Here is a 115343-nt window from a genome sequence, read left to right on the forward strand (position 1 = left end):
TCCAGTCCAGAATGCCGCATCAAAAGGCATCGGGCCATTCTGCCTGCGGTTTACCGTGTCCCATCGTGGCCAGATGGAGGCAGGTTCAGAACTCGCAGGGCCAGTCACGGTTCTATTGCGCGGAATGAAATCAAAAGCCGCTTCATAAAGGTCGCGATTCTTATTTGCTACGGTCTGAATAGCCTTCCAACTCGCGGGATTACCTGGCTGGTCGATCGCAATCTGAAGTGACGAAGCGGGTCGCACGCCGCCCGTGATTCCGAATATCTTCGACCAGACATCCCGTCGCAATTTGCGAGCAAAATCACGAGTGACTTTAACGCTGCCCGTGCCCTCGATATCGTGTCGATGCGTCGCCGTGTCAGACACAAGCATAGCGATCTCAGAGTCCCGCGAGCCCAGCATGCTTCGATCGTTGATATTCGCACTTCCAACAAGCGCAAACAGGTCATCAACGATCATCATTTTCGTGTGAATGTAAATTTGCTCGGTGATGTAGCGATCGCCTACTTTCGCCCAGTTGCGCAGGTTGAGCAGCGTCACGTACTCGTCGCAAGCTGAGATATCGATATCCTTGTATCGCACATCTTTCGCGTCGCTCAGGACTTTCTGCCAAGTGGGATCCTTCTTATCTTTTAACGCTCTCGCCTTGAGAAATCTACGAATCCTGTTTAGCAGGCTGAAAGAACCAAACACCAGTGACTGCATCGTCCAATGGACCTGCGCCACAATGTTTTCGTTGTTCAACAAACCCTCAGGATGTACCGGAAGCGTAATAATGACATGGAAGTGCTGCTTCGGACCTGCCATGATTGCCTTGCCTATCCGCTCGCCCAGCAGCTCGCAGATAAAATTCTTGGGGGCCTCGTCCGGGTGCGTCGAGATGGCGTGCGTGCTCATTTCACCGGTGCCGAAGCCCTTGATTTTTTCCGCTGGACCTGACAACGGACCTTCTGCAGGGATATTCGGAGCCAGTGAATCCGGATCCGTTTGCGCTGAGCCAAATCCCGACACGAAAAACTGATTCTCGATATAGATGAACGACATCGCCTTTGCAATCAGATTCCGCATAGCAATTGCGATATCGCACTGTTTTAGACCAGGCGCGGCTACCCCCTTCTTGGCAGCCGGATCCAGTTTTTCGTACTCAGCCTTGCGCATACCTAGCGGCGCACTTCTCAAGACCTGAACACCGCATTTATCCAAGTTTGCGTCCGGAGCAGGTGTCTGCGGCAAAGGCAGAACTTCCGTCCCACCTTCGCTATTCCAGCGCATGACGAAATTGCGGGCGACGTCAGAGGCAGAAGGACCGTCAACGCGCAAATGCACATCCTGCCAAGGCATTCTCGGTTGCGTCTTCTCGTTCAACGTACTGTAATCCAACTGCAAACCCGCAGGACGTCTGACTCTGGACCAGTACGGCGTTTCGTCGCCGTACGCAACCTGAAAAGCACCAGCCTGAATTTTTGCTATGACGTCACTGTGATTGGACGAAATCAGTCCGCCAAATGTTGGATGGTCATCGTACGCACCGGTTAGCAGATCGGGATCGACTACCTTGTCTTTGGAAACCTGACCCGCGTGCTTGACACAACCGTTATAGCGATTCAGTGCTTCTCGGCCTTTGTCGTTCGCGATGAGACTGTAACGTGCATCGTCGAACCGGCCGTAGCAGAGATCCATGCCCCCCACATAGCCGATCTTTTCATCGACAATTACGGTCTTCTGATGGTGGCTGAAGAACCCACTGTCTTCGTCGGCAAGCGATGACGCCAGTGTCACCCATACACACTTGCGACCGGCGAGATCGTTGATTGCTTCCAGGACCGATTTCGTTTGACCGTCATACGTCTGGATCGGCGGTGAATGTTTCCACGGCATCACATACACCTTGAGCTGTGGGTTCTTCTGCACCGCCAGCAACAGAAGATTGAACAGGCGCAAGCCCGGCTTAAGCTCCGCGTCCCAGTTAACCTGCCACCCAGTGATATAGACCGAGTGGCTCGCACCCATTACCGAGGCCCATAGGTCTTCGAAATACGCCTCTCCCGTTGTGAACGGCGTAACCTGGTTTCCGTACCGAGGTGACGAAAAAACGTTGTATCCCCCTACCCAGATGTTTTCGGTCGAAACAGCCTGATACGGCACGCCGGTCTTATCGACAATCTGGTTGATGGTGATGGGGCTTCCGTCAAAGAGCTTGCCTGTCGGCGCCTCTCGCGCAATGGGTTCCTGCATCACGCGTCTCCCTTTAGTTTGCCCAGGATTGCACTGCCGCTATCGGCCTGAAGTTCCTGTTTTGCCCATTTCGTAAAACTCTGATCGATATCGTCCTGCTGAGCGACAAATGGCTGATCGCTATAGCCCATTGCATCGAGCGCTTCGTATAAACGGTCACGATCCGACCAATCATCCGATTCGCGGCTCAACGCCAACTGGCGCACTTGTCCTGGATACACAAGCCAGATCTGCCCCGGTGTGCTGTTGTACGCGTCATGCAACGTCTTTTGGTCAGCATCGGAGAGTGTCAGTTTTCCGTTCGTATCGCTCTTGCCTTGCAGAACAAAATCTGAGGACATTAGTGCTTCATCCGCGGTAGGCGCACTCACGATCCACCAATTGGTGTTGATATACGGATGCCCGCCCGGGCCGGCAGTATCGCTCAAAAGCATGTTAAAACGCACCGGCCCTTGCGTTTCCGGCTGCGGCCACTTCGGCATCGGAACGTTCATGCTCGCCGGGCCCGAGAACGCATGCTGGGTACCCTTCACGTCCACCTTTCCTGGTGCGTGGATTTCGATGTTGCCGCCAGACATTCGAATGTATGCCCCGCCAGAGGTCAGCAGGATTTCCTGTTTCGCTATCACCTGAAGCGAGTCTGTCGCCGAAAGCAATTTCAGCGTTTTCTGAGCGGTCAGTTCGATGTTGTCGGCGTGCGCCTGAATCTCGACCTTGCCCTTCGCGGCAAACAATTTCATGCCGGCATTCTGCACAAACAGACTGATTTTCTCAGTCACACCTGCGATGAACGATTTGCCCGTTGCGATGTGCGTGCTTTGCCCGCTTACGAGGTTGATGTGTTGGCTTGCGGATATCTGCATGGATTTCTGCGTCGACATCGCGATCCCCGCCGGGCTGCCAAACAGCATGACCGGTTCCTTGAACGCGTTTGCATTGCCGGCACCGCCACCTGCTGTGTTGCCACCGCTGCCTGTCGCGCCTGCCACGCTGTTTTGCGTTGCGTCGGTGAAAGTCTTCAAGGAATCTTGACCGTCCTTGAGACTTTCAGCCTGATGCGTTTCGCTTGCCTGCGATAGCGCTTCGATCACACCTTCCGAATTCACGAGCTGACCGCTTGCAGCGCGTACGTCGAGCGGCTGGCTCGACGCACCCGTGTTCGGATGCGTCGACACATACAACCCCTGCCCCGCTCTGAGCGCGCCATACGCATCCGACTTCAGATCGAAACCGCTGCCCAGATACGACTCACGCGAATTGCCCGTTTGTGAAATCAGATACCCCAGATGCAACTGCGCATTCGTGCTGCTGCTATAAAGCTGCAGTCGATTCTGCCCCGTCGCATCATCCATCACCATCTGATTAAACCCGCTGCCCTGATACTCCTTCGACTTGTACCCCGACAGAATCCCGTTCGAATGCCAGTCCGGCTTCGTCGCGCCGTTGTAGACGCGCCCTGTTACCAGAGGTTTGTCGCAATCGCCGCCCGCCCAGTCGATCAGCACCTCTTCACCGATACGCGGTGTGTGCACCGCGCCATAACTTCCGCCCGTATCGGACTGCGCGACACGCACCCAGCACGATGCATTCTCGTCGCCGGCATTGAGCCGGTCCCAATGCATCCGGACCTTGATACGATTGAATTCGTCGGTGTACACCTCTTCGTTTTGCGGGCCGACGACCGTCACCGTTTGCAAGCGCATGGTCGGCTTGTGATGCTCGAACGGGCTGCGGAACGGCACCGTCTTGCGCTGCGCCTCCACGCTCGCCATGAAGAAGCCTTCGCTGCCGTCGCTACCTTTGATCGTCAGTACTGCATTATCGGCACTGTGCTCTGAGCGGGCCCCGGCGATGACGGCTTTCAGGCTGTGCGGAAAATCCGTAGTGCCCGACGACACGGGCAGGTTGTTCTCGATCACCCACTCGACGCCGATCACCGCAAACTGCCGCTCCTGTTCGCCACCGGTGCTGTGGTGCGGATGATCGTCCATCTCGAACCAGCGACCCGCATCCAGGCGGCGCACTGCACCGACACCGTGAAAACGCTTCGCGCGCGACTCCCACTCTTCCATCCGGATCTTCGAGAGCTGGTCGCCGCGATCCTGTTTTCCGTACGTGTACGCGCCGGAGTATTCGTAGACTTCCGCCTGCTGAGGCAGATCGCCCTGCGTCGTGAGCGTCGGCACCGATGTGCCCTTCGGATTGTTCGACGCCGACGGCGACTTGTAATCGAACGTACGGGTGCTCAGCGTGGTGCTTTGCAACGTACGCGTGCCGCTCCACTGCACGAGCGCATCCGTTTCGCTGCTCGTTCCCGAGCGGTAGAAATTCACCGTTTGCGGGGAAAACGGCTGCAGGGAAGCAATATCATCGACGATAACCAGCGTGTGCGATTTGCCGTCGGCGGCCTGTTCAAAATAGCCGAACAGCCCTTCGGTTTCCATCAGCCGGTGACAGAAATTCCAGTCATCCTCGTATTGAACGCAGAAAGAGCGCTGCGGCAACGGATTACGCAATTCAAAGCGGAATGCGCCCTGCGCCTGGGGGTGCTGATTAAATACGTCGGTGAGAATTTCATCGGTGGCTTTATCCTGCCAGATGCGTGCATCTTTTCGGAATCGCAGAAAATGCATCCACGATACAAAACCGATCTGGTAACTGGTCAAGGCGCTATCGGAACCTAAACGCCGCGCGGTATGCACATAACCGTGATGCGGCGCATACGACTGGTCGGTTTGCTGGATCCACAGGGTGACGGGCTGGGCGATCAGCGTTTTTAATTCGATGTTCGCGTTGGTGGAAACCGCGTCGAGCGTGAATTCGAAGTGACGGCCCAAGCGCGTATGACCCGTCAGCCGTTGAGGCAGCAGGACGTTGGCGCCGAGCGGCGTATCGAGTTTCAGCAGCCGGTCGCTTTGCAAAGGCCCGCCGGTGATCGCTGCTATTAAGTCTTGCGCTCCCATACCGCCTCTTCTTTTGACACGCCCCGCGCGTAATGCGCAATTGTACAAAAGTCGGAAGAAACATCGGGATTTTAAGTTAGGACAAAAGTTAAATCGTGAAGCATTTTTGCGGCGATTATTTGGTTGATGGAAATTATTTCCACCCCTTTGCAATGCGCCCGCGCAGGAAAAGTAAAAAATACCCATTTCAGCGAGGCCCAGTGCATTGAATTTTATGCGCCATGGATTCATTGACGTCATTTTTAAGGCGGCTTGGGCGGCTCGACCGGTAGTTTGCACATCGTTCGACGGAGGCGAGGCCATGCACAATCGGTCCGACTGTCGGTGCTCAAGAGTCCGCGAACCGCCGAATCGCGCGCAATACGACGGACTCATCCGTCTGGTGGGCATTCTTATGAGCGTGAGAAACTGCCTTGACGCTCATGTGGTCAGTCCGCAGTTCAACACCTCCATAACCGACCATTAGTCGATACGATCTCATGGCGCGGAAGGCGATAACGCCGAAACCGCAATGACGCCCTACCTTTATAAGGCGCCGCTTGCCGATGGAAACCGCCAGATCGAATTTATAATCCGTTTGCCATCAGTCCGGAGAGTTATCGCATGCGTTTGTCTTTCACGAAAGGCTCCATCCTCGGAGCGATCCCACTGGCAACACTAGCTTTTTGCTTTCCTGCATGCGGCCAAACCGGCCAATCGCCGGAAGTCAAAGCGCTTGTTAAAAAATCGATTGCAGATATGGTCTTCGTGAAAGGTGGGACGTTCACGATGGGGGATTTCGGTCCACAAGTGACGCCAGAGAAACTCCCGTTCACGTCGCAGCAGGAAAACAAACCTGCTCATCCGGTGGCGCTCGATAGCTTTTCGATCGGCAAATACAAGGTCACTTACGCAGACCTCGATGTCTATGCGACCGCTACCGGCAAGTCCTCGTGGCCGCAAGACAAAGCGGATCGGCCATACAAGGCTGCCGATAACCCAGCCGGTGTTCCCTGGCAGATGGCCAAAGACTATTGCGGGTGGCTTGGCAAGCAAAGCGGCGCGCCTATCGATCTGCCCACGGAAGCCCAATGGGAATATGCTGCCCGCTCGGGGGGCAGGCCAGTGATTTTCGGAACGAATAACGGCAAGTACGAAGCAGATCACAACCTGCCATCAGTCGATACGGTCGAACAAAAGTACACGCCCGACACGGCCGTTTCCCAATACATTTATCCGATCGGTAAATATCCACCGAACGCCTTGGGCCTTTACGACATTGGTGTCGATGGACGTGACTGGGTCAACGATTGGTTCGCACCCGACTACTATGAGCATTCACCCGCTAAAAATCCCACTGGGCCTGCGAGCGGGACCATGAAAGTGATTCGGGGTGCGGAAGGTGACAACGCGGAGACCGCGATGACGGTTTACCGTTATAGGGCGCCGCCTGCCGGTTATGTCGTCAAGACCAAGGACGGCCGTACGCTGGGACCCACGGCCGTCACCTTGACCTTCCGTTGCGCGGTGCAGATGGCCGCCCCGCTCCGAGCGGCAAAGCTTTAGACCGTCCACTGCCCAGCCGCTTTATTGCCGTGGCTCCTTGTGGATCAATATACGATGCAGCGTTCGCGCCGGGTATGCCTGGCTTCACCCCGTCTCTGATAAGGCTCATTGCAATTGCAAACGGCTGAAACCGCCAGACCGAACTTATAATCCGTTTGCCCTCTGCCCGGAGATTTATCGCGTGCATTTGTCTTTCACGAAAGGCTCCATCCTCGGAGCGATCCCGCTGGCCATACTAGCTTTTTGCTTTCCTGCATGCAGCCAAACCGGCCAATCGCCCGAAGCCAAAGCGCTTGTTAAAAAATCGCTTGCCGATATGGTCTTCGTGAAGGGCGGCACCTTCAAGATGGGCGATTTCGGCCCAGAGGTATCACCGGAAAAGTTACCCTACACGTCGCAGGATGAAAACAAGCCGGTCCATCAGGTAACGCTTGATGGCTTTTCCATCGGCAAGTACAAGGTCACATACGCTGACTTCGACATTTACACAGCTGCCACAGGGAAGCCGTCATGGCCGCAGGACAAAATATCGCGCCCGTACAGAGTTCCGACGCATCCCGTCGGTGTGCCTTGGCAGATGGCGAAGGATTACTGTCAATGGTTGGGTAAAGAGAGCAACTTACCCGTCGATCTGCCCACCGAAGCGCAGTGGGAATATGCCGCCCGCTCAGGTGGTAAGCCGGTTGTCTTTGCAACTGACAACGGCAAATACGAGCCCGATCGCAATTTCCCGAGCGCCGGTACGATCGCAGACAAACTCGCACCGGGCGTCGGAATTGTCCAGAGGTATCTGTATCCCGTTGGAAAGTACCCGGCAAATCCGCTCGGACTGTTCGATATGGGATTTGACGGACGCGACTGGATGAACGACTGGTTCAGTGCCGATTACTACGCGAAGGCGCCGGCCAAAAATCCCCAGGGACCCGCGTCGGGTACGAAGAAGGTGATCCGCGGAGCCGAAGGCGGTAACGATGAAACCGCAATGACGATGTATCGCTACGGTACGGAGCCAGCGGGACATCCGATCCCCGTGAACGGCGGAATGACCATACCGTCAGCCTTTATCACCCTCACGTTCCGCTGCGAGCTTCAAAGCCCTCAGCCGCAATAGCGGCCTCGCGACGTCATTCCACCCGCACATCCGGCACGTTCTGATAGAGAGGGTGGGGTGCCCGCGGCAACCTGTGGCGCCATACAGGCCAAGGTCCTTGCGCTTTTCATCGCGATAATGTCCTGCGCACCCATACCGCTTCCTATTTATGCAATTTTTGCCCCAATGCGCCGTTCTCCTAATCGGCCACCAATACAGGCTTGCGATGTTCCTTCTCCAGCTTTCTAGGTAAGCTGACCATCACGAGATAGATGCGGACGAGCAGGCCAACAAACCAAAGCGACACTGGCATACCCAACACCGCCAAAGCGAACAACACGCCGTTTGTCCCAAAGTTTGACGACAGTAGTCGGCCGAGTATCAGATAGAACGGCGCGATACCGAAGGCGATATAAGAATAGATTTTTGGAAACGGCGAGCGCTCTTTATTGAGCCGCTCGAACAGTGCCATTCCGGCTTGGGTTCGATAACGAAAGTCAGATGCGTTCTCTTCGAAGGCCCGGTTGACGAAAGAGGTTTTCGTGATCGTATGCGTCACCGTTTTCCTCGACATGACTACCCAGTACAGCGTCAATGCAACCCCACCCAGTAGTCCCGGCCAACGCAAAACGGGTGACATTGGTGCAAACACGAAGTAGTAGAAGTAGGCAAATATGCCAAAGAAGAAATACGTGGCAAACGTCGTAATCGATAGTATCAGCCCGCATACCCACAGCAGATCCGAACGGCGGTACATTATCGAGATGGCGAATGGTACGAAGAAGCAAACCAGCGTAACAAGTAGTCCGATTTTCCATGGCCATCCCGATACTGCAAGATCGTCAGCATATGCCGCGTACGACACGCCGGCGCCCAGTAAAGGCAACAACAAATTCGCCGGTGCGGCTTTCTTCGTCATCTCCCAGATCGGGTCTTTCCGTTCTACTGGCAACATCGTGGGCGGCTTTGATTTCGGCATCGAGGGTCTCATTCCGGTGGAGGCGCTGGCACGACATGTACTTCACCCGATAGGCATCGTGGTCTTCGAGTATTCACTGTTCCAGGTATTTGGCCGCCGCATGTTCGGTAGACTTGCTGCGATTGAAGCCTAACCAATCAGAACGACGGATTTGCCCTACGAACACTCAAGCGTCAATGGCAGATGAATCATCAGCAGGCGTTGCTTTACCAGCGGTCCGGCGACCCAAAGTGAGACAGGAAACATGATGATGGCACCGAGGTCTAGCTTCGCCTTCTCCGTTGCGCCGTACAGAAATCCGATCACTCTCTAAGTGACAAAGCTTTAAGTCAGCTACATGTCCGGTACTGCGGATACAGGAGATCAGTATCCACGGTGGTTTTTCGATAGAGTCGTACGCCTGACTTTGCCCCCTCCAAAACAAAAGTTGTTGCAATTGCAAACACTGGAAATCGCCCAATTGAACTTATAATCTATTTGCCATCAGTCCGGAGATTTATCGCATGCGTTTGTCTTTCACGAAAGGCTCCATCCTCGGAGCGATCCCGCTGGCCATACTAGCTTTTTGCCTTCCTGCATGCAGCCAAACTGGCCAATCGCCCGAAGTCAAAGCGCTTGTTAAAAAATCGCTTGCCGATATGGTCTTCGTGAAGGGCGGAACCTTCAAGATGGGCGATTTCGGCCCAGAGACGTCACCGGAGAAGCTACCCTACACGTCGCAGGATGAAAACAAGCCGGCCCATCAGGTGATGCTCGACAGCTTTTCGATCAGCAAGTACAAGGTTACATACGCTGACTTCGACATTTACACAGCTGCCACAGGGAAGCCGTCATGGCCGCAGGACAAAATACCGCGCTCGTACAGAGTTCCGACGCATCCCGTCGGTGTGCCGTGGCAGATGGCGAAGGATTACTGTCAATGGTTGGGTAAAGAGAGCAACTTACCCGTCGATCTGCCCACCGAAGCGCAGTGGGAATATGCCGCCCGCTCAGGTGGCAAGCCCGTTGTTTTTGCAACTGACAACGGCAAATACGAGCCCGATCGCAACCTCCCCAGCGCTGACACGATCGCAGACAAACTTGCTCCGCACGTTGGACTTGTCCAGATGTATCTGTATCCGGTCGGCAAATATCCGGCAAATCCGCTCGGGCTGTTCGATATGGGATTTGACGGACGCGACTGGGTGAGTGACTGGTTCAGTGCCGACTACTACGCGAACTCACCGGCGAAAAATCCCCTGGGGCCCGCGTCGGGTACGAAGAAGGTGATCCGCGGAGCCGAAGGCGACAACGCTGAAACCGCAATGACGATGTATCGCTACCGTACGGAGCCAGCGGGACATCTGATTCCCGAAAACGGCGGAAAGACCATACCGTCGTTCTTTATGATCTATACATTCCGTTGCGCGCTGGAAAGCTCACGGCCGCAATAGTGGCCTCCCAAGGTCATCCCACCCGCACATCCCGCATGTTTTGATAAAACGGGTGGGTGCCTGCCGCCATCTGGAACCCGTACGCGTGGGAATCAACGGGCGAGACCGCATAACCGGGAGTCGGTTCGGTCTTGAGCATCGCGGTCAGGCTGTCGTAATAATTGTCCATCTCCTGGGCGTCTGGAGTTGGAGCGCCCGTCAGCGACATCTGGAGAAATTCCCTGAGGTGCTGTCGGCGTGTGACTAGGTCACCTTTCTCTCCATTGGCGTCTATGTGCTGCACAACGTTGGCAAGATCGTGCTTGGTGTGGGACCATTGCAGGATCTGTTTGACGGCGTCTTTGCGGCGACCGTAATAGCGACCAAACGTGTGATTTGCCGGGTCGAGCCCGTCGGTGACAGCCCAGTGACGGGTCAGCTGATAGATCATAATGCCCTTGGCCTCCGGCGTTGCATATTGAAGCATCCAGGGATTGCTTAGCACGCGGTTCATCAGCTGAACGCGCGCGGCTTCCTCCTCGTATGCGGCGACTAGCCGGAGGTACCAAGACTCAATTTCGAACAAGTCTTGGTCGACTGTCGAGCTTAGATCTTTCAGCCCCTGGATGACCATCACCTGGATATGCGTGAACGCACTGAACGCAGCATTGTCGACAAACTTCAGCCGCTGGAAATTCGCGTGATATAGCTGATAAAAGAACCACTTGAAGAACTCGGCGATGCGTAACGCATCCACCGACACTTCGATATCGCCCTTGACGCCTAGCCCCAAGCACAGTCCTGCCTTCGCCTTGATCCGGAAACGTCCCGCCGCGTAGCTGATATCGAGCATACAGGTCAAGCCCGCGCCCGCCATCGCAGTGACCGTATCGCCCACCTTGGCGAATGGTTTGTATTTGCCGCTAGGGCCCTTCTCTGCGGGCTCCATCCACTCAAGTGCTCCTTCAAGCGACAAGTCCGCACGTGCGCCGGCAAACACGTCGAGATCGGCATTCGCATTTGGATCGACCGGCTTGCCGCCCACCTTGATTTCGCGTTGCTTGGTGGTCGGGTTATCGACTGCGGCGCCGTACAGGCCCAGGTCCTTCCGCTTTTCGTCGCGATAGTCGACCACGACACCCAGTTGCGCGACCACGCTCGCACCGACCATCCCCGACAGCCCAAGTTCGCCTTTAAAACGGACTGCACCGAGCGGATAGGGCTTGCCGTTATCGCCATCCAGACTCCACATCCAGCCGGCGATGTCCGGATAATAGAAAGCACCGGACACCTTGCCCTCGGCAATGGCGAATTCGGCCTGCGCCGACGCCTTGATAGCCACGTGGCCCTTTTGCGGTGCCCACTCGGTGTCCAATCCCGCGCCGGCCAGATAGCGCATCAACTGCGCCTTGGCTTCGATACTGACGTTGTTGCCGAAGGCGGTCTGCTTGGGCTTCTCCGCCTTTTTCTTTTCGCCTTCACCACCCTCGCCGCGTTCAGCGGGTTCTTCCGCGCCAGCACTGTAAGTGAGATCCTTGTTCCACTCTTCGGCCCACGCGAAAAGCGTCCCCGTCACGTGTTTCTCGACGATCTCGGAGGAGACTTTCGTTTTTTCGTATAACTGCGACTTGATCTTGCTCTCGCGGTTAATCAATACGCCTTCTTTCAGCTTGTCGACGTCGATCTTGTACTTGCCGTTCGCATTCTTCTTGATGAAGCTTTTCGCACCGGTTTCTTTTTCTTCCTTGCGACCCTTCATGTCTTCGAAGGCGGCTGGGCCGAATTTATGCCAACCCGCCTTGATCTTGTTCGAGCGTACGTAATGCAGCTTGTACTTGGCAAATTTGACAGATTTCTTTCCGTCACCATCGATATGAATAGGGATCAACTCAACCATGGTGAGGTCTTTGCTATCCAGCTTGCTGAGCGGTTCCAGTTCCTTTTTTAGCGCCTTATGCGCGGTTTCGCGCTCTTTGAGCGCATTGTCGACGGCGGCCTTGTGCGACTCCCCGGCACGCGGATCGGACATGTGGTTCTGCACGTCCTCAGCGTATGCCTTCAGCACCACATCGAGCTTTTCATTGGCCTTGTGAAATTTGTCGACGCGGTCGTGCAGCAAATTGCATTCGCTTTGCAGACCGCTGACGTCCTCCGCCGGCACGAGAATGAATTCACCGGTCTCGGGCCGGAAGTAGAGCATGGGCGCCGGATCGTGCGGCACGTGCACGAGACTGTCGGGCGTCGTGTTAGTGGTGCCGTTGCCATCGGGTGCGTGGCTTGTGCTCGGAGCGTTCATGGATGTCGGTCTGCTTGAATGGGCAAAATGAATAGGCGCATCCACAGGACGCGCGTGTGCTCGTCGGCTAGAGTCAGGTGTCGAGAAACACTTTCAACGCGCTCGGTGTGCTCGTCATGATGCGCGAGGTCAGGCCTTGTTCATCGGTCATGCCCTCGAACACTTTGCCTTCCGCAGTCTCGACGCGGTAGCGCACGTAGGGAGCAGGGTCGCCGGTGTGCTTGTCGTGGATCTTGAACTGCTCGTTGTAGGGACCTTCGCCGGAGGGGAGTGCCGGTGGTTTGCTCGAAAGACTGGTCGGACCGGCGAAGGAATGGTCGCTGCCCTTGATATCGATTTTTCCAGGCGCATGGATTTCGATGTTTCCGTCTTTAATCCGGATGTACGCGCCGCCACTCGTCAAGAGGATGTCCTGTTTCGCTACCACCTCGACTTTCTCCGTCGCCGACAGCAACTTCAGGCTTTTTTGGGCGGTGACTTCAATGTTGTCAGACTGGGCCTGGATTTCGACTTTGCCCTTCGCCGCGAACAGTTTCATGCCGCCGTTCTGCACGAACAGACTGATTTTCTCCCCGACACTTGCCAGTAACGATTTGCCTGTCGCGATGTGCGTGCTCTGTCCGCTCACAAGGTTGATGTGCTGACCCGCTGCGATCTGAGCAGACTTCTGCGTCGACATCGCGATACCCGCCGGCGTCGCGAACAGCATGATCGGCTCTTTAAATGCGTTCGCGCTACCCGTACCGCCGCCAGCTGTGTTGCCCCCGCTGCTTGCGGCTCCTGTCACGCTGTTTTGCGTTGCGTCGGTGAAGGACTTCAGCGAGTCATGGCCGTCCTTGAGGCTTTCGGCCTGATGTGTTTCGCTCGCCTGGCTTAGCGACTCGATCACGCTTTCGGAATTGACCAGCTGGCTGCTCGCGTTTCGAACGTCGAGCGGCTGGCTCGATGCGCCCGTGGTCGGATGCGTCGATACGTATATGCCTTGTGCTGCGCGGACTGCGCCGTATGCATCCGATTTCAGATCGAAACCGCTGCCCAGGTATGCACCACGCGAGTTGCCGGTTTGCGCAATCAGATAACCCAGATGAAGCTGCGAGTTCGCGCTGCTGCTGTACATCTGCACGCGGTTCTGGCCGGTCGCATCGTCCATCACCATCTGGTTGTAGCCGCTGCCCTGATATTCCTTCGACTTGTAGCCAGACAGGATCCCGTTCGAATGCCAGTCGGGTGTCTTCGCGCCGTTGTAGACGCGCCCGGTGACGATCGGCTTGTCGCAGTCGCCATCGAGGAACGAGACGACGACCTCTTCGCCGATGCGCGGTACGTGCACGCCGCCGTGTCCGCCACCGGCATTCGATTGGGATACACGCATCCAGCATGATGCGTTTTCGTCGCCAGGATTCAGGCGGTCCCAGTGCATCTGGACTTTGACCCGGTTCAATGAATCCGTGAAGACCTCTTCGTTCTGCGGCCCGACCACGGTCGCGGTCTGCATGTTCATTTCTGGCTTGTGATGCTCGAACGGACTGCGGAACGAAATGGCCTTGCGTTGCGCTTCGACGGTCGCCATGAAGAAGCCTTCGCTGCCGTCTGCGGCCTTGCTGACCAGTGTCTGATTTGCGCCCTGTGCGGCGCGAGCCGCGGCCACGGCTGCGTTCAGGCTGTGCGGGAAGTCCGTCGTGCCGCCAGAGACGGGCAGGTTGTTTTCTACAACCCAGTTCACGGCGATCACCGCGAACTGCCGGTCCTGCTGGCTACCTGTGCTGTGGTCTGAGTGGTCGACGAGTTCGAACCAGCGGCCCGTATCGATGCGGCGTACCGCACCTACACCGTGGAAACGCTTTGCACGCGACTCCCACTCTTCCATCCGCACTTTCGCGAGCTGGTCGCCGCGATCCTGCTTGCCGTACGTGTACGCGCCCGTGTACTCGTACACCTCGGCCTGTTGCGGCAGGTCGCCCTGCGTGCCCAGCGTCGGAATCGTCGTGCCCTTCGGGTTCGCGGATGATGACGGCGCCTTGTAGTCGAACGTGCGGGTGGTGAGCGTCGTGCTCTGCAGCGTGCGTGTGCCGCTCCACTGCACGAAGGCATCGGTCTCGCTGTTGGTGCCCGAGCGGTAGAAATCCACCGTTTGCGGCGATAGCGGCTGCAGGCTGGCGATATCGTCGGTGATCACCAGTGTGTGCGATTTGCCGTCGGTGGCCTGCTCGAAGTAACCGAACAGTCCTTCCGTTTCCATCAGCCGGTGGCAGAAATTCCAGTCGTCTTCGTACTGGACGCAGAACGAGCGCTGCGGCAGCGTATTACGCAAGGCAAAGCGGAATGCCCCCTGCGCCTGGGGATGCATATTGAATACATCGGTGAGAATTTCATCAGCCGGTTTATCCTGCCAGATGCGTGCATCTTTTCTGAAACGCAGAAAATGCATCCACGACACAAAGCCGATCTGATAGCTGGTTATGGCACTGTCGGAGCCCAGACGGCGGGCGGTGTGGACATAGCCATGGTGCGGGGCGTAGGACTGGTCGGTTTGCTGCATCCACAGCGTGACGGGCTGGGCAATCAGCGTCTTGAGCTCGATACCGTCGTTGGTTGAGACGGCGTCGAGCGTGAATTCGTAATCTCGCCCGAGCCGCGACTGACCCACCAGCCTTTGTGGCAGAAGGACATTGGCGCCCAATGGCGTGTCCAGTTTAAGCAGGCGGTCGCTTTGCGTCAGCCCCCCTTTGATTGCCGCGATAATGTCCTGCGCGCCCATACCGCCTCTTATTTATGCAATTTGCGCCCCCGCGCTATCGCGCGATAATACAAAACATTACGGACTTATTGCAATCGCATATTCAAAAACAAATGTTAAATCGGAATTTGTTTCGGTTTGATTCGAGGTGCATATGGATTCGGTAAAAATAACATGCGCGCCCATAAATGCTGCAGCAAAAATACTTCTTGGCTATTTAGGGCGTCTCGCTGCGGGTTAAACCGGCGACAGAGGCACGGGTTAATCGTTAGGCGTCGACGGACATCGTCTGCTGCGAGGACACCAGTTTCGGTGGCGGATGGCAGCCGCAGATACATAGGTCGTCGCTCAACGCGGCATGGCGTCCGTCCGGCGCGGTCATGACCTGGCGTGGCCCGTCGCACTGGATTTTTCCCGTTGTGTTGCAAGCGGGGCACGCGACCGGATCCCCTTCATGGGCGACGTCTTTATCGCTCAATTGAATAGTGGTCGGCACGGCCTGAACGACGCCGTTAGCTGTCGTCTTGTCGCCGTTTAGAATCAAATATCGTTTCATGGTACTCCCGCGCTTAAGGTTTTTCGCACATTTAATCCGGCTTCGCGACCCGCTATATTGACCGCCTAGCCATCTAGTTAATTCCCAAACTTCAAGATGTTGCCACCGACGAGGCTAACCTTGTCCGCGCTCGATACGAAATACTGCTTTCCGCAACCTTGAACTGAGGTGTACCGCAACACCTTCGAACACAACTTCGATGCGGTCGCCTTTGAAGACAAGTCGACAGGTCACGACACCCCCTGTTTTCAGCGCCCCTCTTTGTCTTGGCGAAGAAGAGCCCACTCCACGTAGTGCACCTTGCCCGCGCCTGACCAGTCCTTTATCACCAGATCTGGCATGACCGTACCCTTGACAACATGTACCTGATGTTCCGGATGGCCCGTCGCTTGCCAATGCCCAGTGGCCGGGCATACCTCACCTGCTCTCACCGCCGGGATGGCGGGGTCCGGTTCAATGTAGGGCGCGGCCCCCGGCGCAGTCACGAAGTATTCGAACTCGTCGGGAATCAAACCGTCCGTGTAGCGATCATCCTTCCATAGGAGGCACCAGCTCACATCGATGTCTTCGGCGTAACCTCGACTCTCGTTAAAAGGTCCCGTCATGCGGGGCGCGCGCGTACCTTGAACAAGGTAGTTAAAGCAGCCCGCATTCTCGCTGAGGGTGGCGCCTACCGGGATAAGGCCAAGCACTTTCCCGCGGGTGATCGTGAGCGGTTCCCATATGCCATCGACGGGTACGGTATCACCCGTGCGGATCACGACGCCGGTCGGCTGCGGCACGGGCGGCAATGGCTCGGGAAAAACGGGAAAGCCGAGCTGATAGAAGCGAAAAACGTACGCCTCAGGATTGAGCAGCGCGCCGGCCGCCGTGAATTGAGCGGTCGAATCGTCACCCGCAGGCACCTCACAGGCAGCGCGCTCACCCAGATATTCGCTTGCGCGCATAAGCACATTCACCGCTTCAACCTTGGGCGGATAGGGCACCTCTTGGACGCCGCGCTCCCAATAGTCCCCGTCCGGATACAGGTAGGTTGCGACCACCTGATAGTCCGTTAGCGCCTGGTCGAACGCTTCCCCTTGGCGCCAGACGAAACGGTAACCCCGCCGCAGTTCGTCCAAACCCTTGTTGTAGGCGGCGAGGATGCCATAAATGCGCGGAAGGTTATCCGCGGGCATTTGTTCATGCTGGCTGGAAGGCCAAGTCTTGACCGCATTTTCATACTCGCGCGTGAAGATTTCCCAGTCGTCGCGCTTCTTTGCCCAGAGGCTGTAGCTCGTCAATCTCTTCAGGAGCCAGAAAACCTGACGGCGCGTCGCTTCGTCGCGCATGCTGAACAACTTCATTGTGGTCCCGTCGTCCGTTACCGGTCGTATTTTGGGGACTAGCGTGAACGGCGTCCAGCGAGCCGTAATGACACCGCCGCGCGCTACGCTTCCGTGGACATCATTTGTTGCGAAGCGACCAACCGAGGCGGCGGTTGACACCCGCAAATACATAGGTCGTCACTTAATGCTGCATGCCGTCCGTCCGGGGCGGTCATGATCTGGCGTGGTCCGTCGCACTGAATTTTCCCAGTTGTCTTGCAAGCCGGGCACGCAACTGGATCCCCTTCATGGGCGACGTCTTTATCACTCAATTGGATGGAGGTGGGGACGGCCTGAACGACGCCGTTAGCTGTCGTCTTGTCGTCGTTCAGAATCAGAAATCGTTTCATTGTGTCCCCAAGGCTTATAGCAAGAGCTCGAAATTCCAAAGGTGCTCATGCGCTTTTCACTAACGACGATACGCGACGATTCCAGCCCAGTCTATTGCCCTTCCAAGTACCCAATAGATTTGCATCGCTGCTCGCATTTGAGCAAGTGAACCGCAACCAGAATATTCCAGCCTTAGACTAAGATTTTTTGGCCAGACGCCACGTGACCCAATGCGCCGTTCGTTCACCTAGGTTGTCCATGACCAAAAAATCCGGCATGGACGTGCCCTGTTCAATGTACACCGTCTCGCCTCCGTATTCCTCCGTGCGCCATTCGCCCGAGACTGGGCAAATCTCGCCGGTGCGGATGGGTTCCACGGGCACGTGATTCATCTGCTCCGTTGGTTTGACCGCATTGAGGAAGTATTGCGATTCGTTTGGAAGGACGCCATTCTCGTAGCGAGTGTCCTCCCACAGCAAGCGCCAATGCGTCGGTTTGGCCGTTACATTGAACGTGGCGCGGTCAAAGTTTAAGAGATTGGGCGCTTTCGTATCTGTCACGAAATAGTTGAAACAGCCGTTATTCCCGAACAGTTTTGCGCCGAGCGGTATGACTCCGAGTACGCGGCTTTGTTCGATAGTGACGGGTTCCCAGATGCCATCGCACGGAACCGTCTGGCCAGACTGGATTGCCGGTCCGGGCGCATTCGGAACTTCGGGTAGTACCTCGGGGAAAGTTGGGTACGCGAGCTCATAGAACGTATGGCTGTACTTCTCGCGGCTCAACAACGCCCAAGGTGACGTCAGTTGCGCGAAGTTGTCGTCCGTGCCCCATACTTCCAGTGGTGCGTGCTCCATCTGATATTCGGACGCGCGCATCAACCTGGCGAGCGCATCGACCTTGGGCGGGTAAGGCTCAATCTGACCACCGCGCTCCCAGTATTTCGGGTTCCTGTAGAAATAGCTGGCCAGATAATTGAATCGATTGACCACGCGTTCGAGTGCCTGACCTTTGCGCCAGACATAACGGTGGCCGCGCGCGAGTTCGTCGAGCCCCTTGTCGTAAAAACTCAGGATTTCATAGATGGTCTTAAGGTGGTCCGCCTCCATCGCTTCCGGATCGGTCGACGGCCATGTTTTGACTGCCGTTTCGTATGCGGAGGCAAAGACCTTGAACGCATTTTGTTTTGCTTTCCAAAGCGACAAGCTGGTCAGGCGCTGAAGCAACCAGAAAATCTCGCGCCGCGTGACGTCATCTTGCATGTTGTATTGATTCACGCCGCTTCGCTATGCTTCCGTGGACATCATTTGCTGCGAAGCCACCAATCGAGGTGGCGGATGGCACCCGCAAATACATAGGTCCTCACTTAGTGCTGCATGCCTTCCGTCCAGAGCGGTCATGATCTGACGCGGCCCGTCGCGCTGGATTTTCCCTAACGTATTACAGGCCGGACACGCGACCTCGTCGCCTTCATGAGCAAAGTCTTTGTCGCTCAATTGGATCGGAGTCGGCGTCGCTCGAACGACTCCGTTAGCTGTCGTCTTGTCGTCGTTCAAAATTAGAAATCGTTTCACGGAGTCTCTTTGGCTTTTGATTCTGCGGTTAATCTGGTTTGACCAGATGCCACGTCACCCAATGTACCGTTTGCTCGCCCAAGTTGCTCCGAACCATCAAGTCAGGCATCACATTACCTGCCGCAACCTGGATTGGAGCCGCCTCGTAATCCTTCGCTACCCAGAGCCCCGATACTGGACACTCCTCGCCGGTCCTAACTTCTAAAGCGACGTCGTTTACCTTCGGCGGCTTTTGAGCACCAACATCTGTGGCAAGGAAATACCCTGACTCATCGGCAACGATGCCATCCTTGTAACGCTCATCCTTCCAAAGCAGTCTCCAGTGCGTACCTACCTGTTCCACTCTTGAGGTCGCCTCGTTGTATTCAGCGATTCTAGGTGCTTGGGTTTCACTGACGAGATAGTTAAAACAACCGCTATTCATCACTTCTCTCCCACCCAGCGGAATGATACCTAGCAGCCGATCTTGATGGATTTTCACCGGCTCCCATATTCCGTCCACGGGCACTGATTGGCCGGACTGAATAAGTATGTCTGTACCTACAGGAACATCCGGCAACAATGGCGGAAAAACCGGATACGGGAGTTCATAGAAGCCGTAGTTGTAAGCACTCGGATTCAGAAGGTTGCCCGGATTTGACCAGTAGGCGCCTAAGTGAGACGAGGCATAGTCAATTTCGAGTGGGCTCTGATCACCTTGATACCGTGACGCCAGCATAAGTTGGTTCAACGCCTCTATCCTGGGTGGATAGGGCTCCAGTTGCATACCTCGCTCCCAGTATGCCGGATGACGATAGAAGTTAGTCAGTATCACACCGCTTTCACGCTTGGCCTCAAAGAGCGGCTGCCCGATACGCCAGACGAAGCGATACCCTTTCTGCAACTCGTCCAGCCCCTTATTGTAAGCGCTCAGAATGCCATAGATGCGCGGAAGGTTGTCGGCTTCGACTTGCTCGGGCTGGCTCTTTGGCCAAGTTTTTACGGCATCCTCATAGGCCCGCGTAAATATCTCCCATGCGTCGCGCTTTCTTTCCCATAACGTGTAGCTAGTTAAACGTTTGAGTAGCCAGAACACTTCCCTTCTGGTCCCCGCGTCATTCATGTCGTATTGCTTGATTATGTCGTTCATTGGCCATGTCCCTGATCGGCATTGCTCGGTGGAGTCGCCGCTGCCGCCTTGGATTTCGTTACCTTTGACTGGATTTCGTCGGCCGCGAGTTTTCGCGTATGAGCACCTTCGGCTGCAGCGTCGTCCAGTTTGCTGTAACCGTAAACATCCTCAACGTTCGTCCAGTTGGTCGGACGAAATTCGACACGGATGCCGTTGTACTCGATGGGCTCGAATGCCTCACCAGCTTTGACTTTTTCGCCCATCTTGGAAATGTCGGAGCTCAATCCGCCGAGATCGATAAAGAGTTGCCTGCCACCACCTTCGAGATACTGATTTGGAGTATCCGTCAGCACAACCCGTTAGGGCAGTTTTCGCGGCTAAATGTCGACGATCTTTCGCAATAGAGAGTACGAAACGCGCCAGTGGCCATCGGTGTCATTGACGGCGACCGATGCGGTCTTGGCATTCAGCCTCACGACGATTCCGACGCGCTCGCTTAGGTGCTTGTCGGTGAAGCCGACTGTGTCGCCGATGAAGAACTCTTCACGCTGCGTTCTCGGCGGCGGTGTCGGTTCAACCTGAGGCTGAACAGTCGAAGTTTCCGGGATGATCGCCGCATAGAGCACGCCCCAACGGCGTCGAGTTGTGCTGTCCTGAACCACTGCCTGTGTCTGGCGGAGTTCGACTATGGTGCCTTGCGCCGGCGGTCCAAGCGGGTTATCGCCGATGTAGTTAACGGCCATCCCCAGGTGCAGGCGTTGACGTATTTCGAGAATACGTCGGGGATCATCGAGCATTTTGCCGATAGCAAGATAGAGGCGATAAAGCTCGGCACTAGGCGCCTGCCGAAGCGAGTCGAGAATGTCCATGGTGTAGAGGTGTTTTAACGGGCGAGCGGCAAGAGCTCGTGCACGCGATTGACGGGATACGACGGCAGTTTCTCAAGTGTTCGTTCGAGCCACGCATAGGGTTCGATACCGTTAAGGCGAGCGGTCCCAAGGAGTGAATACATTGTTGCCGCCGCACGCGCACCTCGTGGAGACCCCGCGAACAGCCAGTTCGACCTTCCGAGGGCAATCGGTCTGATTTGGCGCTCAAGCGCATTGTTGTCTGGCAACAGGACGCCGTTCTCTGTATATCGGACAAGCGCCTCCCAATGTCGCAACGCATAACCGAAGGCCTTGCCGAGCGGGGCTTGCGCGGGCAAACCGATGCTGTTTGCCTCTAGCCATTGACGAAACTGTGCCAACACCGGCAACGTCTGCGCTTGCCGTGCTGCAAGTTTGATGTCCGGGGTTTGGTCTTTGACACGTGATTCAATCGCATATAGCTTGGCGATCCACTGCAGTGCCTGCGCCGCGAGGCCGGGGTCTTTCTGAGCCTTGGCAATTTCGAAGAACCGTCGACGGCAATGAGCCCAGCATCCGACCTCAATAATGTCACCTCGCGCGTAAAGCGCGCCATGACCGCTGTACGCGTCGGCTTGCAGATAGCCTTTGTATTTATTCAGGTACAGCAGCGGATGCGCGCCCGCGCGTGACTCAGCGAACTCGAACACGACCGCTGGCGGGTGGTCGACCCAGACGCCGTTCTCGTTGCGCTGGCCCGCGCCCAGATAACCCCATAATCGTGCTGTGCGCGTTGATGGGTGCCCTCGCTCAAGCAGAGGTAGCGTCGTGTCATCCACGTGCATGCGCGGCGCCTTCAACTGGTGAGCGCGCAAACCAGGCAGCAGTACCGAGAGCAGCTCAGCAGATGCCAGCTTCCATTCGCACAACGTAGCGCGTGGCAAGTACACACCACGGCGCGCGTAGCGCATTTCCTGTCGATTCAACGGCAGATGATCGACATAGGTATTGACCAGGACATTGGCGAGCAGGCTCGCGCTCGCATTGCTCTTTGGCAGCGGCGACGGCTGAGCGCTTGCGGTCACGATGGTCGATTCGCCATCCTTCTTCGCCACGTATTTGAAGCGGATGTGCTCAATGACGGTGAGCCTGGACGGCTCGTAATGCAGCGTCTCGCTGCGCTCTTCGCCGATCCGTGCAAGCGTATCGAACGCCATCTTCTGTTCGTCGCTCAGATCGTATTCGATGCGTGTGCGCGGCAGGTCCTTCGGTAGCGCCGGACGCCCTTTACGGGTGTGACTCCCTACGGGAATGGCGTCGACCGCCGGCGGTGCCGGGATATCGGTTGCGGCGTCGAACAGCTCGGCTTGGCCCGCCAGGCGCTCGGAGCTCACGCCAAAGCGCGCACGGTTCAACTGCGCGATCTGATACTGAAGGATTTCCAACTGCTCCCACAACACCCGTGCGAGCCGGTTCTGTTCAAGCGCGAATGCTTGCAGCGCATCGGGCTCGACGGGAAGATCCGCGACAGTGACGGCGTTGGGTGGCATGTGCTCCATGATGCCTAACTCAAGCCACGTTTACAAGCTCGGGGCCGCGCTGGAGCACCTCATGCCACGCGCGTCACTGCCACGGTGCGGTGTGGCTCTCGCGCCGGGATCTCGATGCCTTCGAGCCATGCGTTGAGTTCCGCGAGCGTGAAGCCGCGCTGAGCGAGTAATGAGGGTGACGGGAAACGGCCTCTTTCGAGACGCTTATACCAAAGCGCGAAACCGGTCCGGTCCCAATAAAGAATCTTCACTTTGGAGCGGTCTCGCGCCACGAAAACGAACAGGTTGCCCGATGCAGGCTTCTGAGCAAGTAGCGGCTCGACGAGATAAGACAGCCCATCGATCGCCTTGCGCATGTCGACCGGGTCGCGACAAATGTAAGCGCGAACGTCCGAGGTAATCAGCACCGACCACCTCCGAGCTGCCCGAGCACATATCGCACGATGCGCTCGGCGTGAACGCCGCTCAGTTCGATACGAACGCCAGCGAGCGAGAGCGTCACCCCGTCACGCGACGGCGATACATCCGCCGCCGGCGTTGCAACAAGCGGCCTTGAGGAAGCCAGTTCACCATCCAGATTGGAACCGATGAATGCGGCATCCGCAGTAACCGCGAGTGGCTGTTTAATCTCTCTGACCGGGCTTGAGAGCTTCTTGCGCCACAGGCTGAAGGTGCTTACCGCCAGACCCTGTTCTCGGCAAAACCGCCGAGCGCCGACACCGCTCGCTTTCCAGGTGGTGACCATTTCGCCCCAGAACGCTTCCCCTTGCCGTGGGCGACGCGTACCCATCGCCGTTGCAGCCTTAATGTTCTCGTCTTCCATCGCATTGCCCTCGTTCTCACGAAAGCATCACCTTCACATTCGGGAAGTCGCGATTCAAGACGGGATCCGCTGACGCTTACGATTTGGAAGCTTACTTCCGAACTGTTCAGCAATCTGCCCGGCCCATCCTTTCGCTGTGGACATGGCATTTTCAAGGTCGGGGGGGAAATGAAGAATCGCAATGAAGCCGTTCCCGTTCCACTCGTCCAGTACCGCCGAGTGAATGCGCCACTCCTCGGCGGTCTTGGGAATCGAGCCCATGCCCCAGAACATCCCCCCGGCGAAACTTTCGCTCGCATGGGTGGAAGCCTTGCCGAATGCCCTGTATAAAGTTTTTCCTGCCAATGCGCTCGCATCGAGCGCCTCGATTTCGCCGTGAAAGGAAGCTACGGTCTGATATACCTTTACCCCGGGGAAAGCAGGATTATCCTCTGTCTGTTTCATAAGAAGATTCGGCCAGCCGCCTTTGACCTTAGCCTGATACTTTGCCTTTATCTTCGCTTCAACGGGCCCGCCGTCCGCCAGACATTCAGCAGCCGGATACCTCCCTTGCCGGATTTCCCGCGCAAGCCGTCGTTCTTCAAGATACGCTTCCGCTTCGCGGCGCACCTTCGGCATGCCGCCCGTAGCAATTTCGTGAATTTCGCCGCGGTAGACCATGTTCTGCAGCGTTTTGAGCTTCGCCTCGAATTCCCGCAACGCCTTGGGGACCATCTACCGACTTTCCACGATATGTAGCACAGTGCCATCTATTTCTCTCACTTCAATACGGACATCCCTAGTAGAAAGCGCCGCCAGAAACACCACTAGATCTTTGGTTTCGATGACGTCGTAATACGCGACGCGCTCGGCTCCGATTTGTGCCGGAATTTGCGCTCTCAATGAGCCATCCGCATTCGCGATATACGCGCGATTTCCCGAAGGTTCGTACGGCGCCTCGACGACCGTGATGCCGCTTGCATCGCGAAGAAGTCTTCCGATCACACCAGCCGGGTTGCGGATGCTGTGATGAATGCCGGCCGACTGCCAAGTGAGTTCAACGGGTGTCAATTCTGCAACGGTTAACCGCAGAGGATTGTTCTCCCTGTCGTAACCCGGGTTGCGTTCGACGATCCGAAGATCCATGACCTTCGCTGCGGTACTCATTTAATTGCTCGCTGTATGCAAAGACGATAAGCCCAGATTGCTACAACTTCCGTTTCTTCAACGTGTAGGCAAACAGTGCGTATTCGGTGTTTGTATCGGGATCGAAATAGCCGCCTTGGGCCGCTCCGTCGTTCAGGTCGTCCCATGATTTTCCGAAATCTTTGCTGATGAATGTGAAGTCAACTGGCGCGCCGTCGCCCGTGGCATCTGTGGCGTAGACCAGCAGCACGCCTTGCTTACCTGCGCTGAGGCCATCAAGCATCAAGCGTTCATCAAACGTATGCAACTGCTGTACATTGGGTCGTTGAGCGCTCCCCCAAACCGAGAGCGCGCCTGTGCGGCGCCCCTTGTCGCTTGGATCGTCCCAATTGCGCGGCGCACCCAACCGGGACAACGCATAGAGCGAATAGCGTCCGGTCGCTTCCGGCGACGATTGCATGTCGACTACCGTTTGGTTCGGCAGCACGACATCCTGCTCAAAGTCCTGTTGGTCCCAAGCTATCCGGTAGATAAGACTCGATGTTTTGACGCCGCCCAATTGTTCAACATAGTAAGCGACCCGCAGGACGCCATCAGGGCCAAGATTCACCGCGTCAAACGTTTTGCGGGGCTTGCCGACATCGGCGAGCGGCGGCACTTTAACTTCGTGCCACGACTGGCCGCCATCGGCAGTGCGCCATACGTGAGGTCCCCATCCGATTGCATAACCACGCTGCGAATCAAGAAACAGCAACTGTCCAATGTTGTGGTCTTCCGGCCAGCTCAATTGTGTCCAGTTCTGGCCGCCGTCGCTGGAACGCCAGAGTTTGGTGATTTGCGGTACCAGTTCGTTCGGTGCGTCGGGCGTCTTGTAATCCATCCATCCTGTGCTGACATACAGCGTGCCCCAGTCTTTCGAATACCACCAGGCGGCATCCTGACCGCGTTGCTGGAAAGTGCGTGTTAGCCCAGCGTCGATAGGTCCCCGCAAGAAGTTTACGGTTGACCGGTTGAGGCGCTCACCGGAGTCATTCATCCATGCTTCGGTCGGCTCTGCCACCTCCGGGTTCTTCAATTGATCGGCCGGCTTAAACGTGATTTCTGGACCGGCAAGCTTGAGACTGATCACTTGGGTTCCACGAATACGAAAATCCCCACCGCCGTAGGGTTTGTCAGCTTTGGCGAAAGACGTCGTGACCGTTTCCCAACCGGTCGCCAGGTTCTGGTAGCCGTAGGTTAAAACAGCCAGCAAGGAAAGGCCGCCAAGTAGTTTCTTCCAACGTTTTGATTTTTGCATGTCATTTTGCCAACGGGCGTCTAAGCGCCTCGCCAGCCGGAACATCGGTGTCGATGCGATGCGCGATCAGCACTTGCTCAGGACTCGACCGAACGGAATTCCAGTGCAGGCGAAAGGCGCGGTTGGCTTGCGTCAGCGACGGGAAGCAAAAGCGCTCTACATCCAGACGGGAGAAAGATTTATCGTCGAGTCCGCTGTATGCAAAAACGATAAGCCCAGATTGCTACAATTTTCGCTTCTTCAACGTGTAGGCAAACAATGCGTACTGGGTGTTCGTATCGGGATCGAAATAGCCGCCCTGCGCCGCTCCGTCATCGAGCTCTTTCCAAGATTTGCCGGCATCAGTGCTAATAAAAGTGAGGTCTGCCGGTGCACCGTCACCCGTCGCATCAGTCGCATAGACCAGCAACAAGCCTTGCTTACCCGCGCTCAGGCCATCAAGCGTCAAGCGTTCGTCAAAGGTATGCAACTGCTGGACCGTTGGCCGCTGGCGATTCTCCCATGTTGAGAGAGCGCCTGTGCGGTGCCCCTTGTCGCTCGGGTCATCCCAATTGCGCGGTGCACCCAGCCGGGATAACGCATAGGCTGAATAGCCCCCGGTCGTTTCCGGGGACGATTGCAGGTCGACTACCGTTTGGTTCGGCAGCACGACATCTTGCTCAAAGTCCTGTTGGGCCCAAGACATCCGGTAGATAAGACTCGACGTCTTGACGTCGCCCAACTGGTCGACGTAATAGGCAACACGCAGGATGCCATCGGGGCCAAGATTTACCGCATCAAATGTTTTGCGGGGCTTGCCGGCATCGGCGAGCGGCGGCACTTTAATTTCCTGCCATGACTGACCGCCGTCGGCGGTACGCCATACGTGAGGCCCCCATCCGATCGCATAGCCACGTTGCGGATCAAGAAACAGCAACTGTCCGATGTTGTGGTCTTCTTGCCAACTCAATTGCGTCCAGTTCTGGCCGCCGTCGCTGGAACGCCAGAGTTTCGTAGTTTGCGGTGCCAGTTCGTTCGATGCGTCGGGCGCCTTGTAATCCATCCATCCGGTGCTGACATATACGGTGCGCCAGTCCTTCGAGTACCACCAAGCTGCATCCTGACCGCGCTGTTGGAAGGTCCGCGTCAATCCGCCATTGAACGTCCCTTTCAAGAAGGCTACTGTGCGTCGATTTAGCCGTTCGGAAGAGTCGTCCATCCACGCTTCAGTGAACTCCGCGACATTGGGATCTTTAAGTTCACTTGCCGGCTTAAACTTCAGTTCCGGTCCTGCAGTCTTGAGACTGATGATGTCGTCGCCGCGAACACGAAATGCCCCACCGCCGTAGGGTTTGTCACCTTTTGCAAAAGATGTCGTGACCGTTTCCCAACCTGTCGTCATGCTCTGGTATCCGTAGGTTAAAGCAGCCAGCAAAACAAGGCCACCCAATAGCATCTTCCAGCGTTTCGATTTTTGCATGTCATTTTGCCAACAGGCGACCGAGTGCCTTGCCGACTGGATCATCCATGTCAGAACTGTTAATCATATTCGGCAGAACCACTTTCCCGCTGTCAACTGCCTGCTCCCACGTCCGCGTGTCACCCCACTCTTGGATGTTGGGTTGCGCGGAGATTTTTGCCAGATCCAAAATTGGAAGATCTGCGAGACCTCCATCCAGATAGGCGAGAGGATGTGTCTTGAATGCGAAGGATTTGAACCTATCGTCATCAAGTTCAAGCATGTAACGCTGCACTGGCAGGTCGACGCTGCCGTTTCCCGGCTTCACGCTACTCATTTGAATACGGTCACCCTTCATATTTTGACGTAGGCCATCTTCCATGTTCGTTTGCAGAAGCTTTCTAGCGTTTCGCAACCAAGCTTGCCCATCCGGGCTCAATTTCGGATACAACTTCGCTCCGTAGTTAGAGCAATAGTAGTACCCGTAACTGACGTAATACGAAGGCGGCTTATGCTCGCAGCCGATATGCCGCATCATGAAATTTCCATGACGTGACCAATCGGAATCAGTGCTTTCTGGCGCAATCAACTGCTCGCGCCGATGCAGCAAACGACGTGCGACTTCCTTATCTTTCCACGGGTCCCACGAAGTTGCGAAAGCCTTCACCGTCTCCCATGCGCTTGAGACGCTGACTTTCTCTACCGTTTCAAGATACTCACCATGCAGTGGCTGGTAGTAGTACGGACATTTTCCGATAATCGAAGCAGCCGCAGGCGGCACTATCTTGTTGCAAGTGCTTAGCGCAACCTTCGGGCGGACCTGATACCCGCTGGGTGTCAGCATTGACGTCCCCGTTCCCAAGACGGAGTCCTGCGTGTCAGCCATCAATGGTTCTCCAGAAATTTAATCACCACATCTTTCGGCACGTGACTTTGTGTGAGTCCTGTTTCACCCAGCTCGTTCGTGACACCTTGTGAAATCAGCGTGCCATCAGAGAACATCTGAAACTTCGTATTGGCCGCGGGGATATCCGTGCCGGCCCAATGTGCGATAAACGCTTGGTCGTAGTTACCTTCCGAGCCGGGCATGGCAGGCAGCGCGGTGGACATTTGTGTTGGCCCCGCAAACGAATGCTGGCTACCCTTGATATCAACCTTGCCCGGCGCATGAATCTCGATGTTGCCGTCCTTGACGCGTATATAGGCGCCCCCTGCCGTCAGCAGGATTTCCTGCTTTGCCGCCGCCTCGATCTTTTCCGTTGCCGAAAGCAGCTTCAACGTCTTCTGCGACGTGAATTCGATGTTATCCGAGTGCGCCTGGATTTCTACCTTGCCCTTGGCCGCGAAGAGTTTCATCCCGGCATTCTGCACGAACAGGCTCAGCCTCTCCGCGACGCTCGCGATTAGCGATTTACCGGTCGCGATGTGCGCGCTCTGACCGCTCACGAAGGTAATGTGCTGGTCCGCGGATACGTGGGCCGATTTCTGCGTGGACAGAGCGACGCCGGAAGGACTGGCGAAGAGCATGACGGGCTCCTTGAACGCATTGGCATTGCCCGTTCCACCGCCCGCTGTCTTGCCACCCGACGACGAGCCCGAAACACTGTTCTGGGTAGCATCGGTGAAGGACTTTAATGCATCGTGTCCGTCCTTGAGACTTTCAGCCTGATGCGTGGTGCTCGCGTCGGACATCGCTTCCAACACGCTTTCCGAATTCACTAGTTGCGAGTTCGCCTCGCGCACGTCAAGTTGCTGGCTCGTTGCTGATTTCGCATGCGTGGAAACATACATGCCTTGACCAGCACGCACCGCGCCGAATGCATCGGACTTCAGATCAAAGCCGTTGCCCAGATATGACCCGCGTGTGTTGTCAGTCTGAGCGATGAGATAACCCAGGTGCAAATGCGCATTCGTACTCGTGGAATACAGTTGAATGCGGTTCTGGCCCGTCGAGTCATCCATCACCATCTGGTTGTAGCCGCTGCCCTGATATTCCTTGGACTTGTACCCGGACAGCAGGCCGTTGGAATGCCAGTGCGGTTGTGTCGCGCCGTTATAGACGCGGCCCGTTACGAGCGGCCTGTCGCAATCGCCGTCTACCCAGCTGATCAGGACCTCTTCGCCGACTCTCGGCACATGCACGCCACCGTATCCGCCGCCCGTATCGGACATGGCGACGCGGACCCAGCATGAAGCTTTTTCGTCGCCGCTATTAAGCCGGTCCCAGTGGAAGCGCACCTTGATGCGGTTCAACGAATCTGTGTAGACCTCTTCGTTAGCCGGGCCGACGACGATTGCTGACTGCACGTGCATCGCCGGCTTCCGATGCGCCAACGGACTGCGATACGGCACCGCTTTGCGTTGCGCCTCAATTTCAACGAGGAACAAGCCCTCGCTGCCATCGGCATGTGTGACGGTCAGCGCGTTGGCCTGCGTCGTGTGATCTGCCCGGATCGTTTTCAGTTCGCTTTGCAGGCTGTGCGGAAAATCGGTGGCCTGACTGGACACTGGGAGGTTGTTTTCAATGAACCATGCGGCCTCGATAACGGCGAACTGCCGATTCTGCTCGCTATCCGAGGCGTGAGCAGGGTGGTCATTCAGCTCAAACCAGCGACCGGCATCCGCACCGCGCACGCCACCTGAGCCAAAGAAACGCTTTGCCCGCGATTCCCATTCTTCCATGCGGATTTTCGAAAGGGCATCGCCCCGGTTCTGGCTGCCATAGGTGTAGGCGCCGGAGTATTCATAGACTTCGGCCTGCTGAGGCAGATCCCCCTGTGTGGGAAGTGTGGGGATGTTCGTGCCCTTCGGATTGGCGGCCGAGCCTGGTGCCTTGTAATCGAAGGTGCGGGTCGTGAGCGTCGTGCTTTGCAATGTCCGGGTTCCTGACCACTGAACCAAGGCATCCGTTTCGCTGTTCGTGCCCGCGCGATAGAAATCGACGGTCTGGGGCGAAACAGGCTGGAACGTGTCGAGATTGTCCGTGACGATGAACGTATGCGATTTGCCGTCGCTGGCCTGCTCGAAGTATCCGAACAGCCCTTCGCTTTCCATCAGTCGATGAGCAAAATTCCAGTCGTCCTCATATTGCACGCAGAACGATCGCTGGGGCAGCGGCTTGCTCAGGGCAAAGCGAAATGCGCCTTGAGCCTGTGGATGCATGTTGAAGACATCGGTCAGGATCTCGTCAGCCGGTTTGTCCTGCCAGATTCGCGCATCCTTGCGGAAACGCAGGAAATGCATCCACGATGCAAACGCGATCTGGTAGCTGGTGAGCCCGCTATCCGACCCAAGGCGACGGGCGGTGTGCACATAACCGTGGTGGGGCTGATACGACTTGTCAGTCTGCTGAATCCACAGCGTCACGGGCTGGGCAATCAGCGTCTTGAGTTCAACTGTGTCGGTTGTGGAAACGACGTCGACGGTGAATTCGTAATGACGACCGATTCGGGAATGACCGATGACACGTTGGGGCACTAGAGCGTTATTTCCCTGCGGAGCATCGAGTTTCAGCAGGCGGTCGCTTTGGACGAGTCCTCCGGTTATTGCCGCGATGATGTCCTGCGCTCCCATACTGCCTCTTTCTGTTTACTTTTCACGCGCCCCGCGTAATCGCGTGATTTTACAAAACATTTATGGGGTGAGGCAAATTGGATTATTGAAGAATGTTAAATGTTTCTTATATAAGTGCTCTTATATGCATTAAGCATTTTTTGGTGGGTTTTATTGAGGCTTGGTTGGGTCTGCTTTGGGTGGAACGTTGGACGATGCGGGGCGTCGGTCGGGCTTCGACATGCTCGATCTCGTGCGAGGTCTGCAGGCAAATAAATGAGGCGCGCATCCGCGATGACAACAGGTTGCCAACTCTTAATTGGCTGCTACGGTGACGATAAACCGACTGCGCCATTAGGCAAAATTGCTAGTTTCTTCCAAGGCGGGTTGTTTCTCTCGCCCGTTTGGGAGCGTTAGACGCATTGGGGTATCCGGCGCCCCTGTGCAACGACAACGCGCCCAAGTCCTTGGGCCAACGCAACTTGCGTCATCTGCGACGCGAAGCCTCATACCAGCGTAGCCAGCCAAATAACGCACGCATCAAACCGCCCGGTCTTATATCATCACCTTTTATTGAGATAGTGACGACGCGGCCCATTCGAGTAGGCACGCCTCCAGCGCCCTATTTCACCCCGCAAGACCGATCCGTTTAGTTATCTCCCAGCCGTCTGGGGAAGAGCCATCACCCGAAGAGATTTTGAGATGCAAAGTGACCTTGCTAGCTTGCGCGACCTCGTTCGTCAGTTTGCGGATGAGCGTGACTGGGACAAATTTCACACGCCGAAGAATCTGGCGACGGCATTAAGCGTCGAGGCGAGTGAGCTACTCGAGCCGTTTCAGTGGCTGACCTCCGGAGACAAGAGCGAACTGGACAAAGACAAACAAACCGCCATTCGTCACGAAATGGCGGACGTTTTGCTATATCTCGTTCGCCTCGCAGACAAGCTTGATGTCGATCTCTATCAAGCCTGTCTGGAAAAGATGGATATCAATCAAGCGAAATACCCCGCCGAAAAAGTCCGGGGAGATTCGCGTAAGTACTCCGATTACCAAGACTAGAGGGTGTTAGGAACTTGTGGCCAGACCTGGTACCCTGGCGGAATGACAGTACGCAAGCCATACCCGACGGATGTATCGGACGAAGAATGGAGCTTTGCTGCTCCGTATCTGACCTTGATGAATGAAGACGCACCGCAACGCCGGTACGAACTGCGCGAGATGTTCAACGCGCTGCGCTGGATGGCGCGCGCGGGTGCATCGTGGCGCATGCTGCCGACAAATTTCCCGCCGTGGGAGATGGTCTACCAGCAAACGCAACGCTGGTTGAATGCGGGCTGCTTCGAAGCAATGGTCAGCGATTTGCGTTCGGTCATTCGGGTCGCGCAGGCGCGTCAAGGCCAGCCGAGTGCCGTGATTCTGGACGGGCGCACGTTGCAGTCCACCTGCGAGAGCGGACCGCGTGCGGGTTACGACGGCCATAAACGCAAACGAGGCAGCAAAGTCCACATGGCTGTCGACACATTGGGCCTTCTGCTCGCGGTACATATCACGCCGGCCAACGAGCAGGAGCGGGCGCAGGTGGCCGAGCTTGCGCGCCAGGTTCAGCAGGCAACCGGCCAGACGGTGAAACTTGCATTCGCTGACCAGGGCTATACCGGTGAAACGGCTCGACAGGCGGCGCATGACGAAGGCATCGAACTGCAGATCATCAAACTGCCCGAAGCGAAGAAGGGTTTCGTGCTGCTGCCGCGTCGCTGGGTGGTCGAGCGCAGCTTCGGTTGGCTCAACCGGTTCCGGAGGCTGGCGCGCGACTATGAGCGCCTGCCTGAAACCCTGGCAGGCCTACACTTCGTTGTCTTTGCCATGCTCATGCTCGTACATGTCGCACCGATTATTCAAAGTTCCTAACACGCTCTAAGAATCAAACTTGCGCGCACCGGGTTGACCAACCAGGGCGTCATGCTCGAATTTCAGTTGCCCGACGAACTCGAAGCGTATCGACTGCCTGCTATGTGGCTCCGCGAAAGATCGAGCGCCGACGGCCGTAGCGATCGAGCTGAAGCAATGGCAGACATGCGAGGAGTCGACAGGAAATAACGAAGTCTCGACGTTCATCAATTGCTCCGGGTGCCTAAATTCTCGACGTTGCAGGAGATGGCGCCGACATTCAGCGCCACCGACGTAGACGAGTTCGTCAAGTTTCTGATGACTGGGCTGAGCCCCAGCGCAAGCGGAAGGCGCGATTGGCTTGCGTCAGGGACCGGGCCGCTGAACAGGCTATTTTTCGTGAGTTGATTTACCGACCGGTGCCACCGTAGTCGTGGCGCCCGAGGCTGACCGATCGTTAGCCTTAACATCGACAAACTCCACGCTACGTAAAATTTTCAGTGCAGTCGGAAGAAAGTTTGCCTTTTGATCGGATAAGTTCATAACTTGCCCCTCTCCGCAAATCGCCTTCGCGTCGTGATCGTGAAACAGACAGTACGACAATGCACGCGCGCGATGACGGGGATCCCCAATCACGTCATCGGTCGTGCGTGCGAACCCACTGGCGTTGGAAGTGTGGATCGCGTAGATGTGCGTTGCAGGGGCGAGACTGTCCTTGTCCTGCTCATCAAGATAGTACGCAACCCACCTCTTTCTTTCTGGATCAAAGTATCCACCGTGTTCTTTAGCCACGTCGTTTCTATCCGCAATTCGGTCGGCACATCCAATCGAGAACCCGAAACGTTGCCTGATTCCGTTAGATTCGAGGGTTTCGCTATACCCCGCAAACTTATAATCATTCTCCTCCCTCGGCTTCATAATTTCCCCGCGTGCACTCGGCGTGATGGAAATTTTGCAAGTTTGAATTTCTATTTCACCTCTTTCGTTCGCGGCCTTGAGCTTCACGTTAGCATAAGAGCTCAAAGCCACAACAAATAGGATCAAAGCAACCGCAACGGTGTTTTTCGATTTCATATTCACGTTCTCCGCGGCGTGCGGCCCTCTGGAAATAGCAGCAGCCCGCCTGACGCGTCGGGGAAAAGAATATCCGCCAATGCCGCTAGCGCCTGAGCATAAGCCACACAACGAGCGATGTAGCCATTAAAATTCATGTTGGGGTTGCTGACGCGCTCATAGTCCGACCACGAATCGCCCGCGTGCGGCACGTCGATGACCGCATCGCGCAGTAGCTGCGCGATGTCGTTGCCGGCTTCGCCCTTATCGACAATGCTCGTCTCCGACGCCTGCGCCACCGTCGCGCTCTTGTAGTCCCAGCTCGCGCGCTGCACGTTGCCCGGCACGAGCTGACGCGAGGCCGACCACAGCGTGATCGAGTCGCGCGCTTCGGTGGTCGCGTCGCGGTGATAGCGCACCGTGCCGGCCGACGACTTCGGCAGTTTCATCGGGTCGTCCAGCAGCACCGGCGACTCACCGGCGCCGTTGGCCGATGGGGCCGCTCCCCGCTTGCCCGCCGCCGTGAACCACGCAGCCCCACGCGACGGCACAGCCGCCGGATGAAATCCGCGTCCGACTCGTGAAACTGCAACAGCGTCTCGCGCACCGGATACTTCGCGCGATCCAGCGACGACAGGTCGCAATCGAACACGCGCACGCGCCGGACTCTTTTTCTGCCATTCACCCAGCAGCTTCTCAATCAAATCGGGCACACTCAGCGTGCGGAAGATGCGCGTATTGGTTCGCCCCTCCAGCACCGATAACGCATCGCGCATGGTCAACTGTAGGTCGCCAGCGACCCGTCCGACTGGCCCGCGCGGGCGTCGGTGACGATCGCGCAGATCGGGTGCAAGGCGCCACGGTCGGTGACCATCTGCACCGACAGCGGCAAGCCGATGAACGCATTGAGCGGCAAGTCCGCGCGCGTCGACAGACACGTCACGTGACCCACAATGCCTGAGCACAGGCCCTCGCTGATGTCGATGCGATGCGCGATCAGCACTTGCTCAAGGCTCGACTGGGCTGAGCCCCAGTGCAGGCGGAAGGCGCGATTGCTTTGCGTCAGGGACGGGGAGGCGAAGGCGCGGAGCAGGTCGGCGGAATTCACGGTGGCCTCTTTGGGTGTCGCGTGGTCGTTATGGGTTGTTTGGCTCTCGGGTGCTTTCTGGCGGGTTTCTGTTTTGAGTTTGTTTTTTTCGTTATTGACGGATTTGCTGATCGGATTTAAACGGCTGATTTATTTGGTTGATGCTTTTGTCGTGAGGCGACGGGCTTGGCCCGCCATTGACGCTACCGCTTATGTGATGTGCTCCCATGTGCTGCCTCTTTTAGTTTGCTTTGCTTTTCACGTGCCCCGCTAATCGCGCGATTTCACAAAACATTTACAGCGCGATGCAAATTTAATCATTGAAGAATGTTAAATATCTCTTATATAAGCGCTCTAATATACATTAGGCATTGTTGGTGGGTTTTATTGAGGCTTGGTCGGGGCTGCTTAGGGTGGAACGTCGAGCGATGCGGGGGCGTCGGTCGGGCTTCGACATGCTCGATCTCATTCGATGTCTGTCAGGGCGAGTGTGCCTCCAAGCTGGCGATGAAATGTGTGCTCTGTTTCGTCGTTCCTCGAGCGTTCGACGTTGCACAACTCCCGACAATGCGCGAAAATATATCGGATGCCTAACAATATAACCGACAATAACGACGCATTACGTTTATAAAGCACCACTGAACGATTGGCTCGTTGGAGGGTAGAAGAGGACGCGAAAGCGCCGAGCCGAGCATCAAGGAGAACGAGGAAGGAGATGAAGCGCGGGACGCACGGGCTGCCACCCATCCGTCCCGCTGACCACAACCAACTCATCAAGGGAGTTGATTATGGCTGACGCCAATCATAAAGCAGTTGCGCCTGTTACCCAACGCATCTTGACCATTTCGGCACAAAGACGCCCGCGGCCGATGAAAACGTTCGCGCCGGATCACGTTAAATTTTTCCCAGATTTGCCACCAGCGCCTTGGATTCGGCTTTCGGGAAGGTGGTTGGAGGAGGCGGGGTTTGAGATTAGTGGGCGAATCGTAGTGGACGTGCAAAGGGGCCGGTTAGTGATCACACCGTTCAAGTGAACCGGCAGGGACACTGATCGCAGCAACACGCATCAAGTGTCCCACCGCCCCTAAAACTCGGATCTCCGCCGAATCGACAAATAACCCATCCATCTGCAAGGGACTACCGCCGATCGGCAATCTTGGTTCTTCGATGCCATCTTTCGAAGGAGACTCCAGTTTAATCCCGTGTTTTATAACCAGTCGTAACGTCCGGCAAAGAACTCGTACCTTGCCTCTAGCATGGAGCGTCGCGGCGACTGCTCTGGCGATGCAGGCTCGGCCAATACTGGGAACGTTGTATCCAAGAAAGCACACAAGGCTGCATTGTCCTCGTGGCCCCTTGCAACCTCCTCATTAAAGACGATGTTGCGCGTTTCTGGATCAACCCAAATATGGTGTGCATCGAAGGCGGCATGGTGATTATGGCAGAGTGCCAAACCGTTCCATACGGCGTCCGGCGCACCTTCGGCGGCAACAGGGTTGATATGGGCTCCAACGACGAGGCCCGCACCTAACCCGCACATTGCGCAGCGGTGCCCATACGCACTTAGAACGTTCCTGGAAAACGCGTAGTGCCGGACCAAAACAGCGGCCGCGCGGCGAACGCGCGTCGCGGAAGCATCGTTTTCCTCATCAATTAGACCGGAAGCAATGGCTGCACTAGATATTGCGTCGTCAATAGTGGTCCCTAGGTCAGGCGCTTCCAAGCCATTGACAAGCACGGCAACGAAAATCGGGAACATGCTCGGGAGAAAAGCATATATTTTTTCACCGTTTGCCGACTGATAAACAGCCCATCCAGTTGTCCGAGCTTGAGCGGCTACCCGAGTGTCAAACAAAACGGAGAAACGGGCTTCTCGCCCTATGCGGCTTGTTCCATCCGTCGCGATCAACAGCGTCGGATGGCCATCTTCCTTCCAGAGACCGAGTAGAATCGGAATTGCAGCGCCATGAGCGGCTACGGGTGAGCGATCGCCGGGATTTTGAAAACGGAATTCCCAGTCTTTACGGTTGTGCGGACTGACCGTTGAAACATGCAATGCGATTTGTCGGATCTGCCCATCCGGCAGCGTTGTTGTGACGACCCCAGGCCATCCGTCACTTGGGGCCGTGGCCACGGTCGTATTACCTATAAGTCCGCAAACTTCTATCAGCAGGTCTGCTCGCGCCATCGTCTTATCCTTTTTGTCGACTGACGCGAGTATATCGCGGCCTATGCGACTATGCTGTCTGTAACTCGTCGTTCCAGTTGAGCTTTATCCGAAAGCAAAGGAAACGGATACGTACAAAGAACGCCTAGCTGTCGTATCGTGTTATGCGTGTCTGCCGTTCTGACATCCCACCGATGCGCACGCATGTCAAGAATAACGTCAGTGATTTCCTCTTTCTTTACATTGAGAGCCGCAGCCGCAAATTCTACTGTGACAAGTTCACCACAATTCTCGGAGCAGCCGAAAAATTCAATTGCGCGTTCTAATCTCGATTTGCGGATCGCATTTATTTCGGTAGTTATTTTTACAGTATCACCCCGATTCGCATAATGCCCGTAAATATCAATTAGGCTGAAAAACTGACTATTCGCTTTAAGTGCTTCCTCGATTACAGACCAAATCCTGAAAACGTCATCAAGATCAGAAAATTTGGCATCCACCGTCACCGAATCGATGTGCAACAAGTACTTAGACAATCCCTTCAAGGAGATTCGAATATCTCGAGATTTGCGTGCTGCAGTACTTACCGGGTCGATTTTCAGCAAAATTGCGTCTCTTTTCTGCGAGAACGCCACGGTGTAGTAATGGCGATCCAACTCAAATTGAGCCAAATTTTCTGAGCGTAGACGCGAAAAGAGTCCTTTAAAACTTATGAAATAAGCACTCGCCCGTTCTAGCAAATTTTCGTCCAAAATTTGCACATTCGGAAAACGAGCCGCGACTTCCTCAGCAGCGCGCTCTTTGAAATGCACAGTTCTTTCACGCTGACGTTGGCGAAAGCTCGATTTAAACTCGGCACCTCGTTTTTCATACGTAAGCGTCCGCGAAGGACGAAGCAGTTGTTCACGAACAGACGTCGCAATTGTCTCAGCCAATCGCGGAGGGACAGAGTTTCCGACTTGCTCCATTATTTTTGCATACGTCCCGACAATTTCGTAATCGTCAGGAAAAGTTTGAAGGCGCTTCAATTCATCGACCTTAAAATGACGGTTCTTCCAATGAAATGGACCGGTAAATTTTCCAGGTTGAGCTTTGATGGTCCGACTCGGCGTACGTCTGTCTACTTTGTAAAGAAAGTCGTGAAATTTAGAACGCCATGCGAAATATGGCCTCGGGTAGCCCATTTCCCGCGTAAAAAAGGCGTAATTCAATCCCTCGGGAACCAAAGACAAAAGGTGCCCGTAAAGACCATCTAACTCATGGTAGGGCTCTTCGTCATTTTGAAGGTCTTGGATAGCGTCAAGCACGCTCACCAGAGGTCGACCGCCGGTAGAATCAGGCCCATGCGTCGGCATAGGAAATTCAAAGTTTCCCTCCCCTTCCTTGTATCCGACGATAATTAGACGCTCGCGGTGCTGAGGAACACCGTAGTCTGCAGCATCCAACACTTCGGCTCTCAACTCATAACCCAGTTCGTGAAACGCTTCACGTATTTCTTTCCACGGGCCGCCTTCATTTGCCCCAGGAAGTCCATAGACATTCTCAAAAACAAATACCTTGGGCTGGATGACTTTGAGTATTTTGCAATATGATTCGAATAGCCTCCCTCTTGCGTCCGACGTTCCCAAAACTCCTCCGGAGCGACGGCCAGCAGCAGAGAACGTTTGGCAAGGAGGCCCGCCAATGACACACTCAATTCCCTGATCTACATAGATGGAAGGATCAAATTCGCGAATGTCTAAATTGTGGATTTCTGTCGCAGTGGAAATATATTTCCCGATCTTTTTATTTTCATCTAGAGATTTTGAGTAAGCCGCCTCAATCTCAACGCAAGCGATGACATTAAAACCTGCTTGATGAAAACCAATGTCTAAACCACCCGCACCGGTGAAAAGACTTAGGGTCTTAATTCCTTCTTTGTTTTTGCGCAATTTATTCATTTTCATTCCTTTGTCGCGGCCGTACGAGCATCCGATTCGTCGAAAAAGCTTGTTTGTAAGCTATCGCCGTAACTAGCAACAAATTCGCGCATAAAGTTGCGCAGTACCTGTGCTGCTGTTCTGTCCTGCGCTTTGCACGCAGCCAAGAATTCTTGCCGCAATCGCGGATCAAGGCGGATGCGCAGTCCGCATGAGTTGCTCTCCATGATCACCTCGGATACACCATGTGTATCCAATTATACGCGCCTCTAATGAGAACGGTGAGTCCGGCGTCGGAAGTATTTCTTGAGCGCTAGCAAGCGCCAAGTGGACGCGTCGTGCTTCCGCGGCACCGCCGCACTAAGATGGCACTCAAAAAGTTGTCCAGCTTTGCCGATCAACCTTTCCAAATCGAACCCTCTTTTTCGCCAAGGCGGCCGTAGGGTGCTGTAGAAAGCGCACCTGCGCTTCCCCAAAAATGCAAAATGGCCGCGCCACAAAACCGGTCGATCTTTGTCTAAATTGCTGAGGCTGGGCTAGAGACGCGCCGAAGTTGATGCAATCAAAATTAGCTATGCGGTCAAGGCGGTAAGCCAGCAGTTTTGAGCCACCTAGGCGCCACCTGCAACGCCCCATTCATCCCACTGAGTGTTGACGTATCCGATATTCCTACCGCCTTGGCGTTGCTTTTTTCCAAAGCGGCCGACTGAGACAGACCAGAGAATTTCTCGGCAGCGTGAGAAACGGAAAGACATAGGTGATGAAAAATAGCCCAAAGTCCATTCGCCGTCCCTTGACCCGAAGCGAGACGATGCGCCGGATAAAAAGCGTCGATACTGCGCCTGAATTGCGCGTGCGGAAGATGCTTTGGCAGCTTGGATATCGCTATCGCCTGCATGACAAACGATTGCCCGGTAAGCCCGACGTCGTGTTCTGGGGCCGAAAAAAGGTTATCTTCGTCCACGGCTGCTTTTGGCATCAACACAACGGATGCGCAGATTCGAAGCTTCCGAAGTCGAATACCGAATACTGGTACCCGAAGCTCCGCCGCAATGTCGAACGCGACGCTGGGGCAATCCAATTGCTCGAAGCAATGGGCTGGAGCGCTCTGATTGTGTGGGAGTGCCAGACACGAGCGTCAGATCTGCAGGCCGCTTTGACGGGTTTTCTGGAATCTTTGTAGCAACGGGCGATGGAAAAAGCGAAGAAATGACACAAGAGACCTCGTTCAAGAGGTCGTTAATTTTTTTGAACGCGATGTGCGTCCGTTTGGGGGGCGGGGGGAAATCGCCACTTCCCGCTGTCGCCGCACTTGTACACGCACCGTTGCAATTCGATGACTGTCTGCTTCACGGCAACCGCCTTTGCAAGATTGCGTAGATTTCGCACGCCAAATCGCACGGCCATGCCGCAGATACCAACTGCTCACCACCCGGTAGACTGCAAGCCGACTTGTCGAGTTAAAAAAATGCCCCCGCTGGCAAAGAAGAGGGCATTCAAGATGATGTGATGGCGAATCAGGTACTCGATCACCACACATCCAGTTCGCCGAGCGTTCGCTGCCTAGGCTTCCTTGTGTCAATCGGCAATTCACTAACGTCTGTCAATCGCAATTACCCTGGTGTCCTACGACGCCCCCAGTCCTACGCGGAGATTTGGACCCTCAAACATCAATATTCCCCGCCCTCAACGCATTCGACTCGATGAAAGCCCGACGCGGCTCCACATCATCCCCCATGAGCGTAGTAAAAATGCCATCAGCCGCAATAGCATCCTCAATCTGCACCCTCAACAAACGACGCACCGCCGGATCCATCGTCGTCTCCCAAAGCTGCCCAGGATTCATCTCACCCAGGCCTTTGTATCGCTGCTTGGAAACATTCCGCTCAGCATCGGCAATCAACCACCGCATCGCGCTCTTGAAGTCGGTAACCGCCATACTCCGCTCGCCGCGTTTGATCATCGCACCCGCGCCGATCAACCCCTTAAACGTATCCGCCGTCGTCAAAAGCTGCTGATAATCCGCAGTCAGCTGAAACTCTTGATCCAGCACAGAAACCTTCTGATTACCATGATGCGTCCGCGAAACACGCAGTGACCGCAGCTCACGCACCGGGTCATACATCGTCGTCACCTTCACCTCAGGCTTCAACGGATCGTCCCGCAGCTTCGCCTCAAGCGTCTTCGCCGAGCTTTCAGCCGCTTGCTCAGAAGACAGATCGATCGCTACCCCATCCATCACCGCCTCAAGCGCGCCAGCGTCGTACAACCGGCTCAGCCGATCCACCACGCCTTGCGCCAGCAGATACGAACGCGCCAGCTCACCCAACGCATCGCCAGCGATCGGCGTCGCATTCTCAGAAGGCAGCAGCTCCGACCCATTCAGCGCCAGCTTGAGCATGTGCGCGTTCAGCTCGGTTGCATCCTTCAGATACCGCTCGTCCTTACCCGCCTTGATCTTGTACAGCGGCGGCTGGGCGATATAAATAAACCCGCGCTCGATCATGTCCGGCATCTGACGATAGAAGAACGTCAGCAGCAGCGTGCGGATGTGCGCGCCGTCCACGTCAGCATCGGTCATGATGATGATGCGGTGATAACGCAGCTTGTCGAGGTTGTAGTCGTCCTTGCCGATCCCGCAACCCAACGCCGTAATCAGCGTCACAAGCTGTTCCGAAGAAAGCAGCTTGTCATAGCGCGCCTTCTCCACATTCAGCACCTTGCCGCGCAGCGGCAAGATCGCCTGAAACTTCCGGTCGCGCCCCTGCTTCGCCGAGCCGCCTGCGGAGTCGCCCTCGACGATATAAATTTCGGACTTCGCCGGGTCTTTCTCCTGGCAGTCCGCCAGCTTCCCAGGCAAGCCAACGCCGTCGAGCAAGCCCTTGCGACGCGTCATTTCACGCGCCTTGCGAGCCGCATCCCGTGCCCGCGCCGCATCAACGATCTTGCCGCAAATAATCTTCGCGTCGTTCGGCGTTTCCTGCAGGAATTCTTCGAGCGCCTTCGCGACCACATCTTCCACCGGCGCGCGCACTTCCGACGACACCAGCTTGTCCTTGGTCTGCGCGCTGAACTTCGGCTCCGGCACCTTCACCGAGAGGACGCACGAGAGCCCTTCGCGCATGTCGTCGCCGGCCGTCTCGACCTTCGCTTTCTTCGCGACGTCGTGATCCACGATGTACTTGTTCAACACGCGCGTCATCGCCGCACGCAAACCGGTCAAGTGCGAGCCGCCGTCGCGCTGCGGAATGTTGTTCGTGAAGCACAGCACGTTTTCGTTGTAGCTGTCGTTCCACTGCATCGCGACTTCAACGCCAATGCCGTCTTTCTCGCCGCTGATGTGAAAAATGTTCGGGTGCAGGACGACCTTGTTCTTGTTGATGTACTCAACAAAACCCTTCACGCCGCCCACAAACGCGAAATCTTCTTCCTTGCCCGAGCGCAGATCGCTCAAGCGAATCCGCACGCCGTTATTCAGGAACGACAGTTCGCGAATCCGCTTGGCCAGAATGTCGTAGTGATATTCGACATTGCCGAAGATCGTCTCGTCGGCCATGAAGTGCACTTCGGTACCGCGGTTTTCGGTATCGCCGGTCACCTGAATCGGCGACACAGCCACGCCGTCGATCTCTTCGATGATGCGGTTCTGCGGCACGCCACGGTGGAACTCCATGAAGTGCTTCTTGCCGTCACGGCGCACCACCAGGCGCAGCCACGCCGACAGCGCGTTCACGCACGAGACGCCCACGCCGTGCAGGCCGCCGGACACCTTGTAGCTGTTCTGGTCGAACTTGCCGCCGGCGTGCAGCTCGGTCATCACGATTTCAGCGGCGCTACGCTTCGGATCGTGCTTGTCGTCCATCTTGAGACCGGTCGGCACACCGCGGCCGTTGTCGGTGATCGAAATCGAGTTGTCCGCGTGGATGGTGACCTGGATGTCGTTACAGTACCCGGCCAACGCTTCGTCGATCGAGTTGTCCAGCACTTCGAATACGAGGTGATGCAGGCCGGTGCCGTCCGATGTATCGCCGATATACATCCCGGGACGCTTGCGCACCGCCTCCAGACCTTCAAGGATCTGAATGGACGAGGCGCCGTAGCCGCTGTTATCGGGTTGCGAATTGTTCGTTTCAGTCATGGATTTTTTCCGGTTCTGCGTTGCTGCTGGGTTGCTGCTCGGGACTTTTCAAAACACCATAAAAACGCCAAAGGGGCACTGCGCCCCTTGGTGTGTTCCTGGTTTCTGGACGCGTTAGATGCGCATCGGCATCACGACGTATTTGAATTCGTCGTTCTCGGGAATCGTGATCAACGCGCTGGAGCTGGCGTCGCCAAGGCTCACTTGCAACATGTCGACCTTCAGGTTCGCGAGCACGTCGAGCAGATACGTGACATTGAACCCGATATCGACGCTGTCGCCGTCGTACGCGATTTCCAGTTCTTCCTGCGCCTCTTCCTGATCGGCGTTGGTCGACATGATCTTCAACTGGCCCGGCTCGATAATGCAGCGCACGCCCTTGAATTTGTCCGACGTCAGAATCGCGGCGCGTTGCAGCGAACGCTGCAGTTCTTCACGGCCGATCAAGAACTGATTCTTGTGCGACTTCGGAATCACGCGCTGGAAGTCGGGGAATTTGCCTTCCACCAGCTTCGACACCAGTTCGACCTGGCCGAACGTGAACTTCACCTGCGTTGCGGCGATGTCGATCTTCAGCGTGTCGTCAATGTCTTCCAGCAGACGCTGCAATTCGAGAATCGTCTTACGCGGAATGATGACTTCCTGGCGCGCGAACGAGCCTTCGATCTTCATCGACGAGAACGCGAGGCGGTGGCCGTCGGTTGCGACTGCCATCAGCTGGTCGCCGTCTACCACCAGCAGCATGCCGTTCAGGTAGTAGCGGATGTCCTGCTGGGCCATCGAAAAATGGACCATGCCGAGCAACTGGCGGAACGTTTTCTGGGGAACCACCAGGTTCGCGCCGTAGTCTTTAGCTTGAGCAACGGTCGGGAACTCGTCGGCCGCCAGCGTTTGCAGCGCAAAGCGGCTCTTGCCGGATTGCACGGTCAAACGCTTGTCGTTCAAGGTCAGCGTGACCTGCCCGTCGGGCATGGCGCGCAGAATGTCGAGGAGCTTTCTTGCTGCCACCGTAGTCGCAACCGAATCGCCGCCCACGCCAAAATCGGCGCGCGTGGTGATCTGCAACTCAAGGTCGGTCGACAGGAACGACACTTCTGGGCCGTTCTTGGTAATCAGCAAATTGGCGAGGATCGGCAACGTATGGCGGCGTTCGACGATGCCGCTCACAGTTTGCAGCGGCCTGAGGAGGTTATCGCGTTCGGTCTTGACCAGTTGCATAGAGTTCCTTCGTTGATATGACGGCCTGCGCGCCTGACTTGCCAGCCTTACAGCGCACAGCCGCGGCTCCCCGCCGGCGCCACGCAGCGCCTGTCACGGCGTGAATTCCGCCCGCAGCCGCCGGGCGGTTAAACCTGTATTGTGCCTGAAAACAGAACCGCTCCACTAAAATGGGGGCGAGTTCCGAAATAAACAGGTCGAAATTTCCGTCCGGCCTGCTTAACCTTTCAGCGTTTGCTCCAGCACGTGCAGTTCATGGTTCAGTTGCGCGTCCGTGCCGCGTTCGGCGGCAATCTTGCGCACCGCGTGCAGCACGGTGGTGTGATCGCGCCCCCCGAACAGCTCGCCGATTTCCGGCAAACTTTTCTGCGTCAGTTCCTTCGCCAGATACATCGCGATCTGCCGCGGCCGCGCAATATTCGCCGGACGCTTCTTCGAATACATGTCCGCGACCTTGATGCTGTAGAAGTCAGCCGTGGTCTTCTGGATGTTTTCCACCGAAATCTGCCGGTTCTGTACCGTCAGCAGGTCTTTCAGCGCTTCTTTTGTCACTTCAATCGTGATTTCACGGCCGTGGAACTTCGAATACGCGAGGATCTTGCGCAGCGCGCCTTCGAGTTCACGCACGTTCGAACGCAGGTGCTTGGCGACAAAGAACGCGACGTCTTCGCTCAGGCTCACAAACTCGGACTGCGCCTTGCGCATCAGAATCGCGACGCGCATTTCCAGCTCGGGCGGCTCGATCGCCACCGTCAGGCCAGAGTCGAAGCGCGAGATCAGGCGGTCGTCGATGCCCGAGATTTCCTTCGGATACGTGTCGCTGGTGATGATCACCTGCGCCTTGTTCGCGACCAGCGCCTCGAACGCGTAGAAGAATTCTTCCTGCGTGCGGGACTTGCCGGAGAAAAACTGAATATCGTCGATCAGCAGCAGGTCGAGCGAGTGGTAGTAACGCTTGAAGTCGTCGAACGCCTTGCGCTGGTAGGCCTTCACCACGTCGGACACGTACTGTTCCGCGTGGATGTAGCGAATCCGCGCGCCGGCCTTGTCCATCAGAAGCTGGTTGCCGATCGCGTGAATCAGGTGGGTCTTGCCCAGGCCCACGCCACCATATAGGAACAGCGGGTTGTACGAGATGCCGGGGTTGTCCGCGACCTGAATCGCCGCGGCGCGTGCCAACTGGTTGGCTTTACCGGTCACGAAGTTGTCGAAGGTGAGCACGGGATTGAGCTTCGAACGCTCGTACATCGAGTCGTTCTCGCCGTTGCCGTTCGAGTTGGCGCTTTGGCCCGGACGCCACGTGCGGCGTGCGGCTGCGGCTTCATTCGCGTCGAGACTGGGAAGGTCGAGGTCGGCGGCATCTTCGGCCGCGGCGCGTGCTGCGTTCGCGTTGAGGTTTGCCATCGCGTTGTTCGCGCTGTTCGTGCCATTGGCGCGCGCGGCATGGGCCGATTGCACGGCGCCAACGGCCGCGTCCACTGCGGCACCTGCGCCGTTTGAACCAGAAGAAGAATGGCCTGCGCCCGTCGAACCCGCCGCGGAAGACGGACGCGACGGAGCCGACGTCGCTGCCGCAGGCGCGCGCATACCGGCTTTCGGGTCCAGCACAAATTGCACGTCGACCGGCGTCTGCCAGAAATCGCGTGCCATATCGGAAATACGGCCGGAGAACTGGCTCTTGACCCAGTCGAGCTTGAAGCGGTTCGGCGCAGCGATGCTAAGCGTGTTCGCAGCGGCGTCGAAGGCGACCGGGGCCAACGGTTTGATCCACGTCACGTACTGCTGGGGCGTAAGCTCGCGCTCCAGCAATGCGGAACAGTGTTGCCAGAAATCGTTCATCGAGTTGCTGTCGTTATGGTATGCACGGCGGTTCGCCGCTGCCCCTGTCGCGTGCGCGCAACAAGGCCCTGAGCAGCCAGGCGTAACGGCTCCAGGCGCTTGTGCCACAAGGGTTTGCGGAGCAAGCGAGCCAGAGCGGCGTGCAGGATTTTTGGGAAGTAAGGCGAGATTCTAACGCCAAAACGCCCGCGAAAGGGAGTTATCCACAGGGACCGATCATCCGGCGAAGCTTCTCCAGCCTGGCGCCGAACCAGGCTAAACTATTGACGGCCAAAAGAAAACCGGTTTAAATAGCGGGTTCCGCGAAAACCAATTCTGCACAACCTCCGGCCATTGCGCTTTCAGCGATGATCGCGCGGTTATTTTTCGATCAAGTGAGAGCAACATGAAACGTACTTACCAACCTTCCGTTACCCGCCGCAAGCGCACCCACGGCTTTCGCGTTCGCATGAAGACCGCAGGTGGCCGTAAGGTCATCAACGCACGTCGCGCGAAGGGCCGCAAGCGCCTCGCCATCTAAGGCAGGCGAGCGGATTGCGCGCTCCGTCTGTGGCTAGCGAGGCCCGCGGTGAAGCGGGAGCGGCAGGGGCGCCGCAACTGGGCTCGGTTCCGTTGCGAGCGCAAGCCGCCTTCCCCAAAGCCGCAAGGCTACTGAAAACGGATGAATTTTCATCCGTTTTTCGTTTGCGCCCGTGGCGCCGCACCGCGCACTTTGTGGTGTACGGCCGGCCCACCGGCAACGACGCTCGCCTAGGTCTCGTGATCGGCAAGAAATATGCGCCGCGCGCGGCCACGCGTAATCTGGTACGTCGAATCGCGCGTGAAGCCTTCCGGCTGCGTCGCGCGGAATTCGGCGGTTGGGATGTGCTGCTGCGTTTGCACACGCGCTTCGACAAGAAAGCTTTGCCGAGCGCTTCGTCGCCCCCGTTGAGGGCGCTGTGCCGCAGCGAGATAGAGGCGCTGCTCGACAAGGCAGCGCGCGAAATTGTCCGTCGCGAGGCGCCGCCCGCGGAAGCGCCCAAGACGGAATGACGCTCAAGTGACCGCCCAGTGCGCAGCTATAGCAGCCATGCTGCGCGGGCGTCGCCCGGTACTCCACGTTGCGCGGCGCCGTCCGGCCGCACCAGCCATGCAAACGGTACTCATCGCTTTACTGCGTTTCTACAAGCTTGCTGTGAGCCCCATGCTCGGCAACCGGTGCCGTTTTTACCCTTCCTGCTCTGATTACGCGCGCGAAGCAATCCAGTATCATGGCGCCGCGCGCGGGACTTATCTCGCCGCCAGGCGTATTTGCCGCTGCCACCCGTTTTCCGCGGGCGGCATCGATCTCGTCCCGCCTCCCACTTCTGAAAAGCGCTGACGCGCCGTTCCATCGACACTGAGACAACGCATGGATATCAAACGCACCGTCCTATGGGTCATCTTTTTCATGTCAGCGGTCATGCTGTTCGACAACTGGCAACGCGACCACGGACGCCCGTCGATGTTCTTCCCGAGCGCCAACCCGACCAAGACCGTCGGTAACGCCGCTCCGGGAACCACGACGCCGGGAACCCAGCCCGCCGATTTGCCGGCCACCAACGCAGCAGCGCCGGGCAACGCGCCGGCTGCAACGCAGTCGCAACTGGTCAAGTTCAGCACCGACGTCTACAACGGTGAGATCGACACTCGCGGCGGCACGCTGTCGAAGCTGTCGCTCGTCAAGCAAGGCGACGGCAAGCAGCCGGATCTGGTCATCACGCTGTTCGACCGCACCGCGAACCACACGTACGTGGCGCGCACGGGTCTGCTCGGCGGCGATTTCCCGAACCATAACGACATCTACACGCCGGCGCCGAACCAGCCGACCGATCTGACGGGCGACGAAAAATCGTTCAAGCTCAGCTTCGAATCGCCGGTCAAGGGTGGCGTGAAGGTCATCAAGACCTACACGTTCACGCGCGGCAGCTACGTGATTGGTGTCGACACGAAGATTGAAAACGTCGGTACCGCGCCGGTCACGCCGTCGGTCTATATGGAACTGGTACGCGACGACACGCCGGTGGAAACGCCGCGCTTCTCGCACACGTTCATCGGACCGGCTGTCTACACCGACCAGCACCACTTCCAGAAGATGACGTTCAGCGACATCGACAAGAACAAGGAGGACTTCGTCAATTCGGCCGACAACGGCTGGATCGCGATGGTGCAGCATTACTTCGCGTCGGCATGGATTCCGCAGCAGGGTGTGAAGCGCGATATCTATGTCGAGAAGATCGATCCGGCGCTGTATCGCGTCGGCGTGAAAGAGCCGGTGCCGACCATCGCCCCGGGGCAATCGGCTGACGTCTCGGCACGCCTGTTCGCCGGTCCGGAAGAAGAGCGCATGCTCGAAGGCATCGCGCCGGGTCTGGAACTGGTGAAGGACTATGGCTGGGTCACGATCATCGCGAAGCCGCTGTTCTGGCTGCTCGAAAAGATCCACAGCTATGTCGGCAACTGGGGCTGGTCGATCGTGCTGCTCACGCTGCTGATCAAGGCCGTGTTCTTCCCGCTGTCGGCGGCAAGCTACAAGTCGATGGCGCGCATGAAGGCGATCACGCCGCGTATGCAAGCCCTGCGCGAACGCTTCAAGGGCGATCCGCAGAAGATGAATTCGGCGCTGATGGAGCTGTACAAGACCGAGAAGGTCAATCCGTTCGGCGGCTGTCTGCCGGTCGTGATTCAGATTCCGGTGTTCATCTCGCTGTACTGGGTGCTGCTGTCGTCGGTTGAAATGCGCGGCGCACCGTGGATTCTCTGGATTCACGATCTGTCGCAACAGGATCCGTTCTTCATCCTGCCGGTGCTGATGGCCGTCTCGATGTTCCTGCAGACCAAGCTAAACCCGACGCCGCCGGACCCGGTTCAAGCCAAGATGATGATGTTCATGCCGATCGCGTTCTCGGTCATGTTCTTCTTCTTCCCGGCCGGTCTGGTGCTGTACTACGTCGTGAATAACGTGCTGTCGATCGCCCAGCAGTACTACATCACGCGGATGATGGGTAAGTCGAAGGTGAAAGCGGCCTGATCGATGTCTTGCCTGCAGCGGGCAGTGGTAACGCCCGTTGACCGACAGGCAAAAGCAGAAGCTGGCCGTAAAAAAGCCGCCCGGTTTACACCGGGCGGCTTTTTTTATGACTCGGCCTTATGACTCGGCCGACGAACTCTTAGGTTTCAATGTGTCTTCGGGCGCGGCGTCGGTCTCCGGTTGCGTGCCGCCGTCAAATTCAGTGATCAGTTCTTCCACCAGATTGCGCTGACGCGGCGATAAACCCGCGAACCGGTTAGCCATCTGCGTAACCAGCTCGACCGTTTCCGGCGTCAGCGGATATTTCTCGCCACGGGCGAGCGGCTTGGTCTTGCCCGAAGGCCCCGGCCCATATTGCAGCCAGTGAAGATCGACTTGCAGCCACTCGGCCAAAACCCGCAACTTATCGGGCTTCGGAATCGTCGTACCTGAAAGCCACTTATGCGCCGTTTGCGGTGAAACGGCGGGACCACTGGCATAGAGGAAGTTGAATTTCTTGGATAAAGCTGTTCCACCCCTCAAATCTTTCGGGAGTGAGTCTTCCAGCCGTTTGGCGAAAGCGTGTTTTTCTTTGGAGGTCGGCATGGGCCCGATTGTGCAATCCGGCGCATAATCAGTGGACAACCAGTTAGGTGATTTTATAGCTCAAATAAGCTATTTTTAGCCTGAAATGGCCACCAAATAACGCGCTTCGCGATTTTGTCGAATCCCGTCTTTTCCTTGTGTGACATACATTTCAGACATGCGGAACGTGTCGATCGGCCGCAAATAGGTTGCAAGCTATCTTAGCTTATTCAAGATAAATCCTAATTTGTCTGACAAAGCCCGCCTACACCCGAGAATCCAGTCGTGAGACGAGGGACTGCAAAGGCCCGCGTTACAATGCGCGGCGCCCACTCATGCGCATTCAATCCCTTCTGATAGCCTCGTCCCCATGCTTACCACCGATTCCGATCCGATCGTCGCCATTGCCACCGCTCCCGGCCGAGGCGGAATCGGGGTCGTGCGGATTTCGTGCGGCCGTGCCGGGGAAGCCGCCGCGCAGCCGCTGATGCAAGCGCTCACCGGCCAGGCACTCGCGCCGCGTCATGCCAGTTACGTGCCCTTCCTCGACGACAGCGGCAATGCGCTCGACCGCGGCATCGCGCTGTATTTTCCCGCGCCGCACTCCTACACCGGCGAGCACGTGCTCGAGCTGCAAGGCCACGGCGGTCCGGTCGTGCTGCAACTGGTGCTGCAGCGTTGCATCGACGCCGGCCGTGCGTTTGGTCTACGTCTGGCCGAGCCAGGCGAATTCACGCGGCGCGCGTTTCTCAACGACAAGCTGGATCTGGCGCAAGCGGAAGCCGTTGCCGATCTGATCGAGGCCAGCACCGAAGCCGCCGCACGCTCAGCGGGACGCTCGCTCGACGGCGCGTTTTCGCGCGACATCCACGCGCTGGTCGAAGAGGTCATCACCCTGCGGATGCTGGTCGAAGCGACGCTCGATTTCCCGGAAGAAGAAATCGACTTTCTCGAAGCCGCCGACGCCCGCGGCAAGCTCGCGCGAATCCGAGAGCGCCTCGCGCATGTGCTGAGCGAAGCGCGCCAGGGGGCGTTGCTGCGCGAGGGCTTGTCGGTGGTGCTGGCAGGACAGCCGAACGTCGGCAAATCGTCGCTGCTGAACGCGCTGGCCGGCGCGGAGTTGGCCATCGTCACGCCGATCGCCGGCACGACGCGCGATAAGGTCGCGCAGACCATCCAGATCGAAGGCATTCCGCTGCATGTGATCGACACGGCCGGCCTGCGCGATACCGAAGACGAGGTGGAAAAGATCGGCATTGCGCGCACGTGGAGCGAGATCGAACGCGCAGACGTCGTGCTGCATCTTCTCGATGCGCGAACCGGCATGAACGCCGAAGACGAAACGATCGCTGGCCGCTTCCCGAGCGGCGTGCCGGTGGTGCGCGTGCTGAACAAGACCGATCTGACCGGGCTCGCGCCGACCGTGACGCCGCTGGACGCGGATCTCGATCTCAGCGAAGTGCGGCTGTCGGCGAAACAGGGCGATGGCGTCGCGCTGCTGCGAGAAGAATTGCTGCGAATCGCCGGCTGGCAGGCGGGCGCGGAGAGCGTGTACCTCGCGCGCGAGCGGCATCTGATTGCGCTGCGTGCGGCCCAGGAGCATCTGGCGACGGCTGCGGCGCACGCCGATCAGAATTCCCAGGCACTCGATCTGTTCGCTGAGGAACTGCGGCTCGCGCAGGACCAGTTGAACTCGATTACCGGTGAATTTAGTTCGGACGATCTGCTCGGAGTGATTTTCAGCCGGTTTTGTATCGGCAAGTAAACCGAGTTGAAAATTTTCGCGCCAATGTCTTATCTGACATGCCTGCACTGGCGATTCGAGACAACCTCTCCGACACGCGCCGAATACCATTTGTTGACCTAAATCTGCCTATTTCTTTGGTACACAGAGTACAGCTGGTTTAAAATCACCGCTGTCCGTGTATCAAAGACCCGCCATGCCAAAACTAGCCGCTCCCCTCACCGAAGCGCAGATCCGTGCGCTGGAACCCCGCGCCACCCGGTATCGTGTCGCAGACGGTAACGGCCTCGTCATCGAAATCATGACGACGGGCACCAAGGTCTGGCGCTTCCGCTATTCGCTTAACGGCAAGCGCCAACCGCTCGCCACAATCGGCGACTACCGGATGATTTCACTGCGGGTCGCGCGCGCCAAAGCGCAGAAGTACGCGGAGATGGTCGCGAGCGGCGTCTCGCCAGTGGCGACGGCGAGACGCGACCGCGGTGCAGAGAGCAAAGCCGAGGTGCTGCGTGAGGGCGCGGAACTCTATCTCGCGACGGAGATGGCCGGCAAGTCGGCGGAGTATCAGCGCACCACGCGGCGCGCGCTCGAAAAAGATGTGCTCCCCGCCATCGGCGCCAAACCGATCAAAGCCGTGACGGACGACGACATTCGCGCGATATGCGACCAGATCAAAAGCCGTGGCTCGCCAAAGATGGCGCTGCACACGCGCAACGCGGTCAAGCGGCTCTACGAGTACCTGATCGCCCGGCAACTCGCTACGACCAACCCGGCAGCGCTTATTCCGGCCCGCTTCATCGCGACGCCGGACAGCCGCACCCGCGTGCTCACTCCAGACGAAATGGGGGCCATGCTCCGGGCGATCTACGCATCGAACATTCGACGTCCGCTGAAATTGGCTTTGCACCTGCTCGTGCTGACGATGGTGCGGAAATCGGACATCGTCGAGGCGGCCTGGTCCGAATTTAACCTCACTGCAGCCCGCTGGACGATCCCCGCTGCGCGGATGAACAAGGGCCGCGAGCATGTGGTGTATCTCCCGGATCAGGCGGTCGCCCTGCTTCGCGAGCTTCAGGACACGAAGACCAGCCGGAATTTCGTCTTCCCGAGTGTCAGGGGCGACGATCGTCCGATCGCAAAGAGCACGCTCAATCAGGCCGTCAAATCGCTCGGACTCGACGTGGAGCATTTCGTCTTGCATGATTTTCGACGCACCGCCGCCACTCACTTGCGTGAGATGGGCCAGCCTTCGGAGGCGATTGAAAATGCGTTGGCGCATGCCGTCAAAGACACGCCGGGCGGAGACAACCACGCCGAGCATGTCGCACAACGGCGTCGCAGCTTGCAACTGTGGGCGGATTTTGTCGACGCCCAGATCGAGAGCGGCCGACAAGGTGTGATCGGCTAATTAAGGCAAATGCGACAAGTGCGACGTTGGTTGTCAGGGGCCGGTAAACCCACAGGCCAGCGGTGCGCTTGATGGTACACAACAAAATAAACATAAGCCGCAAACATCAGTCTTCAAAAAGGAATGCAATCTCTTCACAAGGTTCTTAATCCCACTGCGATCGGGCCCCGCCAGCCAATTCACGTCAATCCCGCCGCGCTGCCAGCCAACCCATCACAGCGCCCTTTCTTCTCGCCATTCATCGCCTAAACTAAAACATGGTTGCAAGCCGAGGCGGAGGCTCCGATGTCTGAATCGTTAATGGCTTATTTGTTGGGACCTTTGGTGATGCTGCTGGTCGGCGCGGTGATCTGGGCTGCGTCCCACCCTCGTCATAAGACAGGGCCTGAGCGCCTCGAGCGCTGGCTCGACACGCACTATGCGGAGTGGCTACATCACAAGCACTGAGGCACCAAGCTGAGTCACCCAACAAAAAAAGGCCGTCGCATCAATGCGACGGCCTTTTTCTCTGGTGCGCGCGAGCCTCAAAGCGGCGCGCGCCAGCGCATTCCGTTTACCAGCCCTGTTGCGGCTGCTGCGGATACCCATACTGTGCGGGCGGCGGTGCGCCGCACGCGACATACGCCCGCTGGTACTGGTCATAGCAGTATCCCGGCGGCGGTCCCGCATACACCGGCGCCTGCTGATAGACCGGCTGCGCATACACCGGCTGCTGGTAAGCGACCATAGGCGGAGGATTCAATGCGGACGTGACCACCGCGCCCAGCAAGGCACCCCCGATCAGCGCACCGACCACATCGCCGCCATTGCCGTGAGCTGACGCTTGACCCGCCGCACTCAGGCTCCCGACCATCAACAACGCCATCGCAATTTTTTTCATGTTTGACTCCCGCCGTTCAGGCATGGAACAGATTGTGTGGGTTGCGTGCAGAAATAGATGCTGCAGTTGGTAACCGGGCATTACGGGTGTAACGTCGCGCGAACGGTCCTGTAAAATCCGCCGCGTGACCCGTCGGACAAATCCGACGACCCGCAAAAGCTTTCCTATCCTTCGACCCGAGACCCACAAGTCGACATCGGGCGTCAGGACCAAGCCAAAAAGTTAAGGGGCGTGCGCGTGAAACAATGGACCATCCGGCAACGGATTCTGTGCAGCTTCGGGATCGTGCTGATCGTGATGCTGGCAATGGCAATCGTCACTTTCGAGCAACTCGGCGGCATCGACCACGACGCAAAGAGCCAGCAGCAGGACTCGATGCCCGGCCTCTACTACGCCACCGCAATGCGTGCGGCCTGGTTCGAGAACTACACCGTCACGCAGCGCCTCATCTATGTCGACGCGGACCCGGATTCCGTGAAGCGCGACTCCTCCCGCTTGCAAGAGACTCAGCAGACGCTCGAGAAGCTCCTTAACGACTACGGCGCGACCATCTTCCGTCAGGAAGACCGTGAACTCTTCAACAGTTTCCGGCAGCAACACACGCAATACCTGCCTATCCAGGCGTCGCTGCTGACCGCCCTGGCGAGCTCGAAAGAGAACGCCGCGCAGATCTTCAACACGCAGCTCACACCGGTCTGGGAAACCGGCCGGCTGTCCGTGCGCAAGCTGGTGGACGACAACAAGACCTACGCCGACCAGTCCGCCGAAAGCATCCGCAGCTCGGTCGAGACGACCCGTATCGTGCTGCTCGTGATGCTGTTGATCGCCGCCGTCGCCGCCGTTCTGGCTGGTTACTGGCTGCTGCGCGCGGTCACCACGCCGATGGCGAAGGTGTTACAAGTCGTCGACGTCATGCGCACGGGCGACCTCACGCAGCGTCTGCAACTGAACCGCGCGGATGAAATCGGCGCCCTCGAAGCCGGCTTTAACCGCATGACCGACGAGCTCACCGCGCTGGTCGGCCAGGCGCAGAAGTCGGCGGTCCAGGTCACCACGTCGGTGACGGAAATCGCCGCGACCTCGCGTGAACAGCAAGCCACCGCGAACGAAACCGCGGCGACTACCACCGAGATCGGCGCCACGTCGCGCGAAATCTTCGCAACCTCGCGCGATCTGCTGCGCACGATGAACGAAGTCTCCGAAGTAGCCGGCCAGTCTGCGGCGCTCGCGGGCACCGGCCACGCCGGTCTCGCGCGCATGGAAGACACCATGCGCCTCGTGATGGAGGCGGCCGGCTCGGTCAACGCGAAGCTGGCGATCCTCAACGAGAAGGCCAGCAACATCAACCAGGTCGTCGCCACCATTACCAAGGTCGCGGATCAGACCAACCTGCTCTCGCTGAACGCGGCGATCGAAGCAGAAAAGGCCGGCGAATACGGCCGCGGCTTTGCTGTCGTGGCGACCGAGATTCGCCGCCTCGCGGATCAAACTGCCGTGGCGACCTACGACATCGAACAAATGGTCAAGGAGATCCAGTCGGCGGTGGCAGCGGGCGTGATGGGCATGGACAAGTTCTCCGAAGAAGTCCGGCGCGGCATGCTCGACGTGCAGAACGTGGGCGGCCATCTCACGCAGATCATCCAGCAGGTGCAGGCGCTCGCGCCGCGCTTCTCGATGGTTAACGAAGGCATGCAGACACAGGCCACCGGCGCGGAGCAGATTACCCAGGCACTGACGCAGCTCTCGGAGGCCGCGCAGCAGACGGCGGAATCGCTGCGTCAGTCGACCCAGGCTATCGACGATCTGACGCACGTCGCCAATAGTCTGCGTACCGGCGTATCGCGCTTCAAGGTGGTGGCCTGACGCGCCGCGGCGGGCTCATTCAGGCACACACCTCGACGCAAACAACGTACGTCACTCCACTCCAGCCCACGCCGATGCTCTTCATCCTCTTCACGCTCGATAGCGAACGCTACGTGATCGACGCGACGCAGGTGGAGCGTCTGATGCCGCTCACACCGCAGTCGCCGCCGAAAACGATTCCCGGCGCGCCGTCGTGGGTCGCGGGCGTACTCGATCACGAAGGCGTGCCGCTGCCGGTCATCGATCTGCCGGCGCTCGCGCTCGGCCGCCCTGCCGCACAGTTGATGTCGACGCGTGTCGTGCTGGTGCGCTATCCGCATGCGGGCACGGTGCGCCTGCTCGCGCTCCTGCTCGAAGGCGCAACGCGCACCATTCGCCTGCAAGCCGATGCGTTTCAGGATGCCGGCATCGACATCCCACACGCACGCTATCTAGGCCCGGTCGCGAGCGAGGCAGGCGGTCTGGTGCAATGGATTCGCGTCGAACATCTGCTGCCCGACAACGTCAAAGCCCTGCTGTTCCCCGAGGCGCACGCATGAACGCGCATCACGACAACGCCCCGCTTTATCGACGCTTCGTCGATCTGCTGCATCGAACCATCGGGCTCGATGCGGCGTCGCTCGGTCATGGCGCGATCGAGCGCGCGGTTGATCAGCGCGCCACCGCCTGGTGCGCGGAGGGTCACGCCGACGCCACGCTCGCCGACTACTGGGATGCCGCGCAGGCGTCGCCTTCGATCGTGCAGGCGCTGGTCGAAACGGTGGTGGTGCCGGAGACCTGGTTCTACCGCGATGCCGACGCGTTCCGTGCGCTCGCGCGTCTCGCGCACGAACGCCTTGACGAGCGCGGCACTGCGCTGCCGCTGCGGATTCTGAGCCTGCCCTGCTCGACCGGCGAAGAGCCCTACACGATCGCGATGACGCTGCTTGATGCCGGCATCGACGCCGCGCACATGCGCATCGACGCAATGGATATCAGCGAACGCTCGCTGGCCGTCGCACAGCGCGCCGTGTACAGCCGCAACTCGTTTCGCGGCAACGCGTTCCCGTTTCGCGACGCGCACTTCACGCGCACCGAAGACGGCTGGCGTCTCGCGCCACGCATCGCCGACGCGGTCCGTTTCTCGCGCGCCAACCTGATGCAACTCGATGCCACGACGCTCGGCGTCTACGACTTCGTGTTCTGCCGCAACGTGCTGATTTACTTCGACCGCGAAACACAGGAAACGGCCTTGCGTACGCTCAACAGCCTGCTGGCCGAAAACGGCACGCTGTTCGTGGGTCCTGCGGAAACCGGGCTGTTGATGCGTCATGGCATGCAGTCGGCGAAGATTCCTTTGGCGTTCGCGTTTCGCCGCGCCACGCCCGGTGAGGCGCAGTTCAATGGCTGGCATACCGCGCCGCTCGCCACCGCTGCGGCACTCGCGATGACGCATTCGCCCGTGCCCGCTCTTGCGCCGTTGCAGGTGTTCTCGGCCGAGCCTTTCGCGTGGCCCGATCCAGTTGCGCGTAGCTCATTGAGCGATATTTCAGCGCTGACGCCTTTGAGCGGTGTTTCGCAGCCCACATCATTGAACGGTATTCAGCAACCCACACCGCCGAATGACATTTCACCGCGCACGCCGTTGAACGGTATTTCGCAGCACACGCCGACGCCGTTCAAAGCCGCCGCGCAGTCGCACGAGTTCATGTCACCGCAGATCATCGCGCCGACCAACGCCGCACGCGACACGCTTCAAGCCGCGCACGCGTTGGCCGACGCAGGCCGTTTGACGGAAGCGGCAAACGCGATCAACGCTTATCTGGAACAGCACGCACCGCACGCCGACGCGTTCTATCTGCTCGGTGTGCTGGCCGACGCCAGCGGCGATACGAACCTCGCACGCGGCCAGTATCGCAAGGCGCTCTACCTCGACCCGCAACACGTCGAAGCGCTCGCGCATCTGGCGACGCTGCTCGAACTCGAAGGCGACCGCAACGGCGCGCGTCTGTTAATGGAACGCGCGTCGCGCGCACAGGGAGTGCAACGTGGTTGAGGATCGCACGGTGAGCTTCGACGATTGCTGGAACCGCATCGGCGTGCGCGGCGATTCGTCGTGCGAGCGGCTGGTCGAATACGTGCGCTGCCTGAATTGCCCCGTGTTCGAAGCGGCAGCGGCCAAATTGCTGGAGCGTCCGATTCCGCTGGTGGATCTCTCGCAGCATGAGACCCGCATGCCGGCGCAACAGCAGCGACGCGATCCGCAAGGTGCGAGTGAGTCGTTCCTTATCTTCCGTATCGGCGGCGAATGGCTCGCGTTGCCCACGCCGATCTTCAAGCGCATCGTGCAGACGCGGCCAATTCATACGTTGCCGCACCGGCAACATCGCGCGGTGCTGGGTGTGGTGAATGTGCAGGGCGACTTGCTGGTGTGTCTGTCGCTCGCGCATCTGCTGGGTTTCGAGGCCGACACCACTGCGGCCGACGACAAAGCGCGTCACGATCTGCCGCGTTTGCTGGTGGTTTCGCGCGCGGAAGAGCACGCGGTGTTGCCCGTCGATCAGGTCGACGGCGTGCATCGGATCGCAGTCTCCACTTTTTGCCCGCCGCCCGCGACACTGTCGCACGCGGCCGCCGCGCACACGCGCGCCGTGGCCCCATGGCGCGGCATGACGGTCGGCCTGCTCGACGCCGAGGCATTGTTCGATACCTTGAACCGGAGTCTCGGATGACGGACGACCCGCGCCGCCCGTCGCTGATCGATCTCTTCCGCGAAGAAGCGCGGACCCAGGCACGCGTGCTCAATGACGGCCTGCTCGCCCTCGACCGCGCACCGCGCGATGCCGCCGCGCTCGAGGCCTGCATGCGTGCGGCTCATTCGCTGAAGGGCGCGGCGCGTATCGTCGGCGTGCAGGTCGGTGTCGAACTCGCGCACGCGATGGAAGATTGCTTCGTCGCGGCGCAGGAAGGGCGCGCGTTGCTCGACGCTGCCTGGATCGATGAATTGCTGCGCGGTGTCGATATCGTTGCGCGCATCGGCAATGATGAAGACGAGTCCGCTCGTGACGCCGTCAGCGCGTGCGTGGCATCGTTGCAAGCGCGTATGGCGGGTGTCGTGCCGCATGGGGCGGCAATGCGGAGAGATGCTGTGCCGCCGGCTGCGTCTATTCCTGCTCACGTCGGCGTCTCTGCATCTGCACCCGGCGTAGCCACCGAACCGCAAACCGCATCGGCCGGCGCTGATCATGAGGCAGAAGCCGCATTCAATCTGCTAGCCAGCGCCTTGCGCGCCGAAGCGATGCCTGCCCCAGCCGCACCGGCCGGCACGACGGAAATCGGGTCCGCGTCAGCCTCTGCAATCCTGTCCGCTCCTGCAGGCGTCTCAGCGTCTGCCACCGCCGCAACCGCGCCCGCCTCGAACGAGGCAAGCGTCCCCTCAACAGACCCCGGCCGCATGCTGCGCGTGCGCGCCGACAACCTCGACCGGCTACTCTCCTTATCCGGCGAATCGCTGGTCGAATCGCGCTGGCTCAAACCCTTCGCGCAATCGATGCTGCGCGTCAAACGCGTCCAACGCGACGGCTCGCGCGCGCTGGATCAGTTGCACGAAACGCTCGCCGACCTGAAGCTCGACCCACGTGCGCACGCCGCGCTCGAAGAATTGCGGCGTCTCACAGCGGAATCGCAGCATCTGCTCGCCGAGCGTCTGGCTGATCTGGAAAGCTTCGACCGCCGCTCGACGCATCTGTCGCAGCAACTTTACGACGCCGCGCTGCAATGCCGGATGCGCCCCTTCGGCGACGGCACCAGTGGTCTCGCTCGCATGGTGCGTGACGTCGCGCGTTCGCTCGGCAAGAAGGTCCGCTGGCAACTGGTCGGCGAATCGACTCAGGTCGACCGCGACATTCTCGATCTGCTCGAAGCGCCGCTCGGCCACATGCTGCGCAACGCGATCGACCACGGCATCGAAGCGCCCGCGGTCCGTCTCGCGCACGGTAAGTCGGAAGAAGGCACGCTCACGCTCGACGCGCGCCACACTGCCGGCGCGCTGCTCATCACCGTTACCGACGACGGCGCGGGCATCGACCTCGACGCATTGCGTACCTCGATCGCCCGCAAAAAACTGGCGAGCGCCGAAACGGCTGCGCGCCTGTCCGAGACCGAGTTGCTCGAATTCCTCTTCCTGCCCGGCTTCTCGCTGCGCGATCAGGTCACCGATGTCTCGGGCCGCGGCGTCGGACTCGACGCAGTGCACGACGTCGTCAAGCGCGTACGTGGCACGGTGCGCATCACGCACGAACCCGGCCTCGGCACGCGTGTGCAATTGCAGTTGCCGCTCACGCTCTCGGTGATTCGCAGCCTGCTCGTCGAAGTCGCGGGCGAGCCGTATGCCGTGCCGCTCGCGCATGTGAACCGCACGCTGCACGTCCGCCGCGCGGATATCGAATTGCTCGAAGGCCATCAGCACATTGCCTTCGACGGCCGCCGCATCGGCGTCGTCACCGCGCATCAGATTCTCGACACCGCGCCACCTGCCAACGAAGCCGATACCGTCAGCATGATCGTGATCGGCGACGGCGAAGAAACCTATGGCGTGGTGGTCGATCGCTTTCTCGGCGAGCGGATGCTGGTCGTGCAGCCGCTGGATCCGCGCCTCGGCAAAATCAGGAACATCACCGCCGGCGCGTTGATGGAAAACGGCGACCCGGTGCTGATCGCGGATGTCGACGACTGGCTGCGCTCGGTCGAACGGCTCGTGGCGGGCGGCGATCTGCAACACACGCAGCACAGCGCTGCCCTCGCCGCCCGGCGCGTCACGCGGCGCGTGCTGGTGGTCGACGACTCGCTCACCGTGCGTGAACTCGAACGCAAGCTGCTGGCTACGCGCGGCTACGACGTGACCATTGCCGTCGACGGCATGGACGGCTGGAATGCGGTGCGCGGCGAGCGCTTCGACCTCGTGATTACCGACATCGATATGCCGCGCATGGACGGCATCGAACTCGTCACGCTCATCAAGCGCGATCCACAACTGCAGGCGCTGCCGGTAATGATCGTCTCGTACAAGGATCGCGAAGAGGACCGCCGCGCCGGCCTGAATGCGGGTGCGGATTACTATCTGGCAAAAGGCAGTTTCCATGACGAAGCATTGCTCGATGCAGTGCGTGATCTGATCGGCGAAGCTTACGGTTAAACCCACGGGTAAAACGGATGAAAATCGGAATCGTCAATGACCTGCCCCTCGCCGTCGAGGCGCTGCGCCGCGCGCTTGCGGCGCGCCACGACTACGAGCTGCTGTGGGTCGCGCAGGACGGCCAGCAGGCGGTCGATTTCTGCACCGCGCAGCGGCCTGACATCGTGCTGATGGACCTTGTCATGCCGAATGTCGACGGCATCGAAGCCACGCGTCGCATCATGGCAAAGGCGCCGTGCGCGATCCTGATCGTGACAGTCGACGTGGGCGCGAACGCGTGGCGCGTCTACGAGGCGATGGGCGCAGGCGCGCTCGATGCGGTGGATACGCCCTCGCTGAGCGGCCCGGACGCGCACAAGAGCATCGCCACCCTGCTCGCGAAGATCGACCGCATCGCCGCACTCGTCACGGAACGCAATGCACCTGGCGCGGCGGCTGCGGCAGCGCCCATCAGCGCGACCAATCGCGACACGCCGCTGATTGCGATCGGCGCCTCGGCGGGCGGCCCGGCGGCACTCGCCACCCTGCTCGCCGGTTTGCCGAAGGATTTCCCTGCGGCAATTGTCATCGTCCAGCACGTGGATGCGGCATTCGCCGCCGGCATGGCCGACTGGCTGAACCAGCAATCGGCGCTGCCGGTGCGGATCGCCCGCGAAGGCGACCGGCCGCAAGCGGGCGTCGCACTGCTCGCCGCTACCGACGACCATCTGCATCTGAAGCTGCCTAACGTGCTCGGTTACACAAAAGTGCCGGAAGAAACGCCCTATCGGCCTTCCGTCGACGTGTTTTTTTACAGTGTCGTGGCACGCTGGCCGGCGCGGGCAATCGGCGTGCTGCTGACCGGCATGGGCCGCGATGGCGCAATCGGACTCAAGGCGATGCACACCAAGGGCTATCACACGATCGCGCAGGACGAGGCGACCAGCGCCGTCTACGGCATGCCGAAAGCGGCCGCCGCGCTCGACGCCGCCGCCGCGATCCTGCCGCTGCCCCGGATTGCCACTGCGCTCGCCGCCGCCGTTTGCGCGAGGTAGGCGCACACTAGCCGCACATTAGCCCGCTACGACTCATTGACATTCATTCTGGCTGACCAACATGGACACTTCCAAACCGCATCAGAACGCCACTGCGCCGAACCTTGCAGAACACGACGCGAACGCGCAGACGTACGCGGAGGACGCGCCCAACAGCGCTATCGACGACGCATTGGCGCGCATCCTCAGCAGTCCGCCCGCGGCCGAGTGCCCAATCATGGTGTTGCTGGTCGACGATCAGGCGATCATCGCCGAGGCGGTCCGCCAGGCGCTGGCCGATGAAGCGAGCGTCGACTTTCACTACTGTGCGTCGCCCGAAGAGGCGGTGCGCTGCGCCGACGAAACCCGCGCAACGGTGATCCTGCAAGACCTCGTGATGCCCGGCACCGACGGCCTGACCCTCGTGCGGCAATACCGGCAGAATCCGTCGACGCGCGATATTCCGATCATCGTGCTGTCGACCAAGGAAGAGCCGTTAGTGAAGAGCGCGGCCTTCGCTGCGGGCGCTAACGACTACCTGGTGAAGCTGCCGGACCGCATCGAGTTGATCGCGCGGATTCGCTATCACTCGCGCTCGTACCTGAACCTGTTGCAGCGCGACGAGGCCTACCAGGCGTTGCGTCAATCGCAGCAGCAGTTGCTCGCGACCAATCTGGAATTGCAGCGGCTCACGCATTCGGATGGGTTGACGGGTTTGTCGAATCGCCGTTACCTCGATCAGTACCTGGCCGCTGAATGGCGTCGCGGCACGCGCGACAAAACCGGCCTCGGTTTTCTGATGATCGATGTGGATAACTTCAAGGCCTACAACGACACGTATGGACACGTTGCCGGCGACGAAGTGCTTAAACGCGTCGCCCACACCATCGAGTCGTGCCTCGGACGCTCACCCGATCTCGCGGCACGATTTGGCGGTGAGGAATTTGCGGTGGTGTTGCCGGGGGCGTCTTCGGGTGGATTGCGCTTGCTCGCGGAAAAGATCCGCATTGCAATCGAAGGGCTCGGCATTCCACACGCAGGTTCGGCAAGCGGCGTCGTGACGATCAGCATCGGCGCAGCGATGATCGTGCCGTCAGCAACCGAACCGGTGACGACGTTGATCGAAGCCGCCGATGTCGGACTGTATCGGGCGAAGCGGGATGGGAAAAATCAGGTGGCGGTGAGCGGCTGATCCGCATTGCTGGAACGCCACACACCCGGCCACGCCCATACGCGCTTCGCCACAATTTTCGACCGGTTGGCGGCGCGAGGCGCACACCACACAGCCTCAGGCGCTCACGAAGCCGCCGCTGGTCCTCGCGTATAACGCGCGGCCGGCGCCTTGTGCGACAGGTTCGGCTGCAGCTGCTGACGAGCGGTGTTGAATCGCTCCCAATCGGCCGCATCCGGCAGCGACGGGATTGTCACCAGTTCGCCTTGGTCAAGACCGGCGAGCGCGGCATCCACCATGTCCTCGGCGGTCATCACGATCTGCGTCGGCAGATGTTCGACCGCGAGACCGGCGCGGTCCCAGAACGCGGTGCTGGTGGCGCCCGGCAGCACGGCCTGCAACTGCACGCCCTTGCCGCCCACTTCATGATGCAGCGACTGCGTCAGATTCAGCACGTAGGCCTTGGTGCCGCTGTAAGTGCCGTTAAGCGTCTCCGGCGACAGCGCAACGATCGACGAGATATTGATCACGATACCGTTGCCGCGCGCCACAAAACCCGGAACGGCCGCTGCCGTCAGGCGTGTCAGCGCCGTCACGTTCAGGTCGATCATGCTTTCGAGCTGGTCCACGTCCGAGTCGATCAGCGAAGCCGTTGCGCCGACGCCCGCGTTGTTGACCAGCATCGTGATGCTGCGGTCGGTCCGCAAACGCTCTTCGATGCGGCGTGTGTCGGCTTTGTCGGTGAGATCGGCGGCGACGATATCGACATGGCGGCCGGTTTCGCTGGCCAGGCGCTCGGCCACGCCGGTCAGGCGTTTAACGTCCCGCGCCACCAAAATCAGATCGTAGCCGCGTCGCGCGAGGCGGTCTGCATAAACGGCGCCGATGCCTGACGATGCGCCCGTGATCAAGGCCGTGCCCTTGTTTGCTTGCGTTGCCATGGTGAATCTCCTTGCGGGCTTTGCGCGTCACGCCTGAGCCCTGATCGGTGAATGGGGAAACCTGAAACCTCCGCCGCTGTGCCTTTTTTGTGAGCATCGCGGTGTTGACGAGGCAAGTCTAGGCGCGTAGCCTTTTGTCTCAAATGTCGTATTTACCTCGTTTTGAGACATCGCAATGAAACGTATCGGCGTGGTGGTTTTCCCCGGCTTCCAGATCCTCGATATGGTCGCGATCTCCGTGTTCGAGCTCGCAAACCTCGAGGCCGGGCAGCCGGAGTACGCGGTGGAAGTCATCTCCGAACTGGGCGGGATGGTGCGCAGCTCGTCGGGCGTCGAGATCGCAACGCAAGCGTTCGGCGATCCGGCGTATGACACGGTGGTCGTAACGGGCGCGATGCAGATCGAGCCGTCATCGGCGGCGTTGCTGGGGTTTTTGAACGACGCCCTCGCCGCCTCGCGCCGCACCACCAGCATCTGCACTGGCGCTTTCGTGCTGGCCGAAGCAGGCATCCTCGACGGCCGGCATGCCACGACCCACTGGCACCATGCTCGCGAATTGCAGCGGCGCTTTCCCGATACGCACATCGACGAAGACCGCATCTTTATCGTCGACGGCACCGTGTGGACCTCGGCCGGCATGACGGCGTGTATCGATCTGTGTCTGGCGCTGATCGAAAGCGATCTCGGCGTCGAGGTCTCGCGCGCTATTGCCAAGAAACTTGTCGTCTATCACCGGCGCACTGGCGGCCAGTCGCAGTTCTCGGCCATGCTCGACCTGGAACCGAAGTCCGACCGCATTCAGGACGCGCTGTCATACGCCAGGAACCATCTGCACGAGCCGTTGACGGTCGAACAACTCGCCGATGTCGCACATCTGAGTCCGCGCCAGTTCAGCCGCGCCTTTCGCGACGAAACGCGCCAATCGCCGGCCAAGGCCATCGAGGCGCTGCGCGTGGAAGCCGCGCGCACCATGCTCGAAGCGGGCCGTCACTCAATGGAAGCGGTCGCCGCTGACACCGGTTTCATCGATACCGAACGGATGCGGCGCGCCTTTCTGCGCGCATTCGGCCAGCCACCGCAAGCGATCAAACGCGCAGCGCGCGCGTTGTAACACATGTGGTGGACAATATCGCCGACAGCAACTCCACCGTGATACAGACAGCACCCTAGAGGACGCGTGATGAACTACGACGACAGCAATCCCTTCGCGAAGATTCTGCGCGGCGAACTACCCTGCATCAAAGTGGCGGAAAGCGATGCCGCGCTGGCCTTCATGGATTTGATGCCGCAAGCGGACGGTCACCTGCTGGTCGTGCCAAAGGAAGCGGCGGTTGAGATTTTCGAGTTGTCGGATGCCTCGACGGTGGCCTGCATGCGCATGACGCAGAAGCTTGCCATCGCCGTTCGCGCGGCTCTGCGCCCCGACGGCGTGTTCATCGGCCAGTTCAACGGCGCGGCGGCGGGACAAACGGTGCCGCACGTGCATTTTCACGTGATCCCGCGCTGGGAAGGACAGCCACTGCGCATGCATGCACGCGAAGTGGCCGATGCGGCCACGCTCGAAGCGCTGGCCAAGCGTATTCGCGACCACTGGCGCGCTCACTGACGCCGGGCGGGCCGTAACTGGTCACGCCCCGTAATATGTGTAATGGCCGGTGAAACCAGCCGCACGCGCTGTGCGGCTAGACTGGCACCTGCCTTGTACCCGCAAGGCATTGAGTGTGGATCTCTTTTCAGCCTGCCCGAAACGGCAGGCTTTTTTATTTGGGGATCGAATTCGCGAGCCGCCCTCGCCTCGTCGAGACGTTTGCCGCGCGCTCACCCATGCAGGCCGGCCACCTCAAAGCCGATGCCGCGAACGGCGCAGCGGATGCCGCCAGTCGATACGATGCCGTTTCATCGGCACGGGATTCATCTCGTGCAAATGCCGGTGTTCTTGCCACAATTCGTCAGAGAAAAGAAACGCGACGATAAGCAGCGGGATGACCAGAAAGGCGCCTAATATCAAGTGCTCGATCACGGTAGCCTCCATCGCAAGAGCCTGATTTCATTGTAGAGCACCCCATGTGCCCACACGGTGCCGAGCCCCTCACAAATTTGCGATAAGCGCCCTGCGACAACGCGACGCCCCACCCTCGCCGAACCCGCGTGGCGCCTCGCGCTTTGCAAAAACGCGCCGCACCTTGGTCTGGCGTTGCAAGAACTCCCTGCGCTGAGCCCGGACTAACAGGAAACGCAAGCCGGAGCCCTCACCCTGAGCTTGCGCACTCAAACCAATAATTCTCAAGGGGAATCCAATGACTATCGAACGTAGCAGTGAACTGACCCTGCGTCCGCTCGAGCGCACCGATCTGCGCTTCGTCCATGAAGTGAACAACAACGCAAAGATCATGCGTTACTGGTTCGAAGAGCCCTATGAAACGTTCTCCGAACTGACCCAGCTGTACGACCAGCACGTGCACGATCTGCGCGAGCGCCGCTTCGTCGCGATCGACAACGACGGCCAGACCGTCGGCGTCGTCGAGTTGATCGAGCTGGACTATATCCACCGGCGCGGCGAGTTTCAGATCATCATCGCGCCGCACGCGCAGGGTCGCGGCTACGCTACCGTCGCCACGCAACTCGCGATCGATTACGCGTTTTCGGTCTTGAACCTGCGCAAGGTCTACCTGATCGTCGACAAGTCGAATACCGCTGCCATTCACGTCTATGAAAAGTGTGGTTTCCGGCACGAAGCCGAGTTAATCGAAGAGTTTTTCGGCAATGGCCGCTATCACAATGCATTGCGCATGTGCATGTTCCAGTCCGAGTTCTTCGAAGGTAATCGGCAGGCCGAGTAACCCGCTGCCAGGCCGCCCAGGGACGCCATGCTGCGTCGACTGACGCACCTGGCACCGTTTATCTTTAGTACATGCACCGTTATTTCGTGATTTTTGATTAATCGGGTGAATGACTTTGTGTGCAATGCACCAAGTGCATCCGTTAATTGTATTAATTCACTTAATTGGTGCCCCTCGTTTACGCGAATACGTGCCGCAAAGCTTTACTGGTTAAAGCGGTGTGTCCCGCCCGTCTCTTAGTTATCCGTTGCAATCCACCCTGTTTAAGCCGCTGCTCAAGGTTTAAGCAGGGGCGAAACGTGGTGCGACAATTCGCCGCTGTTGCGACCGCACACAAGATGTGCTTGTCCTTCTTACGCGTTCTCCTAAAGTGCAAGGTGCGGGTTCGACGTTAAAGTTAAATACATAGCTAACCTGAGTATTCAACCCGCACCGGAGGAAAATATGAAAACGCGAATCGCCCTTGTTTTCGCCATTGTGGGTTTGGCTGCCGCTTCTGTTCAGGCGCAAGATTTCATGGTCAAGCCGCAGCAAACCATTCAGTTCAAGGCTAACGCGTACGGTTGCCTGTCGAAGGATAAACTCGACGCCGCCGACCAACATGCGCAAGCTGGTGAACAGCAAAAGATGCAGGAATTCTTCTCCGGATATCAGTGCGTTTCCGCGCCGGAAAACTCGAGTTTCCGAGTTGTACGCGTGGTTGGGCACGATGTCGAATTCGTGAATGCGGCTAATAGCGATACGGAAGGCCTCTGGGCAAACGACCGATTCATCAAACAATAAGCTAAACGCCAACGCTCCGGCGAAGCGCCGGAGTTTTTGACTTTCGCCATAAACTCTCTGGCTTTAAAAGCCCGGGGGCTGTGAACCTGCGAGTTATAAACCGGTCAGGCATTGCATGCCTGGCCGTTTTTATTTCTGCCCAATTTTTCCATGAAGTGAAACCGATAAAAAAGCCGATGCGGGATTTCGATCCGCATCGGCAATACGCCTTCTCGCAAAGCGCAGGGAGAAACGTTTAGCCGTTCAAACGGCGATCAATGCGAGTCGCGCGGCACGGGGGCGCCGCTCGATCCGACCAGGAAATCGAGATCGGCGCCCTGGTCCGCTTGCAGCACATGGTCGACGTAAAGCTTGTAGTAGCCGCGCGTGGGCGGCGCAGGCGGCTGCCACGCGGCACGGCGACGCGCGAGTTCTTCATCGGTGACATCCAGATGCAGACGGCGGGCGTCGACGTCGAGTTCGATCATGTCGCCGGTTTGCACGAACGCGAGCGGGCCGCCCGCAGCCGCTTCCGGCGATACATGCAGCACCACCGAGCCGTACGCCGTGCCGCTCATGCGGCCGTCGGAAATGCGCACCATGTCCGTGATGCCTTTTTGCAGCACCTTTTTCGGCAGCGGCATGTTACCGACTTCAGCAAAGCCCGGATAACCCTTCGGCCCCGCGCCCTTGAGCACCATGACGCAGTGCTCGTCGATGTCGAGCGAGTCGTCGTCGATCTTGGCGTGCAATTCCTCGATGTTCTCGAATACCACCGCACGGCCACGATGCTTCAGCAGATGCGGTGTCGCCGCCGACGGCTTGATCACCGCGCCGTTCGGCGCCAGGTTGCCCTTGAGCACCGCAATGCCGGCCTTGGGCTTGAACGGCTCGGCAAACGTCGTGATGACCTTCTCGTCGTGATTCGGCGCGTTGCGCACGTTGTCCCAGATCGTCTTGCCGTTCACCGTCAGCGCCTCGCGATGCAGCAGGCCTTGCTCGCCAAGTTGCTTCAGCACGGCGGGTAGGCCGCCCGCATAGTAAAAATCTTCCATCAGGTATTCGCCCGACGGCTGCAGATTCACCAGACACGGCACGTTCGAACCGAGCTTCCCAGTCCTCCAGCGACAGCTCCACGCCGATGCGTTTGGCCAGCGCGATCAGATGGACGACCGCATTGGTCGAACCGCCGATCGCCGCATTCGTGCGGATCGCGTTTTCGAAGGCCTGGCGCGTGAGGATCTTGTCCATCGTCAGATCCTCGCGGACCATATCGACAATGCGCCGGCCCGCCAGATGCGCAAGCACCTGCCGGCGTGCGTCGACGGCGGGAATCGCCGCGTTGTGCGGCAAGCCCATGCCCAGCGATTCGACCATCGAGGCCATCGTCGACGCGGTGCCCATCGTCATGCAGTGGCCGCGCGAGCGGTTCATGCACGACTCGGCTTCGGTGAATTCTTCCTGCGTCATTGTGCCGGCACGCACTTCCTCGGACATCTGCCAGACGCCCGTACCGGAGCCGATGTTCTTGCCTCGAAAGCGGCCATTGAGCATGGGGCCACCCGACACGGCAAGCGCAGGCAGATTGCACGACGCCGCACCCATCAGCAGCGCCGGCGTAGTCTTGTCGCAGCCGACCAGCAGAATCACACCGTCCATGGGATTGCCACGGATCGATTCTTCGACGTCCATCGAGGCGAGATTGCGGAACAGCATCGCGGTCGGGCGCAGATTGGTCTCGCCGAGCGACATCACCGGAAACTCGAGCGGCAAACCACCCGCTTCGTGAACGCCTTTCTTCACATACTCGGCAAGCTCGCGAAAATGCGCGTTGCACGGCGTCAGTTCGGACCACGTATTGCAGATGCCGATCACCGGACGTCCATCGAATTCGTCGTGTGGAATACCCTGGTTTTTCATCCACGAACGATGCAGAAAACCATCGCGATCTTTGAGGCCAAACCACGCCTGGCTACGCAGCGGCTTTTTAGTCTGGTTGGAATCAGCCATGAAATCTCCTGTTGGCAAGTATGTAGAGGGGGCGTCTAGCCCGGGACGCTTAGCCCGGGGCGTGTATCAGTCGTCAGTGCACACGCTTGCTGCGGCGGTACTGGTCGAACAGCACCGCGAGCAGCAGAATCCCGCCACGAATCAGGTATTGGTAAAAGGTCGGCACATTCATCAGGCTCATTGCGTCCTGCACGGAACCCATGATCAGCACGCCGACCAGCACACCGGAAATCGTTGCGACACCGCCCGTCAGCGAAACGCCGCCGAGCACGCACGCGGAAATCACGCCGAGCTCGAGCCCGACAGAAGTTTTCGGATCGCCGAGACTCATGCGTGACGCAAGCATCACGCCTGCAAAGCCGGTCACGAGGCCCTGCAATACGAACACTGTGATCTTGATACGCGTAACCGGCAAGCCCGCGAGCAAAGCGGCCTCGCTATTGCCGCCGACGGCCAGCACGTTCTTGCCGAACACGGTTTTCTTCAGCAGAAAACCGAACAGCACGAAACCGACGATGTTGCTCCAGATCGGATAAGAAATGCCGAGGAACGCGCCGCCGCCGAGGTCGAAGAAACGCTCTTCGGAGATCATCACGGCGTCGCCGTTCGATGTGATGTAGGCGAGGCCGCGCACGACTTCCATCATCGCAAGGGTGACGATCAGCGAGTTGATCTTGTAGCGCGCGACCAGCACGCCGTTGACCAGCCCGACCGCGCCCCCCGCGAGTACCCCGGCGGCGATACCGATCGTCACGCTATGCGTCGCGGTGATCAACGTGGACGCCACCACGCCCGCGAACGCGACGATCGAGGCCACCGACAAATCCACTTCACCCAGCGCGAGCACGAACATCATGGTCACGGAGATCGAGCCGATCAGCGTGACGGAAAGCAGCAAGCCCTGAATGTTTCGCGAGCTTAAAAATTCCGGCACGGTGAACGACAATGCCGCGAACAGGATGATGAACACCATCACGATGCCGGACCGGTTGATCAGGTCCCAGGTGCGTGCGGCGCGTGCGCTCAGGCCCGCGGAAGCGACGGCTGGCGTAGTGGGGTCGGTTGAGGGTGTGTGCATGATGTCAATTCCGTTTTCAATGGCGCGATTCAGTTGCCTTCGATTGCCTTAACTTGCCTGGTGAGTGCGGCGCCTTTAGCGAGGCAGCGCGAGCTTGATCAGCGCATCCGGCGTGGCCTGCGCCTTCGGCAGATCGCCGACGATGCGGCCTTCCTTCATCACGATCACGCGGTCCGCGACGCCGATCACTTCGGCGAGATCGCTCGATACGACGATGACCGTGCGGCCCGCTTCAGCGAGCCCATACAGCAGGCCGTAAATCTCGCTGCGCGCGCCGACGTCGATGCCGCGCGTGGGTTCGTCCATCAGGAATACGTCGATGTTTTCGGCGAGCCAGCGCGACAGAATCACTTTCTGCTGGTTGCCGCCGGAGAGCGTGCCGATCGGCGTTTCGCCGTTACGCGTCTTGATCGCGAGCTTGCCGATGAATTCTTTGGCGGTCTGCGCTTCTTTGCGGCCGTTGAGCACGTTGAAGCGGCTGAAATGACGACGGCAACTGATGTTGAGGTTGTCCGACACCGAAGCAATCGAGACGATGCCTTCCTGCTTGCGGTCTTCCGGACACAGCGCGACACCTGCACGCACGGCGTCGCGTGGCGTGGCGAAACGCACGCGCTTGCCCTTGAGCGTGATCTCTCCGGCAGCCGGTTTGACTGCGCCGTAGATGAGCTTCATCAACTCGGAACGTCCCGCGCCGACCAGGCCGAAGAAGCCGAGGATCTCGCCTTTACGTGCCTTGAACGAAGCCGGTTCGCGTAAGCCACGTCCCATCAATTCCTTGACGTCGAGCTGTATATCGCCGAGTTCGCGTGAGCGGTAGCCGTACACGTCGGCGATTGAACGGCCCACCATGCAACTGATCAGGCGATCGCGATCGAGCCCATCGCCCGCTTCGAACGTATCGATGCGGCGGCCGTCGCGAAACACCGTCACGCGGTCGCACAGTTCGTAGACTTCATCCATCCGATGCGTGACGTAGATGATCGCGCGGCCCTCGGCCCTCAACGCGCGGATGATCCGGAACAACTGCGTGGTTTCGCGCGACGACAACGAACTGGTCGGTTCGTCGAACGCGATCACACGCGCGTCGCGCATCAGCGCCTTGCCGATTTCGATCATCTGCCGCTGACCGATCGACAGATTTTTCACCTGTTGCGAGGGGTCGATTTTTTCGCCGAGTCTTTCTAACTCACGCACCGCACGTGCAATCAGCGCCTTCTCATCCAGCACGCCGAAGCGGTTGGGCAGGGCGCCGAGCATCAGGTTTTCGGCAACGGTCAGTTCAGGCACCAGATGCAGTTCCTGATAGATGATCGCGACGCCTGCCGCGATGGCCGCCTTGGTGGTGACGAACTGCTGCTCGACACCGTCGAGCGACAGCGTGCCCGCCGCCGGTTGATTCACGCCGGACAGCACTTTAAGCAGCGTCGATTTGCCGGCGCCGTTTTCGCCCATCAAACCGTGTACCTCGCCGCGCCGCACGTCGAGCGACACCTGGTCGAGCGCGAGCACGCCGGGAAAGCGCACGGTGATACCGTCGAGTTGCAGATACGGATCAGTCGACGTAAGCGTAGGCGAGGGCGCTTGCGCGGGGAGCGCCGTTTCGCCGGTGTGAGAAACCGTCATCAAAAGCCTCTAGCGTATGGACAACCTGTGCAGGCCGCTCACGCGTCGGCGTGAGCATCAACGTGAAAACGGCCCGCAGTGTGCAGACTCGAATACCGCTTAAATTCCGAGCTCTTTACGCACGTCCAGCCAGTTGCCGCGCACCATCAACTTGCCGGTGGTTTGCGTGTCGGCGGGCGGCTGCTTGCCGTCCTTGATCCACTCGACGAGGTTCTCCGTGCTCTCCTTGCCGTGCATCGTCGAGCTCACGGCGATCGTGCCGTAGAAGCCCGTGGGTTCCTTCTTCTGGAACTCGGCAAACGCTTCGCCCGCACCGTTGATGCCGACACCGATCACATCCGCCGCCGGAATGTGCAGTTGTTCAGTCGCGCGAACGCCGCCCAGCACGCTTTCCTCGTTGAGCGCGAAGATCACCCACTTCTTGATGTTCGGATGCTGCGCGAGCACCGGCGATGACGCGTTGAAACCGCCTTCGTCATCAGTGGTCTTTTGCGGAGCGTCGAAGATGTTTTCCCTCTTGAAGCCGCCGGCCAACAACGATTCCGTTGCGCCGTCCGTGCGCAGTTTGGCGGTCGGCAGTTCGTAGTTCGTAATGCGCAGCGCGCCGACTTCTTCCGGCTTCCAGCCGCGGCGTTTCATCTCTTCAGAGATCGCGGTGCCGACCTGATTGCCGATCTTGAACGCGGACATGCCCAGATGCGGCACGTTCGGCAGCGGCTTGCCGGTGGAGTCGACCAGCTGATCGTCGACGGTGACGAACTTCATGTTGTAGCGCTTCGCACGCGCCTGGATCGCCGGTCCGAGCCGGACGTCGGGCGCGCAGATCACGAAGCCTTTGGCGCCTTGCGCGCCAAGGTTATCGATCGCGGCCAGCACCTTTTCACCATCCGGCGTGCCGATGTTGACCACCGAGAAACCGTCCTTCTGACCCAGCGCGGTGGCGGCTTTCTGTTCATTGATGAACCACGCCTGTTCCGGCATCTTCACAAGGAAGCCGACTTTGAGCGGCGTGTCCGCGTGCGCGGAGAATTGCGCGGAAAAGGGTGCGGCGAGGGCCGCGGCGGCGAGCGCGGTTAGCGTCAAACGGCGAAGCTTGCTGGTCATATCTGTCTCCTGAGGTTGAAAAGCTGCATTGATTTCGTTTATTTGCAGCGTGAAAGCACGGCGGCGTCAGCCGGAACGTGGATGGGCGATAGCGTGAGCGGCTCGAATCGCGGCAGCGTGCGCCGTGCAACGCCATGCGTGCTGCGCGGTGAGATTCGCGGCCGAGTGAACTTCGAGAGGCACGGTGGCTACGGCGCTGCAACGGGCAGCAGGTTGAGCCGTGGGAGAAGTGGCAAAGCAAGCATGCCTCATCGCCATCAACCCGCAACGTAGGCCGTTTTCACGGCCGTCCAGAAGGCTGCATCCGTTGCGCCATAGGCTGACGCTTTGCGACCGCCGCCAGGCGCGTGGTGCTCGACGGCGGTAGTCGGCAGATTGATCGTGACGAGGCCGCATTGCACGTGGCGGCGAAAATGCCGCGCGCGGCTCAGCGAGCGCGTGCAGATGCCGGCGCATAAACCGTAAGCGGTGTCGTTCGCGAGATGCAGCGCGTGGTCGTAGTCGTCGGCCTTCAGCACCACGGCGAGCGGACCGAAAATCTCTTCTCGCGCAATGCGGTGTTCGGGTTCACCGATAAACAAAGCCGGTTCGAAAAAATAGCCGCGCGTCGCGCGTTCAAGTTGGCGGCCGCCGTGCAGCAGTTGCGCGCCTTCCTGTTGGCCGACGCGTACGTAGTCAAGATTGCGCGCTAACTGCGCGGCGTTGGCGACCGGGCCAATATCCGTGCCGTGCTTCAGTGCATGATCGACGCTGAGCCTGGCGAGCTTCGTCTGCAACGCGTCGACGAACGGCTCGAACACCGCACGTTCGACGACCAACTTCGACGCAGCCGTACTGCGTTGGCCGGCGAAGCTATAGGCGCCGTTGAGGGCCGCATCGACGGCGCCGTCGAGATCGGCATCGGCCAGCACCAGGAACGGGTTCTTGCCCCCCATTTCCAGTTGCACGCGTGCGTGCCTCGCAGCGGCAGCCTGGAGGACACGCGTGCCGGTTTCCGCCGAGCCGGTGAAACTGATCGCCGCCACCAACGGATGCGTGACGATCCGCGCGCCGACCTGCCGGCCGCTGCCCAGCACGAGATTGAATACGCCGGCCGGCAAACCGGCGCGGCTGACGATCGACGCCAGCGCCGCCGCGCAACCCGGCGCCGATTCGGCCGGTTTGAAGACGATGCAATTGCCGTGGGCGAGGGCGGCGCCGATCTTCGCGGCAGCAATCGCCAGCGGCGCACTCCACGGCGCGATGATGCCGATTACGCCGAGCGGTTCGCGCGTCACATCGATCTCGACACCGGCGCGCGCCGATGCCCCGGACTCAGCAAACGCGTGGAGTGCCTCGGCGGCAAAAAACTTGAATATCTGGCCGGCCCGCGTTGCTTCGGCTAAAGCTTCCGGTAGCGTCTTGCCAACTTCTCGCGCCAGCAGCCGGCCCAGTTCATCACGGCGCGCGAGCATCTCGCTGCCGATCGTATCGAGCGCATCCGCGCGGCGTTGCGCCGAACCCAGGGACCACTCGCGAAAAGCTGCGCTCGCCGCTTCGATCGCGGTATCGGTCTGCCTTGCATCAGCCCGCACGTAGTCGCCGACCGGCTCATCCAGATCCGAAGGATTGAGTGATACGCCCGTGGTCGCGCCCGTCTCCCAGCCGCCATTGATGTAATGACGGAACGGACTGGCAACCAGCGGGGCGAGCGGATCGCGATTCATCGAAGGGAGGGGCGCCACATGAGGAAAGCTCAAAGTCCACGAATGGTATGAGCCACCCCAATAACTTTCCAATCCCTTTTTAGGCTATCCCGATATCATTTTCGATATGGCATGATGGCGACCTGGTGACGGCAAATCGTCCGAAAGACGGCATCAAGCCGCATAAGGAGACAGGCCCATGACGCGTAGCTACTCGAACTGGTTCGTGCGTGCGCGACTCAAGACGCGGCAGTTGCTACTGCTCGCGGCAATGGAAGAGGAGGGTAATGTCCGGCGTGCCGCCGACGTGCTCGGTATGACCCAGCCCGCCGCCTCGCGGCTCCTGAAAGAGCTGGAGGACATGCTGGAGGTGAGCCTGTTCGACCGTACACCGCACGGCATGCACGCCACCCTGTACGGCGAAGTGATGATCCGTCACGCGCGCATGGTGCTCTCGAATCTCAGCCATGCGCATGACGAAATCTCCGCACTGCGCGCCGGTCTGGCAGGCCAGGTGCGCATCGGCGTGATCGCCGCGGCCGCCGCGACGATGGTGCCGCGCGCCATCGCCAGCGTGAAAGAACGTTATCCGCAGTTGCAAATCTGGGCAGAGGTGGAGACGTCAGACGTTATGCTGCCGAGGCTCGCCGAAGGCGAACTGGATATCATGATCGGCCGGGTACTGGAGCGGCAAAACCAGTTCAAGACCGAAGTCCGCTACGAACCGCTCGCCGACGAACCGCTGTGTGTGGTGGCGCGCCCCGGCCATCCTCTCGAAAATGAAACAGGTTTGACACTGCGTGGAATCGTCAACGCGAGCTGGGTTTTGCACCCGCCGGGCAGTGTTTTGCGCCATCGCTTTGATCTGATGTTTTCGCAGATTGGACTGAATCCACCCCAAAACGTAGTCAATACCAACAATTTTCTGGCGATTTCGAGCTTATTGCTTCAAAGCGACATGTTGGCGGTTTTACCCGATGAAGTGGCGCGCCAGTACCAACAGTACGGTGTTCTCAAGCAGGTACCGATCGATTTACCGTGCAGAATGGATACATTCGGTATCATCACGCGCCAGTCGCACCTGCTTTCGCCGGCGGCCTCCGTCGTGCTCGGAGCCTTGCGGGAAGCCGCTTCCGAGGTCTACGGCACCGCTTTCGAGCCGGCAGTGGCGCGATAAATGCTTCTCCCGTTGCAATAGTCGCAATGGCAGCCGACGTTCGGCTCGGGAGGAACACGCGATGTACAACAAACACGGAAAACGGCAACGCGCCGTCGACGATTCTTTTTCTGTTCGCTCCGGTGGAGCGAGCGCCTGGTTTAGTAACGGCATGGCTCTAAAATCGACGATTTACAAGGCGGAACTCCAGATCGCCAACATGGACCGGCACTACTACGCCGACCATTCCCTGACGATCGCCCGCCATCCCTCGGAAACCGACGAACGGATGATGGTCCGCGTCGCCGCGTTCGCGCTGTTTGCGCAGGAACGCCTCGAATTCTGCAAAGGTTTGTCGGATGTCGACGAACCAGACCTCTGGCAGAAGGATCTCACCGGCGCGATCGAAACCTGGATCGAAGTCGGCCAGCCGGACGAACGGCGCATTGCCAAGGCGAGCGGCCGCTCGAACGAAGTGATCGTGATCGCCTATGGCGGGCGCACGTCGGACATCTGGTGGCAAGGTGTGCGCGGCAAGGTCGAACGCATGCGCAATGTGACGGTGTGGACGCTCGGCGAAGACATCGCCGCCGCGCTCGGCAAGCTCGCCGAGCGGACCATGCGCCTGCAATGCACCGTGCAGGACGGTGAGGCATGGCTCGGCAGCGCCGAAGCCGATGCGGTGAAGATCGAGTGGACGGTGTTGAAGGCGCCCGCTAGCGCCTGGTAATTACAGCGACGTCGCGCGCGCCGCTTCGGGCGGCCCTTTGAGTTCGACCATATTGCCCTCCGGGTCGAACAGATACAGCGATTGCCCAAATCCATCCGCCCCGTAGCGCAAAGCCGCCTCGCCAGGCCGCGCGCCGTGTTCGGCCAGATGCGCCTTGAGCGCCTCGGCATCGAACGGTTCAACGCGCAAACACAGGTGGTCCATATTCCGCCCCGCGCCCGGCACGCCGTTTTCGGGGTGATCGAGCTTCGCGCCAACCTTTAACAGGTCAATCAGCGAGCGCCCCGCGCGCAACTGCGTCAGGCCCAGATCGGGCTGCTCCTTCTCGACGCTGCAACCGAGCACCTCGCAATAAAAGCGCCTCATCTCCGGAACGTTCGACGCCCGAATGACGATGTGGTCGATCTCGCGAATGTGGATTTTCATGTCGAACGCCCCTTGGCTGGTTCGCAGAATGGATGAATAGCCACCACAGTTTAGAAGAAAGGACGGCGCAGCGAGAGCAGGCCGCGAACCGGTCGCAAGGGACAGATCAGAAATGTTCAGACGAAAAAAAGCCCGCTCTATGTGGAGCGGGCTGAATCCATATCAGGAGGAGACATGGAGGAGACAAGTACTAATATACACATGGGGTTGGTGCGACGCAATAACTTTTTAAGGGAAAACCCGATATCGTGCCAAATTGTCGCAGTTTGAGGCGAGACGAGCGCCTGGCGGGGCTTCCAACCTACGGGGAAGCGCAATGACAGAGCAAGAACCGGGGCGTAGTGTGTCGGCATGCGGCCTACATTGGTGAGCATCGACACCGTCTTTCCGGGACCATCATGAACCGCACCGACCATACCGATATCGACGCCGAAACCGCCGCCGGCACCACCAGCTGGGCCACCGACGCCGAGCGTTGGGAAGCCGTCACCCGCCGCGAGGCGCAGGCCGACGGCGCGTTCTTCTACGCGGTCAGAACGACGGGCGTGTTCTGCCGCCCCTCGTGCGCATCGCGCCAGCCGCGCCGCGAAAATGTTACTTTCTTCACTGACGCAGACGCCGCGCGCGCCGCGGGCTATCGCGATTGCAAGCGTTGCCAGCCCGGCGGCCTGCCGCGCGAGCTGGAGATCGTCAATCGCGCCTGCGCCGCGCTAGATGCCGATCCGCAGCAGCGCCTCACGCTCGCACAATTGAGCGACGCCGTGCACGTCAGCCCGTTCCACTTGCAGCGTCTGTTCAAGCGCGTGGTGGGTGTGTCGCCGCGGCAGTATCAGGCCGCGCAGCGCGGCGCCGCATTGCGCGACGCGCTGCAGAGCGGTTCGGACGTGACGCGCGCCACGCTCGATGCCGGCTTCGGCTCGCCGTCGCGGATGTACGACAGCGCCTCGGTGGAATTGGGTATGGCGCCGTCCGCGTTTCGTCGCAAAGGCGCGGGGCTCACCGTGCGTTACGCCAGCGCATCGACCTCGCTCGGCTTCGTGCTTGTCGCCGCAACCGACAAAGGCATCTGCAAAATCGGTTTCGGCGACGACGCCGCGATACTCGCCGAGGATCTGCGCGGCGAGTTCGCCAACGCCGAGCTGGTCGAGGACGCAACGCGCCTCGCACCGTTCATCGCCCAGATCGACGCCTATCTGCGCGGTACCCGTCAGGACTTCGATCTGCCTTTGGATATCGCCGCCACCGCATTCCGCCAACGTGTATGGGACGCGCTGCGGCGCATTCCCTACGGCGAGACGCGCAGCTATTCCCAGATTGCGGAAGCGGTCGGCTCGCCGCGGGCCGTGCGCGCGGTCGCGAGCGCGTGCGCGACGAATCCGGTTGCGTTGGCGATCCCATGTCATCGGGTGCTGCAAAAGGGCGGTGCGCTGGCAGGGTATCGCTGGGGCCTGCCGCGCAAGGCCGCATTGCTCGACAACGAAGCACGGCACGCGGGCGACGTTTCGCCCGATAAACCCGATCGCCGCGAGCACGCAGCCAATGCAACCACCACCGACATGGACCACGCTGCGTGAGCACGCTTGACGACGTCGCAACACTCGAACTACCGTTCAAACCACCCTTCGACTGGCCGCGTCTGCTGCGCTTTTTCGGCGGACGTGCGACGCCCGGCGTCGAAGCGGTCGAAGACGGCACCTATCGCCGCGCGATCGATTGGGCCGGCGACAGCGGCACGCTGACCGTGCGCCTGCATCCGCGCAAGCGCTGCATCGTCGCCAACATCCAAGGTCCCGCGAGCCATCATGCCGACGCGCTCGCCGCGCCGATCGCGAGAATGTTCGACCTGCTCGCCGACCCGAAGAAGATCGGCAACGAACTATCCGCCGACCCATGGCTCGCGCCGTTGATCGACGCCGTGCCTGGCTTGCGTGTGCCAGGCGCGTGGTCGGGTTTCGAACTGGTGGTGCGCGCCATTGTCGGGCAGCAGGTCAGCGTGAAGGCGGCGACCACGATCATCGGACGGCTGGTGCAGCGCGCCGGCGAACGTATCGAAGGTCATCCGCATGAGAACACCGCGTGGCGCTTTCCGACACCCGCCGCGCTCGCGACTGTGGAACTGGAAAAGATCGGCATGCCGGGTAAACGCGTAGCGGCGTTGCAAGGCTTCGCGCAAGCGGTCGCTTCAGGCGAGGTGCCGCTCGACAGCAGCATCGCCGACGCCGACAGCCTGCGTGCAGCGTTACTCGCCCTGCCTGGCATCGGTCCATGGACAGTCGAGTATGTGGCGATGCGCGCCTGGCGCGATGCTGACGCGTGGCCCGCATGGGACCTCGTGCTGATGCAGTCGATCTGCGCCCGCGATCCCTCGCTCGTGCGGCCCACGCAGCAACGCATCCGCACCGACGCGTGGCGGCCGTGGCGCGCGTATGCGGCGATGCATCTGTGGAACGAGGTGGCGGATCGGGCGGGGGCCGCGCGCGGCGGCTGAGAGAGTATCGCGGGCAGGGAGAGCGAGGCAGCATGATGTAGCGACCAGGCCGGCGCCCCCATGCGGTGACTAAGGTCATACGACACTCAGGGAGCACCGCCGCACAGGCTGGCGGACCGGGGCTAGCGTCCTCGCGTGGCGGCTAAGGTCGTACACCAACCGGGGACAAGCGCGGATCGCGCCTCAGGCGCGTGATGGATAGAGTGACAAGGCAAAGGGCAGGCCGATTCATCCTGAAAATAGGCAGAGTTGAGCGGTCCGAGGGCCGGCCGAAGCGGCCTCAAGCAGCCGCCGTGGCGAGATGTTAAAGTGCCCGCTACCCGAAAATTCCGCCGAACGTTGTCAACCGCGCAGTGCTGCACATAAGCAGTGAAGCGGCACATGGCGGCCGACAACGCCCGACTCGCATCAATGCCAAACACGACATCCTCCCGCACGAACGACTCGTTCTCGCACCGCCTTTCCGTGCTGACCTCAGGCCCGCAGCGCGATGCGCTGGTACGTGGCTTGCGCGGCATCGAAAAGGAAAGCCTGCGCGTGACGCACGACGGCAAGCTCGCCATGACGCCGCATCCGCGCGTGCTCGGTTCGGCACTCACGCATCCGTCGCTCACCACCGACTATTCCGAAGCGCTGCTCGAACTGATCACGCCGGCTGAGCACGACGTCGCGATCACACTCGAGAAGCTCGATACGCTGCATCGTTTTGTCTACGCAGAACTCGGCGACGAGATCTTGTGGAATAGCTCCATGCCGGGCCTGCTGCCCGAAACAGACGACGGTATTCCGATCGCGCGCTACGGATCGTCGAATATCGGCAAACTGAAGTACGTCTACCGCATTGGCCTGGCGCTCCGTTACGGCCGCACCATGCAGTGCATTGCGGGCATCCACTACAACTATTCGCTGAACGAAGAAGTGTGGCGCGTGTTGCATGCCGATCAGCAATCCACGGCAACCGCCGTCGATTTTCAGTCCGACCGCTACCTCGCGCTGATCCGCAATTTCCGCCGCAGCAACTGGCTGTTGATGTACCTGTTCGGCGCGTCGCCGGCTCTGGATCGCCGCTTCCTGCGCGATCGCCAACACACGCTCGAAACGTTCGACGCCGACACGCTGTATCGCCCGTATGCGACCAGTTTGCGCATGAGCGATCTCGGCTACTCGAACACCACCGCGCAAGCCGCGCTGCACGCCGACTACGACACGCTGCCGGGCTACCTCGATGCGCTCGCGAAGGCCGTGAGCCAGCCGTACCCCGCGTATGAGGCGATCGGCACGCAACGCGACGGTGAGTGGGTGCAGATCAACACGAACGTGCTGCAGATCGAAAACGAGTTTTATTCGACGATTCGTCCGAAGCGTGTCACGTATCCGGGCGAGCGTCCGCTGCATGCATTGGCTGCGCGTGGTGTGCAGTATGTCGAAGTGCGCTGCATGGACATCGATCCATTTGAGCCCACCGGCATTTCGCTGGAGACCTCGCGTTTTCTCGATGCTTACCTGCTGGTCTGCGCGCTCGACGACAGCGCGCCGCTGCCGCCGGACGCGTATGCGGAGGCGAATCAGAACTTCGGCCGCGTGACGATGGAAGGCCGCAAGCCGGGCCTTGAACTGACGCGCGACAGCCGACCGGTTGCGATGCTGGATTGGGCAAACGAATTGCTCGTCAAGATCGACGCAGCCGCGGCAACGCTGGATGCGTTGCACGGTGGCGACGCGCATGCGCGCGCCGTGGCCGTTCAGCGCGCGAAACTGGCGGATGCCTCGCTGACGCCGTCCGCGCGCGTATTGCAGACGATGCGCGCCAAGCAGCAGAGTTTCCTCGCGTTCAGCCTCGAGCAAAGCGAAGCGCACGCCGCCTGGTTCCGCTCGCGTCCGCTAGACGCCGCGCAGACAAAGGAATTCACCGACCTCGCTGCACAATCGCTGGCAGAGCAAGCCAAACTTGAACAGGAAGAGGTCGGTTCATTCGACGCGTTTGTCGCGGCATACCGGGCGTACACCCTGAACCGCTTTAGCGTCTAAACGACGAACGTAGGCCGTGGCCTGATGCCGTTCAGTTAACACTGAAACTGAACGGCATTTTCATTTGTGAAGCAGAGAGCGGCCTTGAGGGCCGCTTTTTTATTGCGCACAGGTAACGTCTACGCAAATCGCGTGCTGGATGTCCTACCACACCGGCAAAATCTCCGCTTGTTTGACGATTCGCGGATGCGTATGAAACACCGCGCCGGGGACGCTGTCCAACTTGAATGACACGCTCCAGAGAGGGAGGCTTCAACGTGATGAAAAAAGGTCTGTTGGCCGGGCTATGCCTGGTGGCGACGGCGGGATGTTCGACGCAGGGGCAGGTCAACCCGGACGTCATGCAGGTCGCGACAACGCCGTTGACGTGTTCGAACAAAGCCGAGTGTGATGTCTGGTGGCAGCGTGCGCAGACGTGGGTAACGAGCCATTCGAAGTACAAGGTCGAATCTGCGACGGACACGTTGATCCAGACTGCCGGCCCGGACGGCGGCAAGCGCGCCTTGGCGTACCAGATTACGCGCACACCGAACCCGGACGGCACGGCGACGATCGGGTTTGCCGCGCATTGCGACGGCTCTTTGGGTTGCAAACCGAACCCATGGGAAGCGGGCGCCGATTTCAAGGAATACGTACGAGGCACGGTGACGTCCGCGCCGCAGAGCGGCGAAAAACCCTCGCAACCTGCGCCAACAGCTATGCACCCGGACACATCAGGACAATCGATCCCGGGAACGAGTGGGGAAGCGATAACGCAGTGAGGGGAGGAAGGCGAAACGATAACGCGGTCAGCGAGGAGAGAAAGCGCTCACGCATGAAACGCGGGTGGGGCACTGAGAACAATCCGCCGCCCAAAATGCGGCAAGGCAGTTCAAGAAGTCCCCATCGGCGCGCGCAGCGCCGCCGGAAGTATGACGCCCTTGTCACTAACGTGGAATGTGCGAGAGGACAGATTCCAGATGCACCACTACCGCGACTGTGCGGGGGCCTCACTTAAGAATTAGCGGTGTGAGCCGCTTTCTCTTGCTTACTTCTCTTTGCGGCGGCAAAGAGAAGTAAGTGCCCGCCCCGCACAGGGGCAACGCTAATAAACCAATAACAATTCAAGGAAAGGCCAAAGAAGCCAGACCAGGGAAAAGCCAACACCATAAAACCACAACCAACAAGCGCCGCACAGGCAAAAAAAACCTCAATGCCCCATAGAAGGCCCAACCCCCTTCCTGGGTTTAGTCACCCAAACCAGCACAGCAAGCACAAGAAACCCCGCACAGGAAATCCGGAAGAAATCATTAGTGGCCATCATATAAGCCTGCGCCGTAACGATCTGATTCAACTGCGCGGTGACACCATCACCAGAAAGCCCAAGACTCCCCAACGCATTGGTAAAAGCGTTCGTATTCGCTGAATAAACATTCACCGAATCGGTCAACATCGCATGATGGTAGATCGTATCGTTCTCCCAGTACGTCGTACTGATCGCCGTCCCGATCGCCCCGGACAAAGTCCGAAAAAAGTTCGACAAACCAGACGCACTCGCGAGCCGGTCATCGGACACGCTGGACAACGTAATCGTCGTCATCGGCACGAAGAAGCAGGCGACACCAATGCCTTGCACCAACCGTGGCCAGATCACATGATTGAACGGCACATCGAGCGTAAAAGTCGAGTTCCAGAACGACACGAACGCAAACACGATGAACGCAAAACTCGCCACCATGCGCAGGTTCAGCCGATGCATATTCTTGCCGATCATCGGCGACAAAAACAGCGCAAGAATGCCGACCGGGGCGGTCGCCAAACCGGCCAGTCCAGCGGTGTAACCCATCACGGTCTGCAACCAGAGCGGGAAAATCACCACTGACCCGAAGAACGCCATAAACCCGAACGAAATAATCACCACGCCGAGCGCGAAGTTACGATCCTTGAATAGCGAGAGATCGACGACGGGTTCCTTGTCCGTCATCTCCCACACCAGCAGGAACGCAATCGACACCACCGCGATAATCGCCAGTGTGACGATAAACGTCGAGTTGAACCAGTCTCGATCCTTGCCAAAATCGAGCACCATCTGCAGACACGACACGCCGATCACGAGCAACGCGAGTCCGACCGCGTCGATCCGCTGTTTGGTGACCTTGGTCTCGCGGCCGCGCAGCAACAGGAACGCGCACACCGCCGAGAACAACCCGATCGGCACGTTGATGTAGAAGATCCACGGCCATGTGTAGTTGTCGGTGATGTAGCCGCCCATCACAGGCCCGAAAATCGGCGCGCAAATCACGGTCATTGCCCAGAGGCCGAGCGCGAGCCCGCGCTTTTCCGGTGGGTATGAGCGCATGAGAATCGTCTGCGAAAGCGGGACCATCGGCCCCGAGACGAGCCCTTGCAGGAGCCGGAACGCGATCAGCGACTCAAAGTTGTGCGCGAAGCCGCACAGCGCCGAGGCGATCGTGAAAAGCAGAACCGACAGCGTGAACAGCCGCGCTTCGCCGACGCGCCGCGCGAGCCAGCCGGTCAGCGGCACCGCGATCGCCGAGGCCACGGAATACGATGAGATGACCCAGGTGCCCTGACTGGTCGCCACGCCGAGGCTGCCGGAAATGGTCGGCACAGCCACGTTCGCAATCGACGTGTCGAGCACTTCCATGAACGTGCCGAGCGCGAGGCCGACGGTGAGCAACGCCAGCATCCCGCCTTTAAGCGGGGTGAGTTCGGCGGCGGGTAGGGCTTCGGCGGGAGCCGCGGCAGCCATGTGTTTCTCCTCAACTGGGAAAGCTTGTCGCGGCAGCTTTATCGCGCCCACCGAATGGCGCGTTTACATGCTGCATCACCCTCTGCCCAGACAGACATTTTCAAACGATGGCGCGTGCAAAAACGCCTCCTGGTTACTGCCCGCCGTGATCGGGCAACGGCTCTTCGGGTGAATCTTCCAGCGATTCCTGCGACGGTCCGAGCCCGCAACACGCGCTTGCTTCCTCGCCGATGCCGTTCGCAATGAAACGGCCGAGCAGGTCGAGCAAGGCGGCATGGTCCGCGGCGGAAAATCCGCGCAATTGCTCGTTCAACACGGCGGCGCCCAGAGCGGGCAATTGCTGCGCGGCTTCGTGACCCTGCGGCGTCAACTCCAGCTTGACCATCCGGCGGTCGGCGTCACTGCGTGAGCGCACCACAAAGCCTTTCTTTTCAAGGCGATCGAGCAAACGCGTCATCGATCCGCTGTCGTATGACATGACGCGCGACAACTCGAACGGCGTGCTCGCGCGTTGCGCAGACAACAGCAGAATCACACCGATTTGCTGGGTGGTCAGTCCTAACGGTTTCACCGCACGGTCCATCCGCGCGAAAAGCACGTTTCGCGCTTTCGTCAGGTAATAGCCAAGACTCGATTCGAGGTGAATCTCGTCCGCGTTGTAGGGCCCATCGTTCATCGTGTATCCGGGAACATCGTCAAGCAGAACGGATTTTAGCTGCCTAAGCAGACAAGTCAAATTTCATTTCGCGCAGCGCGGGCGGCGCAAAAAACAACACCCTCACTCCGCGCGAAGCAAAGTATCTTGAAATTTAATTGCATAGTCAATATTATTGTAGGCAACGAGTTACGCGCGATCCGCGCCACCCGAGACCATGTTCTGACCGATTGTCTGCACGCCGCAACGGCGCCGTGCGAAAAGGATTTTCCCGATGCTGTACCTCAAAAACACCCTTGGCGGCTTGAGCCGCTCCCTGACCGATTCCGCGCTGAGCACCTTTCAAGGGCCGCATCGCTGGTGGAAACTGGCGTTGTTCGCCGTGCTGTTCGTGCTGCCCGGTGGATCGGTGGGGGTCGCGGTGCTTGCGTGGGCGGAGCATCGGCGGGGGCAGAAGGGGGCTAAGGCGGCCCCAGAGGAATCGGTGGTGTCCTCCGTCGCAGTGTCGAGTGCCGTTGTAGCTACGAGTGCCGCCACCAGCTCTGCGGGCGCTTGCCAGGCGCGCTTAGGTGCGCCGTGTCGGGCTGCGGCTGGAAAGCTGGCCCGGCAGACTACTTCATCGGATTCGCGGGTTTAATTCCTGTCTGATAAAACCGTCCTTCGTTGCCTGAGCGGCGTTTTTGCCGCCCTCAAAGGCAACGAAGCCGGTAATAGCATGTAACCATCCCGACACCCTAAGTAACACACCTCCTTCTCCCCCCGCATTACCCTTTCAGTTTTCCGCGCCTGAGCGGCTCCATACGCTAACATCCCGGCAGAGCCATGATCTCGGCCGGCAGTGCCGCCAACGGCTGCGCTGCGGCGTCCAGAAGGAATCCATTGCATGCAGTTTGATCGAATCTCGCGCGCGCGGGCGATTACGCCCCGCGCCTTGACTATTGCAGTATCGGCGGCCCTCGCCACCCTGCTGGCCAGCTGTGCGGTCGGCCCCGACTACAAAACGCCCGGCGCTGAAATCCCAGCTTCCTACAAGGAAGCCGCCCCCGGCTGGAAAGTCGCCCAGCCGGCGGATCGGCAAGACCGCGGCGACTGGTGGAGCATTTACGAAGACCCGCAACTCAACGCGCTCGAAGACAAGCTGAACGCGTCGAACCAGACCATCGCCCAATTTGCCGCCGCCTACCGGCAAGCTCGCGCGCTGGTCGGCGAAGCACGCGCGGCGTATTTCCCGACTGTCGGTGCTTCGGCAGGCGCCACGCGCTCGGGCAACGGTTCGTCGTCGAGCGGCAACTCCACCACCGCCTCGAGCCGCTCCGGCGTCAGCAACAGCTTCAATGTGCAACTCGATGCAAGCTGGGAGCCGGATCTGTGGGGTTCGGTCACGCGCTCGGTGAATGCGCAGAAAGCCGGTCAGCAAGGCGCGGCCGCCGATCTGGCGAATGCGCGCCTGTCCGCCCAGGCCACGCTCGCGCAAACCTATTTCTCGCTCCGCGCGCTCGACTCCGCCCAGAAGCTGCTCGACGATACCGTCGCGGCCTATCAGCGCTCGCTGCAACTCACGCAGAACCAGTACGCAGCAGGCGTCGCCGCGCGCTCCGACGTGATTCAGGCACAAACGCAGCTGCAATCGGCACAAGCGGCCGCAATCGACAATGGTGTACAGCGCGCGCAGGACGAGCACGCGATCGCCGTCCTTGTCGGCGAACCGGCCTCGATTTTCTCGATTCCGCCGATGCCGCTCACCGCCACACCGCCCGCCGTGCCCGCGCAGATGCCGTCGGCGCTGCTCGAGCGGCGCCCGGATATCGCGTCGGCTGAGCGCAAGGCGGCAGCAGCGAATGAACAGATCGGCGTCGCAATCGCCGCGTTCTTCCCGTCGCTGACACTGTCGGCCACCGGCGGCTTCGAGAATTCGGTGTTCTCGCAATTGCTGACCGCGCCGTCACGCTTCTGGACGCTCGGCCCGCAACTCGCCGCAACGATTTTCGACGCCGGCTTGCGTAAAGCGCAGACCGACGCCGCCCGCGCCGTCTACGATCAGGACGTCGCGACATACCGCCAAACGATTCTAACGGCGTTCCAGGACGTCGAGGACAATCTTGCCTCGCAGCGCATCCTCGAACAGGAAATCGTCGTGCAGCGGCAAGCGGTGGATTCGGCCAGGCAGGCGCTGGCCATCGTCACGAACGAGTACAAGGCGGGTACGGTCGGTTACGTCAACGTGCTGACCGCGCAGACCACCGCCTTCACTGCGGAGCAGAAACTGGAGAGCATCGCCGGGCAGCGGATGGTGTCGTCGGTGGGTCTGGTGAAGGCGCTCGGCGGTGGCTGGGATATAGCGCAAATGAATCGCGAAACGGGCGATGTGGCGGCACCCGCGCCGCTGCCGGCAGCTTCGGCGACGCCTGTGGCACAAAACAGCGCCGCGTCGCAAGCGGCGCAGAGCAACTAGGCGCGCGATTCGCCAGGACAAAACAAAAGAGGCATAGCCGCGAAATGTGGCCATGCCTCTTTTTTTAACCGCGTGACACTCGCGCCAACCCGCGCCTCAGTGCACGAACGTCAACGCGACCGTATCCGGCCCGCTTGGCCGCCCCAGCAGATTCAGCAGTCCTGCGAGATTGTCGCGCGCTTCCGGGGCGGCGCTGGCCGTCCCATGAAACGACGTCGAGGCCGGTGACACGCTGCCATTGCCGGTCAGCATCAGCGGCCCCTTGAGGGTGGTCAGATCCAGCGTGGACGACACACCCTGCGCCTGAAACAACAGCCGGTATGAACCCAGCGGTTTGACCAGCGAGACGCGCGAACTGACATCGTTCAGCGTCACAGTCAGTTGCCCGAATGCTTCCTGATTGAAGCTGCGCCAATCGGACCATGCGAGACGCACGTCGCCTTGCAGATCGAGCGTATTGAAAGGCGCGCCGAGGCCGCTCAGCAGCGAAGCCGGTACCGCCATCGCACCCGGCGTGACGATGGCGCTGCGCGGGGTGATGTCGACGGTGATCGGATCGGGCATCGCTTCGCTGTGCCGCATGATCATCCGCACACGGCCGGTGAAGAGCGGCCAGAACGCGGTGCGCCATTCGATCCGCCCCGGCAGCAGGCTCGCCGCGCTCATGTCGGAACCAGCGGCAAGCATCAGTGTGGCCGACCCGTGCCACAGCGAGCCGGCTGGGTCGACGAGATTGATGTGGCCACGGGTCTGTTTGGCGAACTGCGGTGTGATCCAGGCGGCCGGCAACAACGTGAGCATCACGGCCGCGCTCGCCAGTATCGCGACCACCAGCCAGGGGAGCGCGACGCGCAGGCGCCGCATCCAGTAATTCATGCGAGATCCTGTAGCGGCGCGGTCATTTCGCGGTAGACGGCTGCAACGACGCCATCAGATCCACCTGGCCGTCTTCCTTGAGCGCGGTCACGTGCGCCTCGGCGACCTGCACCTTGAACTGCTTGCGCGCATCGTCGACCCAGCTCGTCCACGCCGGGAACGACGCGTTCTTCATCTGGATCTGCACCGCGTTGCCGATCACCTGCACCTGGGTCGCGGCAAGACCGTGATCGCTGAGCGAGGCGGTGAGCGCGTCCTTCAGCGCAGCGCCGGTCGGCGCCACACCTTGAGCCGCGGCGGAGAGCTGGCGCGCTTCATTCGACTGCGCGGTCATCTGCGCCAGCTGACGCTGCAACGTAGGCAGCGATTCACGCAGATGCGCGCGGCCATCCTGCGCCGCGCCCACAGCACCGACCACGCGATCACCACGGCCAGCACGCCACCGCCCCATGCCAGCAGCGTTTTTTCGCGCTCGGTGCGCTGGTCCCAGAATCCAGCCCAGCTTTGGGCGAGTTCAGCTTTCATTGTCCGTTCCTGATGGTCCACTTGCCGGTGTTGCTATCGATCGCGCCGGTCAACCCGTTGCGCGCGAGGCGCTTGGCGAAATCGGCATCGAGTTTCACTTCGGGCTTGAAGGTCACATCGAGCCGCCGGTCGTGATAGTCAAGCGCGGCGATGCCGTTGACCGGCACCGGCGCCAACGAACGCGCGAGACCGTCGGCGAGCGACAGAAAATCGTCCGGCGACAGCTCACCCGCCGCCACCCGCAACTGCTGCAACTGGCGCGACATCTGATCGGGCGCATCGAGCACAACCGTCGTCTTGGGGAAGGTGTTGAGGAACAGCTCGGTCATCTGCGTGTTGATCGCGTCGCGCTGGCGCACGAGCATCAGCCACTGCACGTTCGCACCAATGATCGCGATCACCAGCGCGGCAACTGCCAGCATGACCGGCAGGCGCAGACGCCGCAGCGTCGCGCGGTCGAGCCGCCACGGCTGCGAGGCGAACTCGAATTGACACAGATCGAAGCGGCATTCCAGCGCACGACGCGCAAGTTGCTCGAAGGGCAGCGGGCTGGCCCCATGGATATGGGCAGCGAGCCTTGCGGGGCCGGTTGCAGCAAGACTCGGCTCGTTGCCGGGCGCCTCAGTCAGCATGTACAACGAAACTGGCGCCGCACCGGCGAGTGCGGCAAGCGTCGCGTTCACGGCGTTAGCCGGTACTGCCAGCCCTTCGCCTTGCACGCCGCGCGCGATAGCCAGTTCGACGCGCGGCGCGCCGCTGACCACCGCGCTTTCAATCGCGCCTTCGAGCAGCAACGCGGGCGCGGTCTGGACGACGGCGCCGAGCACGGCCGCCACCATCGGCACCGCCGACGCGACGCCCGGCGCCACCACGGGCGCCACGCCCGGCAGCGACGTCGCCACGCTAGCCGAGCCCGCCATGACCGGCTCGCCCGCGTTGACCATTTCCGCGACCTCGGCGGGTGTATCGAGTGCGACTGCTTGCGGCAGGCAGCGCGTAACCGGCACGGCGCGCACGCTGCGGTGCCCGGCTGCGGCAAAGCCCTCGCAGATGAAGCGGAACCAGCCCCGGTCGATGATCGCGAGCAATTGCCGGCCGCCCGCGACCGGCTGCGGGTCGACGGCGATGTGGCAGGTTTGCGGGTCCTGGATCAGCTGATCCTCGACGATATTCGGCAACGCCTGACGCAGCCGGGGGCCGCGCAATGGCGGCAGCTTGGCGGGCATCATCAGCAGGTCGCGGGCGGCGACCATCAGCACCGTCGACGAAGCGCGCGGCAGCAGCGCGAGCGCCGAGCGGCCCGTGCGTTGGGTGCGGCCCGACTTGTCGAGCAGGACGAACGGCAGGTCCGGCAGTTGCCATTCCTGCGATGGCACCGCCGGATCACGCGGCGGCAATAGAACGATCAGCGTGCTCAAAGGCCACTCTCTCTGGGAAAGGCGTTATTCATAGTTGGTCTTGTACCCGCACGATACGCGTAGTGTGAGTCAATGCGTCGCGATAGACGAGGGTCGTGCGGTCCACTTCCGCGCGTTCGTGCTGCACGCGGCCGTGGATCAGAAAGTAATTCGTGTTGACGTCCATGTCGCTTGGATCGATCGCGATCGACTGTACGCCGGCGCCGGTCAAGGCGAGTTGCACATCGCTCACGTTATGGAAAAACACCGTCTGCCGGCGCGCGACGAAGGCTTGTGCGGACGACAGACTCATTCCCGGCACGATTGCCGCGATCACTTCGGCGGAGGCCGTATTCATGTTGACAGCCGATACGGTCGGCAGCACGGTGACGAACGGCCGCAAGCGCGCGATCATTTCCGGCGTATAGCCGGGGACGTCGAGCAGCGAATCGACGCTGATCATTTGCAGCGGCGCGAGCGCCGCGTTGTCGTCGCCATCTTCCATACCGGGTTTATCGGTGAAGCTGCCACCAGTGGCGCCGCCCTGCGGGGTCGGGGTCGCTGTTGTCCCGGTAGTGGACGTGACTGTCTGGAAGCGTGTCGCCGATTGAGCGAGGCTCGCGCGGACCTGGACGGCGGTGTTTTTTGCCAGTTGGCTGTTCACGCCGAGGGACACGAGCAAACGCTGATAGGCGCCGATCTGTTCCGTGTTCAGTTGCATGACGCCCGGCGCTGGGCTCGAGACCAGATTGCGGAGGTTGAATTTCGCCTGGGCGTCTTCGATCGAACCTGAGAGATAGGTTGCCTGACCTTGCTCGGCTCTGACTTCACCTATTTGCCCGAGGAAATCCGACAGTCGTGTTTTGGCGATGGGGACGCCCCAAAGGCCGCCCAGATAGGTGATGCCTGCTGAGGTGTCGCCCTCCGAGCGGAGAATCAGGCGCGTCCAGTCGAGCGCGCCTCGTGCGACCCATTGCGCCTGGGATAGGAGGCGCTGGTTTTCTATTCTGCGGATTTGGACTTGCTGGCGCCAGAGCATGCCGGATACCAGGATCGCTGATAGCGCGACTACTAGTAGGGCGCTGATGATTGCTACGCCTTGTTGTTTTGTCTGCGGATGCTTTTCTGGCTGTGCGCCTGCGGCGTTGGCCTTTCCTTGGTTTGCCTGCGGGCGCTTTCCTGGCTGTACGCCTGCGGCGTTGGCCTTTCCTTGTTTTGATATCGGTTTATTAGCTTTCCCCCTGTGCGGGGGGGCACCTACTTTTCTTTGCCTGCTGCAAAGAAAAGTAGGCAAAAGAAAGCAGCTCAAACCGCTAGCTCTTAAGCGGGTCCCCTGGCTTGGAGGGGGCAGTGGTCCATCTGGAATCTGTGCCCCCGTATCCTCAACCCGGAGCGACAAAGCCGTCATACTTCCCGCCTCGCGCTGCGCGCTCGCCGGACGGGTTTGCCTGGAAAACCAGTGGCTTCGTTTGGGGGGGGTGGGGGCCGTTGGCTTCGCCTCGGCGGGGCGCCTATCCGCTTTTTCTGCAGATGCCTGTGCGTGGGGCAAAGTGCGTACAGCTGAAAGGCGTGTCACGTCGAAACGATCGGATGATGAGAGCACAAGCGCTGATGGGAGCAGCCGTGCCTCCCCGCCTGCAAAGGCGATAGCCGCCGGGGCACGGGTGCCAGAAAAACCAAACGCAGTGCCCATCGAGGCGTGAGTGTCGGAAACGCCAAAGATGGCGCCCGGTGCACAAGCATCAGAAGCACCCCGTGTTTTTCGTGATGTGCCGCTCGGCGCGCGCAGCGCCGCCGGAACGGATGACTGCCTTGTCACGAACATTGAATGTGCGTGGGCACCGATTCCAGATGCACCACTGCCGTTAGCTGCGCGGGGGACCCGCTTAGCATTAGCGGTTTGAGCCGCTTTCTTTTGCCTACTTTTCTTTGCGGCGGCAAAGAAAAGTAGGTGCCCGCCCCGCACAGGGGCGACACAAATAGACCGATAAGAAAACAAGGAAAGGCCAACGCCATAAGAGCGCAGACAAAGACAAACACGCCGAGCAGGCAAAGAATCGAAAAAACGGCACGGCCGCACGCACCCAAACCCAGAGCGTCGCGGAGACAACAAAGACACCAAAACCCCAGACCATCGCGGAGACAAAAAAGAGAACTTCATATTCATTCTCCGACGAGAAAAACCCGCGTAACAGGCCGCGCCAACGACTTAGCCCCAACACTCACTTCCAGCCCGGTCACCGACCGCGGCAGCGGCGCATTCCCCAACTGGGGCACCTTCAAATTATTGTCGTTCTCCGTGATAGCACTCTGCACATCCTTCATCTGCGTGGTCCAGCCAACCTTCGGCACATAAAGACGGGCAGAAATAGCACCGACCCCACCCATCAAAGGCACCGCCGTCCAGCCATCTCCCTCACCACCGCGCAGCGCGCGCCGCAACTCGCCCACATTCCCCAACGGCGGCGATGCATACCGAACCACGCGACCCTCGGACACGCGATACCTCACCACCTGCAAACGCGGCGCCGTCCCCGGCAACAATGTCTCCCGCACGATCTGCAGCACGCTGCCTGAAACCGATACCGCCGCCTGTCCGGATTCATCATCCGACGCGGCCTGCCGTGCATCGATCCGCATCTGGTCGAATAACTGCGCAAAGACGCGCTCCTCTTCCATCGCGCTCGTGATCGTCTGTCGACCGCGAATGATCTGATCGAGCCCGCGCCACGACAGCACGGCAATCACCGCCATGATCGCAATCGCGACCAGCAACTCGATCAGCGTGAAACCACGCGCGCCCGATCGGCTACGGCGCTTAGAGCGAACGGTTGTTTTCATTCGCGACCACCGTAACCATCTGCGCAAGATTGCCGGAACGCCCTGGCATCGTCACCATCACTTCCACTCGACGAAACACCGGATTCGGCGTCGCCGTCACATGCTCGGTACAGATCAACTGCAAATTGCCCTGCGAACAGTCGAAACTCGTCGAGCCGACGTTCGGCCAGCCATGCGTCAAATGCAATTGCGCCAGCGTATTGTCCGCGCTCCATCCCGCAAGCAGACGACGATGCAAATCGGCTTCGCCATTCGCAAGACTCCCCACCGCGCGCAACGACGCCGCCAAGGCAATCGCGATAATCGCCAGCGCCACCAGCACTTCAATCATCGTAAAACCGCGCTGCGATACGCGCGCGCCCATGTCCCTGCAACGACGCATCTCAGTGCACCTCATAGCGGCCATTGCCGGTGCCGACGATCGTCGCGCGCCCCGCCGCCGAAAACAGCGTGATCTGCACCGGCACGTCGATCGCTTCGGTGCCGAACACGACACGGCTCGGGTGCGAATCCGACCCGGGGTAATTGATCGTTACGCCGGTCACGCCACCTTCCCAGTTGCGCGGTCCAAGCAGATCGTCACGCAGCGGACGCCAGCCGTCTTCGGTACGCATATCGAAGCGAAAGCCGCCATCGAGCGGTTGCCAGGCGATCGGCCGTGCGCGCACCTGCGCTTCGTCGCCGGCCGACTCGAACAGCAGCGCGAGACGCTGCGCTTCTTCGTTCAGATCGGTGCGCGGGTTGCGGGTCATCGTCAGCGCGGTCAGCGATACCAGAATGCCCGCGATCACCAGCACCACCATCATTTCCAGCAGCGTGAAACCCGCCGCGCGCTTCGGGCCACCAGCGCGTAAGCCACGTGGCCCACGCACGCGCGTTCCGGCGCACGCCATGCCCGGCAGCGGCGCCGTACATGGAGTGTCCACACGGGACTTGCAAGCGGACAGTCGCATAGTGCCGGCCACGAACGATCAACTAAAGATCAGAAAAACAATGAGTCGATAAGACGCGCGGTGGATCGCCAAAAGAGCAGGGCGGTCCGGCGCGCCTGAAAATCAACGGCGCTTGCTGAACTACTGAACTATCGGACTACTGCCACGAACCCACGTCGGCGTCGTTACCTTCGCCGCCCGCTTTACCGTCCGCGCCATAGCTGAACACGTCGATTTCGCCATGCACGCCCGGGTTCAGATATTGATAGCTATTGCCCCACGGATCGTTCGGCAGACGTTCGAGATAACCGCCGTCCTTCCAGTTGTTCGGCACCGGGTCCGTACCCGGCTTTTCGACCAGGGCGCGCAGGCCTTGCTCCTGAGTCGGATAACGGCCGTTGTCGAGACGGTAGAGTTTCAGTGCCTGCATCACGGTGCCAATGTCCTGCTTGGCGGCCACGCGCCGCGCTTCGTCCGGACGGCTCATGATTTTCGGCACGATCAATGCGGCGAGAATGCCCAGAATCGCGATCACGACCATGATTTCAATCAGCGTGAAACCGCGTTGACGACGGCTGCGCGGACCCGCGATTTCAGTACGGCGAGTGGTCGACAGTTGCATAGCTTGCTACCTCTTTTCAGGTGAAATTTTCGATCGGGCGGGATTCGCGTGTCAGACAATCAGGGTGCCATTGAACACGCCCGGCCGGTCATTTTAATGTCATGTAGTTGAAGGGTTGCGAGAAACCGCCGGGCCTGGCGCAAAGCGCCAGGTTAGGGCACTTTCCCCCAACGCAATTTTCACAATAGTCCGTACAATATGCGCATGAACGCCATCCAAATCCGCCTTCTGTCGCTCGCGCTGTTCGCCGTGTTTTGCGCGACGCTGACCTATTGGGTCATCACGATCTCCACGACGTCGGGCGCACCGTTGCCAGCGGCCGCCGCGCATGCGCAGGTCTCGACCGACCAGGCCGCCACACTCTTCGGCGGCCAGCTCACCCGCAGCGCCAACCAGGACGTGCATCTGTTCGGCATCCTCGCTTTGCGTGAAGGCGCCGCGGCCATCGTCAGCGTCGGCGGCGAACCGCCGCATGCGGTGTCGCTCGGCAGCACGCTCATGCAAGGCGCCAAACTCTCCGAAGTCCGCGCCCGCTCGATCGTCATCGACCGCAATGGCGCGCATTCCGAAGTGTTCCTGCCGGCTAATTCTGCAGGTCCTACGATCTACATGCGCTGAGTCGTCCCACCTCGAATCGCTTCAGCTGATTGCGTGGCCGCCACACTCGCCACCTGAGTAGGCCGCCGACATAGTCAGATCGGCCGCGCAACTTCAAACTCTCCCCGGTCACTGCACCAGGTTATTCAACTCGATGATCGGCAGCATCACCGCCAGCACGATCACGAGCACCACGCCCCCCATCGCGAGAATCAGCAACGGCTCGAGCAGGCTCGTCAGGAACATCGTGCGACGCTCCAGCTCGCGTGCTTCGCCATCGGCCGCGCGGTCGAGCATGGTCGTCACGTCACCGGTCGCTTCGCCCGAACGGATCAGGTGAACCAGCACCGGCGGAAACGTCTTCGTATTGCCGAGCGCACGCGACAGGGACGTGCCTTCGCGCACCCGCACGATCGCATCGTCGATGTTCTCGCGCATGGCGTTATTGCTGAGCGTTTCGGCGGCGGCTTGCAGCGCGCGCAGAATCGGTACGCCCGCTGCAGTCAGAATGCCTAGCGTGCTGGCAAAACGCACCGTGTTGTAGCCGCGCACGAGTTTGCCGAGCAGCGGGGCGGTCAACAGCCACCGGTCGAAGGCGAGCCGCGGACCGGGCTGCCTCAGGATCGAGCGCACCAGATACACCAGTAAGACCACGCCGATCAGCATCGCCCACCACCAGTGCCTCACGAAACCGGACAGCGCCATCATCATGATGGTGAGAATCGGCAGTTGCTGTTTGGTGCTGGCAAACACATTCACGACTTGCGGCACCACGTAGCTCAGCAGGAACGTGACGATGCCGAAAGCGATAAGGGTCACGATCGCCGGGTACGTGAACGCAAGCACGATCTTCTGCTTGAGCGCGTTGCGTTGCTCGATGTAGTCGGCCAGACGCGAGAGCACGAGACCGAGTTTGCCGGTATGTTCACCGGCGGCGACCAGCGCCCGATAGATCTCGGGGAAGTCTTTTGGATGCTGCGTCAGCGCATTCGCGAGCGAATGGCCGCCGAGCACTTCAGCGCGAATCGACGCCATCAGCTCGCGGATGTAGTCGCGCTCCGATTGCTCGGTCAGCACTGAAAGTGCTTCGTCGAGTGGCAAACCGGCGATCAGCAGACTGGCCAGTTGACGCGTGAGAATTGCCTGCTCGCGCTGCGATAACCGCCGTCCCATCGACAGGCGCTGATTGCGCTCGCCACGGGTGCGCGTCGCCGCCGGTTCGACGACGAGCGGCGTCAGTCCTTGCGAACGCAGATTGGTCCGCGCGCCGCGCGCGCTGTCCGCGTCGAGCACGCCTTTTTGCGCCTTGCCCGCTGCATCGATCGCTTCGAAACGAAATGCCGGCATGCGCTTATGCTCCGCCCGTCACGCGGATCACTTCTTCGAGCGACGTCAGCCCGGACGCGAGCCAGCGGTCCGCATCTTCGCGCAGCGTACGCATACCTTGTGCGCGGCCCGCGATGAGAATCTCGGCGTCCGCTGCGTTGCGGTGAACCAGCGTGCGGATTTCGTCGTCGATCAAAAGCAGTTCGTACACGCCGCGCCGGCCTGCATAACCGGACTGCCCGCACTTGTCGCAACCGACCGGATGCCAGCGCACGCTGCCGTCTTCTTCGACGCGTTCTTCGCGGCACACCGAACACAAACGCCGCACCAGCCGCTGCGCCAGCACGCCGAGCAGCGACGACGCCAGCAGATACGGCTCGACGCCCATGTCGGTCAAACGCGTCACGGCGGATGCCGCGTCGTTCGTGTGCAACGTGGCCAGCACAAGGTGACCTGTCAGCGATGCCTGCACCGCGATCTGCGCGGTTTCCAGGTCGCGGATTTCACCGATCATGATGACGTCCGGGTCCTGCCGCAGAATCGAGCGCAGCGCCCGCGCGAAGGTCATACCGATCCGCTCGTTGACCTGCGTCTGGCCGATGCCCGAGAGGTCGTATTCGATCGGGTCTTCGACCGTCATGATGTTGGTGGTCGCGGTCTCAAGCCGCGACATCGACGCATACAGCGTGGTCGTCTTACCCGAACCGGTCGGGCCCGTCACCAGCACAATGCCGTGCGGCTTGCCGATCAGCTTGTCGAACTTGACGAGCGTATCCGCCGCCATGCCGAGGGCTTCAAGATTCAGTCGCGACGCGTCCTTTTCCAGCAGACGCAGCACCGCGCGTTCGCCGTGACCGGTAGGCAGCGTCGAAACGCGCACATCGACCGGACGTCCGCCGACGCGCAGCGTGATACGGCCGTCCTGCGGCAAACGCTTCTCGGCGATATCAAGCTGCGCCATGATCTTGATCCGCGAGATCAGCGCGCCATGCAACGCTTTCTTCGGCCGCACGACATCGCGCAACGTGCCGTCGACCCGAAAGCGCACCACCGACGAAGTCTCGAACGGCTCGATGTGAATATCCGAAGCCTGTTCGCGCGCGGCTTGCGTGAGCAGCGCGTTGATCATGCGGATGATCGGCGCGTCGTCTTCCGACTCGAGCAGATCCTCGACCTCGGGAATGTCCTGCATCAAACGCGACAGGTCGACTTCGCCTTCCACTTCGCCGACCACCTGTGCCGCGCTGCCGTCCTGGCGTGCATAGGCCTGGTTGATCGCCTGCGCAAGTTCGTCAGCCGGCACACGCACAATGGACAACGCGCCAAAGTTACGCGCGACCTCGGCAAGCGCTGCATCACTGGTGCGCTCGCTGATCCAGATTTCGAGGCTGTCAGCATGCTGATGCGCGACCAGAATCTGGCCGCTGCGGGCAAAGCCGTAGGGCACGAGGCGCGCGGCGACTCCTGACGGTGCAATGCGCTCGGCATGCTCCGCCACGACGGCGGGCGGCATTGCCGAGGCTTGCGTCGATGCAGCGGCGCGCGCCGCTGCCGACGACGCGGAAGCTGACGGCGGCGTGGACGGCGTACTCACGGCTGCACTCCGGGCGACGCGGTGGAAGGCGTCACCGTTACCGGGTTCGTCTGCACAGCGGCGCCATTCGTGGCCGGGTACGTCTGCTGCACGGTTCCGCCATTATTTATGACCGGATTCGTCGTCACAGCCCCGCCATTCGTGACCGGCGCCGGCGCCGAAACTGCCGGCGGCGTTAGCTGCTGACGACGCATCCTGTCGAGATCGAACAGGTTCATCGCGGGCGAACCGCCCTGGCTCGGACCGATCGGCATCGGCGGAACCACCGGATCGTCGTTGTCCTTGATCAGGTTATTGTCCGACTTGTAGGCACCCTGTACGCCCTGGATGTAATCGTAGCGGTTCGAGGTCACGGCCTGCGCGGTAGCGCGGTCGGTGATGATTACGGGGCGCAGGAACACCATCAGGTTAGTCTTGTTGCGGGTCTTCTGTTCCGAACGGAACAACTGGCCGATCCACGGAATATCGCCCAGCAACGGTACCTTGCTGTTACTGACCTGATAGTTGTCCTGCATCAGGCCACCCAGCACGATGATCTCGCCGTTATCGGCCAGTACCGTCGACTGGATCGAACGCTTGGTGAACTCGGGGCCGGCCGGATTGGTCGTCGCGTTGGTCGTGCCGTTCACGATCGCCGAGTCTTCCGTGTAGAGCTGCAGCTTGAGAATCCCGCCGTCGGTGATCTGCGGCTTGACGTGCAGCGTCAGACCGACGTCGACGCGGTCGTAGGTATTGAATGCCGAGGTCGCGGTGCTGCTCGTGAGATTCGAATACGAACCCGTCTGGATCGGCACGTTCGTACCCACGACAATCTTGGCTTCCTCGTTGTCGAGCGTAATGAGGTTAGGCGTCGACAGCACGTTCGCGTCAGCGGTCTGCGACAGCGCCTGCAGCAGCGCGCCGAGTCCCTGCACACCGAAAATGTTGTGCACCCAACCGACGTTGAGCCCCTGTTGGAGCCCCCCGCTCGCGCTGCCGAGCGCCCCGGCGAGACCGCCGGTGGCCGCGCCAGCCGCGGCGGCGGCCGTCAGATTGATAATGCTGTTGCTGTTGCCGGTCGACAGGTTGGTGCCGGCAAACAGTGAATTGTTCGCGACCTGCCATTGAATGCCGAGGTTGGCATTGGTGTTCGAGTTCAGCTCGACGATCAGCGCCTCGATATAGACCTGCGCGCGCCGCGCGTCGAGCTGGTCGATCACCGCCCGCAGGTTGCGGTATACCGGCTCGGCCGCGGTGATGATCAGCGAATTGGTTGCTGAGTCCGCCTGGATCATGCCGCCTGGCTGATTGTCGTCGCTCTTGTCCTTGTCGCCGCCTAGCAGGCCGCTGGAACCGGCACCGCCGTTCGAGCCGTAGCCTCCCCCGCTACCGCCCAACGGCGACGCCCCCGAACTACCGTTGAGTCCGCCCGACGGCAACGGCGGCGTGCCCGAGGTGCCTGTCGAATTGCCGCCCAACCCACCGCCGCCGTTCTGGTTAAACGAATTCGCTTCGTTCGAGCCGCCCGACGAGCCGGTGTCGCCGGCTTTGCCGAGCATCCCGCGCAAGGTCTTCGCGAGCTTCGTCGCGTCCGCGTTGCGCAGCGCCACGACGTGCATGTTGCCAGGCATGGTGGTCGGCGTATCAAGTTCCTTCGCCAGTTGCTTCGCCGCCGCGAGACGTCCGCCGTTCGACGCGCGGATCAGCAGGGAGTTGGTACGCGGGTCGGCCGTGATCGACACCTTGAGCGTCGCGTCGGTGCTGCCGATCGCGCCGGGGTCGAGCATCTTGGTCAACTGCGTGGCGATGTCGATCGCGTTGGCGTTCTTCAACTGCACCACCGAAACCGACTGGCCCGCCGCCGTATCGACACCCGCGATGATCTGCGCGATACGCCGCACGTTGTCGGCGTAATCGGTCACGACAATCGAATTGTTGGCCGGGTAGGCCGCCACGGTATTGTTCGGCGAGATCAACGGACGCAACACCGGCAACAGGTTGTTGGCCGATTCGTTCTTCAGCACGAACACCTGCGTGATGACCTGATCGCCTCGTGCAACCGGTGTATTGCCGACGTAGGTCGGCACACCTTGCAGCTTGGCGTCAGCCTCGGGCACGACCTTCAGGACGCCGTGATCCTGAACCAGCGCGAAACCCTGCATCCGCAAAGCGGATTGCAAGGTCTTGAGCGCCTGGTCTTCGGGCACCGAATTTTCCGAAACGAGGTTCAGTTGACCCTTCACGCGCGGGTCGACGATGATCGTTTTGCCGGTTGCCGCGCCGATCGCCTTGGCCACCTGGTCGATATCGGCGTTCACGAAGTTGAGTGTCACCTGTGCCTGTGCTGTCTGCGCGGTGATCAATCCAGCCACCAGCAGCGCCGTTGCGACGCGACGCAATGCCATACGATTTCTTCTCATGGAATGTGGGATCGATGCCAACGGCCGTAGCCGTCGACGGTCATGCAGTGCGAACATTTGAGCAGGCCGCCGCCCTATCGGTCTGCCAGCCGGCGTCACAGGCGATCAACGGCCCGGATGCCGGACATCCAATGTCCGAAAAAAATGAACAGTAACAGTTTTTCATGTCGGATTTGTCACAAAACAAACGGCCCGTGCGATTACTCTAAATACCGTTTCGAACCGTCAAGCAATTGAAAGCAAATGAGCTTCCATGCGCCAAACCGCAGAAGTCCTTGGTTTTACGCTTGATTATGTCGGTTAGCCAACTTGACGCGTCTAAGTCTGCCGGTATGATACGAGCCGTTCGAGGTACTGGTTGCGACTTGCCGACACGGGTTTTCCCCGATGTCCGACGAAGGCCCGGCCAGTGAGCCTCAGCGGCTTCCAGCGGCTGAAGTATGGCCGATGCATTGCCTTACCGAACCTTACCCTTGTGATTTGTTTAGTCATCTTGACTGATGAAACGAACCTTCGTCACCATCGCCGCAGGACTTGCCGTGCTGATCGCAGCAGGGTCCGCGCGCGCCGATTGTTTTGACGCGGCCGCAGGGTATCAGAAGGTCAACCCCTTGATTTTGCGTGCTATTGCGTGGCAGGAGTCACACAATCGGCCGGACGCGCTGCATAAGAACGCCAACGGCTCGACCGACTACGGCGTTATGCAGATCAACTCGATTCATCTGCCGACGCTCGCCCAGTACGGCATCTCGCAAGGCACGCTGATGGAGCCTTGCAAAAACGTTTATATAGCGGCATGGCATCTGCGCCGCCAGATGAACAAGTACGGCAATACCTGGCAGGCGGTCGGCGCGTATCACTCCGAGACGCCGGCACTGCGTGATAAATATGCACAGCAGATCGCCGCGATCCTGCGCAAGTGGAACCTGATGCCGGCTGCACACTGAGCGGTATCGTCGTGGGTCCTTTCGTCGATTCGTTGTCAGGCACTTTTGCTGGCGCTCATGCCGGTGCGGCTTTCCGGCCGGTGCTTGTCAGCGTGGCTGCTCAGGCATTCTGATCCGGCCCGTCACGCGGTTACGCCCCGTTTGATGCACAATGCGGCTTCGTGCTGCCGTCGCTGTTCGGCCATCTTCCGGTCCCGGAGTCATGCGACCCGAGCCCGGCACGCCTTCCAATCCTCTTGTCTTTCCGTACTGCGATGAACCAGCCGCTATTGCCAGTCACCGTGCTCTCCGGTTTTCTGGGCGCCGGCAAGACCACGCTCCTGAACCACATCCTCGCGAATCGCGCCGGTTTGCGCGTCGCCGTGATCGTCAACGATCTGGCCGCCGTCAATATCGACGCAACGCTCGTGCGCGACGCCGCTGCGCTTTCGCATGTCGAAGAACAGCTCGTCGAACTGTCGAACGGCTGCATCTGCTGCACGTTGCGCGACGACTTGCTGGTCGAGATCAGGCGGCTGGCCGGCGAAAAACGCTTCGATGCAATCCTGATCGAGTCGACCGGCGTAGCCGAGCCGATGCCGATTGCCGAAACCTTCACCTTCGTTGACGACGACGGCGTGTCGCTGTCCGATGTCGCACAGCTCGATACGATGGTGACCGTGGTCGATGCGTTCAACTTCCTGCGCGACTACGGTTCAGCGGATGCGCTCGCCGAACGGGGCATCGCCGCGACCGAAGAGGACGACCGGACGCTGGTCGAATTGCTGATCGAGCAGATTGAATTCTGCGATGTACTGGTGGTGAACAAGGCCGATCTGGTAAGCGCGGATGAACTCACGCGTTTGCAGCGCATCCTTGCCCGCATCAATCCGCGCGCAGTGCAGGTGGTGAGCCGTTTCGGTGAGGTGCCGCTTGCCGAAGTGCTGAACACCGGGCGCTTCGATTTCGACGAGGCATCGAGCGCGCCAGGCTGGCTGGCGTCGCTCAATCACGAGCACGAGCATGACCATGAGCACGGCCATGCTCATCATGGTGAAGCGGACGAATTCGGCATCGGCAATTTCATTTACCGCGCGCGGCGGCCGTTTCACCCGGAGCGCCTGTGGGCATTGCTGCACGAGGAGTGGAAGGGCGTCTTGCGCAGCAAGGGCTTCTTCTGGCTCGCCACGCGCAACGACATTGCCGGTTCGCTGTCGCAGGCGGGTGGCGCGTGCCGGCATGGTCCGGCGGGCATGTGGTGGGCCGCTCAGGATCGCAGCAAATGGCCGGACGGCGATGACGAGCTGGCCGCCGAAATTGCCGCCGACTGGCACGGCGATCCGGACGACCTGAGCATCGGCGATCGTCGCCAGGAACTGGTGATGATCGGCGTCGGCATCGACCCGGCTGTCTGGAAAGCGAAGTTCGACGCGTGCCTTGTGACCGACGAGGAATACGCGGCGGGATCGCAAGCGTGGCAACAATTCGTCGATCCGTTCCCGGCATGGGACTTCGACGAAGATGATCATGACCACGATCACGATCACGACGGCCATGGTCACGGCGAAATCGTGCATCGCCACGACTAGGCAGCCCTTGCCCTGATGCTGAATGTTTGGCCGCGACGCCTGTTGCGGTCGCGGCTCAAACACAAAATCGCAGGCGAAAAAAAACCCGCCATTGGCGGGTGTCAACTGCCAGGCAGTAATCTGCTTAGCGCTTGTTGACGGCGTCCTTGAACGCCTTGCCAGCCGTGAACTTGACGGTCTTGGCGGCCGGGATCTTGATAGTTTCGCCGGTCTTGGGGTTACGACCCGTACGTGCTGCGCGCTTGCCCGAACCGAAGCTGCCGAAGCCGATCAACTGGACCGCGTCACCCTTCGACACAGACTTCTTGATCACTTCAAGCAACGTGTCCAGCGTCTCACCGGTTTGAGCCTTGCTGGCGCCGGTCTGTCCTGCGACGGCGTCGATCAGTTCCTGTTTGTTCATTAAGGTTCCTTTCTGAGTTTAGGTTGACACGAACAGCGCGAACGCGCCGATTATACGTGCGCGGGTCACACCGTCGAGCAGCTGCGGTCCGGATCCCCTCCGGACAATAGCGCCGGGCGATTTGACTACCCGTCGGCCGTGCTGCCGCTCCCTTCGCGGCGCTTGCTATGATAGCGCAGCGCAAACCCAATCAGGATAAGGGTTTCGAAGAAATTAAGCGGTTCTGGGGCCGATATCGAGGGGAAACCCTTCTTTTTTCGCTTCGCGAGCCTCAATTGGAGGCTCAAACCCAGTATGGACGGGGCTTAGCGTTGGTTTTTGCCAACGTTCTGAGCGTCTTTTTCGCCGCCCGGCGAGCTGCGCGCGCTGGTGGTAACGTCTGACCCGCTCTTTCGAGCGTCATTTTCCGTCGCGCATGACCGATCCGCTGATCCCCGCCGTCCTCGCGTTTCGCGACAACGGCACACCTTTTTCGCCGCTCTACGACGACATCTATCACAGTGCTGTCGGTAGTCTCGAGCAGGCCCAATACGTCTTCCTGCGCGGCAATGCGCTACCGGACCGATGGCAGGGCCGCCGCATTTTCACCGTGCTCGAAACCGGTTTTGGCATGGGCATCAACTTCCTGATGACCTGGGCTGCCTGGCGTGACGATCCCGCGCGCTGCGAGCGGCTGCACTTCGTCTCGACCGAGAAACATCCCTTTACTCAAGCCGATTTGCAAAGCGTATATGCCGCGACGATCTCCGATCCGGCGATTGCCACGCTCGCGCAAACGCTGGCCGACGCATGGCCGATGCTCGTGCCCGGCAGCCATCGGCTGGAATTCGAAGGCGGCCGGATCGTCCTGACGCTCGTGTTCGGCGACGCAGGGGAAACCTTGCCAAACCTGCGACTGCGCGCTGATGCGTTCTACCTGGACGGCTTCGCGCCGGCCAAAAACCCCGAGATCTGGACGCCTGCGATCTTCAAGGCGCTCGCGCGGATGGCCGGCGAAGGCGCCACATTCTCTACCTACACCAGCGCCGGCGACATCAAACGTGCATTGACGCAATGTGGTTTCGAGTACCGCAAGGTCGACGGCTTCGGCTGGAAACGGGCGATGCTGGTCGGCCACTTCGCGCCGCGCTGGCGTGTGCGCCGCTATGAGCCGCCAGCGCCGCTGGAGGTCGACGAGCGGCACGCCATCGTGATCGGCGCCGGTCTTGCCGGCTGCGCCATGATCGAGCGCCTGGCTGCACGGGGCTGGCGCGTCACCTCGCTGGAGCGCCATGCGTCGGTCGCGCAGGACGCCTCGGGCAATCCGGCCGGCGTATTCCATCCAATGATCTCGCGCGACGACAGCGTCGCTTCGCGCGTCACGCGTGCGGGCTTTTTCTACACGCTGAGACGCTGGGCAGCGCTCGAACGGCTTGGCCACTGTCCATTGCGCGGCGCTCCGGGACTGCTGCAGATCGCCGCGGACGACGACGAAGCACGCTCGATGAGTCAGGCAATCGCGACGTTCGGTTACCCGTCTGAATACGTGACGCCCGTATCGCTGAGCGAAGCGCAAGGCCTTGCCGGTATGCCGCTCGCGCGAAGCGGCTGGCTCTTTCCTCATGGTGGCTGGATCGACCCGGCATCGCTTTGCGCCGCGCAGTGCGCAGCGGCAGGCGATCTGCTCGAACGCCGCTTTGGTGTGGACGTGGCGCGCCTCGAGCGATCCGGCAATCAATGGATCGTCTTCGATGCAGCAGGGCAGGCCATCGCGCGCGCGCCGGTGGTCATTGTCGCAAGCGCACACGACGCCGCGCGCATCGCCGGTTTGCAACACGCACCGACCCGCAGCATCCGCGGCCAGTTGACCTTGCTGCCACCGGGCACGGTACCTTCGCTTGGAGTGCCGGTGATCGGCGAAGGCTACGCTGTCCCGCTAGCCGACGGCGTCACACTCACCGGCGCCACCTACGAACTCGACGACCCTGACTCCTCACTGCGGCCTGATGGCCATCTGGAGAACCTCGAGCGTGTCGCGCAGATGCTGCCGGCCTTTGACGGCATCGTCGAGCCGTCAAAGGCGGCAGCACTCGCCGGGCGCGTTGCGTTTCGCTGTGTCACGAGCGACCGCATGCCGATGATCGGCAACGTCGCCGACGAAGCCGCCTCAGCGCGCGACGCCGAGCGTCTGCGTGGCGCATGGCCGCTCGATTTGCCGCGCGTCGACGGCTTGTACAGCGCATTCGCTTACGGGTCTCGCGGTCTGGTCTGGGCGGCGTTAGGCGCCGAGTTGATTGCCTCGCAAATCGAAGGCGAGCCATGGCCGCTCGAACGGGAGTTGGCCGAAGACATCGATCCTGCGCGCTTCCTCTTACGCGCGCTACGCCAGGGCACGGTGCGTTAACCGCACCCGCTGAACATCGGCGACAAGAAAAGTTATCCACTGAAGCTTGTGGATAACCGCGCCGTTTACCGGCGCAACTCATGTGGAACCGTTGTGGACGTAAACGGGGTAACTTGGCTGCCGTCGAAAATCGCGAAAAGTTACCCTTGTATACCCGTCACTGCCGCACACACTGTGCATCCTGTTATACGAGCGGCAAGCCAATGAATTGATTCGGTAAACCAAGGTTATCCACAGAAATCGAGGCACCTTGTTAACTGTTACTACGTATACATACGGTAAACCTGTAAACAGAAGAGCCATCCTGAGATCGAGCGAGATCGTCGAACCAGAACCGCCGGCAATCGATGGAAAAACACCACCAGCGACGCTCTGAAAAAAACATCTGCAACGTTGAATCTGTACGCTATGAGCGCCAGATTCGGCTTTCAAACGGTCGCTTTTTCCTCATGTCTAGTAGATAACGTACGTTTTTACCGTTTTGCCTGCATGTTCCTGTCTTTTCGGTCAAGTCTGAAAAAGCTATGGCACAATCGCCGTTCTTTTCCGCGTCGTGCCTCGCCTCTGGCGGCACACGCTGCAACGGAACGGTGCCGCTCAATCAGAATCTGATTCAAAGTCGACGGCGTTCTTTCACCGGGCCGGATGCTGCGGCCGCACCCCGGAATGCGCCGCGCTCCCTGCGGCTGCGGCGCATTCAGATCATCCGATCGTTGAAAACTCGCAACGCTGGTCACGCGAAACGATCGCGACAGTGAGCGCCTCATGCGCCCACCCGCTCGCCGGTATTTGCGCCGGTTCGTGTCGTCTGCCGTTGCTGCAAAGGAGAACCCATCACGATGAAATCGGCGTTTTCATTTTTTCCAGCCTGGCCCCTCACACCCGACGCCATTTTTTGGGCTGGTCTTGCATTGCTCGCCGCGGGTCTGTGCGGTGAACTTTGCTATCGCGCATGGCGTTTGCCGCGCATCTCCGGGTATGCGGTCATCGGCCTGATAGCAGGCGCCGCCGGTTTCGGCGTGATTGACGCGGATTCTGCAAGCGCCGCACGGCCGTTGCTCGATGTGGCGCTCGGTTTGTTGTTATTCGAGCTTGGCAGCCGACTCGATTTGCGCTGGATTCGCCGCAATCCCTGGCTGATTCTGTCGAGCGTTGCCGAAGCCACGCTGACGTTCGCGCTGGTTTTGCCGGTTTTGTTGTTCCTGAAAGTGCCGCTGATGGTGGCGACCGTGCTTGCCGCGATTGCCATGGCGACTTCGCCGGCGATGGTGATCCAGCTCAAAACCGAGTTGCGCGCGGAAGGTCAGGTCACCCAACGTTTGTTGACCCTTACCGCGTTGAACAGCATGTATGCGGTGGTGATCGAAAAGCTGGTATCGAGCTGGTTGCATCAGGAGGTCTACGGCAACGTGTATGCCACGATTCTGCAGCCGCTGTATCTGCTGGTCGGCTCGCTCGTGCTGGCTTATCTGCTGGCGCGCACGTGCACGTTTTTTTATCGCCGTCTGAACATGCAGGACGAGCATTCTTTCGTCGCGCTATTCGGCCTCGTGCTGCTGGCGATTGCGGTGGCGCATCTGTTCAAGCTTTCCACGATTCTTGCGTTGCTGGCCGCAGGCATCATCGTGAAGAATCTTGAAGCGCGTCCGCAGTTGTGGCCGGAACATTTCGGCACGGCCGGCTGGTTGTTGACCGTGATTCTGTTCGTGCTGACGCTGACTTCGTTCGAATGGAAAGATATCGCGCTCGGCGGTGTTGCGGCGCTGGGCCTGATTGTTGCGCGTCTGGTTGCGAAACTGGTGGGCGTGATGGCCTTCGCCAAACCGAGCGGCTTGAACTGGAAGCAGGGGATGGCGTTGGGTTTGTCGTTATCGCCCATGTCGGCGCTTGCGTACCTGCTCGTCGACGATACGTACAACCTCTATCCGAATTTCGACCCGCAACTGCGGGCTATCGTGATGTGCTCGATTTTCGTGCTGCAGATTCTCGGGCCATGGCTCGTGTATCGCAGCCTTGCGCTGGTGGGTGAGCGGCGCGAAGAGTAAAGCACACGCCGCTTCTCGACGCTGTACGCGCTTTATCCAATTTATTCGCTTCAAAAACGGCCGGGCATGTGACAAATACCCGGCCGTCCTGACCTAGGGGACGCCATGTCACTCGAACCCTTCATCGATTCGAAACCGTTCACTTTCGGTGTCGAACTCGAAATGCAGATCGTCAATACGCACGACTATGATCTGACCAAAGCCGGCTCGGATCTGATGCGTCTTATCAAGGATGAAAAAATCCCCGGCAACATTACGCCGGAAATCACCGAAAGCATGATCGAGTTGTCGACCGGTATCTGCACGACACATGAACAGGCTGTCACCGATTTGCGCAAGATCCGCGACACGCTGGTTTCCGCTGCCGACCACCTGAATGTCGGCTTGTGCGGTGGCGGCACGCACGCGTTCCAGCAATGGAGCGAACGGCAGATCGTCGATACGCCACGCTTTCAATATCTTTCCGAGTTGTACGGCTACCTCGCCAAGCAATTCACGGTGTTCGGCCAGCACGTGCACATTGGCTGTCCGAATCCGAACAGCGCGCTGTATCTGCTGCATTCAATGTCGCGCTTCATTCCGCATTTCATCGCCTTGTCCGCTTCATCGCCGTTCGTGCAGGGCGTCGATACCGGTTTTCATTCTGCACGACTGAATTCCGTGTTCGCATTTCCGCTGTCGGGCCGTGCGCCTTTTGTGTTGACGTGGGACAGCTTCGAAGAATATTTCTCGAAAATGGTTCACACAGGCGTGGTCAACAGCATGAAGGATTTTTACTGGGACATCCGGCCGAAGCCGGGTTTCGGCACGATCGAAGTACGCGTGATGGATACGCCGATGTCGGTGGATCGGGCCGCGGCGATCGCCTGCTACATCCAGACGCTTGCACGGCATCTTTTGCTCGATAAGCCGATCACGCCGAAAGAAGACGATTACCTCGTCTACACGTTCAACCGTTTCGAGGCATGCCGGTTCGGTCTGGCCGGCAACTGTATCAATCCGCAAACGAGCGAACGCAAGACGATTTCCGAAGATATCCTCGAAACGCTGGATCTGATTGCGCCGCACGCCGAAGCATTGGGTTCGGGCAACGCACTCGCCGAAATCGGTGCGATTGCGCGCGGTCAGGTCAATGATGCGACGTGGTTGCGTGGCGTCTTCGAGCGGGAAAAGTCCTTGCACGAAGCCGTAAGGCAGCAGTGTCTGCAGTGGCGAGCCTAGCCAGGTACAGGATTGCTTACCTCAAACCGTAAGGAAGACCCGCTTCGTGCGGGTTTTTTTTCGTAAATAATTTCCAGCTCGGGAGGCTTTAGGTTTTTCTAAAGTTTACGTATACAAACGTAGTAGTAGTTAACAAGCATTGCATCTGCCTGTGGACAACTGAATAATTCCCTGCAAAGTCAAAGTTCTACGTAAACTATAACTAGACTGGTCAGAGGTGCATTGGTACCGGGAAACGAGGACAACTTCTGTAAGACGGGGGCGGTCGGATTGCTTATCAAGAATCGACACACATGCCATCCCCTGTGTTTTCCCATGGTTATCCACAGGTTGCGTTGGATAACTTAGCTGTACGATTCGCCGCTCTCGCATAGAATGTCGTTTTAGCCGCTTTGGCTTGCAAGGCGGTAAATTTTTGAGATAGTAGATTCCGTCTCGTCTGCTTTTGGGCGAGGCTACCCCACACAGGCTACGGGCGTGTTCGGCAGCGTTTGCCGGCATCGCACGCAAGCTTTAATAAACCAAACGAAGATTATGAGCGAAGGCGTATACGGAGAACAGGCATCCGGGCGAGTGACCCACAGCCTATTGCGATTGAGCACGGCCATGCGGAGCCAGGCTTGGGAATGGGCGGAAGGCGCAGGCCTGACGCCGACCCAGGGCGAAATTCTCGTCTTGCTGATGCAGCGCAAAGGCCCGATGCGGCTCGGCGAAATTGCCCGTGAAACGGCTCTGACCGCCGCGACCACCAGCGATGCCGTGAGCACGCTCGAGACCAAGGGTCTGGTCGAAAAACGCCGTGCCCTTGACGACGGCCGTGCCCTCGCCGTCCGTCTGACGGCGCGTGGCCGAACCGCCGCGAAGCGCGCTGCGCAATGGCCGGACTTCCTGGCTAAAGCGGTTGGCACGCTGCGCGACGAAGAGCAGGCGCTGTTCTATCGCACGTTGCTCAAGACCATCCACCAGCTGGAAGCGCAAGGCACGATTCCGCCGCACCGCATGTGCCTGAGCTGTACGCACTTCGAGCCGAGCAAGAATCCGAAGAAGACGCCGCATCACTGCGGGCTGCTCGACATGAAGATGTCGGACACGGATTTGCGTCTCGATTGCTCGGTGTACGAAGCGGCTGATGTCGCCACCCAAAAGAAGACCTGGAAGATCTTCGCCCAATAAGGCGGCTTCTCCAGGGACAATCCGCTACACTGCCATGCCGTGTTCCGGCGGGCGGCGATTGCCGTCTGCTGGCCGGTTCGCGCCGCGTAGCGGCAAGTCTTTAGTCAACCTGAAGGTGGGACAGGCTGATGAATCACGAAGTTCTGGCCATTCGCCATGTGCACTTCGAGGATCTGGGCAGTCTTGAACTGGAGCTTGGCGAACGGGGTCGCCCGGTGCGTTATCTCGATGTCGGCTTTGCCCGGATCGAAGCGCCGGACCCGGTTGCCGCATCGCTCATGGTCGTACTCGGCGGCCCGATCAGTGCAACCGACGACGCGCTTTACCCGACGCTCGTTCCGTTGCTGTCAATGATCGAAAAGCGTATCGCTGCTGGTTTGCCGACGCTCGGCATCTGTCTCGGCGCGCAATTGATCGCGCGTGCGCTCGGTGCTCGGGTTTATCCCTCAGGCCATACCGAACTCGGCTGGACACCGCTTACGCTCACCGATGCGGGCCGTGCTTCGCCAGTGCGCCATCTGGACGGCGCGCACACGTCGATGCTGCATTGGCATGGCGACACCTTTGATCTGCCCGACAATGCCACACGTCTCGCCTCGACCGCTGCGTGCGAAAACCAGGCGTTTGCCTGGGGCGATCATGTGCTGGGTCTGCAATGTCATCCGGAGATTCGCGCTGACCGTTTCGAACCCTGGCTGATTGGCAACGCTGGTGAGATTGCCAGCCACGGTATCGATGCGCGCCGGTTGCGGGCCGAGACCGCGCAGTTCGGCCCGGTGCTGGAAGCCGCCGCGCGCCGGATGTTCGGCGAGTGGCTCGCTCAGATCGAGCCGAAACCTTGATCTGAGCGCGCCTGCAGACAATCACCCGCGGTGCTATGCTCGTTCGCTCTCGGGTTTTTACTGGGCGTAATCCATGAGCGCGCTTTTTTCCCCGCTCACGCTGCGTAGCGTGACGCTTCCCAACCGTATCGTCGTGTCCCCGATGTGCCAGTACTCCGCCGAACGTGGCGAGGCTACAGCGTGGCACATGATCCATCTCGGCAGTCTCGCGTTATCCGGCGCCGGCATGTTGTGCATCGAGGCGACCTCTGTCGAACCGGATGGCCGCATCACGCCGGGCGATCTCGGACTGTGGGATGACGCCACCGAAGCGGCACTCGAGCCGGTCCTGGCCGCGATTCGCAAGCATTCGCACATTCGTGTGGCGATGCAGTTGTCACATGCAGGGCGCAAGGCGTCGAGTCAGGCACCTTGGGAAGGCGGTCAACTAATTCCAGTTTCGCAAGGCGGCTGGCTGCCGCATGCGCCGTCGGCGTTGCCGCATAAAGGGGGTGAAGAGCCGCCTTTGGCTCTCGATACACCCGCACTGAACCGGATTCGCGAAGCGTTCGCGGCTTCCGCGCGTCGCGCCGCGCGCCTCGGTATCGATGCACTGGAAGTGCACGCCGCGCACGGTTATCTGCTGCACCAGTTCCTGTCGCCGATTGCCAATCAACGCAGCGACGACTACGGCGGTTCGCTCGAAAACCGCATGCGCTTTCCGCTCGAAATCTTCGACATCGTGCGCGCGGCGTTTCCCGCCGACAAGCCGGTTGGCGTGCGCGTTTCGGCGACCGACTGGGTCGAAGGAGGCTGGACGCTCGAGGACACGATCACGTTCGCACAGGAGTTGAAAAAGCGCGGCTGCGACTGGATCGACGTGTCGTCCGGCGGTGTCTCGCCGTTGCAGAGGATTCCGCTTGAGCCGGGCTACCAGATCCCGTTCGCGAGGGCCGTCAAACAGGCAACCGGCTTGGTTACCATCGGCGTGGGCCTGATTACCGATCCGCTGCATGCCGAACAACTCATCGAAGCGGGAGATGCCGATCTGATCGCGCTGGCCCGCGCGCTGCTGTACAACCCGCGTTGGCCGTGGCATGCAGCGGCGCAACTCGGCGCGACGGTCGAAGCGCCGCCGCAGTACTGGCGTTCACAACCGCGCGAGCAAAAGGCCCTGTTCGGCGAGATTTCGTTCGGACAACGGTGAACTTGGCAGTGGGCCCTGTGCGCGCACGTCTTTTTGACGGTTGAACGAAGCCGTCTTGAGCGTGTAGGATGCCGGATGTGGCGCATGAGCGTCGCAAGTCGACGCGGCGCTCGCAAGGCGCCGCGTTTGCTATCCGCGTCAGAAAAAGCAGCGCGTTACGTGCGGGCATTTCTGGCGGCTGACGGATCTTCACCCCCAGTTCTTCACAAGGATTCATTCAATGAGTTCACGCAGGATCGCCGTGCGCCGTTCGGGTGTGCACGGCAAAGGCGTGTTTGCCATCGAGCCGATTGCGGCCGGCGAGCGGCTGATCGAATACAAGGGTGAGCGGATCTCCTGGAAAGAAGCGTTGCGTCGTCATCCGCATAATCCGGACGAACCGAATCACACGTTCTATTTCGCGCTCGACAGCGGCAAGGTGATCGACGGCAAAGTGGATGGCAACAGCGCGCGCTGGATCAACCATTCATGCGCGCCGAACTGCGAAGCCGAAGAGATCGACGGCCATGTGTACGTGCACGCGCTGCGCGATATCGCCGAGGGTGAGGAAGTCTTTTACGACTATGGCCTCGTCATCGACGAGCGCCAGACCAAGAAGCTCAAGAAGGAATACGAATGCCGTTGCGGCGCGCGCAAGTGCCGCGGCACGATGCTGGCTCCGCCGGAGAAAGAGAAGGGCGCTTCCAGGTCCGACAAGACGGTAAAGAAGGCGAAAAAGCCAAAGAAGAAATGAAACAGGCTGCCTGAGTTGAACGTAAGCGAACTCAAGGCAGCCCGTGGCAGTGCATTAACCCACCACAGAGTCACATATCGATCGGCGCCGAGTGCGCCGATTTTTTTGCCGGGCGCAGCACCTCGGGATCGACGTCATACTGAACGCTGCTCGGCACAAGCGGAATACGCACGATGAAGCGCGCACCGCCTTCCGGCGCATCTTCATAATGCACGCTGCCGTGATGCAGCACCATGATGTCGTGAACGATCGCAAGACCAAGACCGGCGCCGCTATCCACACCGGCGTCGCTCTGACCGTCCCCGCGGAAGAACCGTTTGAACAGATCGGCTTGCTGCGTTGGCGGCACGCCCGGCCCATTGTCTTCGACGATGATTTCGGCCATGCGCAGATCGTCGATCACGGTTTGCGACACCGTCACGGTGATGCGACCGCCATCGAGGCGTGATGGCGGCACGTACTTGAGCGCGTTATCCAGCAGATTGGCGATCACTTCGTGCAGCAGCACCGGATTGCCGCGTGCCATCAGCGGGTGATCGTTGGCGGGGTCGTCGAGGCGTTGGAAGCCGAGGTCGACGTGGAAAGTCAACGCGCGCGGCACCCATTCCGCCCCCGTATCGAAAGCGAGTGCAGCCATATCCACGTTGACGAAACGTGCTGCCTGTTCGCCCGGCTCCGCGCGCGCAAGCGAAAGCAACTGGTTAGACAGCCGCACAGCACGATCGGCGGCTGCGCGCAGTTCACGGACCGCGGCAAGGGTCTGCTGCGGGTCACGCGCGACCGCTGCCTGTTCCGCATGCAGTTTGACGGCGGTGAGCGGGGTGCGCAGCTGATGCGCGGCGTCAGCGATAAATTTGCGCTGGCCGTCGAGGGCGGTTTTCAGGCGACCGAGCAGCGCGTTCAGCGCGCCGGTGAGTGGCCGGATTTCAACCGGCACATAGGTTTCGTCCACCGGTTCGAGCGACGTGTGGGTTTGCCGGTTCAGCGAGTCCGCGAGATCGGTCAGCGGATTGAGCTGCTGGTTGACCACGCGCCACACGATCACCCAGCCCGCAAGCAGCAGCAGCAGCAGCGGCATCATGATAGCCACCAGAAACTCGGCGGCGATACGAAAACGGTGATGTACCGGCTGACCCACTTCGACGACGATCGGATTACCGGTCGGCTGATCGACGCGCACCTGTGCCACGCGTACCGTCACACCTTCGTGTTGCGCTTCGAAGACGTACGCATAGTGCATACGCCGTACGCTGGTGCCTTGCAGCGGCAGGTTGTGGTCGCCGGCGATTTCGGTTTCGCCATTGCTGATTCGATAGACGAGGTGCTCGACTGGATCGGAGAACATGGCCTGCGCGAGCGGCGGCACCGTGAGGCGCGCATTCGGCCCCGCAATCTGGATCTGTTTGGAGATCGCGGTGGCGAGATCGGCGAGCGACCGGTCGACCACGTGCTGCGTGTACTGCCAAGCCAGCCAGTAAGCGATCAGGCCGCTCATGAGTGCGAGCAGCGAAAGGGGGGCAGCGAGGCGCCGCAGCAGCGTGCGGCGCAGACTATTGGCGGCCGGCTGGGGCATGATCGAACGCACGGGAAAAAGGCAACGGCATAAAGCACCGTAGTGCCGTGAAAATTCGCCGGATGCCGGCGAATTGCGCACCGAGTGCGCGGCGCCGGCCCGGCGCTGTCAGGCCGCAATACAGATTGCGGCCCTTGCGACGATTATGCGGCCTGGCGGATTTCCTGCAACAGGTAACCGAAGCCGCGCACCGTGACGATTTCGACACGGCAGTTTTCGAGCTTTTTGCGCACCCGGTGCACATAGACTTCGATCGCGGTATCGCCGAGATCGCCGCCGAAGTGCGTCAGATGGTCTTGCAGCTGGGCCTTGCTGACTACGCGGCCGTGGCGCAACAGCAGCATTTCGAGCACCGCGAATTCGCGCGGCGACAGTTCGAGCGGCTTGTCGTCGTTGAAAATGCGGCGATCGACGCCCGACAGA

At 59.7% G+C, this 115343-nt stretch carries 97 protein-coding genes and 2 pseudogenes (2 of these 99 cut by a window edge); 43 read left to right on the forward strand and 56 right to left on the reverse strand.

The features are described 5' to 3' along the window. Together ACUN0E_RS41255 and ACUN0E_RS41260 are read right to left on the reverse strand one after the other, a co-directional pair. On the reverse strand, nt 1–2238 hold the 5' portion of the coding sequence (locus ACUN0E_RS41255; protein WP_445570172.1) for a phospholipase D-like domain-containing protein. The gene continues 216 nt to the left of window position 1, outside the view; the window shows 2238 of its 2454 coding nt (coding positions 1–2238); it begins with the start codon at nt 2236–2238; its stop codon lies off the left edge, out of view. Further along, nucleotides 2238–5201: a type VI secretion system Vgr family protein gene (locus ACUN0E_RS41260; protein WP_445570173.1), complete on the reverse strand. Its 2964-nt coding sequence runs from the start codon at nt 5199–5201 to the stop codon at nt 2238–2240. Before ACUN0E_RS41260 ends, ACUN0E_RS41255 begins: the two co-directional genes overlap by 1 nt. Before the next feature lie 603 nt (nt 5202–5804). On the opposite strand from ACUN0E_RS41260, the gene ACUN0E_RS41265 reads away from it, so the two are divergent. After that, entirely contained in the window at nt 5805–6746 is a 942-nt protein-coding gene (locus ACUN0E_RS41265) for a formylglycine-generating enzyme family protein (RefSeq protein WP_445570174.1), read from the forward strand. 181 nt (nt 6747–6927) lie between these two features. Continuing rightward, nucleotides 6928–7857 carry a formylglycine-generating enzyme family protein gene (locus ACUN0E_RS41270; RefSeq protein ID WP_445570175.1) on the forward strand — a complete coding sequence of 310 codons (930 nt, stop codon included), beginning with the start codon at nt 6928–6930 and terminating at the stop codon, nt 7855–7857. Between the two features lie 178 nt (nt 7858–8035). Here the strand turns inward: ACUN0E_RS41270 and ACUN0E_RS41275 are convergent, their stop codons facing one another. Next, complete coding sequence (locus ACUN0E_RS41275) at nt 8036–8815, reverse strand: hypothetical protein (protein WP_445570176.1); 780 nt, start codon at nt 8813–8815, stop codon at nt 8036–8038. Nucleotides 8816–9318: 503 nt separating this feature from the next. Between ACUN0E_RS41275 and ACUN0E_RS41280 the strand changes: the two genes are divergently transcribed. Beyond that, nucleotides 9319–10248 carry a formylglycine-generating enzyme family protein gene (locus ACUN0E_RS41280; protein ID WP_445570177.1) on the forward strand — a complete coding sequence of 310 codons (930 nt, stop codon included), beginning with the start codon at nt 9319–9321 and terminating at the stop codon, nt 10246–10248. A 13-nt stretch (nt 10249–10261) separates the two neighbouring features. Here the strand turns inward: ACUN0E_RS41280 and ACUN0E_RS41285 are convergent, their stop codons facing one another. The 19 genes from ACUN0E_RS41285 to ACUN0E_RS41375 all read right to left on the reverse strand — a co-directional run bounded on the left by ACUN0E_RS41285 (nt 10262) and on the right by ACUN0E_RS41375 (nt 30852). Further along, complete coding sequence (locus ACUN0E_RS41285) at nt 10262–12523, reverse strand: hypothetical protein (RefSeq protein WP_445570178.1); 2262 nt, start codon at nt 12521–12523, stop codon at nt 10262–10264. A 73-nt stretch (nt 12524–12596) separates the two neighbouring features. Further along, nucleotides 12597–15281 carry a type VI secretion system Vgr family protein gene (locus tag ACUN0E_RS41290; RefSeq protein WP_445570179.1) on the reverse strand — a complete coding sequence of 895 codons (2685 nt, stop codon included), beginning with the start codon at nt 15279–15281 and terminating at the stop codon, nt 12597–12599. Between the two features lie 247 nt (nt 15282–15528). Then, the gene (locus tag ACUN0E_RS41295; RefSeq protein WP_408239344.1) at nt 15529–15816 is read right to left on the reverse strand and encodes a PAAR domain-containing protein; all 288 of its coding nucleotides are present in this window, start codon (nt 15814–15816) and stop codon (nt 15529–15531) included. 248 nt (nt 15817–16064) lie between these two features. Then, nucleotides 16065–17162, reverse strand: coding sequence for an Imm72 family immunity protein (locus tag ACUN0E_RS41300; RefSeq protein WP_445570180.1), 1098 nt, complete (start codon nt 17160–17162; stop codon nt 16065–16067). Nucleotides 17163–17245: 83 nt separating this feature from the next. Then, nucleotides 17246–17533, reverse strand: coding sequence for a PAAR domain-containing protein (locus tag ACUN0E_RS41305; protein WP_445570181.1), 288 nt, complete (start codon nt 17531–17533; stop codon nt 17246–17248). Between the two features lie 177 nt (nt 17534–17710). Then, entirely contained in the window at nt 17711–18775 is a 1065-nt protein-coding gene (locus ACUN0E_RS41310; RefSeq protein ID WP_445570603.1) for an Imm72 family immunity protein, read from the reverse strand. Nucleotides 18776–18799: 24 nt separating this feature from the next. Beyond that, nucleotides 18800–19087 carry a PAAR domain-containing protein gene (locus tag ACUN0E_RS41315; RefSeq protein WP_408239353.1) on the reverse strand — a complete coding sequence of 96 codons (288 nt, stop codon included), beginning with the start codon at nt 19085–19087 and terminating at the stop codon, nt 18800–18802. A 28-nt stretch (nt 19088–19115) separates the two neighbouring features. Continuing rightward, nucleotides 19116–20216, reverse strand: a complete 1101-nt coding sequence (locus ACUN0E_RS41320; protein WP_445570182.1) for an Imm72 family immunity protein — start codon at nt 20214–20216, stop codon at nt 19116–19118. Further along, complete coding sequence (locus ACUN0E_RS41325) at nt 20213–20551, reverse strand: hypothetical protein (protein ID WP_445570183.1); 339 nt, start codon at nt 20549–20551, stop codon at nt 20213–20215. Before ACUN0E_RS41325 ends, ACUN0E_RS41320 begins: the two co-directional genes overlap by 4 nt. Nucleotides 20552–20575: 24 nt before the next feature. Beyond that, nucleotides 20576–21067, reverse strand: a complete 492-nt coding sequence (locus tag ACUN0E_RS41330; protein WP_445570184.1) for a hypothetical protein — start codon at nt 21065–21067, stop codon at nt 20576–20578. A 14-nt stretch (nt 21068–21081) separates the two neighbouring features. After that, a complete protein-coding gene (tnpC, locus tag ACUN0E_RS41335; RefSeq protein ID WP_445565413.1) occupies nt 21082–22596 on the reverse strand; it encodes an IS66 family transposase in 1515 nt (504 codons plus the stop codon). 59 nt (nt 22597–22655) lie between these two features. Then, the gene (gene tnpB / locus ACUN0E_RS41340; protein ID WP_445565378.1) at nt 22656–23003 is read right to left on the reverse strand and encodes an IS66 family insertion sequence element accessory protein TnpB; all 348 of its coding nucleotides are present in this window, start codon (nt 23001–23003) and stop codon (nt 22656–22658) included. Further along, complete coding sequence (gene tnpA, locus ACUN0E_RS41345) at nt 22997–23419, reverse strand: IS66 family insertion sequence element accessory protein TnpA (RefSeq protein WP_445565379.1); 423 nt, start codon at nt 23417–23419, stop codon at nt 22997–22999. Before tnpA ends, tnpB begins: the two co-directional genes overlap by 7 nt. 54 nt (nt 23420–23473) lie before the next feature. Then, nucleotides 23474–24133 (reverse strand): hypothetical protein, encoded by a 660-nt coding sequence (locus ACUN0E_RS41350; protein ID WP_445570185.1) that lies wholly within the window; start codon nt 24131–24133, stop codon nt 23474–23476. Next, complete coding sequence (locus ACUN0E_RS41355; protein ID WP_408508999.1) at nt 24134–24565, reverse strand: hypothetical protein; 432 nt, start codon at nt 24563–24565, stop codon at nt 24134–24136. 40 nt (nt 24566–24605) lie between these two features. After that, nucleotides 24606–25763, reverse strand: coding sequence for a glycosyl hydrolase (locus ACUN0E_RS41360; RefSeq protein WP_408239450.1), 1158 nt, complete (start codon nt 25761–25763; stop codon nt 24606–24608). 301 nt (nt 25764–26064) lie between these two features. Next, nucleotides 26065–27222 carry a glycosyl hydrolase gene (locus tag ACUN0E_RS41365; RefSeq protein ID WP_408239453.1) on the reverse strand — a complete coding sequence of 386 codons (1158 nt, stop codon included), beginning with the start codon at nt 27220–27222 and terminating at the stop codon, nt 26065–26067. A gap of 79 nt (nt 27223–27301) precedes the next feature. Further along, entirely contained in the window at nt 27302–28165 is an 864-nt protein-coding gene (locus tag ACUN0E_RS41370; protein ID WP_445570186.1) for a hypothetical protein, read from the reverse strand. Then, nucleotides 28165–30852, reverse strand: a complete 2688-nt coding sequence (locus ACUN0E_RS41375; RefSeq protein WP_445570187.1) for a type VI secretion system Vgr family protein — start codon at nt 30850–30852, stop codon at nt 28165–28167. Before ACUN0E_RS41375 ends, ACUN0E_RS41370 begins: the two co-directional genes overlap by 1 nt. Nucleotides 30853–31533: 681 nt before the next feature. On the opposite strand from ACUN0E_RS41375, the gene ACUN0E_RS41380 reads away from it, so the two are divergent. Together ACUN0E_RS41380 and ACUN0E_RS41385 are read left to right on the forward strand one after the other, a co-directional pair. Then, nucleotides 31534–31890, forward strand: coding sequence for a nucleotide pyrophosphohydrolase (locus ACUN0E_RS41380; protein ID WP_445570188.1), 357 nt, complete (start codon nt 31534–31536; stop codon nt 31888–31890). A gap of 42 nt (nt 31891–31932) precedes the next feature. Beyond that, complete coding sequence (locus ACUN0E_RS41385; RefSeq protein ID WP_408521641.1) at nt 31933–32739, forward strand: IS5 family transposase; 807 nt, start codon at nt 31933–31935, stop codon at nt 32737–32739. Between the two features lie 369 nt (nt 32740–33108). Here ACUN0E_RS41385 and ACUN0E_RS41390 read toward each other — a convergent pair whose 3' ends face one another. Genes ACUN0E_RS41390 through ACUN0E_RS41400 form a run of 3 tightly spaced genes read right to left on the reverse strand, consistent with a single transcriptional unit; the run spans nt 33109 to nt 34879 of the window. Continuing rightward, nucleotides 33109–33792: a hypothetical protein gene (locus ACUN0E_RS41390; RefSeq protein WP_445570189.1), complete on the reverse strand. Its 684-nt coding sequence runs from the start codon at nt 33790–33792 to the stop codon at nt 33109–33111. Nucleotides 33793–33794: 2 nt separating this feature from the next. Beyond that, nucleotides 33795–34547 (reverse strand): contractile injection system protein, VgrG/Pvc8 family, encoded by a 753-nt coding sequence (locus ACUN0E_RS41395; RefSeq protein WP_445570604.1) that lies wholly within the window; start codon nt 34545–34547, stop codon nt 33795–33797. Between the two features lie 2 nt (nt 34548–34549). After that, complete coding sequence (locus ACUN0E_RS41400) at nt 34550–34879, reverse strand: contractile injection system protein, VgrG/Pvc8 family (RefSeq protein ID WP_445570190.1); 330 nt, start codon at nt 34877–34879, stop codon at nt 34550–34552. 848 nt (nt 34880–35727) lie between these two features. Between ACUN0E_RS41400 and ACUN0E_RS41405 the strand changes: the two genes are divergently transcribed. Continuing rightward, entirely contained in the window at nt 35728–35892 is a 165-nt protein-coding gene (locus tag ACUN0E_RS41405) for a SymE family type I addiction module toxin (RefSeq protein WP_445570605.1), read from the forward strand. 173 nt (nt 35893–36065) lie between these two features. Here the strand turns inward: ACUN0E_RS41405 and ACUN0E_RS41410 are convergent, their stop codons facing one another. From ACUN0E_RS41410 to ACUN0E_RS41420, 3 genes are read right to left on the reverse strand one after another with little or no spacing between them, the layout of a single operon-like run. Beyond that, a complete protein-coding gene (locus tag ACUN0E_RS41410; RefSeq protein WP_445570191.1) occupies nt 36066–37046 on the reverse strand; it encodes an HNH endonuclease in 981 nt (326 codons plus the stop codon). A 41-nt stretch (nt 37047–37087) separates the two neighbouring features. Continuing rightward, on the reverse strand, nt 37088–38965 hold the full coding sequence (locus tag ACUN0E_RS41415; RefSeq protein WP_445570192.1) for a DNA cytosine methyltransferase: 1878 nt from the start codon (nt 38963–38965) through the stop codon (nt 37088–37090). A gap of 2 nt (nt 38966–38967) precedes the next feature. After that, a complete protein-coding gene (locus ACUN0E_RS41420) occupies nt 38968–39171 on the reverse strand; it encodes a hypothetical protein (protein WP_201085936.1) in 204 nt (67 codons plus the stop codon). Nucleotides 39172–39704: 533 nt separating this feature from the next. Between ACUN0E_RS41420 and ACUN0E_RS41425 the strand changes: the two genes are divergently transcribed. Next, complete coding sequence (locus ACUN0E_RS41425) at nt 39705–40127, forward strand: very short patch repair endonuclease (RefSeq protein ID WP_445570193.1); 423 nt, start codon at nt 39705–39707, stop codon at nt 40125–40127. Nucleotides 40128–40607: 480 nt separating this feature from the next. Here ACUN0E_RS41425 and gyrB read toward each other — a convergent pair whose 3' ends face one another. The 3 genes from gyrB to dnaA all read right to left on the reverse strand — a co-directional run bounded on the left by gyrB (nt 40608) and on the right by dnaA (nt 46139). Beyond that, nucleotides 40608–43082, reverse strand: coding sequence for a DNA topoisomerase (ATP-hydrolyzing) subunit B (gyrB, locus tag ACUN0E_RS41430; RefSeq protein ID WP_408239385.1), 2475 nt, complete (start codon nt 43080–43082; stop codon nt 40608–40610). A 114-nt stretch (nt 43083–43196) separates the two neighbouring features. Then, complete coding sequence (dnaN, locus tag ACUN0E_RS41435) at nt 43197–44300, reverse strand: DNA polymerase III subunit beta (RefSeq protein ID WP_201085769.1); 1104 nt, start codon at nt 44298–44300, stop codon at nt 43197–43199. A gap of 219 nt (nt 44301–44519) precedes the next feature. Beyond that, entirely contained in the window at nt 44520–46139 is a 1620-nt protein-coding gene (gene dnaA / locus ACUN0E_RS41440) for a chromosomal replication initiator protein DnaA (protein WP_445570194.1), read from the reverse strand. Nucleotides 46140–46524: 385 nt separating this feature from the next. On the opposite strand from dnaA, the gene rpmH reads away from it, so the two are divergent. The 4 genes from rpmH to yidC all read left to right on the forward strand — a co-directional run bounded on the left by rpmH (nt 46525) and on the right by yidC (nt 49188). Further along, the gene (gene rpmH / locus ACUN0E_RS41445) at nt 46525–46659 is read left to right on the forward strand and encodes a 50S ribosomal protein L34 (protein ID WP_004198824.1); all 135 of its coding nucleotides are present in this window, start codon (nt 46525–46527) and stop codon (nt 46657–46659) included. Nucleotides 46660–46673: 14 nt separating this feature from the next. Continuing rightward, on the forward strand, nt 46674–47171 hold the full coding sequence (locus ACUN0E_RS41450) for a ribonuclease P protein component (RefSeq protein WP_408239391.1): 498 nt from the start codon (nt 46674–46676) through the stop codon (nt 47169–47171). Nucleotides 47172–47268: 97 nt separating this feature from the next. Beyond that, a complete protein-coding gene (yidD, locus tag ACUN0E_RS41455) occupies nt 47269–47499 on the forward strand; it encodes a membrane protein insertion efficiency factor YidD (protein WP_006050604.1) in 231 nt (76 codons plus the stop codon). Nucleotides 47500–47529: 30 nt separating this feature from the next. Next, on the forward strand, nt 47530–49188 hold the full coding sequence (gene yidC / locus ACUN0E_RS41460; protein ID WP_445570195.1) for a membrane protein insertase YidC: 1659 nt from the start codon (nt 47530–47532) through the stop codon (nt 49186–49188). Nucleotides 49189–49305: 117 nt separating this feature from the next. Here yidC and ACUN0E_RS41465 read toward each other — a convergent pair whose 3' ends face one another. Continuing rightward, complete coding sequence (locus ACUN0E_RS41465) at nt 49306–49773, reverse strand: helix-turn-helix domain-containing protein (RefSeq protein ID WP_408239397.1); 468 nt, start codon at nt 49771–49773, stop codon at nt 49306–49308. A 349-nt stretch (nt 49774–50122) separates the two neighbouring features. Here ACUN0E_RS41465 and mnmE point away from each other — a divergent pair, with 349 nt between their 5' ends. The 3 genes from mnmE (at nt 50123) to ACUN0E_RS41480 (ending at nt 53351) form a co-directional block, all read left to right on the forward strand. Continuing rightward, nucleotides 50123–51517, forward strand: a complete 1395-nt coding sequence (gene mnmE / locus ACUN0E_RS41470) for a tRNA uridine-5-carboxymethylaminomethyl(34) synthesis GTPase MnmE (protein ID WP_408337257.1) — start codon at nt 50123–50125, stop codon at nt 51515–51517. A gap of 175 nt (nt 51518–51692) precedes the next feature. Further along, entirely contained in the window at nt 51693–52904 is a 1212-nt protein-coding gene (locus ACUN0E_RS41475) for a tyrosine-type recombinase/integrase (protein ID WP_445570196.1), read from the forward strand. Nucleotides 52905–53189: 285 nt separating this feature from the next. After that, nucleotides 53190–53351: a hypothetical protein gene (locus tag ACUN0E_RS41480; protein ID WP_325045301.1), complete on the forward strand. Its 162-nt coding sequence runs from the start codon at nt 53190–53192 to the stop codon at nt 53349–53351. Between the two features lie 106 nt (nt 53352–53457). Here the strand turns inward: ACUN0E_RS41480 and ACUN0E_RS41485 are convergent, their stop codons facing one another. After that, nucleotides 53458–53784 (reverse strand): ecotin precursor, encoded by a 327-nt coding sequence (locus ACUN0E_RS41485; RefSeq protein WP_408239406.1) that lies wholly within the window; start codon nt 53782–53784, stop codon nt 53458–53460. Nucleotides 53785–54021: 237 nt separating this feature from the next. On the opposite strand from ACUN0E_RS41485, the gene ACUN0E_RS41490 reads away from it, so the two are divergent. The 7 genes from ACUN0E_RS41490 to ACUN0E_RS41520 all read left to right on the forward strand — a co-directional run bounded on the left by ACUN0E_RS41490 (nt 54022) and on the right by ACUN0E_RS41520 (nt 63025). Next, nucleotides 54022–55647, forward strand: coding sequence for a methyl-accepting chemotaxis protein (locus ACUN0E_RS41490; protein WP_445570197.1), 1626 nt, complete (start codon nt 54022–54024; stop codon nt 55645–55647). 74 nt (nt 55648–55721) lie between these two features. Next, a complete protein-coding gene (locus ACUN0E_RS41495) occupies nt 55722–56186 on the forward strand; it encodes a chemotaxis protein CheW (protein ID WP_445570198.1) in 465 nt (154 codons plus the stop codon). Further along, nucleotides 56183–57682, forward strand: coding sequence for a CheR family methyltransferase (locus tag ACUN0E_RS41500; protein WP_445570199.1), 1500 nt, complete (start codon nt 56183–56185; stop codon nt 57680–57682). The genes ACUN0E_RS41495 and ACUN0E_RS41500 overlap by 4 nt, the downstream gene beginning before the upstream one ends. Beyond that, nucleotides 57675–58358, forward strand: a complete 684-nt coding sequence (locus tag ACUN0E_RS41505; RefSeq protein ID WP_445570200.1) for a chemotaxis protein CheW — start codon at nt 57675–57677, stop codon at nt 58356–58358. Before ACUN0E_RS41500 ends, ACUN0E_RS41505 begins: the two co-directional genes overlap by 8 nt. Beyond that, a complete protein-coding gene (locus tag ACUN0E_RS41510) occupies nt 58355–60820 on the forward strand; it encodes a hybrid sensor histidine kinase/response regulator (RefSeq protein ID WP_445570201.1) in 2466 nt (821 codons plus the stop codon). The genes ACUN0E_RS41505 and ACUN0E_RS41510 overlap by 4 nt, the downstream gene beginning before the upstream one ends. A gap of 17 nt (nt 60821–60837) precedes the next feature. Next, complete coding sequence (locus tag ACUN0E_RS41515) at nt 60838–61854, forward strand: chemotaxis response regulator protein-glutamate methylesterase (protein ID WP_445570202.1); 1017 nt, start codon at nt 60838–60840, stop codon at nt 61852–61854. A 61-nt stretch (nt 61855–61915) separates the two neighbouring features. Further along, a complete protein-coding gene (locus ACUN0E_RS41520; RefSeq protein ID WP_408337247.1) occupies nt 61916–63025 on the forward strand; it encodes a diguanylate cyclase in 1110 nt (369 codons plus the stop codon). 104 nt (nt 63026–63129) lie between these two features. Here ACUN0E_RS41520 and ACUN0E_RS41525 read toward each other — a convergent pair whose 3' ends face one another. Beyond that, on the reverse strand, nt 63130–63945 hold the full coding sequence (locus ACUN0E_RS41525) for an SDR family NAD(P)-dependent oxidoreductase (protein WP_408484195.1): 816 nt from the start codon (nt 63943–63945) through the stop codon (nt 63130–63132). A gap of 175 nt (nt 63946–64120) precedes the next feature. On the opposite strand from ACUN0E_RS41525, the gene ACUN0E_RS41530 reads away from it, so the two are divergent. The 4 genes from ACUN0E_RS41530 (at nt 64121) to sap1 (ending at nt 67568) form a co-directional block, all read left to right on the forward strand. Beyond that, entirely contained in the window at nt 64121–65056 is a 936-nt protein-coding gene (locus ACUN0E_RS41530) for a GlxA family transcriptional regulator (protein ID WP_445570203.1), read from the forward strand. A 69-nt stretch (nt 65057–65125) separates the two neighbouring features. Further along, a complete protein-coding gene (locus ACUN0E_RS41535; RefSeq protein WP_408239435.1) occupies nt 65126–65551 on the forward strand; it encodes an HIT family protein in 426 nt (141 codons plus the stop codon). Nucleotides 65552–66242: 691 nt separating this feature from the next. Further along, nucleotides 66243–66785, forward strand: a complete 543-nt coding sequence (gene speG / locus ACUN0E_RS41540; RefSeq protein WP_445570204.1) for a spermidine N1-acetyltransferase — start codon at nt 66243–66245, stop codon at nt 66783–66785. 444 nt (nt 66786–67229) lie between these two features. After that, the gene (sap1, locus tag ACUN0E_RS41545; protein WP_408239444.1) at nt 67230–67568 is read left to right on the forward strand and encodes a surface attachment protein Sap1; all 339 of its coding nucleotides are present in this window, start codon (nt 67230–67232) and stop codon (nt 67566–67568) included. Nucleotides 67569–67822: 254 nt separating this feature from the next. Here sap1 and ACUN0E_RS41550 read toward each other — a convergent pair. The 5 genes and pseudogenes from ACUN0E_RS41550 to ACUN0E_RS41570 all read right to left on the reverse strand — a co-directional run bounded on the left by ACUN0E_RS41550 (nt 67823) and on the right by ACUN0E_RS41570 (nt 75071). Next, nucleotides 67823–69557 (reverse strand): annotated as a pseudogene (locus tag ACUN0E_RS41550) (IlvD/Edd family dehydratase). 73 nt (nt 69558–69630) lie between these two features. Then, nucleotides 69631–70635: an L-arabinose ABC transporter permease AraH gene (gene araH / locus ACUN0E_RS41555; RefSeq protein WP_408239119.1), complete on the reverse strand. Its 1005-nt coding sequence runs from the start codon at nt 70633–70635 to the stop codon at nt 69631–69633. A gap of 75 nt (nt 70636–70710) precedes the next feature. Beyond that, on the reverse strand, nt 70711–72261 hold the full coding sequence (gene araG, locus ACUN0E_RS41560; protein WP_445570205.1) for an L-arabinose ABC transporter ATP-binding protein AraG: 1551 nt from the start codon (nt 72259–72261) through the stop codon (nt 70711–70713). 99 nt (nt 72262–72360) lie between these two features. After that, on the reverse strand, nt 72361–73365 hold the full coding sequence (locus ACUN0E_RS41565) for an arabinose ABC transporter substrate-binding protein (RefSeq protein WP_445570206.1): 1005 nt from the start codon (nt 73363–73365) through the stop codon (nt 72361–72363). A 257-nt stretch (nt 73366–73622) separates the two neighbouring features. Beyond that, nucleotides 73623–75071, reverse strand: coding sequence for an aldehyde dehydrogenase family protein (locus ACUN0E_RS41570; RefSeq protein WP_445570207.1), 1449 nt, complete (start codon nt 75069–75071; stop codon nt 73623–73625). 178 nt (nt 75072–75249) lie between these two features. On the opposite strand from ACUN0E_RS41570, the gene ACUN0E_RS41575 reads away from it, so the two are divergent. Next, complete coding sequence (locus ACUN0E_RS41575) at nt 75250–76227, forward strand: LysR family transcriptional regulator (protein ID WP_445570208.1); 978 nt, start codon at nt 75250–75252, stop codon at nt 76225–76227. A gap of 151 nt (nt 76228–76378) precedes the next feature. Continuing rightward, a complete protein-coding gene (locus ACUN0E_RS41580) occupies nt 76379–76936 on the forward strand; it encodes a YaeQ family protein (RefSeq protein ID WP_408393336.1) in 558 nt (185 codons plus the stop codon). Here the strand turns inward: ACUN0E_RS41580 and ACUN0E_RS41585 are convergent, their stop codons facing one another. Further along, a complete protein-coding gene (locus ACUN0E_RS41585) occupies nt 76937–77362 on the reverse strand; it encodes a VOC family protein (protein WP_408239136.1) in 426 nt (141 codons plus the stop codon). Nucleotides 77363–77760: 398 nt separating this feature from the next. Between ACUN0E_RS41585 and ada the strand changes: the two genes are divergently transcribed. The 4 genes from ada to ACUN0E_RS41605 all read left to right on the forward strand — a co-directional run bounded on the left by ada (nt 77761) and on the right by ACUN0E_RS41605 (nt 82639). Next, nucleotides 77761–78936, forward strand: a complete 1176-nt coding sequence (gene ada, locus ACUN0E_RS41590) for a bifunctional DNA-binding transcriptional regulator/O6-methylguanine-DNA methyltransferase Ada (RefSeq protein WP_445570209.1) — start codon at nt 77761–77763, stop codon at nt 78934–78936. After that, on the forward strand, nt 78933–79850 hold the full coding sequence (locus ACUN0E_RS41595; RefSeq protein ID WP_445570210.1) for a DNA-3-methyladenine glycosylase family protein: 918 nt from the start codon (nt 78933–78935) through the stop codon (nt 79848–79850). The genes ada and ACUN0E_RS41595 overlap by 4 nt, the downstream gene beginning before the upstream one ends. A gap of 411 nt (nt 79851–80261) precedes the next feature. Then, entirely contained in the window at nt 80262–81878 is a 1617-nt protein-coding gene (gene gshA, locus ACUN0E_RS41600) for a glutamate--cysteine ligase (protein WP_445570211.1), read from the forward strand. A gap of 260 nt (nt 81879–82138) precedes the next feature. Next, nucleotides 82139–82639, forward strand: a complete 501-nt coding sequence (locus tag ACUN0E_RS41605; RefSeq protein WP_445570212.1) for a hypothetical protein — start codon at nt 82139–82141, stop codon at nt 82637–82639. Nucleotides 82640–83067: 428 nt separating this feature from the next. Here ACUN0E_RS41605 and ACUN0E_RS41610 read toward each other — a convergent pair whose 3' ends face one another. Next, the gene (locus tag ACUN0E_RS41610) at nt 83068–84630 is read right to left on the reverse strand and encodes a DHA2 family efflux MFS transporter permease subunit (RefSeq protein WP_445570213.1); all 1563 of its coding nucleotides are present in this window, start codon (nt 84628–84630) and stop codon (nt 83068–83070) included. 133 nt (nt 84631–84763) lie between these two features. Continuing rightward, nucleotides 84764–85306 (reverse strand): MarR family winged helix-turn-helix transcriptional regulator, encoded by a 543-nt coding sequence (locus ACUN0E_RS41615; protein ID WP_445570214.1) that lies wholly within the window; start codon nt 85304–85306, stop codon nt 84764–84766. 253 nt (nt 85307–85559) lie between these two features. Here ACUN0E_RS41615 and ACUN0E_RS41620 point away from each other — a divergent pair, with 253 nt between their 5' ends. Together ACUN0E_RS41620 and ACUN0E_RS41625 are read left to right on the forward strand one after the other, a co-directional pair. Further along, entirely contained in the window at nt 85560–85922 is a 363-nt protein-coding gene (locus tag ACUN0E_RS41620) for a hypothetical protein (protein WP_445570215.1), read from the forward strand. A gap of 246 nt (nt 85923–86168) precedes the next feature. Then, nucleotides 86169–87737: an efflux transporter outer membrane subunit gene (locus ACUN0E_RS41625; protein ID WP_445570216.1), complete on the forward strand. Its 1569-nt coding sequence runs from the start codon at nt 86169–86171 to the stop codon at nt 87735–87737. Between the two features lie 96 nt (nt 87738–87833). On the opposite strand, the gene ACUN0E_RS41630 is transcribed toward ACUN0E_RS41625, so the two are convergent. The 8 genes and pseudogenes from ACUN0E_RS41630 to gspG form a co-directional block, all read right to left on the reverse strand. Beyond that, on the reverse strand, nt 87834–88613 hold the full coding sequence (locus ACUN0E_RS41630) for a type II secretion system protein N (RefSeq protein WP_408334924.1): 780 nt from the start codon (nt 88611–88613) through the stop codon (nt 87834–87836). A 22-nt stretch (nt 88614–88635) separates the two neighbouring features. After that, nucleotides 88636–89138 (reverse strand): annotated as a pseudogene (locus ACUN0E_RS41635) (type II secretion system protein M). Further along, on the reverse strand, nt 89135–90556 hold the full coding sequence (gspL, locus tag ACUN0E_RS41640) for a type II secretion system protein GspL (protein WP_445570217.1): 1422 nt from the start codon (nt 90554–90556) through the stop codon (nt 89135–89137). The pseudogene ACUN0E_RS41635 and the gene gspL overlap by 4 nt, the downstream one beginning before the upstream one ends. A gap of 28 nt (nt 90557–90584) precedes the next feature. Then, a complete protein-coding gene (gene gspK / locus ACUN0E_RS41645; protein WP_445570606.1) occupies nt 90585–91625 on the reverse strand; it encodes a type II secretion system minor pseudopilin GspK in 1041 nt (346 codons plus the stop codon). A gap of 1073 nt (nt 91626–92698) precedes the next feature. Beyond that, nucleotides 92699–93376 carry a PulJ/GspJ family protein gene (locus ACUN0E_RS41650; RefSeq protein ID WP_408334921.1) on the reverse strand — a complete coding sequence of 226 codons (678 nt, stop codon included), beginning with the start codon at nt 93374–93376 and terminating at the stop codon, nt 92699–92701. After that, entirely contained in the window at nt 93354–93758 is a 405-nt protein-coding gene (gene gspI / locus ACUN0E_RS41655) for a type II secretion system minor pseudopilin GspI (protein WP_408239172.1), read from the reverse strand. The genes ACUN0E_RS41650 and gspI overlap by 23 nt, the downstream gene beginning before the upstream one ends. A 1-nt stretch (nt 93759) precedes the next feature. After that, on the reverse strand, nt 93760–94269 hold the full coding sequence (locus ACUN0E_RS41660; protein WP_445570607.1) for a GspH/FimT family pseudopilin: 510 nt from the start codon (nt 94267–94269) through the stop codon (nt 93760–93762). A 196-nt stretch (nt 94270–94465) separates the two neighbouring features. Further along, the gene (gene gspG / locus ACUN0E_RS41665) at nt 94466–94930 is read right to left on the reverse strand and encodes a type II secretion system major pseudopilin GspG (protein ID WP_408239175.1); all 465 of its coding nucleotides are present in this window, start codon (nt 94928–94930) and stop codon (nt 94466–94468) included. A gap of 204 nt (nt 94931–95134) precedes the next feature. Here gspG and ACUN0E_RS41670 point away from each other — a divergent pair, with 204 nt between their 5' ends. Beyond that, nucleotides 95135–95548 (forward strand): type II secretion system protein N, encoded by a 414-nt coding sequence (locus tag ACUN0E_RS41670; protein WP_408239178.1) that lies wholly within the window; start codon nt 95135–95137, stop codon nt 95546–95548. 108 nt (nt 95549–95656) lie between these two features. On the opposite strand, the gene gspF is transcribed toward ACUN0E_RS41670, so the two are convergent. Genes gspF through gspD form a run of 3 tightly spaced genes read right to left on the reverse strand, consistent with a single transcriptional unit; the run spans nt 95657 to nt 100831 of the window. Next, on the reverse strand, nt 95657–96874 hold the full coding sequence (gene gspF / locus ACUN0E_RS41675) for a type II secretion system inner membrane protein GspF (RefSeq protein ID WP_408239181.1): 1218 nt from the start codon (nt 96872–96874) through the stop codon (nt 95657–95659). Nucleotides 96875–96878: 4 nt separating this feature from the next. Next, the gene (gene gspE, locus ACUN0E_RS41680) at nt 96879–98447 is read right to left on the reverse strand and encodes a type II secretion system ATPase GspE (protein ID WP_445570218.1); all 1569 of its coding nucleotides are present in this window, start codon (nt 98445–98447) and stop codon (nt 96879–96881) included. Continuing rightward, on the reverse strand, nt 98444–100831 hold the full coding sequence (gspD, locus tag ACUN0E_RS41685; RefSeq protein WP_445570219.1) for a type II secretion system secretin GspD: 2388 nt from the start codon (nt 100829–100831) through the stop codon (nt 98444–98446). The genes gspE and gspD overlap by 4 nt, the downstream gene beginning before the upstream one ends. 515 nt (nt 100832–101346) lie before the next feature. Here gspD and ACUN0E_RS41690 point away from each other — a divergent pair. Next, on the forward strand, nt 101347–101793 hold the full coding sequence (locus ACUN0E_RS41690) for a lytic transglycosylase domain-containing protein (protein ID WP_445570220.1): 447 nt from the start codon (nt 101347–101349) through the stop codon (nt 101791–101793). A gap of 254 nt (nt 101794–102047) precedes the next feature. Then, nucleotides 102048–103361: a GTP-binding protein gene (locus ACUN0E_RS41695; protein ID WP_445570221.1), complete on the forward strand. Its 1314-nt coding sequence runs from the start codon at nt 102048–102050 to the stop codon at nt 103359–103361. Nucleotides 103362–103485: 124 nt separating this feature from the next. On the opposite strand, the gene ACUN0E_RS41700 is transcribed toward ACUN0E_RS41695, so the two are convergent. Further along, nucleotides 103486–103764 (reverse strand): HU family DNA-binding protein, encoded by a 279-nt coding sequence (locus tag ACUN0E_RS41700; protein WP_006050811.1) that lies wholly within the window; start codon nt 103762–103764, stop codon nt 103486–103488. Between the two features lie 415 nt (nt 103765–104179). Between ACUN0E_RS41700 and mnmC the strand changes: the two genes are divergently transcribed. The 7 genes from mnmC (at nt 104180) to ACUN0E_RS41735 (ending at nt 113347) form a co-directional block, all read left to right on the forward strand. Next, a complete protein-coding gene (gene mnmC, locus ACUN0E_RS41705; protein ID WP_445570222.1) occupies nt 104180–106147 on the forward strand; it encodes a bifunctional tRNA (5-methylaminomethyl-2-thiouridine)(34)-methyltransferase MnmD/FAD-dependent 5-carboxymethylaminomethyl-2-thiouridine(34) oxidoreductase MnmC in 1968 nt (655 codons plus the stop codon). Nucleotides 106148–106986: 839 nt separating this feature from the next. Beyond that, on the forward strand, nt 106987–108192 hold the full coding sequence (locus tag ACUN0E_RS41710) for a cation:proton antiporter (RefSeq protein WP_408239196.1): 1206 nt from the start codon (nt 106987–106989) through the stop codon (nt 108190–108192). A gap of 105 nt (nt 108193–108297) precedes the next feature. Continuing rightward, the gene (locus ACUN0E_RS41715; protein WP_445570223.1) at nt 108298–109413 is read left to right on the forward strand and encodes a YbdK family carboxylate-amine ligase; all 1116 of its coding nucleotides are present in this window, start codon (nt 108298–108300) and stop codon (nt 109411–109413) included. Nucleotides 109414–109947: 534 nt separating this feature from the next. Beyond that, nucleotides 109948–110586: a MarR family winged helix-turn-helix transcriptional regulator gene (locus ACUN0E_RS41720; RefSeq protein ID WP_408239199.1), complete on the forward strand. Its 639-nt coding sequence runs from the start codon at nt 109948–109950 to the stop codon at nt 110584–110586. Between the two features lie 128 nt (nt 110587–110714). Then, nucleotides 110715–111428, forward strand: a complete 714-nt coding sequence (locus tag ACUN0E_RS41725; protein WP_445570224.1) for a glutamine amidotransferase — start codon at nt 110715–110717, stop codon at nt 111426–111428. Between the two features lie 73 nt (nt 111429–111501). After that, a complete protein-coding gene (locus tag ACUN0E_RS41730; protein ID WP_445570225.1) occupies nt 111502–112614 on the forward strand; it encodes an NADH:flavin oxidoreductase/NADH oxidase in 1113 nt (370 codons plus the stop codon). 220 nt (nt 112615–112834) lie between these two features. Continuing rightward, complete coding sequence (locus ACUN0E_RS41735; RefSeq protein ID WP_445570226.1) at nt 112835–113347, forward strand: SET domain-containing protein; 513 nt, start codon at nt 112835–112837, stop codon at nt 113345–113347. A 70-nt stretch (nt 113348–113417) separates the two neighbouring features. Here ACUN0E_RS41735 and ACUN0E_RS41740 read toward each other — a convergent pair whose 3' ends face one another. Together ACUN0E_RS41740 and ACUN0E_RS41745 are read right to left on the reverse strand one after the other, a co-directional pair. Next, nucleotides 113418–114920, reverse strand: a complete 1503-nt coding sequence (locus tag ACUN0E_RS41740) for a sensor histidine kinase N-terminal domain-containing protein (RefSeq protein WP_445570227.1) — start codon at nt 114918–114920, stop codon at nt 113418–113420. Between the two features lie 143 nt (nt 114921–115063). Beyond that, nucleotides 115064–115343, reverse strand: partial view of a response regulator transcription factor gene (locus ACUN0E_RS41745; RefSeq protein ID WP_028197606.1) — the 3' portion only. Its footprint extends 407 nt past the window's final position; the window shows 280 of its 687 coding nt (coding positions 408–687); its start codon lies beyond the right edge, outside the window; its stop codon occupies nt 115064–115066.

The sequence above is a fragment of the Paraburkholderia sp. D1E genome (assembly GCF_052682275.1).

Coding starts and splice junctions, on each gene's coding strand:
- ACUN0E_RS41260 (WP_445570173.1), bottom strand. CDS start 5,201: ATGGGAGCGCAAGACTTAATAGCAGCGATCACCGGCGGGCCTTTGCAA.
- ACUN0E_RS41265 (WP_445570174.1), top strand. CDS start 5,805: ATGCGTTTGTCTTTCACGAAAGGCTCCATCCTCGGAGCGATCCCACTG.
- ACUN0E_RS41275 (WP_445570176.1), bottom strand. CDS start 8,815: ATGCCGAAATCAAAGCCGCCCACGATGTTGCCAGTAGAACGGAAAGAC.
- ACUN0E_RS41280 (WP_445570177.1), top strand. CDS start 9,319: ATGCGTTTGTCTTTCACGAAAGGCTCCATCCTCGGAGCGATCCCGCTG.
- ACUN0E_RS41285 (WP_445570178.1), bottom strand. CDS start 12,523: ATGAACGCTCCGAGCACAAGCCACGCACCCGATGGCAACGGCACCACT.
- ACUN0E_RS41290 (WP_445570179.1), bottom strand. CDS start 15,281: ATGGGCGCGCAGGACATTATCGCGGCAATCAAAGGGGGGCTGACGCAA.
- ACUN0E_RS41295 (WP_408239344.1), bottom strand. CDS start 15,816: ATGAAACGATATTTGATTCTAAACGGCGACAAGACGACAGCTAACGGC.
- ACUN0E_RS41300 (WP_445570180.1), bottom strand. CDS start 17,162: ATGAAGTTGTTCAGCATGCGCGACGAAGCGACGCGCCGTCAGGTTTTC.
- ACUN0E_RS41305 (WP_445570181.1), bottom strand. CDS start 17,533: ATGAAACGATTTCTGATTCTGAACGACGACAAGACGACAGCTAACGGC.
- ACUN0E_RS41310 (WP_445570603.1), bottom strand. CDS start 18,775: ATGCAAGATGACGTCACGCGGCGCGAGATTTTCTGGTTGCTTCAGCGC.
- ACUN0E_RS41320 (WP_445570182.1), bottom strand. CDS start 20,216: ATGAACGACATAATCAAGCAATACGACATGAATGACGCGGGGACCAGA.
- ACUN0E_RS41330 (WP_445570184.1), bottom strand. CDS start 21,067: ATGGACATTCTCGACTCGCTTCGGCAGGCGCCTAGTGCCGAGCTTTAT.
- tnpC (WP_445565413.1), bottom strand. CDS start 22,596: ATGCCACCCAACGCCGTCACTGTCGCGGATCTTCCCGTCGAGCCCGAT.
- tnpA (WP_445565379.1), bottom strand. CDS start 23,419: ATGGAAGACGAGAACATTAAGGCTGCAACGGCGATGGGTACGCGTCGC.
- ACUN0E_RS41350 (WP_445570185.1), bottom strand. CDS start 24,133: ATGGTCCCCAAGGCGTTGCGGGAATTCGAGGCGAAGCTCAAAACGCTG.
- ACUN0E_RS41355 (WP_408508999.1), bottom strand. CDS start 24,565: ATGAGTACCGCAGCGAAGGTCATGGATCTTCGGATCGTCGAACGCAAC.
- ACUN0E_RS41365 (WP_408239453.1), bottom strand. CDS start 27,222: ATGACGACAGGTTGGGAAACGGTCACGACATCTTTTGCAAAAGGTGAC.
- ACUN0E_RS41370 (WP_445570186.1), bottom strand. CDS start 28,165: ATGGCTGACACGCAGGACTCCGTCTTGGGAACGGGGACGTCAATGCTG.
- ACUN0E_RS41375 (WP_445570187.1), bottom strand. CDS start 30,852: ATGGGAGCGCAGGACATCATCGCGGCAATAACCGGAGGACTCGTCCAA.
- ACUN0E_RS41380 (WP_445570188.1), top strand. CDS start 31,534: ATGCAAAGTGACCTTGCTAGCTTGCGCGACCTCGTTCGTCAGTTTGCG.
- ACUN0E_RS41385 (WP_408521641.1), top strand. CDS start 31,933: ATGACAGTACGCAAGCCATACCCGACGGATGTATCGGACGAAGAATGG.
- ACUN0E_RS41390 (WP_445570189.1), bottom strand. CDS start 33,792: ATGAAATCGAAAAACACCGTTGCGGTTGCTTTGATCCTATTTGTTGTG.
- ACUN0E_RS41395 (WP_445570604.1), bottom strand. CDS start 34,547: ATGCGCGATGCGTTATCGGTGCTGGAGGGGCGAACCAATACGCGCATC.
- ACUN0E_RS41405 (WP_445570605.1), top strand. CDS start 35,728: ATGAAAACGTTCGCGCCGGATCACGTTAAATTTTTCCCAGATTTGCCA.
- ACUN0E_RS41410 (WP_445570191.1), bottom strand. CDS start 37,046: ATGGCGCGAGCAGACCTGCTGATAGAAGTTTGCGGACTTATAGGTAAT.
- ACUN0E_RS41415 (WP_445570192.1), bottom strand. CDS start 38,965: ATGAATAAATTGCGCAAAAACAAAGAAGGAATTAAGACCCTAAGTCTT.
- ACUN0E_RS41420 (WP_201085936.1), bottom strand. CDS start 39,171: ATGGAGAGCAACTCATGCGGACTGCGCATCCGCCTTGATCCGCGATTG.
- ACUN0E_RS41425 (WP_445570193.1), top strand. CDS start 39,705: ATGAAAAATAGCCCAAAGTCCATTCGCCGTCCCTTGACCCGAAGCGAG.
- gyrB (WP_408239385.1), bottom strand. CDS start 43,082: ATGACTGAAACGAACAATTCGCAACCCGATAACAGCGGCTACGGCGCC.
- dnaN (WP_201085769.1), bottom strand. CDS start 44,300: ATGCAACTGGTCAAGACCGAACGCGATAACCTCCTCAGGCCGCTGCAA.
- dnaA (WP_445570194.1), bottom strand. CDS start 46,139: ATGAACGATTTCTGGCAACACTGTTCCGCATTGCTGGAGCGCGAGCTT.
- rpmH (WP_004198824.1), top strand. CDS start 46,525: ATGAAACGTACTTACCAACCTTCCGTTACCCGCCGCAAGCGCACCCAC.
- yidD (WP_006050604.1), top strand. CDS start 47,269: ATGCAAACGGTACTCATCGCTTTACTGCGTTTCTACAAGCTTGCTGTG.
- yidC (WP_445570195.1), top strand. CDS start 47,530: ATGGATATCAAACGCACCGTCCTATGGGTCATCTTTTTCATGTCAGCG.
- ACUN0E_RS41465 (WP_408239397.1), bottom strand. CDS start 49,773: ATGCCGACCTCCAAAGAAAAACACGCTTTCGCCAAACGGCTGGAAGAC.
- mnmE (WP_408337257.1), top strand. CDS start 50,123: ATGCTTACCACCGATTCCGATCCGATCGTCGCCATTGCCACCGCTCCC.
- ACUN0E_RS41475 (WP_445570196.1), top strand. CDS start 51,693: ATGCCAAAACTAGCCGCTCCCCTCACCGAAGCGCAGATCCGTGCGCTG.
- ACUN0E_RS41480 (WP_325045301.1), top strand. CDS start 53,190: ATGTCTGAATCGTTAATGGCTTATTTGTTGGGACCTTTGGTGATGCTG.
- ACUN0E_RS41485 (WP_408239406.1), bottom strand. CDS start 53,784: ATGAAAAAAATTGCGATGGCGTTGTTGATGGTCGGGAGCCTGAGTGCG.
- ACUN0E_RS41495 (WP_445570198.1), top strand. CDS start 55,722: ATGCTCTTCATCCTCTTCACGCTCGATAGCGAACGCTACGTGATCGAC.
- ACUN0E_RS41500 (WP_445570199.1), top strand. CDS start 56,183: ATGAACGCGCATCACGACAACGCCCCGCTTTATCGACGCTTCGTCGAT.
- ACUN0E_RS41510 (WP_445570201.1), top strand. CDS start 58,355: ATGACGGACGACCCGCGCCGCCCGTCGCTGATCGATCTCTTCCGCGAA.
- ACUN0E_RS41515 (WP_445570202.1), top strand. CDS start 60,838: ATGAAAATCGGAATCGTCAATGACCTGCCCCTCGCCGTCGAGGCGCTG.
- ACUN0E_RS41520 (WP_408337247.1), top strand. CDS start 61,916: ATGGACACTTCCAAACCGCATCAGAACGCCACTGCGCCGAACCTTGCA.
- ACUN0E_RS41525 (WP_408484195.1), bottom strand. CDS start 63,945: ATGGCAACGCAAGCAAACAAGGGCACGGCCTTGATCACGGGCGCATCG.
- ACUN0E_RS41530 (WP_445570203.1), top strand. CDS start 64,121: ATGAAACGTATCGGCGTGGTGGTTTTCCCCGGCTTCCAGATCCTCGAT.
- ACUN0E_RS41535 (WP_408239435.1), top strand. CDS start 65,126: ATGAACTACGACGACAGCAATCCCTTCGCGAAGATTCTGCGCGGCGAA.
- speG (WP_445570204.1), top strand. CDS start 66,243: ATGACTATCGAACGTAGCAGTGAACTGACCCTGCGTCCGCTCGAGCGC.
- sap1 (WP_408239444.1), top strand. CDS start 67,230: ATGAAAACGCGAATCGCCCTTGTTTTCGCCATTGTGGGTTTGGCTGCC.
- araH (WP_408239119.1), bottom strand. CDS start 70,635: ATGCACACACCCTCAACCGACCCCACTACGCCAGCCGTCGCTTCCGCG.
- araG (WP_445570205.1), bottom strand. CDS start 72,261: ATGACGGTTTCTCACACCGGCGAAACGGCGCTCCCCGCGCAAGCGCCC.
- ACUN0E_RS41565 (WP_445570206.1), bottom strand. CDS start 73,365: ATGACCAGCAAGCTTCGCCGTTTGACGCTAACCGCGCTCGCCGCCGCG.
- ACUN0E_RS41570 (WP_445570207.1), bottom strand. CDS start 75,071: ATGAATCGCGATCCGCTCGCCCCGCTGGTTGCCAGTCCGTTCCGTCAT.
- ACUN0E_RS41575 (WP_445570208.1), top strand. CDS start 75,250: ATGACGCGTAGCTACTCGAACTGGTTCGTGCGTGCGCGACTCAAGACG.
- ACUN0E_RS41580 (WP_408393336.1), top strand. CDS start 76,379: ATGGCTCTAAAATCGACGATTTACAAGGCGGAACTCCAGATCGCCAAC.
- ACUN0E_RS41585 (WP_408239136.1), bottom strand. CDS start 77,362: ATGAAAATCCACATTCGCGAGATCGACCACATCGTCATTCGGGCGTCG.
- ada (WP_445570209.1), top strand. CDS start 77,761: ATGAACCGCACCGACCATACCGATATCGACGCCGAAACCGCCGCCGGC.
- gshA (WP_445570211.1), top strand. CDS start 80,262: ATGCCAAACACGACATCCTCCCGCACGAACGACTCGTTCTCGCACCGC.
- ACUN0E_RS41605 (WP_445570212.1), top strand. CDS start 82,139: ATGAAAAAAGGTCTGTTGGCCGGGCTATGCCTGGTGGCGACGGCGGGA.
- ACUN0E_RS41610 (WP_445570213.1), bottom strand. CDS start 84,630: ATGGCTGCCGCGGCTCCCGCCGAAGCCCTACCCGCCGCCGAACTCACC.
- ACUN0E_RS41615 (WP_445570214.1), bottom strand. CDS start 85,306: ATGAACGATGGGCCCTACAACGCGGACGAGATTCACCTCGAATCGAGT.
- ACUN0E_RS41620 (WP_445570215.1), top strand. CDS start 85,560: ATGCTGTACCTCAAAAACACCCTTGGCGGCTTGAGCCGCTCCCTGACC.
- ACUN0E_RS41625 (WP_445570216.1), top strand. CDS start 86,169: ATGCAGTTTGATCGAATCTCGCGCGCGCGGGCGATTACGCCCCGCGCC.
- ACUN0E_RS41630 (WP_408334924.1), bottom strand. CDS start 88,613: ATGAATTACTGGATGCGGCGCCTGCGCGTCGCGCTCCCCTGGCTGGTG.
- ACUN0E_RS41650 (WP_408334921.1), bottom strand. CDS start 93,376: ATGAAAACAACCGTTCGCTCTAAGCGCCGTAGCCGATCGGGCGCGCGT.
- gspI (WP_408239172.1), bottom strand. CDS start 93,758: ATGCGTCGTTGCAGGGACATGGGCGCGCGCGTATCGCAGCGCGGTTTT.
- ACUN0E_RS41660 (WP_445570607.1), bottom strand. CDS start 94,269: ATGGCGTGCGCCGGAACGCGCGTGCGTGGGCCACGTGGCTTACGCGCT.
- gspG (WP_408239175.1), bottom strand. CDS start 94,930: ATGCAACTGTCGACCACTCGCCGTACTGAAATCGCGGGTCCGCGCAGC.
- ACUN0E_RS41670 (WP_408239178.1), top strand. CDS start 95,135: ATGAACGCCATCCAAATCCGCCTTCTGTCGCTCGCGCTGTTCGCCGTG.
- gspF (WP_408239181.1), bottom strand. CDS start 96,874: ATGCCGGCATTTCGTTTCGAAGCGATCGATGCAGCGGGCAAGGCGCAA.
- gspD (WP_445570219.1), bottom strand. CDS start 100,831: ATGGCATTGCGTCGCGTCGCAACGGCGCTGCTGGTGGCTGGATTGATC.
- ACUN0E_RS41690 (WP_445570220.1), top strand. CDS start 101,347: ATGAAACGAACCTTCGTCACCATCGCCGCAGGACTTGCCGTGCTGATC.
- ACUN0E_RS41695 (WP_445570221.1), top strand. CDS start 102,048: ATGAACCAGCCGCTATTGCCAGTCACCGTGCTCTCCGGTTTTCTGGGC.
- ACUN0E_RS41700 (WP_006050811.1), bottom strand. CDS start 103,764: ATGAACAAACAGGAACTGATCGACGCCGTCGCAGGACAGACCGGCGCC.
- mnmC (WP_445570222.1), top strand. CDS start 104,180: ATGACCGATCCGCTGATCCCCGCCGTCCTCGCGTTTCGCGACAACGGC.
- ACUN0E_RS41710 (WP_408239196.1), top strand. CDS start 106,987: ATGAAATCGGCGTTTTCATTTTTTCCAGCCTGGCCCCTCACACCCGAC.
- ACUN0E_RS41715 (WP_445570223.1), top strand. CDS start 108,298: ATGTCACTCGAACCCTTCATCGATTCGAAACCGTTCACTTTCGGTGTC.
- ACUN0E_RS41720 (WP_408239199.1), top strand. CDS start 109,948: ATGAGCGAAGGCGTATACGGAGAACAGGCATCCGGGCGAGTGACCCAC.
- ACUN0E_RS41725 (WP_445570224.1), top strand. CDS start 110,715: ATGAATCACGAAGTTCTGGCCATTCGCCATGTGCACTTCGAGGATCTG.
- ACUN0E_RS41730 (WP_445570225.1), top strand. CDS start 111,502: ATGAGCGCGCTTTTTTCCCCGCTCACGCTGCGTAGCGTGACGCTTCCC.
- ACUN0E_RS41735 (WP_445570226.1), top strand. CDS start 112,835: ATGAGTTCACGCAGGATCGCCGTGCGCCGTTCGGGTGTGCACGGCAAA.
- ACUN0E_RS41740 (WP_445570227.1), bottom strand. CDS start 114,920: ATGCCCCAGCCGGCCGCCAATAGTCTGCGCCGCACGCTGCTGCGGCGC.